This window comes from Tolypothrix sp. PCC 7601, assembly GCF_025677855.1.
Taxonomy (GTDB): domain Bacteria; phylum Cyanobacteriota; class Cyanobacteriia; order Cyanobacteriales; family Nostocaceae; genus Aulosira; species Aulosira diplosiphon.
This window is the reverse complement of the sequence record NZ_CP064879.1, coordinates 7,266,608-7,381,950: the sequence shown is the minus strand read 5'-3', so window position 1 is coordinate 7,381,950 and position 115,343 is coordinate 7,266,608. Positions and strand designations below refer to the sequence as shown.

At 41.3% G+C, this 115,343-nt stretch carries 93 protein-coding genes, 4 tRNA genes and 1 pseudogene (2 of these 98 running past the window's edge); 54 read left to right on the top strand and 44 right to left on the bottom strand.

Translation table 11 applies throughout. The annotated features are described in order from the left end of the window. The 3 genes and pseudogenes from HG267_RS29960 to HG267_RS29950 all read right to left on the bottom strand — a co-directional run. Nucleotides 1–2,044: the 5' portion of a GAF domain-containing protein gene (locus HG267_RS29960; protein WP_045871294.1), read on the bottom strand. It extends 1,496 nt beyond the left edge of the window; only the first 2,044 of its 3,540 coding nucleotides appear in the window; the start codon lies at nucleotides 2,042–2,044; its stop codon lies beyond the left edge, outside the window. 288 nt (nucleotides 2,045–2,332) lie between these two features. Further along, nucleotides 2,333–3,645, bottom strand: a pseudogene (locus tag HG267_RS29955) (IS701 family transposase). A 237-nt stretch (nucleotides 3,646–3,882) separates the two neighbouring features. Continuing rightward, nucleotides 3,883–5,454 carry a metallophosphoesterase gene (locus tag HG267_RS29950; protein WP_045871293.1) on the bottom strand — a complete coding sequence of 524 codons (1,572 nt, stop codon included), beginning with the start codon at nucleotides 5,452–5,454 and terminating at the stop codon, nucleotides 3,883–3,885. Nucleotides 5,455–5,833: 379 nt separating this feature from the next. On the opposite strand from HG267_RS29950, the gene HG267_RS29945 reads away from it, so the two are divergent. Continuing rightward, entirely contained in the window at nucleotides 5,834–6,583 is a 750-nt protein-coding gene (locus tag HG267_RS29945; protein ID WP_045871292.1) for a M15 family metallopeptidase, read from the top strand. Nucleotides 6,584–6,759: 176 nt separating this feature from the next. On the opposite strand, the gene HG267_RS29940 is transcribed toward HG267_RS29945, so the two are convergent. Further along, a complete protein-coding gene (locus HG267_RS29940; protein ID WP_045871291.1) occupies nucleotides 6,760–8,580 on the bottom strand; it encodes an ABC transporter ATP-binding protein in 1,821 nt (606 codons plus the stop codon). Nucleotides 8,581–8,867: 287 nt separating this feature from the next. Between HG267_RS29940 and HG267_RS29935 the strand changes: the two genes are divergently transcribed. Beyond that, nucleotides 8,868–9,443 (top strand): TIGR04376 family protein, encoded by a 576-nt coding sequence (locus HG267_RS29935; RefSeq protein WP_045871290.1) that lies wholly within the window; start codon nucleotides 8,868–8,870, stop codon nucleotides 9,441–9,443. Between the two features lie 956 nt (nucleotides 9,444–10,399). Here the strand turns inward: HG267_RS29935 and HG267_RS29930 are convergent. From HG267_RS29930 to HG267_RS29920, 3 genes are all read right to left on the bottom strand, one after another. Next, nucleotides 10,400–11,743 (bottom strand): epoxyqueuosine reductase, encoded by a 1,344-nt coding sequence (locus tag HG267_RS29930; RefSeq protein ID WP_045871289.1) that lies wholly within the window; start codon nucleotides 11,741–11,743, stop codon nucleotides 10,400–10,402. Between the two features lie 86 nt (nucleotides 11,744–11,829). Beyond that, entirely contained in the window at nucleotides 11,830–12,294 is a 465-nt protein-coding gene (locus HG267_RS29925; protein WP_045871288.1) for a MarR family winged helix-turn-helix transcriptional regulator, read from the bottom strand. Nucleotides 12,295–12,569: 275 nt separating this feature from the next. Continuing rightward, nucleotides 12,570–13,193, bottom strand: a complete 624-nt coding sequence (locus HG267_RS29920) for a hypothetical protein (protein WP_045871287.1) — start codon at nucleotides 13,191–13,193, stop codon at nucleotides 12,570–12,572. 568 nt (nucleotides 13,194–13,761) lie between these two features. Between HG267_RS29920 and HG267_RS29915 the strand changes: the two genes are divergently transcribed. Then, on the top strand, nucleotides 13,762–14,352 hold the full coding sequence (locus tag HG267_RS29915; RefSeq protein ID WP_045871286.1) for an ABC transporter permease: 591 nt from the start codon (nucleotides 13,762–13,764) through the stop codon (nucleotides 14,350–14,352). Between the two features lie 308 nt (nucleotides 14,353–14,660). Here the strand turns inward: HG267_RS29915 and HG267_RS29910 are convergent, their stop codons facing one another. After that, entirely contained in the window at nucleotides 14,661–15,974 is a 1,314-nt protein-coding gene (locus tag HG267_RS29910; protein WP_045871285.1) for a TldD/PmbA family protein, read from the bottom strand. Between the two features lie 274 nt (nucleotides 15,975–16,248). Beyond that, on the bottom strand, nucleotides 16,249–17,112 hold the full coding sequence (locus HG267_RS29905) for a Tab2/Atab2 family RNA-binding protein (RefSeq protein ID WP_045871284.1): 864 nt from the start codon (nucleotides 17,110–17,112) through the stop codon (nucleotides 16,249–16,251). A gap of 303 nt (nucleotides 17,113–17,415) precedes the next feature. On the opposite strand from HG267_RS29905, the gene lgt reads away from it, so the two are divergent. From lgt to HG267_RS29890, 3 genes are all read left to right on the top strand, one after another. Next, nucleotides 17,416–18,291 (top strand): prolipoprotein diacylglyceryl transferase, encoded by an 876-nt coding sequence (gene lgt / locus HG267_RS29900; protein ID WP_045871283.1) that lies wholly within the window; start codon nucleotides 17,416–17,418, stop codon nucleotides 18,289–18,291. Between the two features lie 240 nt (nucleotides 18,292–18,531). After that, complete coding sequence (cobM, locus tag HG267_RS29895; RefSeq protein ID WP_045871282.1) at nucleotides 18,532–19,338, top strand: precorrin-4 C(11)-methyltransferase; 807 nt, start codon at nucleotides 18,532–18,534, stop codon at nucleotides 19,336–19,338. A gap of 230 nt (nucleotides 19,339–19,568) precedes the next feature. Beyond that, nucleotides 19,569–19,922: a phenylpyruvate tautomerase MIF-related protein gene (locus tag HG267_RS29890; protein WP_045871281.1), complete on the top strand. Its 354-nt coding sequence runs from the start codon at nucleotides 19,569–19,571 to the stop codon at nucleotides 19,920–19,922. 79 nt (nucleotides 19,923–20,001) lie between these two features. Here the strand turns inward: HG267_RS29890 and HG267_RS29885 are convergent, their stop codons facing one another. From HG267_RS29885 to surE, 4 genes are all read right to left on the bottom strand, one after another. Beyond that, nucleotides 20,002–20,910 carry an AAA family ATPase gene (locus tag HG267_RS29885; RefSeq protein ID WP_045871280.1) on the bottom strand — a complete coding sequence of 303 codons (909 nt, stop codon included), beginning with the start codon at nucleotides 20,908–20,910 and terminating at the stop codon, nucleotides 20,002–20,004. A 135-nt stretch (nucleotides 20,911–21,045) separates the two neighbouring features. Continuing rightward, on the bottom strand, nucleotides 21,046–22,194 hold the full coding sequence (locus tag HG267_RS29880) for a bifunctional riboflavin kinase/FAD synthetase (RefSeq protein ID WP_045871279.1): 1,149 nt from the start codon (nucleotides 22,192–22,194) through the stop codon (nucleotides 21,046–21,048). A 598-nt stretch (nucleotides 22,195–22,792) separates the two neighbouring features. Continuing rightward, complete coding sequence (locus HG267_RS29875; protein ID WP_045871278.1) at nucleotides 22,793–23,689, bottom strand: MBL fold metallo-hydrolase; 897 nt, start codon at nucleotides 23,687–23,689, stop codon at nucleotides 22,793–22,795. Nucleotides 23,690–23,984: 295 nt separating this feature from the next. Beyond that, the gene (gene surE, locus HG267_RS29870; RefSeq protein ID WP_045871277.1) at nucleotides 23,985–24,782 is read right to left on the bottom strand and encodes a 5'/3'-nucleotidase SurE; all 798 of its coding nucleotides are present in this window, start codon (nucleotides 24,780–24,782) and stop codon (nucleotides 23,985–23,987) included. A 511-nt stretch (nucleotides 24,783–25,293) separates the two neighbouring features. On the opposite strand from surE, the gene pheS reads away from it, so the two are divergent. The 3 genes from pheS to HG267_RS29855 all read left to right on the top strand — a co-directional run bounded on the left by pheS (nucleotide 25,294) and on the right by HG267_RS29855 (nucleotide 26,882). Beyond that, entirely contained in the window at nucleotides 25,294–26,286 is a 993-nt protein-coding gene (pheS, locus tag HG267_RS29865) for a phenylalanine--tRNA ligase subunit alpha (RefSeq protein WP_045871276.1), read from the top strand. 99 nt (nucleotides 26,287–26,385) lie between these two features. After that, on the top strand, nucleotides 26,386–26,601 hold the full coding sequence (locus HG267_RS29860; RefSeq protein ID WP_045871275.1) for a hypothetical protein: 216 nt from the start codon (nucleotides 26,386–26,388) through the stop codon (nucleotides 26,599–26,601). Next, complete coding sequence (locus HG267_RS29855; RefSeq protein ID WP_045871274.1) at nucleotides 26,598–26,882, top strand: type II toxin-antitoxin system YafQ family toxin; 285 nt, start codon at nucleotides 26,598–26,600, stop codon at nucleotides 26,880–26,882. Before HG267_RS29860 ends, HG267_RS29855 begins: the two co-directional genes overlap by 4 nt. Before the next feature lie 23 nt (nucleotides 26,883–26,905). Here the strand turns inward: HG267_RS29855 and HG267_RS29850 are convergent, their stop codons facing one another. Beyond that, nucleotides 26,906–28,351, bottom strand: a complete 1,446-nt coding sequence (locus HG267_RS29850) for a RecQ family ATP-dependent DNA helicase (RefSeq protein ID WP_045871378.1) — start codon at nucleotides 28,349–28,351, stop codon at nucleotides 26,906–26,908. A 118-nt stretch (nucleotides 28,352–28,469) separates the two neighbouring features. On the opposite strand from HG267_RS29850, the gene HG267_RS29845 reads away from it, so the two are divergent. From HG267_RS29845 to HG267_RS29835, 3 genes are all read left to right on the top strand, one after another. Beyond that, nucleotides 28,470–28,913, top strand: a complete 444-nt coding sequence (locus tag HG267_RS29845) for a GNAT family N-acetyltransferase (protein WP_045871273.1) — start codon at nucleotides 28,470–28,472, stop codon at nucleotides 28,911–28,913. A gap of 260 nt (nucleotides 28,914–29,173) precedes the next feature. Then, on the top strand, nucleotides 29,174–29,482 hold the full coding sequence (locus HG267_RS29840) for an MHYT domain-containing protein (protein WP_052335237.1): 309 nt from the start codon (nucleotides 29,174–29,176) through the stop codon (nucleotides 29,480–29,482). 3 nt (nucleotides 29,483–29,485) lie between these two features. After that, a complete protein-coding gene (locus HG267_RS29835) occupies nucleotides 29,486–30,907 on the top strand; it encodes an ATP-binding protein (RefSeq protein ID WP_052335236.1) in 1,422 nt (473 codons plus the stop codon). An 84-nt stretch (nucleotides 30,908–30,991) separates the two neighbouring features. On the opposite strand, the gene HG267_RS29830 is transcribed toward HG267_RS29835, so the two are convergent. Together HG267_RS29830 and HG267_RS29825 are read right to left on the bottom strand one after the other, a co-directional pair. Continuing rightward, complete coding sequence (locus tag HG267_RS29830) at nucleotides 30,992–32,587, bottom strand: 2-isopropylmalate synthase (RefSeq protein WP_045871272.1); 1,596 nt, start codon at nucleotides 32,585–32,587, stop codon at nucleotides 30,992–30,994. A gap of 95 nt (nucleotides 32,588–32,682) precedes the next feature. Continuing rightward, nucleotides 32,683–33,204, bottom strand: coding sequence for an NYN domain-containing protein (locus HG267_RS29825; protein WP_045871271.1), 522 nt, complete (start codon nucleotides 33,202–33,204; stop codon nucleotides 32,683–32,685). Nucleotides 33,205–33,926: 722 nt separating this feature from the next. Between HG267_RS29825 and HG267_RS29820 the strand changes: the two genes are divergently transcribed. Further along, nucleotides 33,927–36,260: a serine/threonine-protein kinase gene (locus HG267_RS29820; protein WP_045871270.1), complete on the top strand. Its 2,334-nt coding sequence runs from the start codon at nucleotides 33,927–33,929 to the stop codon at nucleotides 36,258–36,260. A 195-nt stretch (nucleotides 36,261–36,455) separates the two neighbouring features. Here HG267_RS29820 and HG267_RS29815 read toward each other — a convergent pair whose 3' ends face one another. Then, nucleotides 36,456–37,868, bottom strand: a complete 1,413-nt coding sequence (locus HG267_RS29815) for a sugar porter family MFS transporter (protein ID WP_045871269.1) — start codon at nucleotides 37,866–37,868, stop codon at nucleotides 36,456–36,458. 646 nt (nucleotides 37,869–38,514) lie between these two features. Here HG267_RS29815 and HG267_RS29810 point away from each other — a divergent pair. Next, entirely contained in the window at nucleotides 38,515–38,745 is a 231-nt protein-coding gene (locus HG267_RS29810; RefSeq protein ID WP_155539334.1) for a hypothetical protein, read from the top strand. Nucleotides 38,746–39,328: 583 nt separating this feature from the next. Then, nucleotides 39,329–41,482, top strand: coding sequence for an ATP-binding protein (locus tag HG267_RS29805; RefSeq protein WP_045871267.1), 2,154 nt, complete (start codon nucleotides 39,329–39,331; stop codon nucleotides 41,480–41,482). Nucleotides 41,483–41,619: 137 nt separating this feature from the next. On the opposite strand, the gene HG267_RS29800 is transcribed toward HG267_RS29805, so the two are convergent. The 6 genes from HG267_RS29800 to HG267_RS29775 all read right to left on the bottom strand — a co-directional run bounded on the left by HG267_RS29800 (nucleotide 41,620) and on the right by HG267_RS29775 (nucleotide 44,870). Next, nucleotides 41,620–42,069 carry a response regulator gene (locus HG267_RS29800; protein WP_045871266.1) on the bottom strand — a complete coding sequence of 150 codons (450 nt, stop codon included), beginning with the start codon at nucleotides 42,067–42,069 and terminating at the stop codon, nucleotides 41,620–41,622. A gap of 449 nt (nucleotides 42,070–42,518) precedes the next feature. After that, a complete protein-coding gene (locus HG267_RS29795) occupies nucleotides 42,519–44,123 on the bottom strand; it encodes a TROVE domain-containing protein (RefSeq protein ID WP_045871265.1) in 1,605 nt (534 codons plus the stop codon). A gap of 37 nt (nucleotides 44,124–44,160) precedes the next feature. Beyond that, nucleotides 44,161–44,284 (bottom strand) — tRNA-OTHER (locus tag HG267_RS29790). Nucleotides 44,285–44,360: 76 nt separating this feature from the next. Continuing rightward, nucleotides 44,361–44,502: transfer RNA gene (locus HG267_RS29785), tRNA-OTHER, on the bottom strand. Between the two features lie 35 nt (nucleotides 44,503–44,537). After that, nucleotides 44,538–44,673: transfer RNA gene (locus HG267_RS29780), tRNA-OTHER, on the bottom strand. A 73-nt stretch (nucleotides 44,674–44,746) separates the two neighbouring features. Beyond that, nucleotides 44,747–44,870 (bottom strand) — tRNA-OTHER (locus HG267_RS29775). 578 nt (nucleotides 44,871–45,448) lie between these two features. On the opposite strand from HG267_RS29775, the gene HG267_RS29770 reads away from it, so the two are divergent. Then, nucleotides 45,449–46,183: a hypothetical protein gene (locus tag HG267_RS29770; RefSeq protein WP_045871377.1), complete on the top strand. Its 735-nt coding sequence runs from the start codon at nucleotides 45,449–45,451 to the stop codon at nucleotides 46,181–46,183. A gap of 186 nt (nucleotides 46,184–46,369) precedes the next feature. Here HG267_RS29770 and HG267_RS29765 read toward each other — a convergent pair whose 3' ends face one another. Continuing rightward, on the bottom strand, nucleotides 46,370–47,512 hold the full coding sequence (locus HG267_RS29765) for a quinone-dependent dihydroorotate dehydrogenase (RefSeq protein ID WP_045871264.1): 1,143 nt from the start codon (nucleotides 47,510–47,512) through the stop codon (nucleotides 46,370–46,372). A 143-nt stretch (nucleotides 47,513–47,655) separates the two neighbouring features. Between HG267_RS29765 and HG267_RS29760 the strand changes: the two genes are divergently transcribed. The 4 genes from HG267_RS29760 (at nucleotide 47,656) to HG267_RS29745 (ending at nucleotide 58,438) form a co-directional block, all read left to right on the top strand. Continuing rightward, on the top strand, nucleotides 47,656–50,538 hold the full coding sequence (locus HG267_RS29760; RefSeq protein WP_228045350.1) for a GAF domain-containing protein: 2,883 nt from the start codon (nucleotides 47,656–47,658) through the stop codon (nucleotides 50,536–50,538). Nucleotides 50,539–51,040: 502 nt separating this feature from the next. Next, nucleotides 51,041–51,211, top strand: coding sequence for a DUF2256 domain-containing protein (locus HG267_RS29755; protein WP_071989422.1), 171 nt, complete (start codon nucleotides 51,041–51,043; stop codon nucleotides 51,209–51,211). A 32-nt stretch (nucleotides 51,212–51,243) separates the two neighbouring features. Beyond that, nucleotides 51,244–52,209: an isoaspartyl peptidase/L-asparaginase gene (locus HG267_RS29750; protein WP_045871262.1), complete on the top strand. Its 966-nt coding sequence runs from the start codon at nucleotides 51,244–51,246 to the stop codon at nucleotides 52,207–52,209. 100 nt (nucleotides 52,210–52,309) lie between these two features. Next, nucleotides 52,310–58,438: a CHAT domain-containing protein gene (locus HG267_RS29745; RefSeq protein ID WP_045871261.1), complete on the top strand. Its 6,129-nt coding sequence runs from the start codon at nucleotides 52,310–52,312 to the stop codon at nucleotides 58,436–58,438. Between the two features lie 139 nt (nucleotides 58,439–58,577). On the opposite strand, the gene glmU is transcribed toward HG267_RS29745, so the two are convergent. The 3 genes from glmU to HG267_RS29730 form a co-directional block, all read right to left on the bottom strand. Further along, nucleotides 58,578–59,936 carry a bifunctional UDP-N-acetylglucosamine diphosphorylase/glucosamine-1-phosphate N-acetyltransferase GlmU gene (gene glmU, locus HG267_RS29740; RefSeq protein WP_045871260.1) on the bottom strand — a complete coding sequence of 453 codons (1,359 nt, stop codon included), beginning with the start codon at nucleotides 59,934–59,936 and terminating at the stop codon, nucleotides 58,578–58,580. Between the two features lie 752 nt (nucleotides 59,937–60,688). Next, nucleotides 60,689–61,918 carry an HD domain-containing phosphohydrolase gene (locus HG267_RS29735; protein ID WP_045871259.1) on the bottom strand — a complete coding sequence of 410 codons (1,230 nt, stop codon included), beginning with the start codon at nucleotides 61,916–61,918 and terminating at the stop codon, nucleotides 60,689–60,691. A gap of 490 nt (nucleotides 61,919–62,408) precedes the next feature. After that, nucleotides 62,409–63,329 carry a tRNA (5-methylaminomethyl-2-thiouridine)(34)-methyltransferase MnmD gene (locus HG267_RS29730; RefSeq protein ID WP_045871258.1) on the bottom strand — a complete coding sequence of 307 codons (921 nt, stop codon included), beginning with the start codon at nucleotides 63,327–63,329 and terminating at the stop codon, nucleotides 62,409–62,411. A 52-nt stretch (nucleotides 63,330–63,381) separates the two neighbouring features. On the opposite strand from HG267_RS29730, the gene HG267_RS29725 reads away from it, so the two are divergent. Further along, a complete protein-coding gene (locus tag HG267_RS29725; protein WP_045871257.1) occupies nucleotides 63,382–64,203 on the top strand; it encodes a sulfurtransferase in 822 nt (273 codons plus the stop codon). 239 nt (nucleotides 64,204–64,442) lie between these two features. After that, complete coding sequence (locus tag HG267_RS29720) at nucleotides 64,443–65,207, top strand: metallophosphoesterase family protein (protein WP_045871256.1); 765 nt, start codon at nucleotides 64,443–64,445, stop codon at nucleotides 65,205–65,207. Between the two features lie 176 nt (nucleotides 65,208–65,383). On the opposite strand, the gene HG267_RS29715 is transcribed toward HG267_RS29720, so the two are convergent. After that, a complete protein-coding gene (locus HG267_RS29715; RefSeq protein WP_045871255.1) occupies nucleotides 65,384–66,235 on the bottom strand; it encodes a M48 family metallopeptidase in 852 nt (283 codons plus the stop codon). Between the two features lie 640 nt (nucleotides 66,236–66,875). On the opposite strand from HG267_RS29715, the gene HG267_RS29710 reads away from it, so the two are divergent. Both HG267_RS29710 and HG267_RS29705 read left to right on the top strand, forming a co-directional pair. Continuing rightward, nucleotides 66,876–67,409, top strand: coding sequence for a DUF4330 domain-containing protein (locus tag HG267_RS29710; RefSeq protein WP_045871254.1), 534 nt, complete (start codon nucleotides 66,876–66,878; stop codon nucleotides 67,407–67,409). Nucleotides 67,410–68,114: 705 nt separating this feature from the next. Further along, complete coding sequence (locus HG267_RS29705; RefSeq protein ID WP_045871376.1) at nucleotides 68,115–68,645, top strand: YdcF family protein; 531 nt, start codon at nucleotides 68,115–68,117, stop codon at nucleotides 68,643–68,645. A gap of 200 nt (nucleotides 68,646–68,845) precedes the next feature. Here HG267_RS29705 and HG267_RS29700 read toward each other — a convergent pair whose 3' ends face one another. Together HG267_RS29700 and HG267_RS29695 are read right to left on the bottom strand one after the other, a co-directional pair. After that, entirely contained in the window at nucleotides 68,846–70,153 is a 1,308-nt protein-coding gene (locus HG267_RS29700) for a glutamate-5-semialdehyde dehydrogenase (RefSeq protein WP_045871253.1), read from the bottom strand. A gap of 474 nt (nucleotides 70,154–70,627) precedes the next feature. Continuing rightward, nucleotides 70,628–70,894: a hypothetical protein gene (locus tag HG267_RS29695; protein ID WP_045871252.1), complete on the bottom strand. Its 267-nt coding sequence runs from the start codon at nucleotides 70,892–70,894 to the stop codon at nucleotides 70,628–70,630. A 396-nt stretch (nucleotides 70,895–71,290) separates the two neighbouring features. On the opposite strand from HG267_RS29695, the gene gvpA (HG267_RS29690) reads away from it, so the two are divergent. The 8 genes from gvpA (HG267_RS29690) to HG267_RS29655 all read left to right on the top strand — a co-directional run bounded on the left by gvpA (HG267_RS29690) (nucleotide 71,291) and on the right by HG267_RS29655 (nucleotide 76,142). Then, entirely contained in the window at nucleotides 71,291–71,506 is a 216-nt protein-coding gene (gvpA, locus tag HG267_RS29690) for a gas vesicle structural protein GvpA (protein WP_045871251.1), read from the top strand. Between the two features lie 104 nt (nucleotides 71,507–71,610). Next, nucleotides 71,611–71,826 carry a gas vesicle structural protein GvpA gene (gene gvpA, locus HG267_RS29685; RefSeq protein ID WP_045871251.1) on the top strand — a complete coding sequence of 72 codons (216 nt, stop codon included), beginning with the start codon at nucleotides 71,611–71,613 and terminating at the stop codon, nucleotides 71,824–71,826. Nucleotides 71,827–72,040: 214 nt separating this feature from the next. Continuing rightward, nucleotides 72,041–72,529, top strand: a complete 489-nt coding sequence (gene gvpC, locus HG267_RS29680) for a gas vesicle protein GvpC (protein WP_045871375.1) — start codon at nucleotides 72,041–72,043, stop codon at nucleotides 72,527–72,529. A 364-nt stretch (nucleotides 72,530–72,893) separates the two neighbouring features. Beyond that, on the top strand, nucleotides 72,894–73,940 hold the full coding sequence (gene gvpN, locus HG267_RS29675; protein WP_045871250.1) for a gas vesicle protein GvpN: 1,047 nt from the start codon (nucleotides 72,894–72,896) through the stop codon (nucleotides 73,938–73,940). A 70-nt stretch (nucleotides 73,941–74,010) separates the two neighbouring features. Beyond that, nucleotides 74,011–74,457 carry a gas vesicle protein gene (gvpJ, locus tag HG267_RS29670; protein WP_045871249.1) on the top strand — a complete coding sequence of 149 codons (447 nt, stop codon included), beginning with the start codon at nucleotides 74,011–74,013 and terminating at the stop codon, nucleotides 74,455–74,457. Nucleotides 74,458–74,525: 68 nt separating this feature from the next. Continuing rightward, complete coding sequence (locus HG267_RS29665; RefSeq protein WP_096583972.1) at nucleotides 74,526–75,002, top strand: gas vesicle protein K; 477 nt, start codon at nucleotides 74,526–74,528, stop codon at nucleotides 75,000–75,002. Nucleotides 75,003–75,008: 6 nt separating this feature from the next. Continuing rightward, nucleotides 75,009–75,743 (top strand): GvpL/GvpF family gas vesicle protein, encoded by a 735-nt coding sequence (locus HG267_RS29660; protein WP_045871247.1) that lies wholly within the window; start codon nucleotides 75,009–75,011, stop codon nucleotides 75,741–75,743. A 15-nt stretch (nucleotides 75,744–75,758) separates the two neighbouring features. Beyond that, nucleotides 75,759–76,142 carry a gas vesicle protein GvpG gene (locus HG267_RS29655; RefSeq protein ID WP_045871246.1) on the top strand — a complete coding sequence of 128 codons (384 nt, stop codon included), beginning with the start codon at nucleotides 75,759–75,761 and terminating at the stop codon, nucleotides 76,140–76,142. Between the two features lie 111 nt (nucleotides 76,143–76,253). On the opposite strand, the gene HG267_RS29650 is transcribed toward HG267_RS29655, so the two are convergent. After that, nucleotides 76,254–76,571, bottom strand: coding sequence for a hypothetical protein (locus HG267_RS29650; protein WP_045871245.1), 318 nt, complete (start codon nucleotides 76,569–76,571; stop codon nucleotides 76,254–76,256). Nucleotides 76,572–76,665: 94 nt separating this feature from the next. On the opposite strand from HG267_RS29650, the gene HG267_RS29645 reads away from it, so the two are divergent. The 6 genes from HG267_RS29645 (at nucleotide 76,666) to HG267_RS29620 (ending at nucleotide 84,875) form a co-directional block, all read left to right on the top strand. Further along, nucleotides 76,666–77,403, top strand: coding sequence for a GvpL/GvpF family gas vesicle protein (locus tag HG267_RS29645; protein WP_228045348.1), 738 nt, complete (start codon nucleotides 76,666–76,668; stop codon nucleotides 77,401–77,403). A 37-nt stretch (nucleotides 77,404–77,440) separates the two neighbouring features. Next, on the top strand, nucleotides 77,441–79,348 hold the full coding sequence (locus HG267_RS29640; protein ID WP_045871244.1) for an ArsA family ATPase: 1,908 nt from the start codon (nucleotides 77,441–77,443) through the stop codon (nucleotides 79,346–79,348). 46 nt (nucleotides 79,349–79,394) lie between these two features. After that, nucleotides 79,395–81,257 carry an AAA family ATPase gene (locus tag HG267_RS29635; RefSeq protein WP_045871243.1) on the top strand — a complete coding sequence of 621 codons (1,863 nt, stop codon included), beginning with the start codon at nucleotides 79,395–79,397 and terminating at the stop codon, nucleotides 81,255–81,257. 254 nt (nucleotides 81,258–81,511) lie between these two features. After that, the gene (locus HG267_RS29630) at nucleotides 81,512–82,051 is read left to right on the top strand and encodes an SH3 domain-containing protein (protein WP_052335235.1); all 540 of its coding nucleotides are present in this window, start codon (nucleotides 81,512–81,514) and stop codon (nucleotides 82,049–82,051) included. Nucleotides 82,052–82,223: 172 nt separating this feature from the next. Then, nucleotides 82,224–84,221: a zinc metalloprotease HtpX gene (locus HG267_RS29625; protein WP_045871242.1), complete on the top strand. Its 1,998-nt coding sequence runs from the start codon at nucleotides 82,224–82,226 to the stop codon at nucleotides 84,219–84,221. Nucleotides 84,222–84,506: 285 nt separating this feature from the next. Next, nucleotides 84,507–84,875, top strand: coding sequence for a hypothetical protein (locus HG267_RS29620; protein WP_045871241.1), 369 nt, complete (start codon nucleotides 84,507–84,509; stop codon nucleotides 84,873–84,875). Here HG267_RS29620 and HG267_RS29615 read toward each other — a convergent pair. From HG267_RS29615 to HG267_RS29585, 7 genes are all read right to left on the bottom strand, one after another. Next, nucleotides 84,872–88,144, bottom strand: coding sequence for a CHAT domain-containing protein (locus tag HG267_RS29615; protein ID WP_045871372.1), 3,273 nt, complete (start codon nucleotides 88,142–88,144; stop codon nucleotides 84,872–84,874). The genes HG267_RS29620 and HG267_RS29615 overlap by 4 nt on opposite strands. Before the next feature lie 283 nt (nucleotides 88,145–88,427). Continuing rightward, nucleotides 88,428–88,796, bottom strand: a complete 369-nt coding sequence (locus HG267_RS29610) for a hypothetical protein (RefSeq protein ID WP_045871240.1) — start codon at nucleotides 88,794–88,796, stop codon at nucleotides 88,428–88,430. Between the two features lie 746 nt (nucleotides 88,797–89,542). Then, nucleotides 89,543–90,562, bottom strand: a complete 1,020-nt coding sequence (gene arsS, locus HG267_RS29605) for an arsenosugar biosynthesis radical SAM (seleno)protein ArsS (RefSeq protein WP_045871239.1) — start codon at nucleotides 90,560–90,562, stop codon at nucleotides 89,543–89,545. A 478-nt stretch (nucleotides 90,563–91,040) separates the two neighbouring features. Next, the gene (gene arsM, locus HG267_RS29600; protein WP_045871238.1) at nucleotides 91,041–92,009 is read right to left on the bottom strand and encodes an arsenosugar biosynthesis arsenite methyltransferase ArsM; all 969 of its coding nucleotides are present in this window, start codon (nucleotides 92,007–92,009) and stop codon (nucleotides 91,041–91,043) included. A 151-nt stretch (nucleotides 92,010–92,160) separates the two neighbouring features. Next, on the bottom strand, nucleotides 92,161–92,835 hold the full coding sequence (locus tag HG267_RS29595) for a response regulator transcription factor (protein ID WP_045871237.1): 675 nt from the start codon (nucleotides 92,833–92,835) through the stop codon (nucleotides 92,161–92,163). 187 nt (nucleotides 92,836–93,022) lie between these two features. Further along, the gene (locus tag HG267_RS29590; protein WP_045871236.1) at nucleotides 93,023–93,310 is read right to left on the bottom strand and encodes a Mo-dependent nitrogenase C-terminal domain-containing protein; all 288 of its coding nucleotides are present in this window, start codon (nucleotides 93,308–93,310) and stop codon (nucleotides 93,023–93,025) included. Between the two features lie 300 nt (nucleotides 93,311–93,610). Then, complete coding sequence (locus HG267_RS29585) at nucleotides 93,611–94,783, bottom strand: glycosyltransferase (protein ID WP_045871235.1); 1,173 nt, start codon at nucleotides 94,781–94,783, stop codon at nucleotides 93,611–93,613. Between the two features lie 194 nt (nucleotides 94,784–94,977). Between HG267_RS29585 and HG267_RS29580 the strand changes: the two genes are divergently transcribed. From HG267_RS29580 to HG267_RS29545, 8 genes are all read left to right on the top strand, one after another. Next, entirely contained in the window at nucleotides 94,978–95,139 is a 162-nt protein-coding gene (locus tag HG267_RS29580; protein ID WP_155539332.1) for a hypothetical protein, read from the top strand. 17 nt (nucleotides 95,140–95,156) lie between these two features. Further along, complete coding sequence (gene shc / locus HG267_RS29575) at nucleotides 95,157–97,076, top strand: squalene--hopene cyclase (protein WP_045871233.1); 1,920 nt, start codon at nucleotides 95,157–95,159, stop codon at nucleotides 97,074–97,076. 96 nt (nucleotides 97,077–97,172) lie between these two features. Then, nucleotides 97,173–97,337: a hypothetical protein gene (locus tag HG267_RS29570; protein WP_155539330.1), complete on the top strand. Its 165-nt coding sequence runs from the start codon at nucleotides 97,173–97,175 to the stop codon at nucleotides 97,335–97,337. 42 nt (nucleotides 97,338–97,379) lie between these two features. Continuing rightward, complete coding sequence (locus HG267_RS29565) at nucleotides 97,380–97,535, top strand: DUF3285 domain-containing protein (protein ID WP_071989418.1); 156 nt, start codon at nucleotides 97,380–97,382, stop codon at nucleotides 97,533–97,535. 42 nt (nucleotides 97,536–97,577) lie between these two features. Beyond that, on the top strand, nucleotides 97,578–98,099 hold the full coding sequence (ybeY, locus tag HG267_RS29560; RefSeq protein ID WP_045871231.1) for an rRNA maturation RNase YbeY: 522 nt from the start codon (nucleotides 97,578–97,580) through the stop codon (nucleotides 98,097–98,099). Nucleotides 98,100–98,218: 119 nt separating this feature from the next. Then, on the top strand, nucleotides 98,219–98,674 hold the full coding sequence (locus tag HG267_RS29555) for a diacylglycerol kinase family protein (protein WP_045871230.1): 456 nt from the start codon (nucleotides 98,219–98,221) through the stop codon (nucleotides 98,672–98,674). Between the two features lie 101 nt (nucleotides 98,675–98,775). Further along, the gene (locus HG267_RS29550) at nucleotides 98,776–99,375 is read left to right on the top strand and encodes an anthranilate synthase component II (protein ID WP_045871229.1); all 600 of its coding nucleotides are present in this window, start codon (nucleotides 98,776–98,778) and stop codon (nucleotides 99,373–99,375) included. Nucleotides 99,376–99,378: 3 nt separating this feature from the next. Further along, entirely contained in the window at nucleotides 99,379–100,146 is a 768-nt protein-coding gene (locus HG267_RS29545) for an MBL fold metallo-hydrolase (protein ID WP_045871228.1), read from the top strand. A 909-nt stretch (nucleotides 100,147–101,055) separates the two neighbouring features. Here HG267_RS29545 and HG267_RS29540 read toward each other — a convergent pair. Continuing rightward, the gene (locus HG267_RS29540; RefSeq protein ID WP_045871227.1) at nucleotides 101,056–102,339 is read right to left on the bottom strand and encodes an FG-GAP repeat domain-containing protein; all 1,284 of its coding nucleotides are present in this window, start codon (nucleotides 102,337–102,339) and stop codon (nucleotides 101,056–101,058) included. A gap of 621 nt (nucleotides 102,340–102,960) precedes the next feature. On the opposite strand from HG267_RS29540, the gene HG267_RS29535 reads away from it, so the two are divergent. After that, on the top strand, nucleotides 102,961–104,268 hold the full coding sequence (locus HG267_RS29535; protein ID WP_045871226.1) for an aminopeptidase P N-terminal domain-containing protein: 1,308 nt from the start codon (nucleotides 102,961–102,963) through the stop codon (nucleotides 104,266–104,268). Nucleotides 104,269–104,671: 403 nt separating this feature from the next. Here the strand turns inward: HG267_RS29535 and HG267_RS29530 are convergent, their stop codons facing one another. After that, nucleotides 104,672–104,806 (bottom strand): hypothetical protein, encoded by a 135-nt coding sequence (locus tag HG267_RS29530; RefSeq protein WP_255325237.1) that lies wholly within the window; start codon nucleotides 104,804–104,806, stop codon nucleotides 104,672–104,674. Between the two features lie 170 nt (nucleotides 104,807–104,976). On the opposite strand from HG267_RS29530, the gene HG267_RS29525 reads away from it, so the two are divergent. Then, complete coding sequence (locus tag HG267_RS29525; RefSeq protein WP_071989417.1) at nucleotides 104,977–108,477, top strand: tetratricopeptide repeat protein; 3,501 nt, start codon at nucleotides 104,977–104,979, stop codon at nucleotides 108,475–108,477. Nucleotides 108,478–108,613: 136 nt separating this feature from the next. Here HG267_RS29525 and HG267_RS29520 read toward each other — a convergent pair whose 3' ends face one another. After that, nucleotides 108,614–108,823: a hypothetical protein gene (locus HG267_RS29520; RefSeq protein ID WP_155539328.1), complete on the bottom strand. Its 210-nt coding sequence runs from the start codon at nucleotides 108,821–108,823 to the stop codon at nucleotides 108,614–108,616. A 42-nt stretch (nucleotides 108,824–108,865) separates the two neighbouring features. Between HG267_RS29520 and HG267_RS29515 the strand changes: the two genes are divergently transcribed. The 3 genes from HG267_RS29515 (at nucleotide 108,866) to HG267_RS29505 (ending at nucleotide 110,741) form a co-directional block, all read left to right on the top strand. Continuing rightward, nucleotides 108,866–109,435, top strand: coding sequence for a Uma2 family endonuclease (locus tag HG267_RS29515; protein WP_045871225.1), 570 nt, complete (start codon nucleotides 108,866–108,868; stop codon nucleotides 109,433–109,435). Nucleotides 109,436–109,569: 134 nt separating this feature from the next. Beyond that, nucleotides 109,570–109,821 carry a hypothetical protein gene (locus tag HG267_RS29510; protein ID WP_045871224.1) on the top strand — a complete coding sequence of 84 codons (252 nt, stop codon included), beginning with the start codon at nucleotides 109,570–109,572 and terminating at the stop codon, nucleotides 109,819–109,821. Nucleotides 109,822–109,886: 65 nt separating this feature from the next. Continuing rightward, entirely contained in the window at nucleotides 109,887–110,741 is an 855-nt protein-coding gene (locus tag HG267_RS29505) for a polysaccharide deacetylase family protein (RefSeq protein WP_096622161.1), read from the top strand. 114 nt (nucleotides 110,742–110,855) lie between these two features. On the opposite strand, the gene HG267_RS29500 is transcribed toward HG267_RS29505, so the two are convergent. The 3 genes from HG267_RS29500 to HG267_RS29490 all read right to left on the bottom strand — a co-directional run bounded on the left by HG267_RS29500 (nucleotide 110,856) and on the right by HG267_RS29490 (nucleotide 111,953). After that, complete coding sequence (locus HG267_RS29500; protein ID WP_045871222.1) at nucleotides 110,856–111,245, bottom strand: alr0857 family protein; 390 nt, start codon at nucleotides 111,243–111,245, stop codon at nucleotides 110,856–110,858. Between the two features lie 16 nt (nucleotides 111,246–111,261). Next, on the bottom strand, nucleotides 111,262–111,555 hold the full coding sequence (locus tag HG267_RS29495; protein ID WP_052335234.1) for an HNH endonuclease: 294 nt from the start codon (nucleotides 111,553–111,555) through the stop codon (nucleotides 111,262–111,264). Between the two features lie 173 nt (nucleotides 111,556–111,728). Beyond that, nucleotides 111,729–111,953 (bottom strand): hypothetical protein, encoded by a 225-nt coding sequence (locus tag HG267_RS29490; protein WP_045871221.1) that lies wholly within the window; start codon nucleotides 111,951–111,953, stop codon nucleotides 111,729–111,731. A gap of 71 nt (nucleotides 111,954–112,024) precedes the next feature. Between HG267_RS29490 and HG267_RS29485 the strand changes: the two genes are divergently transcribed. From HG267_RS29485 to HG267_RS29475, 3 genes are all read left to right on the top strand, one after another. After that, a complete protein-coding gene (locus tag HG267_RS29485; protein WP_045871220.1) occupies nucleotides 112,025–112,360 on the top strand; it encodes a hypothetical protein in 336 nt (111 codons plus the stop codon). A gap of 937 nt (nucleotides 112,361–113,297) precedes the next feature. Further along, on the top strand, nucleotides 113,298–115,331 hold the full coding sequence (locus tag HG267_RS29480) for a GAF domain-containing protein (protein WP_045871219.1): 2,034 nt from the start codon (nucleotides 113,298–113,300) through the stop codon (nucleotides 115,329–115,331). Beyond that, nucleotides 115,324–115,343: the start of an SRPBCC family protein gene (locus HG267_RS29475; RefSeq protein ID WP_045871218.1), read on the top strand. Its footprint extends 571 nt past the window's final position; only the first 20 of its 591 coding nucleotides appear in the window; its start codon is at nucleotides 115,324–115,326; its stop codon lies beyond the right edge, outside the window. The genes HG267_RS29480 and HG267_RS29475 overlap by 8 nt, the downstream gene beginning before the upstream one ends.

Genomic DNA, 115,343 nt, shown 5'->3' with positions numbered 1-115,343 from the left:
ATCCCCAGAGTTCACCTTGCTTTAACAGAGGTGCAACCATATTGGCACGCACTTGGAATCTGGCTAAGATTTTGATATAGCAGTCTTTAAATTTTTCTTGATAAATATCTGCAACTGTATTAACTCGACCTTGGGCGTAAAGGGAAGCAAATTGTTCGCTAAAACAATGATCATAAACTTTTTCTTTGATTGCAGAAATAAAATCGGGAGCTACATCTTCGTAGATAAATTCTCCTGCCCAATCTGATAAAGGATCGAAGCGGAAAACACCAACTCGGCTAGCTTTTAGCAGTTGTCGCACTTCGCTAACAGAAGTTTGAAAGATTTTCTCTAAATCTAAAGATTCACGAATTCTGGCAATTACACCAGTTAATGTTTTTTGCTGTTCTGTTTGGTATCTTGCTTCTAATAAAAGTTCGTTATGTCGTAAAGCGACTCCTAAATTTTCCCCAATTTGGCTGACAAATTCAATTTCTGAAGCTTGCCAATTGCGCGGATTACGACATTGATGCACACACAGTAAGCCCCATAAAGTGCCTCGTTTGAGTAAAGGAACTACCAGTTGAGCGCGCACCTGAAATTTGCTGAGAATTGCTAGATGAGCTTCACTTAATCCCTCTGTGAAAATATCCGCGATCGCTTTGACTTTTCCTTGTTGATAATAAGTCGTAAATTGTTCTCCAAAGGAATTGTCGGAGGTTTTAGCAGCGATTATTGATTCCCAGTTCGCTGCAACATCCTCAGAAATAAATTCTCCTTGGGAATCTTTTTGCGAATCAAAACAAAAGACTGCTACTCTATCTGCTTGCAGCATTTGCCGCACTTGTGTAACTGTAGTCTGGAAGATGACATCTAAATCCAAAGATTCGCGAATGCGGGTAATAACGCTGGTTAATGTTTTTTGTTGCTCTGCTTGATATTGAGCTTGGGCAAATAACTGATGATGTCGTAAGGCTAACCCAATTTGTGTACTGATTTTGGTTAGCGATTCCACTTCGTAAGATTGCCAGCGTCTGGGTGAGGAATTTTGATAAGCGCCAATGATTCCCCATAATTTATCTCCTTGGAGAATGGGAGCAGTAGCAAAAGCTTTTGCTTGAAATTGTTCTAACAGCGCAACGTGACAATCAGATAATCCTGCTTGATAAATATCATTAATGGTAAATGTTTCGTTGTTAATGTAGCGTCCGCCTTGATTTTGCTGTAAATAAGTATCCGCGATCGCAGTTTCTACACCCACTAAAGGTATCCAGCCTTCCGCAAATGATTCCGCCACAAATTTACCACTCCAATCGGCATTGAAGCGAAAGATTGCGACTCTGTCAGCTTGCAGCAGCTGGCGGATTTCTAGTGTTGTCATTGCAAAGATGCTTTCGATATCCAAGGGGGAACGAATTTTATCGACAATCTGAGCAATTACCTGATCGCGTTGGGCTGCTTGTGCTAATTTTGCAGCTTGTAATTGTGCTTCACGCAAGTGTTTTGCTTGTTGAATTGCAACAGTTAAATGATTGGCAATTTGGCAAATAAATTCAATGTCCGATTCTTTCCAGTAACGAGGCTCATTGCACTGATGAATACAAAGCAAGCCCCACACTTCTTGCTCCTGTAATAACGGCACAACCAAGTTAGCGCGTACCTGAAATTGACTAAAAATTTCTACATAGCAATTATTGAATCCAGCATCATAAATATCAGTAACGGCTTGCACCTGTCCTTGTTGATACTGAGTAGCAAAGTGTTCTCCAAAACAATTGCTATGTACTTTAGTTCCGATTATCGAGTCCCAGCCAGGTGCGATCGCTTCACAAACGAATTCACCTTCCCACTCTATTTGATGATTAAACTGGAATACTGCTACACGGTCTGCATTCAGTAATTGCAGCACTGCTGTCACAGTAGTTTGAAAAATTGTTTCTAGGTCAAGTGACTCCCGAATTCGCACAATGACATTGGCTAAGGCTTTCTGTTGCTCTAGTTGTGCTTGCAGTTCAGTACTTGACAATAGAATTTCATTTTCCGTGGAAGTTGAATTAAGTGTCATGGCTCTGATTTTGGGAATTGTGAGAACAAAATGTTTTCTCCCAAACTTCTCGAAAATGCACAACTGCAAAATTGTTAATAGTTGCCAATTCTTAGCCCCCTGTTTCAGGGTCTAATTATTTTGAGAAGATGGTCATTGTATATAGTTCCCTTTTATTGATGAAATTAACGCCAAACACTCAAACTTCTGAGATTTTTACTCAATAAAATAATTGCTTTTTTTGTCATCTAGCTGAGGTATGAATTTTCATAGTAATAGCTTAAATATTATTAACCCTCTTTTGTCACTCTAGGCAGAGGAAAAGTAGAAATCAGGGTGAATCAGGGATATAAAAATTGAACTGGTGAGGCTATAAATAATAGATTGAAGTTTAAAAAAACCCAAAGCTAATTGAGGAATAGGAAAAACCGTTAACCAGGGATATATCAGATTAAATAAAGTAAAAGGTTGAATAATCAAACGAAGATTGTTAAGAATGTTCTTCCAGCCATTTCCATTATCCCACCAAGGATGTGAAACAAATTTTGACTCTCGTTGTGATGGAGACTGAAACAGTTGCTCCGAATGCAGACTAACCATTAAATAAGCACTGCAAATAATTTCCCACCATCGCTCAATATCTGGGTAGTGAGTCAGGCGAAAATCTGACCAACCTAATTCATTCTTACTTTGTTTTAACCCGTACTCGACCCAAGTTCTTAAACCGTAAAAATTTCCAACTTCTCTTGGCGTAATGTCTGGATATTTACTCATCACATACCAAGTAGTGTTATCAGGCAAATTTTCTGGATCTGTAGTAATTTGCCAATATCTAAGTTCTCCACGTTTTCCCGGAATAATTTCTCTAATAAATCGATTTTCCCGACTCAAGTCAGAGAATACCCTTTGAAACTTCTGCCACTTTAAATATTGAATATGTTGTCGTGGAAGTATTTCTACATAATGATTTGACCGAATCGCTACTATATAGTTCAAGTTTAGTTCATCTAATACAGATATGAAATTCTTACCACTCTCTCCATATAAGCTATCTGCAAGTACTAAGTTGAATTTAAAACCCATTGATTGTAGCTTTTTTTATCAGTATTGCTGCTATTTCTGGTTTAGTGCGGTACTTATCTCCTGCCTGTAATCTTTCCCTGGGTTTATACACTTCAAACAGTAATGGAAATGTCATCCCACAGAAAACACCATATACTGTCACTGCCACAATTCCATTATCTGTTTTTCCCAAATTTCCTATATACTGCCGTTTCACATAATCTGTCTTGCTCCCTTTCTTTTTTATCCCCTGTCTCATCAATAATTAAAATGATTGGTCTACCTTTTAGCACTTGTAAAATTAACTCTAACCTTAAGGTTCTTAACTTTTCTATATCCCAAGGTGATGTAGTTAGAAAATGATGCAACCCTTGCTGGTTATCTAATCCTACGATTTTTGCTATTTCTGGCAATGTTTTACGTTTTAGATCAGAAATGCAGCCTACATGGAGATATTTAAAAGCCTCGAAACTCCTAACATCTGGAAACAGACTTTTATACCACTGGCAATATTCGTCCACAAATTTGACTGTTGGTGCGGCTGGACGGGGCTGTACCATGCTCTGTGTCTTGGTTCTAGCATTTTTACCTTATTATACTACTGCCAGAGTGACAAAACAGGGTTAAGCAGGCTAATACTAATTCAAATAAAATTTGCAACAGATAAATTATTCTTAAGCTCACAATATTAGCAAATATCCAAAAAATCCATTATCCCGTTCCAGTTATTGACTGTGAACTGTCAACAGTCAACAGTCAACAGTCAACAGTCAACAGTCAACAGCATTCATGCCCTGTTAAATTACAAACGGGTCAAATTGACTATTAAACCAATATTCACCAACGCGCTCTGCTACTAATGGTTTGACTGTAAATTTAAGTGGGGTGCCATTATGAACATCAATCCGCACACATGAATAAGGTAACCGCTTTTGCGAACTGTAGCCAGTGCGTCCTACATATAACAACGAATCAGCAACTTTGCGGGTTGAACTACCTGCACTGTCAGTAAATGTCTCCTCGAGTTCTGTTCCCTCCGAGCGCTGACGGCGGGGACGACGACCACTACCACCGGAGATAATGTAGTTGATATGAGAGTCAGCATAGCCAGTGTCAACGGTGCGGAGATATTCTAGACAGTGAGCATGACCACTGAGGATTAAATCTACTAGCGGACGCTCTTTAACTACAGAACCAAGGCTTTGGGCTACTTGTTCAAATACCCAACGCAAGCGATGGCGTACTGCTAAGGTTTGGGCTTGATGCCACTTAGTAGCTTCTGTCACGTATGGGGGATGGTGGAGATAAACGATCCGTCCGCGCACCTCGGGGTTATTCCAAGATTCAATCAGCCGACTACGCAACCAGTCTAGTTGTTCAAAGTCAATCTTGGGTGCGCTGTGGGATGCAAGTTGCTTTTCAATGTCAATTTTGACTTCATTGATTTGGTCTAATTTAGCACTGAGGTCGTCTAGCTGTTCCGCTTCCTCAGGGTTATCTGCATTGAGGCGATCGCTCATTTCCAAAATCTGCACTTCTTCTTGATCGATTTGCTGGCGACGCTTCTGCAATTCCCGGCGATAAAGTTCCCCCTCTTGGGTGGTAGGTAAAGGCGAAGGTTCGTTAAAGGTGTTGGAATCAAGCGCAAAAAAATCTATACCGCCATATCTATAAGTGTAGTAGCGGTTGGGTATGCGGGTAAAAACGCCTGGTTGATAACGCAAACATCGCCCATTGTCGGTTTTAGCAGTATAGTGACTGTCTAAGTGCTGCGTTAATTCTTCGGGAGATGGGACTGCTGCAAGATAATCGAGAAAAGCCCGTGAATATGCATCACCTTGATTAGAACCATGCCAACCTATTTCAAAATCTTTGTAACGTAGCATCCGCCGTAGCCGTAATGTGCTACCTGTCAGCAGACGGTACATCAAAGGCACATCATAGTAATCGTGATTGCCTAGTACTGGCAGAAATGGCAGATTAAACACCATACGATCGTAGGCAATTTTCTCGGGATTTTCTCCACCTACCAAAAATTCCCGGTAAGGTTCGATAAAATTTGCCGGGTAATATTCATGGGAACCCACCACATAAATGACATCACCAGTGTGTAACACAAAACGGCAATCATCCTGATGAGCAAGCATGAGTTCGGCTACTTGTCGTTGGGGATGGTATCCGAAATGGGATTTTGTCCCGCTATCACCGATAACCATAAAAGAAAATTCTGGATTCTCATCCTGGTTATCGTCCACAACCATACTGGTTTGGTCGATTCCTCGCTGCACAATTTGGGGATGAAGCCAACGCACCCGTTCCTGCATTTTTTGAATTTTTACGGGAATTGGTGGTTCGGATATCAATCTCATGTTGGAATGTCTAACGCCTAACCTTGATTGTAACGAGCTTCTGTTTTCTTGGCGATTTTACAGTAATAATCTACGATAAAGGCAGTTTTTTAGCTCTGCCTCTAGAATGATATAGCCAAGTGCCTTAATTACAATATCTTGTCAAAAAAGTCTTCTTGCCTATAGTTTACTTTTTATTGTCAAGCAGCTTCAGCAGATAGTAGATGATTTAAACTTGATTTTGCATTGACAGAATCATTCAACCAATACTAGTACAGTAGTTTTCCAGGGTATGCATTAAACAACTAAGGGCACAACATTGTTGAGCTTTAAAAAACATCTACTGTAGATTACCTGACACAATAATTCTATTTCATATAATTTCTCAATCTTTAAACTAATGATTAATCGCTGGTGGAAATTTCTCATTTTAATAATATGTATATTCTTTTTAGCAGTTGCTTGCAATGAAGCTAAAGTAGCTAACAACAATGCCATTGCTAACTCCTCAAATCAACCAAAACAAGTAATTTCGCCTAGCGCTTCGCCAACTTCAGAAACAGATTTAAATGAACAAACTGCCATCACTCCAGCAGATGCAAGGCTAGTTGATATTCAATCAATCAATAAAAATATTGTGCTGGATATTCGTTATGCCACACCTAATAACTTTTTGAAAAAGAAGTTATATCCTGAAGCTAGATGTGTATTACGCTATGGAGCCGCGAAACAACTCTCATTAGTACAACAAGATTTAGCTAAAAATAAATTAAGTTTAAAAGTTTATGATTGCTATAGACCACTTTCCGTACAAAAAGAAATGTGGAAAATCCTACCTGATGAAAGATATGTAGGTAATCCTGCTAAAGGTTCTCGACATAATCGCGGTGCAGCAGTAGATTTAACATTAATTGATAGCAATGGCAAAGAATTAGAAATGCCTAGCGCCTTTGATGCTTTTACACCAGCTTCCCATAGAGATTATAGTGGCGGCAGCGTTCAATCTCGCAAAAATCGTCAAATACTAGAAGACGCAATGCGAAAGCGAGGATTTACAGGTTTAGCAACAGAATGGTGGCACTTTGATGCACCAGATTGGGATAAATATGCTGTGATGGATGCGCCGTTTAATAAGATTCCGAGGAAGTAGGGAAGGGGGAATGGGAAATGGGAAATGGGGAAGGGGGAAGGGGTAATTGGTAATTGGTAATTGGTAATTGGTAATAGCAATTTCTTCCTCATCTCCCTCATCTTCCTCATCTCCCTCATCTTCCTCATCCCCCTCATCTTCCTCATCTCCCTCATCCCCCTGATCTCCCTCATCCCCTACTGATACCCGGCTGCTTGCAATAAAAACAGCTTCGCATATTGTCCGCCTGCAGCTAATAATTCTTCGTGGGTTCCTTGTTCTACAACTTTGCCACTTTCGATAACCATAATATTGTCAGCCATGCGAACGGTGGAAAACCTATGAGAAATTAAAAATACCATTTGATTTTTCGTGACAGTACGAAAATGATTGAAAATCTCATATTCAGCTTGAGCATCCATCGCTGATGTTGGTTCGTCTAATACCAAAATATCTGCGCGACTTCGCATAAAAGCACGGGAGAGAGCAATTTTTTGCCACTGTCCCCCGGATAATTCTTGCCCTCCTTTAAACCAACGCCCTAGTTGAGTTTGAAAACTGTTAGGTAATTGGTGAATAAAAGGTTGTGCCATGCCTTTTTGAGCAGCTTTTTGCCAGCGATTTGTATCTTCTAAATATTCCACATCACCGACACCAATATTTTCTCCGACGGTGAATTGATAACGGACAAAGTTTTGGAAAATCACACCAATTCGACGACGCAGTACTTCTACATCCCATTCCTGCAAATCTAAACCATCAAGGGTGATTCTGCCGGCATCTGGGGTGTAAAGTCGGGTGAGTAATTTAATTAAAGTAGTTTTACCAGAACCATTCTCCCCAACAATTGCTAATTTTTCTCCTGGCTTTAAATGTAGAGAAATATTCTGCAATGCAGGTTTTAAATTCCCTGGATAAGTAAAAGATACATTCTCAAATCTGATTCCATCTTTGGGATTTATACCTTTGGTAGCTGTACCCCAAGGTTGTGGTGTTTGCTCTTCTAAAAAATCATAAAGGTTGGAAAGATAAAGATTATCTTCGTACATTCCCCCAATGGAAGTTAAAGCAGCAGAAAAAGTCGATTGTCCTTGGCGAAAAACTGTGAGATACATCGTCATATCTCCCAAGGAAATTTTACCTAATACTGTTTCAATAACAATCCAACCGTATGCTAAATAGAAGGCCGTTGTACTTACCAAACTCAAAAGATAACCCCACCATCCCCTCCGCAAAGTTAAATTACGGTCTTCACCATAAAGGTTATTAAATAGCTGGCGATAACGCCCTAGAAGCATTTCTCCTAATTGATAAAGTTTAACTTCGGTAACAAAATCTTCTCTCGCCAAAAGATTTTCTAAATAATGTTGTTGGCGGGTTTCTGGCGCACGCCAACTAAATAGACGGAATGCTTCACCAGCAAATTTTGTTTCGCCAATAAATGCAGGCATAGCTGCTAAAACTAACACTATTACTGCCCATACAGAAAACTTCACTAGCAAGATACCGTAAGTTACCAGCGAAAGGGCATTTTGTACTAGCCCAAAGGTGCGGTTAACTAAAGAAAGCGGTCGAACTGAAGCTTCTCGCCGCGCATTCAGTAGCTTGTCATAAAATTCCGAGTCTTCAAAATACTTTAAATCGAGAGTGAGAGACTTTTCTAAAATCAGTAAATTTACTCGCTGACCTAGTAGCGCCCGCAACAGCGATTGACAAATAGTCAAACCCCGTTGACTACCAGCTAATACAATGACCGCGATCGCTTCTAATCCTACATACATTAAAGGACGAGAAATATCGCCATCTGCACCAGCTTGGGCAGATAATACCACCGCATCCACAATTAACTTACCAATGTAAGCGATCGCAGCTGGTAAAAGACCAGCGACTAAAGTTAAAGTAGCCAGAATAATCGTCAAAGCACGGCTAGTAGTCCAAACCAAGCCAATAGCTCGTCCGCTATAACGGAAAACTGCCAGTGATTGCCGCAGAGTGTTTCGGTTCTTTTTGCTCTTCATTATTCTTTTTATAGCGTGAAAACACCTGCGATCGCTCACCAATATTGACAAGACAGCAGGGGACTGAGGGTTGCAAATATTGAACGAAAAAATAATTAATCGCTTTGGTAAGCAGGGGGAGCAGGGGAGCAGAGGCACAGAGGGAGAATAAATTTGAGCGATTTACCACTCAACACTCTTGTACAGACGCGATTCATCGCGTCTCTCCTACTCAGCACTCATTTCCTTCCCCTCCACGTGAATAATTACTACAATAAAGTCACACACCTGACTCTGGAGTGTTGGCCGTGGGCTTATTTGATGATTTAAGTCGGTTTTTAGAAAACCGTTTAGAAGAATTCTTGCGTAATAATCCACATTTGGAATTAGAAGCGCTGTTAGAACAGTTACGCGAGCAAGAGGAAGATACTTTAAAGCTAGTTGCAGATTTACAATTACAAGAGAAGCGATCGCAAGAGGAAATTTTAGCTACAGCTCAAGAAATCCAGCGTTGGCATATCCGTGTGCAAAAGGCGAAATCTGCTGGTAGAGAAGATTTAGCGGCGGCGGCGCAAGAGAGAGAAGCCGCTTTATTGCGCGAAGGTAACCAGCGTTGGGGACATATGCAAGGGTTAAAAGAACGCATTAACCAATCAAAAGAACTGCTACAAAAAATACAGGTGCGAAGGCAAGAAGTACAAGCCAAGGCAACCGAAGCACAGACAATACGTGCAAAAGCACAATCCCAACAGCGTTTAGAAACCAATGGCTGGTCAAATTCAACTAGTAGTTATTCCAGTAGTTTTGATGACTTAGAAGAAAAGTTTCGCCGCTGGGAAACTCAAGATGAGTTAGAAAAATTGAAACGTCAGATGGGGAAATAAGTCACTTACAGCAACAAATATCCCACTTTTGTGTATGCAAGGAGACACGGGAGAAATAAAAATATGATCTGAATAAATTAGATAATTTATTTTATGGATCTGGAAGTCCCTAAATCAATATTTATAGTGGCATGGCAAGCCTTAAATGTTGTATTAAAAATCAATTTTATCCGCGTTTATCGGCGGTTAATTTTTTCCAATCTAATGCACTATTTTAGCCTTGCCACACTAGTAGTAGCGTGGCAAGGCTAAAATGTGGCAATATAATTTTCTTGTGGGGTGGACATCTTGTCCGCCCAGGACGGGCAAGATGCCCATCCCACAAGAGTTTGAATAATGCACCATTTTAGTCTAGACACGCCAGTAGGATGCGTTACGGACTCCGTAACGGATCATCCAAGACTTTTGAGGATTGAGCAGTGCTAAACCCCTACCAAAAATTTATATAGGACTCCTATTTTATTTTTGAAAAAACTCCGTACATCTCAAGAGTGGTGAAATCAGGCGAACCCGAAGGGTTGAATATGGCAGAAATTGAGTTTAGTGTTTTGAATCGTCAGTTTCTGAATAGTCATATTACTGACCAAAATACTCTCAATTTAACAACTCAGTTAAGGCTCTATGAGATGGGCTAATACAAATTCAAATAATGTTTGCAACACATCAATATATTCTGGAGTTCAAGGCATTGCCTTGCCCCCACAATCTGTTGCATTATTTTTTCAAATTGGTATGACTCAACAAAAAACCGAACAATAATTTTGGAGGGGGTTTGGGGGACGCAACCGTCACCCAATCGGGGGTTTGGGGGATTCTCCCCCAATTCTTCTGGCTTCTTTAATCAGTGATACCAAATCAAAAAATATTCGCGACGCATCAATATATTCCCGAGGGCGCGGCACGCCGTGCTCCTACCATCTGTCGCATTCTTTTTTCAAATTGGTATAACTCTTCGCCTATTGTGGAAAGCACTTACCAAAATCAAGTAATAACCTCAGCTGACCTTGAAAGCGGATCTGCCGTCGCACAATTGCCCAAACAATATTTTGTTCTTTTGCTAAAAACTTTAACCAGGTTTTGCTGTCAGCAGTGATTGCTAAATTAGCAGTTCCTAAATGTCCATTTTGAATTTCAAGAGTCTGATGACGGATGATAACCGTTGCTTTGCATGACTCTGCACCTATAAACGTAAAATGGTAAATCGCATTTAGTCCTTTGGAGTGTTCGCGTTGAAATGTTAGAGGCATACCGCCCAAGAATCCGCGAATTGATGTTGGTATTAGACTATTCCTGACCTGTTTGACCTGCTTATGAGGAAATCTACGGGTAACATAGGCTTCAGCATCTGAGTTTGGTACTACATAAATAGTTTCTTCTTTCGCCTGCAAAGGTTTAACGACTTCTTGAATAAATTCTTTGCGCCGTATCAAAAAGGGAGCAATTACATCCTCACCCGCAGGACAAACCGCCATACAATATGCCGCTTTATAATTGGCTCCATAAGATAAGCTCTGCCACACAGAAGCAGATTCGGCAGCACTGACCTGTTGGCGATATTCATGCCTATCTTTACTTTCAACAACAGTTTCTACCCAATCCGTAAAACCTCCCATAAACTCCCGATAGTTGTGGGTATAGCAAGCAGAAAAGTTAAAATGTCCATCAGCACTAATTGCACCAACGGGGCAGGCAGAAACACAGAGTTTACACTCTAAGCAAGGGTTATAGTCAATGGGTTGGTGATATGTTGTCACGTTGACATCAATCAAAATCGTTCCTAGTAAAATGAAGTTGCCGAATTTGGGGTGGATCACAAGGCGATGAATCCCCATTTGTCCTAAACCTGCTGCCACGGCTACTGGTTTGTGGGACACACTCCAGACCTTTCCAGGGAATTTATTCATTTCCATCGGAAACCCCATTGCGGGATTACAGCCCCGAATCCCATGCCGTTCAAGCTCCGCCACAATTTGACGCGCAATATGATTAACCTCATCGCCAGTACTATGAAATTCGAGATTAGCAACTGATCTAGCTGGACTCCGGACGTTTTCTCGATTCATACGGCACACAAAACTGATTAAAGTTTTGGTAGGTGGAAAGGCGGCCAGAATGTCTTGACGTTGATCAGCAATCTCAGGTCGGTCAATCTCAACAAAACCAACATCATCAGCCCCAGCTTCGAGACAGAGGTGGCGCAGCCATTGGGCATCAATCTGGGTGGATGGTATAATTTTTGCTTCGGATGCTTCCTGTTTACGCCAGTGTTTGACTGTTGGGTGTTCATCAAATTTAGACATACAATTATCCTCTAAAACATCATGTCCACAGCAAAAAGTAGTCCCTAGAGCAAATAAGTGTATATACACTCTTTGGGCAAAAAAAATTAAAATTGGCTGACTAGAGTTGTTGTTGCGTTTAAATGCGAAAGCAAAGTAGACCAACGCTCCTGACCCAGTTTTTCCACAACGCAAGCTTGCGCTTGCTCCCATAGGGGCAAGGCTTTGGCTAAACTTGCCTGTCCTGCATCCGTCAAGCTGACTACTCGTGTTCGCTGATCTTGCCCCGGTTCAATTTGGATCAATCCTTCTCGTTCCAGAGGCTTCAGATTGCGTGTCAACGTAGTACGATCCATTGCCAGGCTCTGAGCCAATCCATTGATGCTTCCAGAATTCAAAAGCGAAATCGCCACTAAAATCGTAAACTGCGTCGCCAATAAGCCACTAGGCTTCAATTCTTGATCAAAGAATTGTGTTACCACTCGTGAAGCTTTACGCAAGTTGAAGCAAGTACACAAAACACTAACTTGGTTGAGTTGAGCTAAATTGACGTGAACTATTTTCTTTTCCATTTTTATTAAGTGTATATACACTCATTATCTATGTCAAGCCTATATCATCTACTCTCATATAGAGAGTCATCGTAGTCAGGATTGGAGACAATTTGTATATGCTGATTTTTTATTGTCTACTCTTACACTTGTAACTTATGCGTATTTTCTCGCAATCTTTTTCATAAATCAAATAGGATTCCTATCTGTATCAGAATTTTTGAGAATTGGTTTTAGGAGGCGCAAAGTTTTGCACCCCCTAAAGATATCCCTGATAGCCGTTTTGATATATCTAATTATTGAGTGCTGGGCTTAAACCTAATTTGACTTGCTTCTAGGTAAATTACCTGGTTTTTTAGTCCTTGAGCTTCAGTAGCCGTTAAACCCTGCCACTGCTGCTGTGCTTGTTTGACACTGGGCACTAGTTTAAGCACACCTGCTAAATCTACGGTTTGGCCTGCTTTCACAACAACTTTATTTTCAGCACTTCCCGCATCTAGATTGGGAGCCAAAACCACAAATACTCGTTGAGCATTGCTGGAACCAACCCAGAAGGTGCGATCGCCTACTACACTTTGAACATTGACATTTGTAAACTGTACAGGTCTATTTACAAGTGTCTGTTTATTGGCGTTGGTAATTACTAATACATCTGTTATTGGTTGAGTTTGAACAATAGTTGTTGGTTGTGGCGTAGGGGTGACAACCACAGTAGTTGTTACTTGTGGTGTAGCGGTGACAGTAACCGTTGCTTGTGGGGTTGGAACGACAACAACATCAGGTTGCTTTGGTTCGGTAGCACAAGCTGTAATCCCAGTTGCAAGCAGGGTGAAAAGCGTTGCTTTACTTAGCCATGACTTTTTACTTACCAGATTACCATCACTTTGGATGTTACTTAAAGTGCGATTTTGCTTATACATTTGACTATGAATATGCTTAATAGTGAGTTATTTAAACACTCATTTTTTTAGGTTTTGAGGCTACTAAAAATCCTGCACCAAGAGCTTTATGGTGACCAGAAAAATTATGATTGCCTCAATAGTGGTACTTTAAGTTATTAGAAGATAATTTAGCTTCTACCTAATGGAATAATATATGGTAGAAGCGATCGCACTAAGTATTCTAAAGCTCAAGTATCTATAGGGGCACAAAGATTTGTGGTGTGGATTCTATATTACCCATATTATTTTTTCGACATCCTCCGAGTTTACTTATAAATTAAAAATAAAATTTAGAGTAATAATCAAATTATGTAGGATATGTTACTGCACTCTTAATGAAGAAATTTTTGCTATAGTAAACAATTTAACTTTGTGTATTTATTCCTAAAATCTAAATCCTTCAAATTGTATTGAATTTATTAAACTTACTTGCACTTTTTGTTAAAATAAATTTAATCAGACTATCACACCTTCCCATTTCCGTCTATTCAATATTTTTTTGCAATTGCCGCAGTATTCCCTAAACTTGGCAAATGAGCACTGAGGCATGGAACACAATATATTTTTAGATGTTTTATCTAGCCTACAAAGATTATTTGTAGGTTACATTCCAGCCGCTATTTTAGGTGGTTTCATAGGTTACTTAATTGGTATCAATGCCATCATTTATCAGATATGCAGGCGGATATTTCAGATACCCCATAGTATACCTCCTATAGTCTTTCTACCTATTGCGCTCATTCTCTTTCAAGAAAGCGAAGCCGCTAGTGCAATAGTAATTTTTTCGGCTAGCCTTTGGTCAATGATTGTGAATACTGCTATTGGGATGCGACATTTCTACAGACAGAATAGTCAATTTCGGGCTGCCATTTTTCATACATTTCATGCTTTAAAAGTTAGCATCTGGGTCGCATGGTTTACAGTAATTGCCATAGAAATGTTGGTAGGTACCAAAGGTTTAGGCTCGCTGGCTTGGGATGCTTATAAAGCTGGCAACGTCAGTTACATTGTTCAGTCAATAATCTATATTGGTGTGATTGGCTGTTTATTAGATCAGTTATTGGATCTGAGTGGATATCTTTTGGTACAGTTTGTTTCAGCAGGGAAAAAATCTGCTCAAGAGAATAATAAAAAATAAATTTTATGTTCGCTGAAACACTTATACTTTCGTGTAGTATGGTAATGGGTAATTGGTAATAGGAAAAACTAAATGTCCTAGTAGTGTGTCTAGACTAAAATAGTGCGTTAGATTAGAAAAAATTAACCGCAGATAAACGCGGATAAAATTCATCTTTATTGCAACATTTAAGGCTAAACATGCCACTAGAGTGTCAGCAATTAACTAAACTTGATATAACGCACCATATTTATTCAAACAGAGATACGTTACGCGGAAAGCCGTAACGCATCCTACAAATACTCACAAATATTTATTTTGAGGAATTTTTAATTATTCCTACCTGTAGTTGATAGTCCATCAACTATGAGAGAGGGTGTATAACATGAGCCGTTCCAATCAGCATCACCACCGAGGGTTACTAATTGTTTCAAAGCTGCGTAAATGTTACCGGCAACCATTGTATCTTTAACACGACCGATGACTTCCCCATTTTGCACGCGGTAGCCCAATTCAATATTGATGGAAAAGTCGCCGGAAATACCGCCACCTCCACCCAGCATTTGATCGACAATCAAACCATCATCTATTTGTTGAATCAAATCTTGTAGGGATAAAGAACTGGGTTGAACTAACAAATTAAATAATCCAGGGGTGGGATAGCTACCCAAACTAGGGCGAAAACCATTACCCGTACTACTCATACCTAATTGGCGTGCAGTAGTGCGATCGCTATAAAAATGTTGTAGGATTCCATTTTGAATAAAAACAATTGTATTGGTAGGGCTGCCTTCATCATCAAAAGGACAACTATAAGGCCCTGCTTCTGGTTCTTGATAGAGGGTAAGACTGGGTGCAAGGACTGGTTTGCCTAAACGGTCGGCCCAAGGAGAAGCTTTTTCTAGTACACGTTTGCCATTTAATGCTGCTTGCACTGTACCCCAAAGCATATCAGCAGCTTTGGATGTAAATAAAACTGGTACGCGACCGCTAGGGGGTGAGACATTTTCTCGCGCCCAAATTAGCCTTTGTAAAATTTGGTTAGCGAGTTTCTCTGAGTCGAGTTCATCTCTTTGGGTTTGACCGTCGGAAACACTTAAAAAATCGTCACCCCTAACCCATTCAGCCGACATATAGCAGCTAAGAGTTGTATCTGTGTAGTAGCAATCTAGACCTTCAGTATTGACAAGCCTAGTATTTTCCACATCACATTCCCAATCACTGTGGCAAAGTACATCAGGATATTCATCTCGAACTAAAGCGATCGCTTCCTTACCCCAGTTAACCAAATGCTCTATGGGCACACTTTTCCCTAAGTCTGGGTAAGATGGCTTAAAGTTGCGCCCCAATTCTATTGGTTCCGGTTGATTGAGTTTACTCAACGCTAGAGAGCGTTCTACCATCGCTTGCGGTTCCACAGTACCGTAAGCCACAGTCAGCCCTGGACGGCCATTGCGCCATAGCCGCAGCGCTGTACCCTCAGATTGGCTAGTTTCGAGTTGCTTTAGGCGATTAGCCTCAAAAAACACTGGTCGAGAAAGCGATCGCGACTGATACACTTCAGCTGCTTCTGCTCCAGACTTAATTGCTAGTTCCAGCAGATGTTCTGCTAGCGTATCTTGTGACAAATTTTCAGAACCCATGACCCTTGGTAAATTATGGATTGTGGATTTTGAACCGCGAATAGAGAAAGCAGTGCATTCGGTCGCCAGACTTATTGCCTAACGTCTCCACTTCTCCTGATGGGAGAAGCTACTGCCGCGCAGATCATTATCCCAAATCATCAACATCTATCAGCCGTTGCCCTTGTGGATGATTCATTGATGATTAGCTCGGTAATGAATAATCATTCGTCAAAAGTTTTATGGCTTTTTCCTTGATCCTCATACCGATTCCCCTCATGACTATGCCATGAATCTACGGCAGATTGACTTCTTGCAACAGCCAAAATCCGGCAAACGATTCTGTTTGAGGATCTGACTGCACACCGATAAAATGCACTCCATTGGCTTGTTGCTTGGCTTCTTCAAACCCTTTGGCTTCTGCCAATGTTTGAGGATTTTTGATATTTGCCAAAATCCAGCTTTCTGTCACACCAGTTTCTAACAGTAATCTTGTGCCGTCACTCGTGTCAAATCTTAGATAAGCTAAATCTAAACCAGACATCCAGCCTGCGATCGGCAATGCCCTGGGTGAGAAAATCAAAATCCCAGGAATACGGGTTTGGGGTGATACTCGCGCTAATTCTAAAGGAAAGGCTTCACCAAAACCAATTTCCCATTCTGGCATATCCATTAAATCAGCCGCTTCTAAAGAAACAAATACCCATTTTTTCCCTTCCAATGCATCAGGTAACCTTTGGGGTAAAGGACTTTCCAATCGCACCGAGGGATTAGTACCCCCTTGATAACCTGGTTCATGAGGATACACCTCCTCAATTCGCTGTTTTAGCCATTGGTTCAGCATCAAAGTCCGACGGCTAGATTGAGCTGGAATACTTAGATCCTCGCAGGCTTTCGTAATCATATTATTCATTTGGCGGCGGAAAAAGCGGATTTTAATTGGTGCTTCTCCAGCTTCGGCAATAGCCTCTTGCAACGCCGTCCGCAACCAACCCGAATTTACCTGCGTACTGGGACAGTATTTAGCATAACGAAACAGAGAATCTGTTTTGGCGCGGACATCTAAGGGACTTTCGCAAACTAATACTTCCCAAACTTTTTTCTGATTGTCGTCCAAAATCGGACGGGAGTAAAAATCAATTTCCCAAATACTGCCCATGTTTTTCGGTAAAAATCTGGCTGTTATTATGTTCCTGATATTCTGATCATACGAGTCTTGGGGCAGCAACAGACATCAAGAAGTTAAAACAAAAGTTGTAGAGACGCGATTAATCGCGTCTTTACAAGAGTCAAGAGCCATTTATTTCTCTTGTCCTCCCAATCGCCAGTCCCCAATTCCCAATCAATCCCCAAAAAACAAAACCTGCTCTAATTGTTTATATACTCCTAGCCTTAAGGTTCTTGTCCTATGATTGGGAGCTGCTAATGCTAATTAATAATTAAGTTATTTAGGTACTTTTGCATGGCGCTGGATATTTCCACTTTGCCTTTGGCATTCCAATTTACTTCTCCTGGCCCGATTCTGTGGAGAATAGGGCCAATCACAATTCGTTGGTATGGCTTATTAATCGCCACCGCAGTTTTAATCGGAGTCAGCCTTTCTCAGTATTTGGCCAAGCGCCGTAACGTTAACCCAGACTTACTTAGCGATTTGTCAATTTGGCTAGTAATTGGGGCAATTCCCGCCGCCCGATTATATTACGTTTTATTTCAATGGCCAGAATATGCCCAGCACCCAGACCGCATAATTGCCATTTGGCAAGGTGGCATTGCGATTCATGGAGCAATCTTAGGTGGACTCGTAGCTGCGCTCATCTTTGCCAAACTCAAGCAAGTTTCTTTTTGGCAATTAGCAGATTTGGTAGCACCTTCGCTGATTTTAGGGCAAGCGATCGGACGTTGGGGTAATTTCTTCAATTCAGAAGCTTTTGGCGATCCTACCAATTTACCTTGGAAATTATATATTCCACCCGATCGCCGTCCCCCAGAGTTAATTAATTTTGAGTACTTTCACCCCACTTTTCTCTATGAATCTCTTTGGGATTTAATGGTATTTGCTGTGTTGCTCACCCTATTTTTCCGAAGTTTGCAAGGTAAACCACGCCTCAAAATAGGTACGCTATTTCTCACTTACTTAGCAACCTACAGCCTGGGACGCTTATGGATAGAAGGTTTTCGTACTGATAGCTTAATGCTAGGGCCCCTCAGAATGGCTCAAGTCGTGAGCTTAATCGGAATTATTGTTGGATTAGCTGGATTAGCTTGGCTTTACATAGCTAAACGCCCTTTACCAGATGTCATTTCCACCCCCAGGGGGAATGGGGCGATAGAGAGGTGAGGGACTGGGGATTGGGGATTGGGGGATGAAGGGGATGAGGAGACAAGGAGATAAATTCCAATTACCAATTACCAATTACCAATTACCAATTACCCAAAAATAAAAAATGCCCTAGAGAAGTTCTCCAGGGCTTAACCAGGGTGCATCTACCATTACTCTCTACTAGGGAATTAGAGGTTATCCGGAAAGACACGGAAAAATTATCAAAAATTTTTTTTAGAAATTCTCTTTTGTGCTGCAATGAGTGAATATACAGAAGAAATATGTGACAAAAAATTGTTATCTGCGATAGAACCAAAGGTCTATATTGTGGGTGCAGGGCCGGGAGACCCAGATTTATTAACGGTTAAAGCACAAAAGCTGCTGGCTGTAGCAGATGTAATATTATTTGCCGACTCTTTAGTACCCGAGCAAATATTGCATCTTTGTCGCCCAGAAGCAGAAATTATTCGGACTGCCAATAAAACTTTAGAAGAGATTGTGCCGTTAATGATAGAAAGAGTGCGATCGCATAAATCTGTCGTTCGTCTCCATTCTGGCGATCCTAGTCTCTACAGCGCTACTCAAGAGCAAATGCAGCTGTTAAAAGCAGCAGAAATCCCTTTTGAAGTCATCCCCGGTGTTAGCGCCTTTCAAGCTGCAGCCGCCAAACTGCAAGTAGAATTGACTGTTCCCAACTTAGTACAAACGATTATTTTGTCGCGCATTAGCGGCCGTACAGAAGTCCCCGCCACTGAAGAACTAGCAACCCTAGCAGCACACCAAGCTAGTCTGTGCTTATATTTGAGTGCGCGCCATGTAGAAACAGCCCAAGCCAAATTATTAGAACACTACCCAGCCGACACCCCAGTAGCGATTTGCTTTCGCATCGGCTGGCCAGATGAAAAAATTCGGGTTGTTCCCCTCACCGAGATGGCTGACTGTACCCAGAAAGAGCAGTTGATGCGTACCACACTGTATGTAATTAGTCCAGCACTTTTACAAGCAACAGCGCGATCGCGTTTATATCATCCTGAACATAATCATCTGTTTCGCTCGTCGCATTAATAATTATGGGGCATGGGGCATGGGGCATTGGGCATTGGGCATTGGGTAATCGGTAATTGGTAATGGGTAATGGGAATCTCTCCCTCATCCTCCTCATCTCCTTTCCATCTCTACGCTTCGGTAAAATTAATCTGGAAATTGCCAACTTTTTTCACTCTTGTACAGACGCGATTCATCGCGTCTCTCCGTCTTTTTGACCTTTAACTAATTTCAATCTGAAATTTTTGACTATGCCATTAATTAAAGTACAAACTTCTGTTGCTGCACCGGAAAGAACTGAAATTGAAAGCTTGCTGAAAAGCTTATCTGCTAAGTTAGCCAAGCATTTAGGCAAACCCGAATCTTATGTAATGACAGCTTTTGAGCCAGATGTGCCTATGACTTTTGCTGGTACAACAGACCCAGTTTGTTACATTGAAATTAAAAGTATCGGTACTATGAAACCTGACCAAACAGCGACGATGAGTCAGGATTTCTGTCAGCAGATTAACCAAGCTTTAGGCGTAGCTAAAAATCGGATTTATATAGAATTTGCAGATGCTAAAGGTGCTATGTGGGGTTGGAATGGCTCAACCTTTGGGTAAGGTTTTGTAGGGGAAGGGGGAAGGGGTAATGGGTAATTGGTAATAGGAATTTCTCCCTTTATCCCCCTCATCTCCCTCATCAGGGAATGTTAACAGAGCGCAACAATCGCTCAACAACAGTTCTGGCGCTGCGTCCTCCCCTGGGGATGAGGCGATGACAAAGAACGTGAGGAACGAGAAATTTTACATCATCGGGAATGGCGTAATCACGTCCTAAAATAAAAGCGAGGGCTTGGGTAGCTTTTTGTAAAGCGACTGTACCGCGAGGGCTGACACCGAGAGAAATTTCTTCATCCTGTCTTGTCGCCCGCACTAAGTCCAGAATGTATTGCTGTAAAGGTGTTTCCACTCTTACCTGAGAACAGAGTTGCCGTAATTGAGCTATTTCTTCTAGGGTAATGCAAGGTTGTAAATCAGCTACCTTGATACCATCCGTCAGGTTTTGCAGCATTTGGAGTTCTTCTGTCTCTGAAGGATAGCCTAAACTCAAAGACAGCATAAATCTATCCATCTGCGCTTCAGGTAGCGGAAAAGTCCCTTGATACTCAACTGGGTTTTGGGTAGCAATGACAAAAAAAGGTGTGGGAACAGCACGAGAAACACCATCAACTGTTACCTGATGTTCTTCCATCACTTCTAACAAAGCTGACTGAGTTCGGGGTGTAGCACGGTTGATTTCGTCAGCTAGCAAAATGTTGGCAAATATAGGCCCAGGTAGAAAGGTAAATTCGCCGCTTTTGGGGTTCCAAATGTTTGTACCAGTAATATCAGTAGGTAATAAATCGGGGGTACATTGTAGCCTTTGAAACTTACCGTCAAGCGATCGCGCTAATGATTTAGCTAGCAGGGTCTTACCAACACCAGGAACATCTTCTAATAAAGCATGACCACCGCCAAGGATGGCGACTAGTACCAAACGTATTGCTTCGGTTTTACCAACGATGGTACGAGACAGATTATGTGTTAAAGCCTCAAGTTTTTCTCTCATGCACCACGGGATTGGGGGTTGGGGATTGGGTACTGGGGATTGGGCAATTCAATTTTGGATTGAGTTTAAATCTAAAATCCAAAATCTAAAATCTAAAATTCCCAGTCCCTAGTATTCCCACCCAGCAATCACAATTCAACATTCCGAGAGCAAAACTTCTTTCGCCACATGACAATCGAGCTGAATTTGTGTTTTTAAGGCTTCGAGAGAGTCAAATTTTTGTTCTGGTCGTAAAAATTGTACTAGCTGTACAGCCAGCTTTTTGCCGTACAAATCTCCAGACCAATCAAATAAATGGACTTCCACAGATATATGAGTACCATCAACTGTGGGGCGATTACCTATATTCATTACGCCTAATATTGTTGGTGTTTGAGTATCTGCTGTCTCATCAAGCATCAACACGCGGACAGCATAAACACCTAGGCGAGGTAAAAACTTGTCTTTTGGTAATTGCAAGTTAGCAGTGGGAAAACCAATCGTTCTGCCCAGTTTTTGTCCTTGAATTACCACACCAAAAAGAGTGTATGGTCTTCCCAAAAGGAAATTCGCGCTTTTGACATCGCCATTTTCTAAGGCCTGGCGAATTAATGAAGTACTAATTGGTGGTGCTTGGGTAGGAGGATTACTAGGGCAATTACTTTCTGCTGTCAATTGATCGCTACCTACATAGGTTTCTAAAGTAACGATTGTGACAGGAATATTATATTTGGCGGCGAGTAGTTTTAAATCCTCAGCTGTGCCAGCGCGCTGTTTACCAAAACAAAAATCTTGTCCCACGCTAAGTTGCTGGCATCGCAGTTTTTGTACGAGAATTTTTTCTACAAACTCTTCTGGAGAGAGAGACGATAATTCTTTATCAAAGGGTAATAGTACCAGCTGTTCTATTCCCAGCGATCGCAATTGTTCCACTTTTTCATCAAGTGGTGTTAACAAAGCACGGGGTTGACCTGAGAAAAATTCCTGTGGATGGGGATGAAATGTCACAACAGTAGAGTATATATGCTCATTTGTTGTAGCTGTAGTGTTTCCTGGCTGGGATGCAGGATTTGTGAAATCATGAAGTGAGCGTTCTGGTAAATTGCCCTCATCTTGCACAAACTTTTGATCGCACGCAGTCCCTGTAACTGCTCTTTTTGCTTGCTGCAAAACTGGCTGGATGACTCTTTGATGACCAAGGTGCATACCATCAAATTTGCCAAGCGCAACAGCAGTTGGTGTTAGCAGTTCTTCACTCGAAGAACCAACCCACACGGAACACCCATTTTGAGACAAATTTAGCACGTGGATTCTGGGATTTTAGGTTTATTGAGCTATCAGCTACAAGTTCCCCTATAGGTAACTTAACTGACTGGGAGGGCACCCTTGACGCACATCCCGCGACTCCACAGAGTTTTCATCTGGAGCGTTTTCGCTCTGAATTTAACCGCTTGTGGGAGCAGCCACGGCGTTATTACCACCCTTTGGCTAATAGCCAAAGCATACCCTACAGGCAGCAACTAATTAGGGTGTTTTGTGCTGTTTCTCAGCTTGATTTATCTTTGCTGAGTCCAGAGAACCCTACACCACAGTTAAAGAGGCTTTAGCTAAACTTTTGGGTTTTAGCAAGTATTGTACCTGCTCGTCCCTTGAGGCAGCTAGTCTATGGGCATTTGTGCTTCCCTGGTTAGCTCGCAAAGCGTGTTCTCCAGTTTTTGCAGTTTACCGTAAGAGTCACCTCTCCTGCTGAGAGCTTCTCTTCACCAATCTAATACCATTTTGGATTTTAGATTTTAGATTTTAGATTTTAGATTTTAGATTGGGAATTTGTGTATCCATCTGTCGCCATGATTTGTCCAAGGGGGAAAAATCGCAGATTTTGCGATCGCTGCGACTACAAACTTTAGGCAGATAAGTTCCCGACAGGGCAAGATTCTGATATGGTCGCAGAAACAGGAACATGAAGTACCATGCCTTCCCGTGCCATCACTGCACCTGCAAATTCCTCACCCGCTTGATTTCCCACATTATCTAGAAATTCATCGTTATGCGCGGGGTCATGATGGAAAATTGCTAGGGTCTTGACATGAGCAGCTTTGGCTATTTTCACCGCTTCTTGCCAGGTGGAATGTCCCCAGCCAATTCTCGGCGATGTTGGTGAATGGTATTCTTCATTGGTATAGGTACAATCGTATATTAAGATATCAGCATTACGCGCTAGCCAGAGGACGTTTTCGTCCAGTCTGTCAGGAAAATGTTCAGTATCAGTAATATAAGCAGCAGCGCCATCACGCCAGTTAACTCGATATCCCACGGCTTCACCAGGGTGATTTAATGGTGCTGTTTCTACAGTAATGTCATTAATGTGTATTGGTTGCCCTGCAGTAATGTCACAAAAATTTAAATTTGCCTGCATAATTTGCAAAGGCACAGGAAAATTGGGATGGAGCATTTGGTCATTTAGGCGCTGTTCGATAGTGGAACCATCGGGAGCAATTGCGCCATAAATCTTAAAATGGTTTCCCTTGATAAAACCTGGTGCAAAGAACGGAAATCCTTGCATGTGATCCCAGTGGGAATGGGTAAAAAATAGATGACCTTCTAACGGCATTTGGCGCAACAAAGATTGCCCCAATACATGAAGTCCTGTTCCACCATCGAAAATTAAGCGTTTACCGCCCACTTGCATTTCAACGCAAGGGGTATTACCGCCATAACGCACTGTGTGTGGCCCGGGACTGGGGATGCTGCCGCGAACGCCCCAAAATTGCACGGTAAATTGGTTCTCTAACCTAGACATGGGTGTTGCTTTCTGGACTGAGCGTGCGATCAATAAAACAAATTGTTACTTATGTTTGTTAAGTTTATGCAGTCTTACCATTTTGGCAGAGGGGAATTTCTTGGTAAAACAGCATACCCTTTTTTCGGCAGGTTTTTTCAACCAGAGTGAGAGATAACAAAGCCAAAGCTTAAAGTACTTTGGGCTTACATGTAGCAGTGAGATCAACAGCGTTTCTACTTTATAGCTTAAATTTGTCGATCATGTTTTAACTCATTGCTGAAAGTTACAAATTTTTCCTCAAATACCAAAGTTTTTACGTAAATTTAAATTCCCATTCTGATAATTGCTGTAATCCTGTTGCGTAAGTAAGATTGTATTGTAATGGAGTAATGCTAATGTGGTTTTTACGGATAACATGTACATCTATAGGGATGTGTTGAGGCAAATTTAAGCCTTCTGGTGGTTCTACTTCTTCCAAAACCTCACCTGTTAACCAGTAATAGGTTTTACCACGCGGATCGACTCGCTTGTCAAATACATCCACGTAGCGCCGCACTCCCTGGCGCGTGATTGTGACTCCTGCAATTTCTTCCCATTTGACTGGAGGAACGTTAACATTGAGCAACATTAACTCTGGTAGGGGTTTGGCTGCTAGTTGTGCTACTAGCTGTTGGGCAAAGTGAGCCGCAGTTTGAAATTCTTTAGAAGTATGGCTAGCAAGGCTGAAAGCAATGCTAGGAATCCCTTCAATTATTCCTTCCATAGCCGCAGACACAGTCCCAGAATAGAGAATTTCTGTGCCCAAATTTGCCCCTTGATTAATGCCAGAAAGCACCAAATCTGGGGGTGTGTCTAACAAAGCCCAAAGCGCTAATTTGACGCAATCTGAAGGAGTGCCATCACAAGCCCAAGCTTTAACTGTGGGATGAAAAATTGACTCCACAATTTCCGCGCGAATTGGTTGGTGTAAAGTCAATCCATGCCCAGTTGCCGATCGCTCTCGGTCGGGGCATACTACAGTCACTTCATGACCTGCCTGTGCCAAGCAGTTGGCCAGGGTACGAATACCCAAGGCAGAAATTCCGTCATCATTGCTAATGAGTAATTTCATCGTTATTGGTCATTAGTCGTTGGTCATTAGTCATTAGTTATTTGTTATCTGACATTTGTCAATGTCGAGCGTCACAAATAGCAGGCAAAAAAACATCCTCACACACCAAATCCCTTTTAGGGACTTGCAACTAAAAAAATCAATCGCTTTAGGGAGCAGAGGCGGAAGAATACAATTATGGTCTTCGCGGTGAAAAATGAATAATTTAATTTCTGGAAGTCCCTTAAACTGGTAAACAGAGGTTTGGACTAAAGAAGTATGAAGTGTAAAGGATGAAGTAATGGCTGCTAGGCATCTGCCTTACCCACAAGTGCGGTGAAAGATCAAATTTTTGATATTCCTACCTCCTCTGGGAATGAGTAGGATAATTTCAGACTTTATACTTTAGCCTTCAACCTTCCTTTAACCCTTACCTTTGGCCTGTTAAGGTCATATTACTAAGCCGATTGGTGATTTGTACCAACTTCTGGAACTAATGACCAATGACAAATGACAAATGACTAACTAACTAATGACTAGCAATTTAGAGGCTCAACTTTTAGCACTACGGCAGGAAGGAGAAAAAGCGATCGCAGCCGCTGATACCTTAGAACGCCTAGAAGAACTCAGAGTAGGTTATCTGGGTAAGAAGGGGCAACTTGGGGCACTGTTGCGAAGTATGGGGCAGATGAGTGCAGAGGAACGTCCTAAAATTGGGGCGATCGCTAATACAGTGAAAGAATCCCTGCAAAATAGTTTAGACAAGCAGCGCACTGCCCTAGAAGCTGCTCAAATTCAAGCCCAGTTAGAGGCTGAAACTCTGGATGTCACAATGCCGGGAATTTACAGTCCCCAAGGTCGCATTCATCCTCTAAATGGTATCATCGACCGCGCCCTGGATATCTTTGTCGGCATGGGTTACACGGTGGCTCAAGGGCCAGAGATGGAAACAGATTATTACAATTTTGAGGCGCTGAATACTCCCCCTGACCATCCCGCCCGTGATATGCAGGATACCTTCTACCTGCCAGATGGCAATCTTCTGCGTACTCATACCTCTTCAGTGCAAATTCGTTATATGGAATCTGAAGAACCACCCATTCGGGTTGTGGCCCCTGGGCGAGTTTATCGCCGCGATAACGTAGATGCTACTCACTCAGCAGTTTTCCATCAAATCGAGTTGCTAGCCATTGATGAGGGACTGACATTTACAGACCTCAAGGGTGTAATTAAGGTATTTTTACAAGCAATGTTTGGCGATTTGCCAATTCGCTTCCGCGCTAGCTATTTCCCCTTTACAGAACCCTCCGCCGAAGTGGATTTGCAATGGAATGGTCGTTGGCTGGAAGTTATGGGTTGCGGTATGGTCGATCCAAATGTGATGAAATCTGTAGGTTATGACCCAGAAATTTATACTGGGTTTGCGGCTGGTTTCGGTGTCGAACGGTTTGCGATGGTTCTGCACCAAATCGATGATATTCGGCGCTTATATGCCAGCGATTTGCGCTTTTTAAGACAATTTTAAATGATGTAATTAGACCGCTTGTACAGGTGAAAATACTTCCCATACAAGCGTTTTATTTAATACTGAGCCACATAAAGGAGACCAACAAAGGTAATACTAATGACTCAAGTATCGAGATTTGATGACATTCTTGAAAGCATCGAAGAATTGTCAGCAGATGAACAAGCAACACTCATTGATCTGATCCGCCATCGGCTGGCAGAAAAACGACGTTCTGAAATTGCGGTTAATATCGCTCAAGCTCAGGTAGAATACGAAACTGGTAAGGTTTTTCGTGGCAACCTGACTCAAATTATGGATGAGTTAAGCAAATGAAAACTCTGGTTTTGACATCATCGTTTAAACGAGCATTTAAGCGATTGGTGCGACGACAACCAGAATTACAAGAGCGAATTCAAGAACGGTTGGCACTTTTAACAATTGATCCATTTGATCCACTATTGCAGACCCATAAGCTCAAAGGCAAGTTGTCTGGAGCTTGGGCTTGTTCAGTGGAGTATGATTGTCGCATTGTTTTTAACTTTGTGGAAAATCCAGAGTCTGGTGAAGAGGAAATATTGCTAATTGATATAGGCACTCATGATGAAGTCTATTGAGTTGGAATAATGACGAATTAGAATTATGGGGAACAGCGATCGCAATGTCCACAACGCCAGTTAGCGGCTTCTTTCGCAAAACCAAAGGCGGTTAATAAAAACTGCCAGCGACACTGTTTAGTATGCAAATACTGATTCATTTCCTTGGCGGCTTGCAATTGAGTTGCTGCTTGCTTATTCACCCCTGGCTTGATGACGTAATGGAAAGGGTCAAGCCAGTTTAACTGTCCACTGCTGTGGAGTAAAGACAAAGCCATTGCACCATCAGGGAATTGTCGCGCTACTGTATTCACATCCCCTTGTTTCGGCAGTTTTTTCGCAAGTTGCTGTGCTGTTTGTTGTTGCGATCGCATTTGTTGTTCAAAAAACTGCTGTCTTTGTTTATCTTCTGAATCTAACCAGCCTGTAGGTTCACTTACTAATGTCAGCGCTTCTGCTGGTTTTCCATCTCTCCCTGCGCGGCCAATTTCTTGCACATATTCGGAAAGTAGTAGCGGCGCGTGAAAGTGAATTACCCAGCGCACATCAGGCTTGTTAATCCCCATGCCAAATGCACAGGTACAAACCACAAATGGGATTTTACCGCCTAACCAGCTAGTTTCTACAGCACGGCGTTCTGTGGCGCTCAGTCCAGCGTGATAACTAGCTGTGGCATAACCCATCTCTGCTAACCAAGCTGCTAAGTTCTCGCTATCTCTGCGCGTGCGGACATAAACTAATCCGGCTTGTTGGGGTCTATTTTGAATAAATTTGACTAATTTTTGCTTTCTACCTCTGGGAGTCCATGCGATGCAGATGTTGAGATGCAGATTTGGACGGTAGGGATTCAGGCGGTAAATATCTGGTTGTTGTAATTGTAAAACTGAGGCAATCATTTTTTGTGCTAAAGGGTCAGCCGTCGCCGTAAAAGCTGCCACACTAATTTTGCTTCCAGGTGGTTTTGATTTCAGTAATGCCGATCGCACTGCCCCTAATCTGCGATAAGCTGGTCGAAAGGTTTCACCCCACTGCACTAAACAATGGGCTTCATCCAAAATTAAGCCGTTAATCTGCAATTGTGGTTGACATAATTTTTCCCAAACAGGCGCACTGAGTAAAGTTTCTGGTGATAAATACAATAATCTGAGTTTGTTTTGTGCCAATGCTTGCAGAGTCAAGCGCCGTTGGGATGAAGGTAGTTCGCTATGTAGCAGTGCTGCACTCAGGTTTAGCTGGCGCAGTTCTTGTACTTGGTTTTCCATCAGCGCTACTAAAGGCGAAACTACCAAAGTCAATCCTGTTTGCAGCAGTGCAGGAAGTTGAAAACAAATCGATTTACCACCGCCTGTAGGCATGATAATTAATGCATCTTTTCCTGCCAATAAACTACTGACTATTTCACCCTGTGGGGGACGAAAATTGTCATAGCCCCAAATTTTTTTAAAAGTATTAAGGACTGCGTTCCAAGATGTGGTTCTTATTTGATTCATAATGAATAATAGATATATCCCTGTTTTATCAATGCAATCAGCAGATTTTTTGAATATAGCTGCTGCCATTTAGCATCAGGTTCAGTAATTTCATCAATACGAGGAATTTGGATAAAAAATGAACGAAGATTTAAAACATCGATTCTATATCAGCACAGATAAATCTAAGCTAGATATCACAATGATTCACGATTTTCTGCGAAATTCTGATTGGGCAGAAAATATTCCTTTAGGAATTTTAGAAAAATCAATTGCCAATTCTTTATGCTTTGGACTTTACGAAGAGCAGCGACAAGTCGGTTTTGCTAGGGTAATTACTGATTACGCTACTTCTGCATTTTTAAAGGATGTGTTTATTTTAGAGCCTTATCGTGGTCAAGGTTTAGGCACTTGGTTTGTGCAGTTTATTTTGAATTTTCCTGAACTCCAAGACGTGCAAAAGTGGTTGTTAGGTACAAAAGATGCTCATGGACTTTATCGGCGTTACGGCTTTAAAAAATCCACAACACCAGAGAAATTAATGATGCGTTCTAATCCTAATGCCTATCAGCATCAAAATTAAGTCAGTGATGAAGATCACAGTTGCCAATAGAAGTTATTTGTTATTCCCACTTGTTAAAGGGGAACTATAAACTTTGGGAATAATTAAAGTTTTAATATCATTAAATATAGTTTTCAAGAGGCATGTAAACTTGTCTATAAAACTAGTATTTGTTTACGAATAATTTTGATTAAACCTCATAATTTCCTTATTTTTGATTACTAAATAGGGAAACAAACGTTATTTCTATTTTTTATTGCTGAGAATAAGAAATCAACTTTATGAATACACCGATCGCTGGTACTTATGACATTCGTTTATTAGTTTTTTCCGTGGCGATCGCAATGCTAGCAGCTTACACTGCTTTGGATCTAACTGGACAAATCCGCACCGCTTCTGGATATGCGCGCATTGGCTGGTTGTTTGGTGGTGCGATCGCAATGGGAACAGGGATTTGGTCGATGCATTTTGTGGGAATGCTGGCTTTTTGTCTGCCGATTCCGGTAAAGTACGATTTAATCAGGGTTTTATTATCAATACTGGCAGCCATCTTAGCTTCAGGATGTGCCTTATTTTTCGTCAGCCAATAAGTGATGGGTATCTTTAACTTGCTGGGTGGTAGTCTGTTGATGGGACTGGGGATTATCAACATGCATTACACTGGCATGGCTGCAATGCGAATGTCAGCTAATATCCACTACAACTATATGTTAGTTGGAGTTTCAATTGCGATCGCCTTTATCGTTTCTTTAGTAGCTTTGTGGTTAGCATTTCATTTACCAGATCGCAGTACTAGCACTAATCGTCAACAGAAAATTGCCAGTGCGATCGTTATGGGTGCAGCCATCCCCATTGTACATTATACGGGTATGGCAGCTACTGGTTTTTATGCCATAAAAATGCTAGAAATGCCATCAGTAATAAATCTTGACTCTTCTGTACTATCCACAACGATTGGTATTGTGACGTTTGCAATTTTAGGATTAGCATTGCTCATTTCCTTAGAAACAACCGCCATCGAAAGAACAGTAGCCTTAGCCAATCTTGAACGTGAAATTGCAGAACGTCAGCAGATAGAACAGCGTTTACAACGCGAACAAGCACAGAAACTAGAACAGGCTTTACAAGAATTACAACATACTCAAGCTAAATTATTTCATACTGAAAAAATTTCTTCTTTAGGACAGCTAGTAGCTGGGATTGCCCATGAAGTTAACAATCCAGTCAACTTTATTTCTGGTAATTTATCTCATGCTCACCAGTATGTTCAAGACTTAATTCACTTATTAAACCTTTACAATCAAAAATTTCCTCAACCAGGAGATGACATCGCCAATAAAATTGCCGCTATAGACTTAGAATACTTGCTTGCAGATTTGCCAAAAATGATTTCTTCTATGAAACTTGGTACCGAACGCATTCAAGAAATCATGCAATCTTTGCGAAATTTCTCACGGGTGAATGGAAATGCGAAAAAGATAGTTGATATTCATGAGGGAATTGAGGCTACCCTGATGATTTTGCAGCATCGTCTGCACGCTAACCTCAACCGTCCAGAAATTCAAGTTGTGAAGCAGTATGGAAACCTACCGCAGATTGAGTGCTATGTAGGACAATTAAATCAAGTGTTTATGAATGTGCTAGCAAATGCAATTGATGCTTTAGAAGAGTCTAATCATGGTCAGACCTTTGCAGAAATTCTCCAGCATCCCAATATGATTACAATTACTACTATTGCTGAAGATGGTTATGGGATGATCAAAATTGCCGATAATGGATCTGGGATGCCAGAAGCTGTGCGACTACAATTATTTGATGCCTTCTTCACCACTAAGCCAGAGGGAAAAGGTACAGGATTAGGACTAGCTATCAGTCATCAAATTATTACCGACACCCACAACGGTAGTTTGCAATGTTTTTCGACTCTGGGTAAAGGTACAGAATTTATCATTCAAATTCCTCTAGTAACCCCAGTTGCTAATGATTCAATCGTCGCCATCGCAGCAACTTGTTGATCGGGGAAGCAGAGGGGGATGAGGGGACAAGGGGGGACAAGGAGAATTAGTATTTCCAATGCCCCATGCCCCATGCCCAATCAACTACTGTGTCGGATTCAGTTCTTTCTCCTTGGATTGCAACGATGCATACAGCCTATTCAGTGCATTAACGTAGGCTTGAGCTGATGCAACGATGATATCTGTATTCGCTGCATGTCCAGAAAATACACGGGATTCGTGGCGTAAGCGAATAGTTACTTCCCCAATTGCATCGATTCCGGCTGTGACTGACTGTACAGAGAACTCAATTAATTGGTTGGGTACGTTAACTACACGGTTAATTGCCTTATAAACAGCATCTACTGGCCCTGTACCAATTGCCGCATCAGTTAATTCTTGACCTTCAGGGGTTCTGAGAGTTACTGTGGCTGTGGGTTGGGCATTGCTACCGCAGGAAACTTGCACCAACTCGACGCGGAACAAATCAGGTGCTTGTTGAATTTCATCATTAACAATCGCTTCCAAATCCCAATCAGAAATTTCTTTCTTTTTGTCAGCGACTTCTTTAAATTTGACGAAGGCTTTATTTAATTCGGTTTCTGACAGTTCAAAACCTAATTCTTTGAGGCGAGTCCGAAAAGCATTTCTGCCAGAATGTTTGCCCAAAACTATTTGATTGTCTGTTAAGCCAATCAATTGGGCATCCATAATTTCATAGGTGAGCTTGTTTTTTAATACACCATCTTGGTGGATTCCAGATTCGTGGGCAAAGGCATTTGCCCCGACTATGGCTTTATTTGGTTGTACTAACATCCCCGTCAAATTTGACACTAACCGCGAGGATTTATAAATTTGACGAGTGTCGATATTAGTTAATGATTCTTCTGAGTTGACTGGTCTACCTAAGAAGGGATTAAAATATTGCCGACGCACGTGCAATGCCATTACCAATTCTTCTAAAGCTGCATTACCTGCGCGTTCACCAATACCATTGATGGTACATTCTAATTGTCTCGCACCATTTTTCACAGCTTCTAAAAAGTTTGCTACTGCCAAGCCTAAATCATTATGTCCGTGAACGGAAATAATTGCTTTGTCGATATTGGGGACATGATCTTTAATCCCCTTAATAATTGCCCCAAATTCGCTAGGGGTTGTATATCCTACGGTGTCAGGAATATTAACTGTTGTGGCTCCAGCTCTAATCGCTCTCTCTAATACTTGGTAGAGAAACTCTGGATCGGAGCGTCCTGCATCTTCTGGGGAAAATTCTACATCATCAGTGAAAGTTTTGGCGTAGGCCACCATTTCCTCGGCGATCGCCAAAACTTCTGATTTGGTTTTTTTCAGTTTATATTGCAGATGAATATCAGATGTAGCAATAAATGTGTGAATTCTGCCTTTTGCTGCTGGTTTAATCGCGTGGGCTGCTGCTTTAATATCATCATGTTTAGCTCTCGCCAAACTACAAATCACAGGGCCATTTTCTGTACCGACAACCTGGGCAATTTTGTTAACTGCTTCAAAATCTCCAGGACTGGCAAAGGCAAATCCTGCCTCAATTACATCCACACCCAGACGCGCCAGTTGCTTGGCTATCACTAGCTTTTCGTCTATATTCAGGGTTGCTCCTGGACATTGTTCGCCATCTCGCAATGTGGTATCAAAAATAATGATTCGCTCTGGTTGGGTTGTCATTTTTCTGTGTTTTGTGTTTAGTGTGGACTTTTTGCTATAACTACCTTGTATCTTAAGTTTTTTACTGTTTAGATTTGTAAATAATTATTAACATATTAAGCTTCTGTCTTTTCTATTCTGTCTCTAATATCATTCAAATCTATATATCTATCAGTAGCATTACGTAATTCTCTGGCGATCATTCCTTCTGTAGATACGACTGTAATATGTGTATTTTTTGAACGTAATAATTCAATTGCTCTCTCAAAATCCCCATCACCACTAAATAATACTACTCGGTCATACTGGTCTACTGTATTAAACATATCTACAACAATTTCAATATCTAAATTAGCTTTTTGTGAATAGCGACCAGATGAGTCATCGTAATATTCTTTGAGAATTTTAGTTCTTACTGTATATCCTAAACTAATGAGAGCATCTCGAAAACCTCTTTGATCTTGCGGGTCTTTTAAGCCAGTGTACCAAAATGCATTGATTAATGTTGTTTCTGATTGCTCGTGTTTAAAATATTCTAAAACTCTGCGTGGGTCAAAAAACCAGCCATTTTTTTGTTGAGCATAGAACATATTGTTTCCGTCTACAAAAATAGACAGACGATTCATTGGAGAACCCATAGAAAAATACACCTAATAATAGAAAAGAATTTTAGATTGAACAATAGATTATAGCAATTATCAAATGATCTATTTGCTAATATCTATAAAGTATATCTTCATGTATATCTTTTATCCTAACCCCTTTTAAATCATAAAAATCGGCAAAACAATAGAGCAGATGCAGGATGCTGAACCTTTTCATCCCAGACAGTGTAAGAGTTAGCCTGCGATCAAAATCTACCAATAAAATAGACTGTGTAACAGCATTCCTAACTGTATAACAGTCAAGTTTACTCCTAAAGAGGTATGGTATTGGTTCTCAGGTAGAATATAGGCTAATGCCCATCTCTTGATTTTGCCATCAACAACAGGACACAATTTTTGTACAATATCAGCGTTGCAGCATTAACAGAAGTTGCCCAAAGCAAAATTCTGGTAAACCTTCTACCGACGGCATACTTGTTGGGTTTGGTAGATCGTAAACGAAACCAAATCCACAAAGGGAGTGTCTTTAGCTTATTTCTGTGACAAAATCGCAGATTGCTCTGCTATTAGAGAATAATTTGGGCAGTGTTTTAATCGCCAGACCCTGTAAAGACACACCAATAAAAATTCGCTGAAGTAGAAAGGATAGTTTACAAATGTATAAGTTTTTCATTTAACTCTTAATTTAATGTAGTTCGCTCAAATAGGGTCTAAATAAATATAAGTGTTGTACCTTAATCAATCAATAACACGATATGGCAGAAGAACCTACGTCTACCGTAACTAAAAAATATGTCTCTGCTGCCAATAGCCAGTTAGGGAAACCAACTAAAGCAACTTCGACGGCATTAACCTACCATACCCAACTAATGTCTTGGTTTGGTCATCTGCTAACTGGTGTTTCAGCAATAGGAGCAGCACTGCTGAGTAGCTCTGGTTTGGGCATTGTGCAGTTGATGGAAAGTCAGGCACTTTCTACGTTTTTTCAACTGCGCGGGCCGATCGCACCTCCAGAAAACATCGTGATTTTGGCCATAGACAATCAGTCTATATCAGTCCCTGAACAGTACTATAAAACAGATCCACAACAGTATGCTTACCTGGAACCACTGAAATCTTTTCCATTTAAACGTGCTGCTTATGCTGATGTCATCAGAAAATTGATGCAAGCAGGTGCGAAATCTGTCGCAGTAGATGTAATTTTTGATACGGAAAGCGCTTATGGTGCTGCAGACGATCGCCAACTGCAAGCAGTCTTGCAAAAATATGGCAGTAAGGTGACCTTAGCCTCGGTATATGAAACTTCTGAGTCACATCAAGGTACGTTTAATAAGCTCACACTCCCACAACCGATGTTCCGCATTGGCGCTGTATCTACAGGCACTGTCAATTTTCCCCTAGAAGTAGATGGCAAAATTCATCGTTTAGCCAGCGAGTTTAACAAATCATTAGCACAAGATAACTTAATAGATAAAGTGCCTTCCTTTGACGAAGCAGCACTAAGGGCAGCCAGAATTAAATATTCGCGACCAAAAGGCGATCGCATTCATTTTTGGGGGCCAGAGGGTACATTTGAAGCCATCCCCTTTTGGTATGTACTAGATCCCCAAAACTGGAAAAACTATTTGCAACAAGGCAAGGTTTTCAAGAATAAAATTGTAGTGATTGGAGCCACCGCACAGTTAGGTAACGATTATCATCCAGTAGTGGCGGGTAAGAACTGGCTGTATCCCGAACGTATGTCAGGGGTAGAAATTCATGCCAACGCGATCGCCACCTTAATAGAAAATAAAGCGATCGCCCAAGGAATTAGCAGCCCACCCCTGCAAGGTGTATTTGTACTGGGTTTAGTTGGTGGTGTCGGCATCATCTGTGCCAGACGCAAGCGTGGGATCAGCAGATTAATTGTCAGCATTGGCTTTGCCACTCTTTGGGGAGGCATCAGCTACGTATTATTTGTACATTACCAATTAATTTATCCCACCACTGTGCCAATGGTAGCGATCGCCTGGATCGGCTTATCCTATCTGGGAACCGAAATCGCCAGGGAAAGCATTAAAAAGCGGCAATTAGTAGATATCTTTCAAAAATATAAAACTTCCCCTGTTGTGCAAGAAATCATCAGTCAACAACAAGACTTGCAAGATTTACTGCAACAACGAGATTTAGCGGTAGCAGGCAAAATCCTCGGTGGACGCTACAGAATTGTCAAAGTTCTCGGTTCTGGGGGATTTAGCGAAACCTACATTGCCGAAGATTTACAACGTCCAGGTCACCCGCAATGTGTAGTTAAACAGCTCAAACCAGCTAACAGCAAAGCTACAGGATTGCAACTTGCCAGACGTTTATTTAATTCTGAGGCGCAAACCTTAGAGAAATTGGGAAAACATCACCAAATTCCTCAGCTATTAGCTTATTTTGAACAACAAGAAGAATTTTATTTAGTACAAGAATTTATCATTGGTCACCCCTTAAGTAAAGAATTACCAGCAGGTCAATCGCTGTTAGAAACCACAGTTATCGAACTTTTACGCGATTTATTGCAAACATTGGCATTTGTGCATCAAAACGGTGTCATTCACCGTGATATTAAACCCAGTAACATTATCCGCCGACATTCAGATTGGAAATTGGTACTGATTGACTTTGGTGCAGTCAAAGAAGTCTCTACAATCCAAACAGAAAATCATGAACAAACTCCATTTACCATTGGGATTGGGACTAAGGGTTATGCACCCAACGAGCAATGCTTTGGCCGTCCCCAATACAGTAGCGACATCTATGCAGTTGGGATGATTGGCATTAGGGCTTTGACTGGTATCGCCCCCCACGAACTAGCAAGAGATGCTGACGGAGAGTTGCAATGGCGCGAACATACTGTTGCCAACCCAGCTTTAGCGGAGATTCTCAGTAAAATGGTGCTGGAAGATTACAAGCAGCGTTATCAATCTGCATCAGCAGCCCTAAAAGCTGTAGAACAGTTGATAGGGGTTTCCAATCGAAATTTTATTCCCCAACACAACCCAATTGAAGATATTACAGCTGCAATTGACGATCCAGATGCGCCTACCACACCTTGGGAGGTATAAGGTAATACGGTTCAGTTAAAAAGATATTCTGTTGAGGCAGGCAGAGGAAGCAGGGGCGCAGAGGGAGAGAAAGAATTTGCTCAGTATCTTCGCCCTTGCTGATTGAATAATTTAATTTCTGGAAGTCTCTTTTATTTAAAGTTTCTCAATATGAAAGCCTGCCGCAGCAGGCCCTCAATTCTTGGATAGGATAGATTACATTTCCTCTAATTCTTTGCCCTTGGTTTCTCTGATGAAAAAGGCAACGAAAAATATCGAAATTGCCGATGCAATTGTATACAATCCATAGGCAGAACCTAAACCAAAGTATTTCAGTAAAGGTGGAAATGTCGTAGAAACTAGAAAGTTCGCAATCCACTGCACCGCAGCAGCTACAGATAGGGCAGCAGCACGAATTTTATTATTAAATATTTCGCCTAACAGTACCCAAACAATTGGCCCCCAAGAAAAGCCAAAGAAGACCACATATAGATTAGCTGCTAACAGGGCAAAGATTCCTGCTGTCCCCGGAAGTGTAGGGTTACCTGTGGTGGGATCAATCGCTGCATTAGCAAACACCACAGCCAAAGTACCCAATGTCACAGTCATGCCAATTGAACCTAGCATGAGTAACGGTTTGCGACCAAATTTGTCAACATAGGCGATCGCAATTAGAGTTGTGACAATATTGACGATTCCCGTAATTACTGTAATTAGTAGGGAATCTCTTTCAGAAAATCCCACTGCCTGCCACAAAACACTGCTGTAGTAAAAAATAACATTGATACCCACAAACTGTTGCAGGATAGACAACCCCATCCCAATCCACACAATAGGCAGTAATCCACCCCTACGACTTAGCAAGTCAGAAAATTTGGGGCGGCGTTCTTGTAAAACTGTTTGGCGAATCTCTTCAATTTTTGCTTCGACATTACCGCCAATAACTTTTCTTAATACATTGGTCGCTTCACTATATCGTCCCTGTGCTGCCAAGTATCGTGGTGACTCTGGAATCACGAGGGCAGCGAATCCATAAATAATTGCTGGTGGGGCTTCTGTCCAAAACATCCAACGCCAAGCGGGAACGCCAAACCAAAATATTCCTTCTGCCGATCCACCTGCACCTAAAGCTATAAAGTAGTCACAAACTAAGGCTGCGAAAATTCCGACTACAATTGCTAGCTGTTGCAGTGAACCCAGTCTGCCACGCAAATGGGCTGGTGCAACTTCCGCAATGTAAGCGGGTGCAATTACACTCGCCATTCCGACTGCAATGCCACCCAAAGCGCGCCAGAAAATAAAGTCCCCAATTCCAAATGCAATCCCCGAACCGATCGCACTTAAGGTAAAGAAAACTGCTGCCACCAGCATCGTTTTTAAGCGACCATAGCGGTCTGCGATCGGCCCTGCGACAAAAGCCCCTAAAGCAGATCCTAGCAATGCACAAGATACTGCAAAGCCTGTCATCACGCTGTTAGCATTATAGGCCTTTGACAAAGCTGAAACAGCACCGTTAATGACAGCAGTATCATAACCAAACAAAAAACCACCCAGCGCTGCGGCACTGGCAATCAAAATTACATAGGAAACTGTTTTCCCCTGATTAATAGTAGAGCCTTGTAAAGCCATTTCTTTGAAAACTTTTCAGGTTGTTAATTGTTTCGATACCCACGCAGTAATACTCTACGTTCACTCACAATCTCATAAGTTTGGTGGACGCATTTAAATAGAGATATTTACTAATAGGTAGATTACTGAAAAATTCTTTTTCTTCACATCTTCCCGCAGTTATGTTTCTTTCTAGTAAGAAGACTCAATTCAGCAGATGATTGACTTTGCGATTAAGAAAAATTTTGATATCGTACAATAATTCTTGGCTGTTTAATAACGATCCCTATATCATGTATGATGATTGTAAATAATCTAACTAATGTTAATTTATGTAAAGGATTTTTTGGCTAGCGATCGCAGCCACAAATTGTAGTTTGTCATTAAGACTTTAAACTTTATATTTTGTAGTAAAATTGTAAATATTCTTGTCATAAGTCAGATGCATTTACCTACAGGTTTAGGCAAAAAACATCAAAACCCTAATTTTATTAGTAACTTCAGATATAATCTTGATAAGAAATATTGCGCCTGGGATATATATAAAAATTTACAAATCTTAAATTTTTTTGATTGAATCGCCCTACCATCTTTTTATCTGGTGGGGTTTCTTTTTCTGATACTTTCAGAATCAACAGCTATGATGAGCTGCTTAGACAAATAAACTATGAAAAACTCCACCCACAAGGGGATGGAGTTTTTGGGCATGGGGAATCGGGCATGGGGCATGGCGAAGAAATTACCAATGCCCAATGCCCAATGCCCCAAGCGGCGGGGCGGCTGTCCCTCTCCACCCACAAGGGGATGGAGTTTCCCGCCGCTTTCAATAAAACTCTTATTTGATGCTTGTGCAGCTATAGCAATCCGTGCAGGAGTTGGGAAATTACTCGTCACATAAAAAACAAGGAATAAGAATGTACAAATAAAATATTAAGTAGAGCGGTGCAATTAAAGATAACTGGTAAGGGATGTTATTCTTACAAAGTTCTGAGCGGAGGAAACCTCCGTTCAACGCCACTTGCTTTCCGACGCGAGGCGACAGGAACGCAGTGGCTCGACTTTGCGCTTTGTCATTGGTTACTCATCAGAGTTTCAAGCCTATTTACGTTTCTGTAACATAGTTTGGTTGATTGCCACTAATTTACTTAATGCTATAGGTAAACATTTATTCCTTTTTCCCCCTTACCTATATCTACCCACTTAAATAAGTTTAAGAATTAAATCATATTCCTTAATAAAATACCTTAATAAATTTTTACTGCTTATGATTTTTTACGCTCAATTTGCTAAAAATAATAAAATCACTAAATAATCCAATGCTACAAGTATTTATCAAGGATACAAAATCGATAGCAATAAAATTGTTAATTGAAGATAGTAAGAGAAATCAACATAAACAGCAGGTAATTATAGTTTTACGTATTTTTTATCCTATAATTTAGGATTTTCAGTTTTAATTCATATTTCATTATCCGAGGTGTATGTCAGAATATTGGAACATGTTTTTTAGTTCAGGCCCATTTATCCCACATGGGCATTGCTATCTCTGGCAAACTGATTTAGTTTTGCTACATATAATTTCTGACGCACTCATAGCTCTAGCTTATTACTCTATTCCTGCGACACTCTTCTACTTCGTCCGCAAACGAGAAGACTTGCCTTTTCATTGGATTTTTCTATTATTTAGTGGATTTATCGTAGCTTGTGGCACTACTCACTTGATGGAAATTTGGACGCTTTGGCATCCAACTTATTGGCTATCAGGATTGATTAAAGCCTTAACTGCCACAATATCTTTATTTACAGCCTTACAACTTGTACCTTTAGTTCCCCAAGCATTAGCGCTTCCTAGCCCAGCTCAATTAGAACAAGCTAATCAAAAATTACAAATACAAATAACAGAGCGTTTAAGCATCGAAGCTCAATTAAGAACATATCAGAATGATTTAGAGCAATTAGTTGCTGCTCGCACTAATGAAATTACCAAAACCAACGAGCAATTACAGCTAGAAATTGCTGAACGCCAGCGTATTTTAGAAATTTTACGGCAAAGTGAAGAGCGTTACCGTTACTTAGCTGAAGCCATTCCTCAACTCGTTTGGACAACTAATTCTCAAGGTGAATGCGATTATTTTAATCAAAAATGGTATGAATATACGGGGCTAACTTTTGAAGAGTCTTTAGGTTCGGGTTGGGTAACAGCATTACATCCAGATGACGTACAAAATGCTTACGAAGTGTGGATAAATGCTGTCAACAGTGGCACCTTATATGAAAATGAATACCGCTTTAAACGAGCATCTGATGATACTTATCGCTGGCAACTAGCTAGAGGTTTACCCCTGAAAGATGAACAAGGTGTTGTCGTAAAATGGTTTGGTACTTGTACAGACATTCAAGAACAAAAACAAATACAACAAGAACGTGCCCAGTTGCTGGAATTGGAACAAGCAGCAAGAACAAAAGCTGAAACAGCTAATCGAATTAAAGATGAATTTCTAGCTATACTTTCTCATGAATTACGAACTCCTATAAATACCATTCTTGGTTGGTCTAGGTTATTACAAAGTGGCAGATTAGCACCAGAAAAAATATCTCCAGCCTTGGAAACAATCGAACGTAATGCCAAGTTACAGACGCAATTAATTGAAGACTTACTGGATGTTTCGAGCATTTTGCAAGGTAAACTCACATTGCAAACTCAGAGCCTTCATTTAGAATCTATTGTCTTATCTGCAATAGATACTATAACTTTAGCTGCACAAACTAAATCGATTCAGGTAAATACCATTTTTGTACCAAATGTAGGGCCTGTTTTGGGTGATTCTACCCGCTTGCAACAAGTTGTTTGGAATCTGCTTTCCAACGCTGTCAAATTTACTCCCCCAGGGGGAAAGGTAGAAGTGCAATTAAACCAAGTAGATGGCTATGCTCAAATCATAGTTAGCGATACAGGTAAAGGAATTAATGCAGAGTTTTTACCTTATGCTTTTGATTACTTCCGCCAAGCCGATAGCAGTTCTACCAGAAAATTTGGTGGATTAGGTTTAGGACTAGCTATTGTCCGTAATATAGTCGAGATACATGGTGGTACAGTCACAGCAGCCAGTCCTGGTAACGATTTAGGGGCGACATTCACTGTTTGCTTACCGCTAATCCAAGACAGAAATCTAGCTTTATTTAATGAACAAAATAACTCTTTGTCATTAATTAGTAACTCTTTGTCTCTATCTGGGGTACAAATTCTGCTTGTAGAAGATGATGCAGATTCACGAGATTTTTTAGCTTTTGTATTACAACAAGATGGGGCTGAAGTAATTTCAGTATCTTCCGCATTAGCTGCTTTGCAAGTTCTCGAACAGACAAAGCCAGATGTGTTAATTAGCGATATTGGAATGCCTGAAATGGATGGTTATACTCTATTACGTCAGATCAGGGCTAGGACAGCAGAAGCAGGAGGACAAATTGCTGCGGTAAGCAAAGCCATACCAAAGGCGATCGCACTCACAGCTTTCGCTAGTAGTCAAGATAAACAGCAAGCACTGCAAGCAGGATTTCAGATGCATTTATCTAAACCCATTAACCCAGAAGAATTAGTTGCAGGGATTATTAAACTTATGGAAAATCGGGACTAGTATCGCCGTGGAGTCAAAAGTTGCAACAGACGCGATTAATAGCGTCTCTACTCAAAAGTAAGCTGTAACACATCAGCAATTCTGGGAAAGCTTTCGTCATCTCAGCATTAATACAGCGTATTGTATGTAAATTAAATTTATGTAGTAGTTTGATTGTCGTTAATTAAACGGGTTATTTCTGATATTAATATAGTAGGTTCTACAGGTTTATTAACATAGCTTTGAAACCCCGATGCCAGAGCAAGACTGCGGCTTTCGTCGGAACTAAGGGCAGTTAGCGCTATAGCTGGTATTTCTCTTTGTTCGGGAAGCGTGCTCTTTCTAATTTTACGAATTAACGAATAACCATCAAATTCCGGCATAGCAATGTCAGAAATTAAGATGTCAAATTTAGATTCTGCAATTGTCTCTAGAGCTTGTGTAACTGATGTTGCTGTTGTGACTTGAAATCCTTGATTTTCTAAAATAAATGTAGTGAGAAAAAGGCTATCTTCATTATCATCTACTAATAAAACTCGCAAGTTATCTAAAGATGGAAAGTTTTTTGTGTCTTTTTGAGGATGCGATTCCTCTGTATTTTTTGTCATGATCACATGTGCCTCCCTAGTTGCCCTAATCAATTACGGAGGAACTCTCCCGATATAGTTAAGACATAACTGTATCGGGAGAATCTATCAACAAGCTACCACAACATTACGCTTCTTTAACTTGCGAAAATATTTATGTGTTAGCCATCATAGGTAAGACAATAGGGTTATTTATGCGAGGATGCATAAAAAAAGAGCGCTGCCTACGGTAGTAAACTACGCTCTTTTATACCACTGCATTTAAGGTAATCAATCAAAAATCAAAAAGGCGGGTGCGGGAATTGAACCCGCTATCCCCAGAATGGTGGAGATACAACCGATAACCCTAAGTTCTTCGGCCTCAAAAGGCAAGTTGCGAACCAGGATAACCCGCCATGAAGTATGAGGGTTGAAGAATAAAGGATGAAAATTTTTGGATTTTACCCTTTATTCTTTATGCTTGACCCTTTTTACAGTTCGCCTGTAGCTAGCATCTGGATGATGCGAGGTGTTCCAGGGTCGAACCCTGCTAAATCCCAAGAAAGAGGATCTTGAGGATCTACTAAGGTAATGTTGTAAGGTGCAAGGGTGACATACACTGCCTTAGCATTAGGGTTCACCTTCTGGCGATACTGCGCCAAGGCTTGACTGGGATGTTTATGACCAGCCCATGATTCATTGTCAGTCCAAAAGCAAACTACATCTGCTTTGAACTTGTTCTGAATCATCCAGTCGTAAGCCACAGAAGCATCTGTACCACCAAAGTTTTGATTGCTCGCTTTGCGAATTGCAGAACTAAAAGTATCTTTGGCTGTGATACCTAGTTCTCTAAATTCGGTTGCAAAGCCGCGAATCATGTAGTTTTTCTCAGCTTTGGCTGTTACTAGCGCCATTGTAGTAGCGATTTCACAGCAGCTTAAACCCACTGAATCCACCACACCCCAAGACATCGAGCCAGAAACATCCACAGCGTGCATGAAAACTTTGCCTGTGGGTTGCACAACATCAAAAGATAGTTCCAGTGATTTTTCTAAGATGTCTACAATTCGCGGAACTGGTTCCCAAGTTTTCTGGCTGCGTCCTAATCTACCACCAGATTGATAGGTTTTGAGAGCTTTCAAAACATCAATCGGATGTATGCGACCTTTACGCAGATGTTCTTGATTGTTGAGAACTGCTTCTACTCGCAGAATATTGGCACTTTCATCAGCTCGCAACACGCCCAGTTCTGTCAAAGAACCAAGGTTACGCAGCATTGCACCGATGGGCATTTCTTGGAAAAGTAGCTGCCAAGCTTGTTTATCCATTTTACCCACAGGTGCAGCCATTTCGTGGGTAAGACGACCTTGTGCGATCGCAGTGTGGGTTTCGCTCGGGTTGCGTTTTAACCACTCATACCACCAAATCTGCGCTAAGGCTTCTGAGGGGATATCTGCTGGTAAATCTTCCCAACCTTTCACTACCCACTCAAATAGTTCTCGGTGAGTTTCTGTAGGTGGTTTGACGTGGAACAATCGCAATGCATCTCTGTGAGAGAAGCCTTGACGCTGTTGATATTTCAAAAGTTGATAAGCCAAACCTTTGACATCTTCTCGCGATAGCCAAGTTTTACCCGCTTCGCGCACCACCTTACCAAATCCCCGCAGAGATTTAGTATAGTTCAGCCATTCATAGAAGTGGCTACCAGTGCGGACAACTTGCCCAAAGATTTCAGCAAATGCCTTTTTCGCTTCTGGTGTTTCACCCATCGATAGCAAGACTAAAGCCAAGATAGGCGCACTGTTATTGATGGCGCGTCCATCGCTAGCATAGAGAATTTCTTCTGCAACCCGCCCAGGATTTTCTGCTACAGCTTGCTTAACAACATTTACAAAATCTTCTGTTAGTTCCTGTTTGCCAGCATAGTAAGTGCTTTTTGCTGTCCCAATCAATAGACAACGGCGCAACATTTTCCAAATACCCGCCTCAAACATATACCCGCCGGAACGACCCTTAACCATCTCTGCTTCCCGTCCGGTGATAGGCTGAGTTTGTGGTGTATTTGCTTTCTTTTTAGTAAAAAAATTATAATTCATAGCTTTAACTCCCGGCCCTTACGGGCAAAAATAAAAGGTGGCAGGGCAGGACTCGAACCTGCGACATCCCGCTTGGAAGGCGATAACCCTCATTCTTCGGCCTTTACAGGCAAGGGGTGAACAAGGATGTTTTAGGCGCTCTACCACTGAGCTACCTGCCACATGAAGAATTTTAGATTTTAGATTTTGGATTTTAGATTGGAGATTTGAAATTAAATATCCAATTAATTGGAATTTTGGCGGGTGAGGTAGGATTTGAACCTACAACCGATGAATTAACGATAACCCTCGACTCGTCGGCCTTTTCAGGCAAGGTTGTGAACCAAGGACTATGGGTGATTAACCCGTTCATTGCTCTATCCAGTTGAGCTACACACCCACGTAACAATTCAAAATTCAAAATTAAGTTTAGGGGTGGCGGAGCAGGATTTGAACCTGCAAAACCTTGCGGCTGCTAGATTACGATAACCCTCAACTCTTCGGCCCTTTCAGGCAAGGTGATAAATTAAGGTTTTTTGTCAAGTGCGTTTACCAATTTCGCCATCCGCCACATGAAAAGTTATGAGTTGTGAGTGCTGAGTTCTGAGTAAAAAATTTAAACCTCAGCACTTAGTACTAAATTTTGGGTGGCGGGGCAGGAATCGAACCTGCGACCTCTCGAACCCAATCGATAACCCTCATTCGTCGGCCTTTGCAGGCAAGGGGTGAAAAAGGATGTTTAGCGCTCTACCACTGAGCCACCCGCCACATGAACAGTTATGAGTTGTGAGTTCTGAGTACCGAGTGAAAAATTCAAAACTCAGGACTCAGGACTCAGCACTAATTTTGGTGTAGCGGAGCAGGATTTTCACTTGCACCTCCAGAATTGCAATCAAGGATGTTTTCTGTTATTTGCGGTAACCCTCGATATATCGGCCCTTGCGGGCAAGGTGGGCGCTCTGGTATTTGAGCTATCCGCTACGGTTAAAAGCTTACTCCTTTTAGAACATCGCCTTGTATTCTCAATGTAGTACGTGTAATACAGAGTGTCAAGTGTTTATTTTGAGAATTGGGTGTTCGTCGAATAAAAGTATTATTTAATACCCAAATTTATAATTTTTGCCTGTGGCAAGACTTTGGCAAAAATAGATTTTCCTGGCAAAAGCTTTGCAATCAGGGCGATTCAAGCTCAAATTTTTGCTGAATATTGTGGCTATGTACAGTGTATAAGAATCACTGATGTTATATTTTTCCAACAAATTTGCCAAAAGATACAAAAAAATGTCACAATTTTTGCCAAGATAATAGTTATTTATTTCCTAACAATTCACTTGGCGGCCATGAGCATGAGTGAAAACACATTAGAAGGCAACGGGAAGGCTTTTCTCGTTCTGCTTTTGCCGATTTCGTTTCTGATTATTTTCCTGGTTTCCACCTGGAAAATTTTGCTGGCTTTCATGCTAGTGATTTTTGCTTTCAATACTTGGCAGCGCATTCAATGGCAAAAATGGTGTCAGCAAGTTAATCCTATTTTCAATCGCCTGATTCTGGAAACTCAGGGTAAAGTCACACCAATGGACTTGGCAATCAAGGGTAATTTTTCTGGCTCTCAAGCTAAACGCTACCTTGATACTAAAGCCAACGAATTTGGTGCCAGTATTCTGAATTCTGAAGATGAAAGTCCGGTTTATTACTTTATTAATGCCACCATCTTGGGAAGCATACTCGAAAGTAGTGAACCGCCGGTAAAAGAACTTCCTCCAAAACCAGTTGTCCAAACTGCTCAAATGCTACTGGAACCACCACCAGCGCAGGAACAGCAGGAGGAAGAAACAGAGGATGAATTATTGCCACCAGCCACCCATGAAGAGCCAACAATACCATTGGAAAAACAATTAGTGTTTGGTTCTCTGATTCAATCAGAACTAGCTAAACGTCTCAATGTTTATTCCAGTACCGTATATAAACGGAGAAATGATCCTGATTTTCCAGAATGGAGCCGCAGCCGCGATCCTGATGGTATTGCCTGGTCATTTTCCCGAAAATCCAAAGAGTTTTTCCCCTTGGAAGATCAGGCTTAAAGCTCAAAACTCTCTCCTATTTTGCCAGGCTTTTGCCAAGACAAAATAATCAACAATCAGTCAACAGTGAACATTGAGGATTTTTGCATTTGTTAGTCAAATACCCTCATTTCTCCCAATCTTAAGTTTGAGTTGAGGTATTCATCCCAACTCAAACTTTGAGAACTGATTCGAGAATAACTGTTGTTAATTTTTCACTTTTGCTTCTAAACCTATAGCTGCATTGATGGAAGTTAATCCGCTTTGTTCTAATTTAGAAAGTAATCCTTGAAGAATGCGGCGTACCATCAATGGCCCCTCATAAATCCAGCCTGTGTAAACTTGAATTAGGCTAGCGCCAGCAGTAATTTTTTCCCAAGCATCTTCAGGGGTAAAGATGCCACCAACGCCGATTATGGGCAATTTTCCTTGGGTTTGTTGCCAAATAAAACGAATAACTTCAGTGGAGCGATCGCATAATGGTGCGCCACTAATTCCACCAGCTTCTTCAGTTACAGGGTTGCCAGTTTTTTCAATGATTTGAGTTTTCAGGATATCTCGGCGGATAGTCGTGTTAGTGGCAATTAACCCCGCTAATTGATATGTACTGGCTAAGGTAATAATATCGGCGATCGCTTCCCATTCTAAATCTGGCGCTATCTTGACAAATAGCGGCTTTTGTGTTTTATTCTCTTGTTGTAATAAATCTAGGATTGCGCCGAGCATGGTTGCATCTTGGAGCGATCGCAAACCAGGGGTATTTGGAGAAGATACATTGACTACAAAATAGTCTCCCAAGTCTTTGAGCAAACGAAAACTATTGAGATAATCGTTGGCAGATGCTTCTAGGGGTGTTACCTTGGACTTGCCTAAATTAATACCTATGGGGATATGCAAGTTGAGTTCTTGTTGCCCTTGTGTTAGCCTAGCCGCCATTGCTGCGGCACCATCATTATTAAAGCCCATCCGGTTAAGAACAGCTTTGTCTGATGGTAAGCGAAACAAGCGGGGACGAGGATTTCCAGGTTGGGGAACAAATGTTACAGTTCCCAATTCAGCAAAACCAAAGCCAAAACTTGACCAAATATTGGCAGCTATGCCATTCTTATCAAACCCTGCTGCTAAACCCAGAGGGTTGGGAAAGTGGAGACCAAATAGAGTTTGTTCTAAACGTGGATCTTGTAGGCACAATGACTGCGTCAGAACATGATTAACCAATTTAGCAGGTTGGCGATCGTTGGTTTGAGAAAGCCAATCGAGAGTGTGAACAGTCTGTTCATGTAGCCACTCCGGATCTGTTTTCAACAGATTAAACAAGAGTGGACGAAGTGCTAGTTGATAAATATCCATTCAATTGAGGGTTGCGAGGAAAAATAGGATTTGAGATTTCAACAGAAAATAACTTTCCGCATTCTCCTATCTATTTTTAGCTGCTATTTTTAAACGCAACTGAGTTTCAGGGTGCTTTTCTGGGCATTTTATATATTAAAGCAATGTTGACTAATAATCAGATGGGGCCGCCAGAAAAACCTACAGCTGCTGAAAAACAGATTTTTTCCTTGGGGCGAGTCCTGCAACAACTCCGGGAAGAAAATCATCTTGAAAATCTGATTGAAATTACTCTTTCTTATATTAAAGAGCATTTTGCCTACGAAGTAGTGTGGATTGCGCTTTACGATCGCCTAAATCATAGATTGTTTGGTAAAGGCGGGATTCTACCAACTAGAGATGGTAATTTTTTATATCAAAAGCTAGCTCTTAGCCCTGGAGATTTATTAGAGCAAGTAGTAATTGAACAGCGTCCCTTGGGTATAGCTGATTTACAAGGTGAAAATCGCTCCCAAACATTGCAAGAAATAGCTAAAAAATTCCACATTCAAGGCACAGTGATTTTACCACTGCGGTATCGAGACCACTGCATGGGTGTGGTATTGCTAGGTTCTAAAAAATGGGGTTACTTATTATCTGGAGAAGCTCAAGCTAGACTATTAATTGTTTTAGCCGAACTAGGGGCAGTACTTTATCAATATGAGATGGATTTGCAGCAACAGCAAACCAAACACGCGGAAAAGCCGCTATTGCAATTGCTGGAAAGTTTACGCCTGCTCGGTAACCTAGAACAAAGGCTAGAAGCAGTAGTAGAAGCCACCCAAGAATTTGTCTCCCCTTCCCGTACGAGTATTTACTGGTTTGAGAGAGAAGGACGCTACTTTTGGTGTCGGATGAGCAATCAAGTTTCTCCCAGCAGTCGCAATTTTTCTCCCCAACAACCAGCAGTCAAAATTCCCATTCAAGACTTGAGCGAATTTTATTATGCTTTATCGGTCAACCAAATTGTCTGGATTGGTGAATCCCGCAGTTCCCTAAATACGCATTTTACAGGCAAGTTACTGCAACGCCTGCGAGTGCGATCGCTTTTGGCTGCTCCCATTATTTGCTACAAGGATTTGCTAGGCTTTCTAGCAGTAGAAGGTAATCAAGCTCGGATTTGGACAGATGCAGACAAAAATTTTGTCCAAGGTGCGGCGGGATTAATTTCGCTACTGGCTCCTACTGAAAGTATGGAAACCACCATCAAACAAATTCAAGAGGATGCTCAATTAACTAGCCAAATTGCCCAAGCTATTTATAGCGAACATGACCTTCATGAAACTTTACGCATTTGCGCTCAAAGAGTTTTAGATAGGCTCGCTACTAGCCGCTTTTTATTGTTGCGCTATGACCCCGACCAAAATCATTATCAAATTGTTCACCAAAGCCAACAGCAAAATCGCCGACCTTTAAAATTTACCCTGCAAGCCCTCAAAGACTTAGACAGACAACTATTGCAACGGGCAACGGAAGCAGTAGAAATTGAAAATTTAGACGAAGATTTGCGCTTTTTTAATTGGCGACCCTTCTTAAGCGAAAATGACATACATTCTCTGTTAATTTGCAACTGCGCTCAAGGTAATTCACCCACAGCAATTGTGTTGATTGCTCATGAAAGCCATCGCACTTGGACAACTTTAGAAAAACAACTACTCTGGAGCATTAGCCAACAAATAGGTGTAATTATCCGCCAGTGGCAGCTACAAGATAATAACGAGCAGCAAAAAACAATTTTACAAAGCTTTCAGCAATCCTTGCTGATTTTGGCACAAACCCAAAGTCAAACAGCCGAGGTAGAAGAAAATCATTTAGAACGTACAGCCCTACAACATATCGCATCTGTTCTCGGTTGTCCGCTAGCAATTATGCTATCTTGGTCTGCTGGCAAGGAGCGAGTAGAAATTATTCCTGGGGTAATTAATGAAGGATTTGAGATTGTTGTTGATGCACCTGTCTTCCTTCAAAGTGAAGCTGTGATTCAGTGGGCTTTGGCCCAAGCAGCTCACCTCAGCGTTACCATAGATGATTTACCTGCACAAACGAGAAGATGGTTAAACGGGCCTGATATTGGACAAATCTTAGTGATGGTTTTGCGGACTACAGATGCTTATCAACCTACAAGTGTAGTGTTATTAGCAGACCATCACGAGCGTTATTGGTCACAGCAAAGCTTGAGTGCAGCGGAAACTCTTGTTTATCAATTAGCTTGGTTCCATCGGCAAAAACGCATCAGCCAAATTTTAGATTCTAAAAACCAAGACTTAAACCAACTCAATTGGTATAAGCATAGTCGTTTAGAAGAAATCCAAAGAGCTGCTACCCTGTTAATTTCCCAACTCAATGATTTAGGGACTCCGGCTCAGGAAATGACGCAAATTCGCTCTAAGCCAATATTTAGGCAGTTTGAGCAGACAACAGCCTCAATTACGGAACTGCTAAAACTTGAACAATGGCAATTGCAGATTAAATGGGAAACCATGCCCATAGCTAGTTTGTTAAAGCGTGCAATGGAAAGAATAGAGAATTTACGCCAACAACACAAGCTATGGATAGGTGTACATGGTTTGGGACAATCAGATACAAATCAGGATGCAACTAAAAATACTGGAGATTTTAACAGTATTCAAAATTCCGTAAATTTATCTGCAATGGCGATCGCTGGTGATATTGCCAAAATCGAAATGGTGCTGCATGAATTGTTGGTTGCAGCCTGTAACCGTAGTGCATCTGGCAGCAGAATTGATATTTGGTGTCGCCGCGTAGATCAACGCACCTTAGATATCTCGATTACAGATAACGGCGAGATTGACGCGCAACTATTAGCAGAACTCAATCAAGATATCCCCAAGGATTTGTTGGCTATTTCTTCCCTAGATCAACCACCAGGTTTACATCTACTCATCTGTAAAAATGTCATGCAACAACTACAAGGAGAATTGCACATTTATCAATTAGATGATCATCGAGTAGTCAGTCGGTTATTGTTGCCTTTAGTGGTTCATTGAGTGGGATTGGGGATTGGGGACTGAGATTTTCCACCAAAACAGATCAAAGCTTTTTCTAGATCCCCGACTTCTTGAAGAAGTCGGGGATCTGAATGACCTTCTGCAAACTCCATATCTATCAATGTTATTTTTTACCACAGTAATTAGCCTTAAATACTAAGTTAGTATAATCACGTAACTTCTAGAATAAATCTGTGAGGGGTATGACCCACAAATTTGCAGACTTTTTGCTAATAGGCAATCTCCCCACATACCGAGATTTTTCTCAGTCTCTATATTTAGGAAGGTAGGCAAAATCTTACTCTAGAGGGACATTAACGGCTGATTAAGAGCCGCAAAATCTGCCAATTGTTTTCAATCTCCCCGTTGGATGACTATAAATAACCCTATAGGGGGATTAACCCCACATTTGTTCGCAAAAAGTATCCCCCCGTTGTAACAATTTGGTTATAATAATTTTCCATCGCGATCGCAATTTTTCTCTCATCTGCACAGTATTAATATGGGGCGTACAAGTTCTAAATCTGACCTACCTACAAAAATCTGTCCGGTATGCGAACGTCCCTTTAGCTGGCGTAAGAAATGGCAAGATTGCTGGGACGAAGTGAAATACTGTTCAGAACGTTGCCGCCGTCGGCGTTCTAACGTTAAAAATCAAACTGACTCAAACTAAAACCACCCAGACGCAAATAGCGCAAATAATATATGAAGTTACAGGTGCAGCCAAAATTAATTATTCATGGAGGGGCTGGAAGTTCACTACACGGGAAAGGTGGAGTGGAGGCGGTGCGCCAAGCGCTGTATACAGTGGTGGAGGAAGTCTATTCTCTGCTAATTTCTGGAGCCAGCGCTGCTGAAGCGGTAGTGCAAGGATGCCAATTATTGGAAGATAACCCCCGCTTTAATGCTGGTACTGGTTCGGTGTTGCAATCTGATGGTCAAATCCGCATGAGTGCTTCTCTCATGGATGGGACATTAGGACGCTTTAGTGGTGTTATTAATATTTCACGGGTGAAGAACCCAATTCAGTTGGCACAATTTCTCCAAACCTCACCCGATAGAGTACTTTCAGATTACGGTTCCGCAGAACTGGCGCGGGAGTTGCAGATTCCTAGCTACAACGCTTTAACGGATTTGCGCTTGCAGGAATGGATACAGGAGCGTCAGGATAATTTCAAAAGTACAATGGCTGGGGTGGTAGCAGAACCGGAACTAGTGGAAACCAGCAATGCCGGACGCGGTACGATAGGCGTTGTTGCTTTAGATACCTATGGCAAAATAGCTGCTGGCACATCTACAGGCGGTAAGGGGTTTGAGCGGATTGGTAGAGTCAGTGATTCTGCGATGCCTGCGGGTAATTATGCTACTACAAAAGCAGGTGTCAGTTGTACTGGAATTGGGGAAGACATTATTGATGAATGCCTAGCCGCCAAAATTGTAGTACGTGTAACTGACGGTATGTCGCTCAAAGAAGCAATGCAACGCTCATTTGCAGAAGCACATAATAATCAGCGGGATTTGGGTGCGATCGCACTTGATGCCACAGGTGCGATCGCTTGGGGTAAAACCAGCCAAGTATTACTCGCTGCCTACCATGACGGTCAAAGAATTGGCGATACCTTAGAACTTCCCATAGCTACAAATGTTGGCTGTATTGTTAGTCCAGAGTAATTAAAATTCGGCACAAAAATTGCATAACCCCAGGGGTGTGGGAGATATATAACTTGTGAAGCTCTGCTAGTGATAATTTGACCTACCCACAACAAAAGTTATGCGTTATTGCCGAACCCTTTTAATTGCTTTTATTACTTTCCTGGTAGTAATTTCACCAACTTTTGGGCAAAATTTATCAATATTGTTCCCTGCAACCCAGGTGTTAGCCCAAACGCCGAATCAGAAAGCAAATTCTGCTTTATCAGGGAACTTTGTTGATTACTTTGCGGAAGAAAGGCAATTTAAAGGACATGAAGGTAGTGTTAACAGTGCCAGTTTTAGCCAAGATGGTAAGCGCATAGTCACCGCAGGTAGTGACGGAACCGCCCGGATATGGGATTTTTCGGGTAAGGAATTGCTGGTATTACAAGGGCATCAGGGAAGTGTGCGGAGTGCCAATTTTAGCCCTGATGGACAGTTGATTGTGACTGCATCTTTTGATGGTACTGCTCGTGTGTGGAATAATTCCGGGCAACAGTTAGCTGAACTTAAAGGACATCAGGGTAATGTTAATAGCGCCAGTTTTAGCCCTGATGGGAAGCGGGTTGTAACTGCTGGTGCTGATAAAACTTTGCGGATTTGGGATGTTTCAGGAAAGCAGTTGGCGGAATTTAAAGGGCATGAGGGGAGTATTTACAGTGCCAATTTTAGTCCGGATGGGCAGAGAATTGTCACGGCTGCGGCTGATAAAACGGCGCGTGTTTGGGATTTGTCGGGTAAGGTGCTGGCAGAGTTAAAAGGGCATACGGATACAGTATGGAGTGCAAGTTTTAGCCCAGATGGTAAGCAGATAGTTACAGCATCTGATGATAAAACGGCGCGAGTGTGGGATGTATCGGGGAAGCAGTTAACAGTTTTACAAGGACATAAAGATAGTGTATATAGCGCCAGTTTTAGTGCGGATGGTCAAGGAATCGTTACAGCATCGGTAGATAAAACTGCACTGATTTGGAATGCTGCGGGAAAATTGGTAGGAAAGTTGCTAGGCCATGAAGGAGGAATCAATAGTGTCAATTGGAGTCAGGATAACAGGTGGATTATTAGCTCATCATCTGACAGTAATGCTCGTATATGGGATACCAATAGCAGTTTAGTATCTGAGCTTAAAGGACATCGGAATGGGGTGAAAAATGCCAATTTTAGCCCTGATGGTAAGTTGATTGTCTCAGCATCCTGGGATGGTACTGCTCGTTTGTGGCATAACAATGGCAAGTTAATATCTGAACTTAAAGGACATCGAGATGGTGTAACAAATGCCAAGTTTAGCCCTGATGGGAAGCTAATTGTTACTGCATCCAATGATGGCAGCGCTCGTATATGGGATACGAATGGCAAATTGCTTGCGGAACTTAAAGGGCATCAGGGTTTCATCAGAAATATCAGCTTTAGCCCAGATGGTAAGTTGATTGTCACTGCATCCAATGACGGAACAGTGCGTGTATGGGATAACAATGGCAAATTGTTTGCAAATTGGGTAAATTCTGCCCTATTACTTACAGAACAAAAAACAGAACGACAATCTGTAATTCCAGTATTTGTTACTGATGCGAATTTTAGCCCGGATGGCAAGCAAATTGTTACCGCATCATTTGAAGGCATGGCCCGTATATGGGATATCTCTGGTAACTTGCTTGCAGAACTTAAAGGGCATAAAGGCTTTGTTTTCACTGCTAACTTTAGCCCAGATGGCAAGCAAATTCTTACAGCATCCGATGATAAAACTGCTCGTTTGTGGGATACAAATGGCAAATTGCTGGTAGAACTTAAAGGACATCAGCGTGGTGTCAACAGTGCTAACTTTAGCCCGGATGGTAAGCAAATTCTTACAGCATCCGATGATAAAACCGCTCGTGTATGGGATACAAATGGCAAATTGCTGGCAGAACTGAAAGCACATCAGGGCGATGTCAACAGTGCTAACTTTAGCTTGGATGGGAAGCAAATTGTCACCGCATCATCTGATAAAACTGCTCGTGTGTGGGATACAAATGGCAAATTGCTGGCAGAATTGAAAGGACATGAAGATACCGTTAACAGTGCGAATTTTAGCTCGGATGGGAAGCAAATAGTCACCGCATCCGATGACGGAACAGTGCGTGTATGGCATCTTTCTCACACCCAGCTAGTTGAGCAACAAACATCTGAAAATCCCTCAACCAATATAGCGAAACCTCAAAAATTACCTTCTCGAGCCTGTTCTGGTTTCTTTACAAGTGCCAATTTTAGTCCTGATAGCAAACAAATTGTTATCGTATCTTGGGATAAAACAGCATGTGTATGGAATATATCAGGTAAGGTTCTTGCAGAACTGAAAGGACATCAGGATTATGTCAACAGTGCCAGCTTTAGCCCCGATGGCAAGAGAATTGTCACTGCATCCAAGGATAAAACAGCCCGTGTATGGGATACAAATGGCAAATTGCTTGCAGAACTCAAGGGGCATCAAGGTGATGTCAACAGTGCCCAGTTTAACCCCGATGGCAAACTAATCATTACTACATCGAATGATAAAACAGCCCGTATATGGGATACAAATGGCAAATTGCTCTTAGAAATCAATGGTTTTGAAAACTCAGTCGTTGACGCTAGCTTTAGCCCTGATGGCAAGAGAATTGTCACTGCATCCAAAGATAAAACAGCTCTTGTATGGGATACAAATGGCAAATTGCTTTTTGAACTCAAAGGACATCAAGATGATGTCAACAGCGCCAGTTTTAGCCCCGATAGCAAGCTAATCGTTACTACATCGAATGATAAAACAGCCCGTATATGGGATACAAATGGCAAATTGCTCTTAGAACTCAATGGCTTTAAAGACTCAGTTTTTGACGCTAACTTTAGCCCCGATGGTAAGCAAATTATTACGAGTTCATCTACCTCCAGTGTCTGGGATACGAATGGAAAACTGCTTTTTGAACTCAAAGGGGATCAGGGTAATGTTAGTAGTGCCAGTTTTAGTCCTGATGGCAAGTTCATTGTTACCACATCCCACAAAAGTGCCCGCCTATGGGATACAAATGGCAAATTACTTACAAAACTGCAAAGGTATCAGAGCGGTGTCAACAGTGCCAGTTTTAGTCCTGATGGTAAGCTAATTATTACCTTATCTACCGATGCTACTGCTCGTGTGTGGAATGCAAATGGCAAATTACTTGCAGAATTAGAGCATCCATCTGTGATGTCAAGTGCCGATTTTAGTCCTGATGGTAAGCTAATTCTTACTGTATATGATGATACTGCCCGTGTGTGGAATACATCTGGGAAGCTGCTTGCAGAACTCAAAGGGCATAAAAGCTCACTCCAAAGTGCCAAATTTAGCCCCAATAGCCAGTTAGTGGTCACCGCATCTAACGATAATACTGCTCGTGTGTGGGATATATCTGGGAAGCTGCTTGCAGAACTCAAAGGGCATCAGGAAAATGTTACTAGTGCCAGTTTTAGCCCAGATAGCAAGCAAATTATCACTACATCTTATGACAGGACAGTTCGGATTTGGGATATATCTGGTAAGCTGCTTGCAGGACTGAAAGTCTATCAGAAAGATTGGACGAGTGCCAGTTTTAGCCCCAATGGTGAGCTAATTATTCTACTTACATATGACAGGATATGCTATGTGTGGGATAAATCTGGTAATTTGGTTGCAGAACTAGTGCATCAAAACTATGTCAATAGTGCCAGTTTTAGCCCAGATGGTCAAAGGATTGTCACTACATCTGATGACAAGAAAGCTTATCTATGGAATGTGCAGGGTAAGTTACTTGCAGAATTGACAGGACATCAGCGCGATATCAACAGTGCTAGTTTTAGCCCAGATGGACAAAAGATTGTTACCACATCTGATGACAAGACTGCCCGTCTATGGGATACATCTGGCAAGTTGCTTGCAGAAATTAAAGGACATCAGGATTATGTCAAGAATGCCAGTTTTAGTCCAGATGGACAAAGGATTGTCACTGCATCTTGGGATGATACTGCCCGTGTGTGGGACACAAATGCTAAACAACTAACAGTTTTGGCTTTATCTGAAATTTCTTCTTCCCCCAAAGTTGAAGCAGACGGATTACGCGATCTACAATTCTACGCCCCCAATTGCGCCCAAGCATTTGAACCGTGGCAAAAAGCTCTTAAAATTTATCAACAAATCTCCGATCGCGAAAACCAAGCTGTCATTCTAGAAAAACTGGGGAATGCTTACTATTGTCTCAGCGATTACACCAACGCTATTAATTCTTACAGCAAAGCATCAAGCATTGCCCAACAAAACAATTACCCAGAAATCCAAGCCAAAAATCTCTCCAATCTCGGCAGTGTTTATAATTCTTTAGCAGATTATGAACCAGCAATTAAGTATTACGAAGATGCATTAAAACTTCTACAACAACAAGATATTCAACTCAAAGCAGAAATTCTCCGAGGGCGAGGAAATATTTATAATTTCCAAGGTAAATATCACGAAGCTATTAAGGATTACTCGCAAGCATTAGCCATCGATAAGAATTTGAAAAATACCTCTGGTGTAGCCAAAGATAAAGTCAATTTGGCAAATGTCTATTATGTCTTGGGTGACTACTCAAAAGCTATTCAATATTACAAAGAAACTCTAGATTTAATCCCTGGCGAATCTTTAGCCGGTTTAGGAAATACTTATCTTTCTCTAGGTGAAACTACCAAAGCAATTGAACTCCACAATCAAAGCTTGGCGAAAGCACGACAAAATGAAGATAAGGAAGCAGAAGGTAATGCACTGAATAATTTAACTTATGCTTTGATTAAAGCAAACAATCTCCCAGAAGCAGAGAAAAACCTGTTTGAAGCTATGAAAATTTGGGAATCTCTTCGCGCTGGATTAAATGATGCCAATAAAGTTTCTATCTTTGAAAAACAATCTCGCACCTATCGCCTACTGCAAGAAGTTTTAATTGCTCAAAATAAAATTAATGAGGCGTTAGAAATTTCTGAACGCGGTCGTTCGCGTGCTTTTGTAGAATTACTCGCAAGGCGCTTATCTCCAAACCCAACACAAAAATCAAACATTACGCCGCCAAATATTGAGCAGATTAAACAAATTGCGAAAGCACAAAATGCCACTTTGGTGCAATATTCAATTGTTGATCAAGAAGATAAACAACAAACCAAAGAATCAGAAATATATATTTGGGTAGTTAAACCCACAGGTGAAGTGGCATTTCATCGCCAAGATATCAAGCCGTTATTGCAAAAAGAGAATAAAAACCTAGCCCAATTAGTTGATATCTCCCGGCTATCTATAGGGGTAAGAAGTCGCGCAGGTGGGATTGTCGCCGCAGCAGCTGATGGTGCAAATCAACCCAAACGCTTACAACAACTCTATGATTTGTTAATTAAACCGATCGCCAACCAGCTACCCAGCAACCCCAGCGATCGCATTATTTTCATTCCTCAAGGTTCCCTGTTCTTGGTTCCCTTCCCCGCATTACAAGACGAACAAAACAAATACTTAGTAGAAAAACACACAATTCTTACTGCGCCATCGATTCAACTTTTAGATTTAACTCGCCAGCAAAAACGAGCACACCAAGGTAAATCAGCTTCTCTGCCAAATTTAGTAGTAGGTAACCCTACGATGCCTTTTGTATCCCTTGTACCAGAAGGAAAACCGCAACAACTACCAGCTTTAGAGGGTGCAGAAAAGGAAGCAAAAGCGATCGCACCTCTACTCAAAACCAAAGCGATCACAGGTAGTCAGGCAACAGAAACAGCGATCGCCCAAAAAATGACCCAATCACGGATCATTCATTTAGCCACACATGGATTGTTTGATGATTTACGTGGTTTGGGAAGTGCTATAGCCCTTGCACCCGCAGGTAAAGATGATGGTTTATTAACTGCGGAAGAAATTTTGGATTTGAAACTACAAGCTGAACTCGTAGTTCTCAGCGCCTGTGATACTGGCCGCGGAAAAATCACAGGGGATGGAGTAATTGGTTTATCTCGGTCTTTTATCAGCGCAGGTGTACCTAGCATTGTAGTTTCTCTATGGCAAGTACCAGATACACCAACAGCATCGTTAATGACTGAGTTTTATCAACATAGCAGTAAAAATTCTGATAAAGCTGCGGCCTTAAGACAAGCGATGTTGACCACTATGAAGACCCACCCTGACCCTGTCAACTGGGCAGCGTTTACTTTAATTGGCGAAGTCAATTGAATTTTAGCAAAGGGAATGTAGAAACCATGCCAATGCTCATCGGTTAAGGGCAAAAGGAGAAAGGGAAAAGGGGCAAGAAAAAACCTTTAACCCTTACCTTTTCACCTTTTCCCCAATACGGTCTCTACATTTTTTATGGCTAACTCTCAGCACTCTTATTGCGCCAACCAGGTTTAACTACCTGACGCGCACGGGCAATCACTAGCGAATCATCAGGCACATCTTCTGTGACAGTAGAACCAGCAGCGACATAGACATCATTACCTAAGGTGACTGGTGCAACTAAGACGCTATTGGAACCAGTTTTAGTGCGATCGCCAATTTTGGTACGGTGTTTTTTCACGCCATCGTAATTGGCGGTAATTGTCCCCGCACCGATATTAACCTTGGTACCTGCTGTCGTGTCGCCTAAATATGATAGATGTGCCACATTTGTGCGATCGCCTAATTCTGTATTTTTTAATTCCACAAAATTGCCTATCCGACAGCCAGCACCGATTTGCACTTGACCGCGTAAATGAGTGTAAGGCCCTAGTTGGGTGCCAGCTTGCACAGTGCTACCCTTGACTACGGAATATAGCACCGTGACATTTTCAGCTATATGGCTATTTTCAATTAAACTTCCAGGGCCAATGTGACTTCCGGCTTTAATGACTGTATTACCGCGCAGGTGCGTTTGCGGTTCAATAATTACATCTGGCTCTAATTCTACAGTGTCTTCAATGGTAATACTGTCAGGGTCGATGAGGGTCACGCCCGCTAACATCCATTTTTCCTTAATTCGCTTTTGTAAAATCTCGTATGCCTTGGCTAATTGTAGGCGATCGTTGATGCCGAGAATTTCTTGATAGTCTTCCACATCTACGGTCATCACTTTTCCAACTTGACTTACAGCATCAGTGAGATAGTATTCTTTTTGATTATTATTTGCTTCTAAGTGAGGTAATACCTGAGCTAAATTTTGCCAGCGGAAGCAATAAACCCCAGCATTAACTCGCCGATTATGTTTTTGAGCAGTTGTGCAATCTTTGTCTTCAATAATATGTTGCACAATATTTTCACTATCACAAAACACCCGCCCATAGCCCTGAGGATCGGGTAGGTATGCGGTGAGGATAGTGGCGGCGTTTTGATGTTCTTGGTGAGTTTGCCACAAATTTTGCAGAGTTTGAGCGCTTAACAATGGCACATCACCGTTTAATACCAGTAAATCCCCACTGTAACCCTCCAGATGCGGAAGTAATTGCTGGATAGCATGACCTGTTCCCTGCTGTACAGTCTGTTCGACAAACTCCAAATTAGGCACAGACTGCATGGCTGCTTTCACTTCCTCAGCCTGATATCCCACAATCACTAACCGCCTTGAAGGTGAAAGTGGTTCTACACTTTCCAGCACTCTTTCAATTAGCGATCGCCCACCCAAAGAATGTAAAACCTTGGGCAGCTGTGATTTCATCCTGGTGCCCCGTCCCGCCGCTAGAATTGCTACAACTACCATAATTTAGCTATCAGCTATAAATGAATTGCGCTATTGCGCTTGGCCTTTTAAGATTTAGGCTTCAAATAATACCAGCTAATCATCACAGACTGAAATGTCAAATCTTGTGGGTAATTCACAATACCTTGACTAAAACAGCCTCTTGTCTGTGTACAACCATAAATTGACCATGCTGATTTTAGATTTTTTTTGTTGATAGTTCATCCCTTGAGGGTAGAAAAATCTTACATTGGGCATTGGGGAGGTAGTGCGTTGCGGGGGTTCCCCCCGTTGTAGCAACTACCGTTATTGGGCATAGGAAAGACAGATTTTCATGGCAAGGTTTGTGCCAAAAACTGGCGTGAATGGAATCGGATTTAGACTCACAACTCTTGTACAGACGCGATTAATCGCGTCTCTGCAACTCCTGACTCAGCACTTTCAAGCTAGGGAGCAGGGGGAACAAAGAAAATATTAAAAATGAGGAATTATCAATAGTAGGGTGGGCACTCGTCATCATTTAGGTTTGAGCGAAAAAACTTGCAGCGCCTACCCTCAAAGAATTGCTTGTGTTTTAGGAATTTGATTTTCGCGCTCGTGAGGCATTTCTCATTCCCATGAGGCGTAATCTTGAATTTGGAATTCCCACTACTCAGGTAAGCCGGTGGAAATCAACCAAACTATATTACGAAACGTAAATGGGCTTCAACCCTTCACAATGACAAATGACCAATGACATACCTGGCCAGTTATCTTTAATTGCACCGACCTAATTACTGTTTAGTTTGTGTTTTGATAAACTCTGCAAACTGTTGCATTAGGTGAGGATTACGCCAACCCAAATCAGTTTCCTCTAGCATCACTGTCAGCGCTTCCTCAGAAGTAAAACTTCTTTTATAAGGTCGTTCGCTGGTGAGAGCATCATAAATGTCGATAATTTGAAATACCTGTGCCAGGTAGGGAATTTCTTCGCCTTTGAGTCCATCTGGATAGCCTGAACCATCCCAGCGTTCGTGGTGATGGCGAATAATTGGAATCACACCCCGCATACTGCGTAATGGCTGACAGATTTTTTCGCCAATCACAACGTGTTGTCTCATAATTTCCCACTCTTCGGCGGTGAGTTTACCTTTTTTCAGTAGTACCGCATCAGGTATGCCTACTTTGCCAATATCGTGGAGGTAGCCACCCCACATCAAATCTTTAATTTGGTTACGTGTGAGATTCAGGTATTCACCAAAAGCTTGTCCTAGTTTTTGTAACCGTTCGCAGTGATCGCCAGTATTCGGATCGCGGCTTTCAATAGCCATAGCTACAGAAAATAGTACTTGTTCGGCATGATCTAGGTCTTCATTGAGATGCTTTTGTCGTACTAAGGACTTGACACGCGCTATTAGTTCTAGACGGTCAAAAGGTTTAGTGAGAAAATCATCTGCGCCAACTTCAATACCCCGAATCCGCGATCGCCTATCATTTAAAGCCGTAATAAAAATCACTGGAATCAGTCTGGTATGCTCATTTTGTTTAAGGATTTGGCACACTTCAAACCCATCCATTCCAGGCATCATTACATCCAGTAAAATCAGGTCTGGTTGCTTTTCTTTGACTATATCCACTGCCATTGCGCCACTGTCGGCTTCTATTACTTCGTACCCTTCCATTGCCAACAGAGCTACAGCTGTCATGCGACTTGCTGCATGGTCATCAACTACTAAAATTTTTGGCAGATCTAAAACAGGGTTATTTCCTTGTGAATCTTGGTTTTGTAGGGTTTTCGAGTCTAATGAATCATCCGCATGAAAATTTGTCTGTGCCATCAAAGAAGGTAAGGATGCAGCTTTTTCCAGCATCAACTCTCCTGGAGATAAACTCATTGAATTACCCTCTACATTTTGTAGTTTTAATGAATCTTTTGCACTGACATTAGTCAATTTGTTGAGGGGGTTAGACCCACTACCAAGCTTGTCTATAGGGTTTGTATGCCTGAGTTCCCATTGCATCACAAAGTTACTCCAGTTTGTTACATAAAATTTAAGGTTTCAGCCAGCAAAATGTAACTTGAGTTTTTGATTGATTACATTCAACAGACTCAAATCTTCAAAAGATAGCTGCATCATTTATAATATATTTTTTGATTTATTTTAATAACACACTTAAATAATGTTCAAATGGCGCGCTATTCTTGCTTGAGATGATGAGGATTTTACAGGAATATTAAATCAGCTGTTTTAATGAAGATTGGCTAAGATAGCAGTGCAGAAAAGTTTGGCTTTTCTAAATATTTATTGAGCAGCTTAGTTTTGAAGTGAAAATTTTAAATTTTATATAGTATTATTAAGTATTTCTGCCTGCTGTATATAAAGCATTATCTACTAGATACAGATGCATCTTTAGTGATTTGGAACACAAAAATTAATGATCCTGATTACCTAAAATCAAGCTAGATGCTTATGCGATCAAGACAACAACAAGAGCATGAAAAAATTCTTTTCTCTAGGCTCTAGGCACTGATTCTGCACCTACATTTTTTAGCAGCCACCTTTTTCTCCAATGGGAGGTAGGTTCTAGGGTGCAAGTTTGTTGCTCTTGTTGTCGCCGCAAAATAATGACATCAGCAGCATCATGCAATTGCGGATCGCGGTAAGGAATCGCCGCACGAGTCAGCAAATGTTCTTGTTCTTCTTGAGAGAGAGGCGGAAGTATGCAATTGTCTTTTGCGTTTGCACTTTCAGAATGAACTGCTACTGTACCAGGCGATCGCCTACCGACTGGTGGAGTCGAACCTATTTGTAAGCCAGCACTCAAAAATGCGGCGCGGACAGCCGCAGCACAGGAATAAGTAGCAACAATGCCCTCAGCATCTAAACAAGATGATATTTGTTGGATAAACTCTACAGTCCATAACTGAGGACACTGCGGCGGTGAAAACGGATCGAGAAAAATCGCATCAGCCTGAAACCCTGATTGCAGAATTAATTTAATCGAGTTTCTAGCATCACCAATTAACAGTTCAGCCTGTAAGTTGTCTTGTTGAACTTGATACTTATAAGCTAGCTGCATCAAGATTTCGTTAGACTTGTAATCCCAGTTATCAAATAGGCGATGAGCGATCGCAGCTTGCGGTACAGAGGAATTCAACTCTAAAGCCATAACTTCCACATGACAATCGGGATTTACTGCCCAAATAGTCTGCAAAGCTGCTGCTGTGTTGTATCCTAGACCATAACAAATGTCTAATATTCGTAAGGCTGATTTTTGGGCACGTGCAGCTAGTTGCGTAGGTACAGCAAACTTGAGAAAACTCTCTTGCTTTGCTCCGTAATGACTGTGAAAGTCTTCGCCAAATTCTTGGGAGGTAAAAGTAAAGGAACCATCCGCAGTTAGTTGTGGGACAAATTGCTCAAAGTCTGGCATTTTCTCTAGAAAACTGATAATAAATATTTGCTAATTAATTTAATAATGACTAATGACCAATGACCAATTAGTTGTTTCACCAGTATGGTTGCTTGAACATCTTGACGATCCGCAGGTTGTGATTGTAGATTGTCGCTTTTCTTTAGCAGATCCACAACTAGGGCGACAGCAGTACCAAGTTAGCCATATCCAGGGGTCGCACTATCTAGATTTAAATCAGGATCTATCTAGTCCAGTCGGAGAACATGGGGGAAGACATCCTTTACCTAATCCTGCTGATTTAGCCAATAAATTAGCAGAAATAGGCGTAAACTACCAAAAAAGTTTAGTAGTTGCCTATGATGATTCTCGCTTTGCCTTTGCATCTCGTCTATGGTGGTTATTGCGTTATTTAGGACATGAACGAGTAGCCGTATTAGATGGCGGCTTTGCTGCATGGCAAAAAGCTGGTTATCCTGTCACAAATATTATTCCTCAACCTCAACCTGCTACTTTTATTCCTCAAGTAAAAATAGATAAAGTAGTAGATATTGAAAGCGTCAAACAGAAAAAAGATTTATCAGATGTCATATTAGTAGATTCCCGAGAGGGCGATCGCTATCGCGGTGAACGAGAGCCAATTGATCAAATTGCTGGTCATATTCCTGGTGCTGTGAACTATCCTTGGTCTGAAGTTACCGATTCATCAGGTTATCTGCTTCCCCCAAGCGAACAACGTCGCCGTTGGGAAAAGCTAGAAACAGCCAAAGAGATTTTAGTTTATTGTGGTTCTGGTGTGACTGCTTGTGTAAATCTACTTTCCTTAGAAATAGCAGGGATTTCTCAAGGAAAACTCTATGCTGGTAGCTGGAGCGATTGGATTAGTTATATGTAGGCAGCATTAATTGTCTATATTAGAATGAATGGGGTTTTTGGCATTAGGTGTTTGGTTTTTTCCCAATTACCAATTACCAATTACCAATTACCCAATCCCCTTAATGAAAGCTATTTTGATACAAAAAATTTAAGATATAATCAAATAAATTTTTTTAGTTTTTTTAATTTTTTATGTAAAATTTTTCCATCTGAAACTGTAGTAGAAGTATTAGCTAATATTATTTAAATTAAAAGCAAATGAGCCAAAATAAGCAGCGTCGAATTGTAATTGGGGATGTACATGGTCATTACGAAGGATTAATGACTTTGTTAACAGCAATTGCTCCATCATCCAACGATCAACTATATTTTCTGGGAGACTTAATCGATCGCGGCCCTCAAAGTTCACAAGTAGTTAATTTTGTCAAGCAAAATAACTATCCTTGTCTGCTAGGAAATCATGAGCAAATGTTATTAAACGTGCTGAACAATGGTGGAGCTACTTCCACACAAGCAATGCAAGCATGGTTATACAGTGGAGGACAAGCAACCATCGCCAGTTACCAAGAAGCGACAATTCCCCAAGAGCATATCGATTGGTTCAAAGCTTTACCTACATATCTGGATTTAGGCGATGTTTGGCTAACCCATGCTGGTCTCGATCCTGCAATTCCTTTAGCCAAACAAACTGCTGAACAATTTTGTTGGATCAGAGAAGAATTTCACGGCATTGAAAAACCCTACTTCCCTGATAAGTTAATTATTATTGGTCACACCATCACCTTTACCCTACCTGGCGTTAATCCCGGTCAACTGGCCCAAGGGCGAGGTTGGCTGGACATAGATACAGGCGCTTATCATCCTCGCAGTGGTTGGTTGACAGCTTTAGATCTCACCAATAACTTGGTTTACCAAGTTAATGTTTTTAGAAAGCGTGTCCGTAGCCTACCTTTAGCAGAAGCAACCGTGACGATTGATCCGGCAGAAATTAAAGGCGCTCGCCACAACAAGCAGCGAGCGTAATAGCTTGATTTAACAATAGTGAGTGAGTCTGCACAGCATCCTCAAGATGAAGTAAGTCGTTGGTAATTAACCAAACTATTTTAAGAAACGTAAATAGGCTTAAAATCCTTACCAATGACCAATGACAAATGACACATGACAACCTCAGCCAGTTATCTTTAATTTCACCGACTTATTTACGATAATGCGCGAATATTAGCTTTATAAGCAGCATTATCTAATCCATAACGCCCATCGCTAGGTTGAGCATTAATAGATTTTTTGAGAGCATTAATGCGATCGCTAGTTGCTGGGTGAGTACTCAAGAATGTGGGTGTAGAACCCTTTCCTAGCAGCTTTTGCATAAAAGAAACCATCCCCGACTGAGCATAACCGCTACGGGTCAAGGTTCTTAACCCTCGTTTATCGGCATCAAATTCATCTTGACGACTGCGGGGAAGATTAAGTGCTAGTTGAACACCAAGTCCTACCGCCGTATTGCGATCTAAACCCGCTGCTGTGGCTACACCACTAGCTAGCGCCTGTTGTCTCATCTGCTTGACTAAATGTTTACCACCAATGTGACCCATTTCATGGGCGAGGACACTGGCTAATTCCGCTTCATTGTCTGCGGCTTGCAGTAACCCAGTGTGGACGTAAACATAGCCGCCTGCGGTTGCGAAAGCATTGATGGCTTTATCTTCAACTACTTGGAAAGTATAGGGCAGGTTGGGGCGATCGCTATTCGCAACCAAACGCTGACCAATTTGTTCCACGTAGCGAGTAATGGCTGCATTCCGGTAAAGCTTAACTTCACCCTGCAATTCCTGATTTATCTGCTTACCCAGATCAACTTCTTGGCGATCGGATATATTAGATAGCTGAAATATCTGGACTCCCTGGAATAGAAGCGGCAATAAATCAAAAGCCCTTCCGGGAAGGGGTGTAGTCAGACACACACTCAGGGCGACTACCACAGAAATTAACGGATAAAACCAGCGCCGCCGCCACAAACGATAATTTGTCAAAAAGGCTTTCCAAGCAAACATAATCTGGTGTTTTGGAAAATTGTGGAAGAACACAAAATATGGGACGCATTTAGGGCTTTCTATGTTGCATTTTCAACTTAAAGACGAAATTGCACTGGGCCATATCACTCCCATCAATTTTGATGATTCTCTTGGAAACATCGAGAATGATTCCTAGCTTCCCCATACTACTCGGTTAAGGGTTTTGAACTCAAAATTACGCCTAATGTGAATTAGAAACGCCTCTTATGCCATAAGGGTTTCAAGATTAGCCCACAATCATTGTTTTGTGGCTAACTACGAAATTATCAGGGTTTCAAGATTTAATTCTCATTAAACGTAAATTGGTTTTGGGGAAAAGGGTAAAGGTTTTTTATTTCCCTTTTCCCATTCCCCTTTTTCCCCTTAACCGACAAGTATTGCCTAGCTTCCTACATTTTCCTTCCCCCATACCACCCGAGTACAGGTTGTTTCAGCCACAAATTAAAACAACAATAATTCCGGAACTTGATTGCCTAGTCCCGTAATTTCAGAAGTCATGATACACTGTCGCATGACTATAGCCCCTAGCCGCTTGCTTACCAAGTAGGGAAGATTGTCATTACTCTAGTCAAGCCTGCTACTCAACTCAATTACTCCGCTCACATCTGGAAAACTTGTTATGGCTATTTTAGATACCAAAGGCCGCTTGTTCGGCAAAATTAACCTCCTAGATTTAGGTGCTTTACTAGTTATTGTGCTAGTTATCTTTGGCATATTTGTCTTTCCCGGTACTTCCGGTTCTGTAGCCCAAGTCGGTGCTAAAACAGTACCTATAGAAGTGGATCTGGTAGTTCGTGGCTTAAATGTTCGTAACCCTCAGCAGTTATATGACAAAGGGCTGAAAGCAGGTGGTAAGACTAACGTGATTATCCGCAATCAACCTCATGGTGAGATTGCAATTAAATCTATGCAACCACTACCAAGAACAATCAATGTTCCTCAACCTGATGGTTCTATTAAAGAGTTACCAGATCCAAAAAGCAACAATTTTAGTACAGATATGCTGTTGACTTTAGAAGGTAAAGCACAAATCACTCAAAATGGCCCTGTTCTAGGTAACAGCAAAGTGAAAATTGGAATGCCCTTTGAATTAGAAGGTTTCAACTACAACTTTAATGCCACTGTCATCGATTTAAGATTGAAAGATAAATAAACTTGGCACCAAAGCAAGTCTAATTTTAGACCTTACATCACATAGTGGTCTATTGCCAAAATTTTGATAAGTTCGTAGTGAGTTAGCGCAGTCTTAAGGGTTTCCCTGGAACGAATGAATAACCGCAATTTTGAGCAGTCTACTGCTTGAAAATCCAGGCTACAGTCTTGACTACGAACTTATTCGCCTATCATGACTAGCAACATAAATCACTAGTTATTAGTGCGAATTTCTACGTTAAAATAGACACTAGTTTGGGCTATGCACAGCCAGTAAATTTTATGTACTGGCGCAAAATCAAAATGTATAAAAGTAGCGGAAATTAAGAGAAAAACTGCCGATATTAGGTAGGATTAATACATCGACAATTAAAAATGAAAGTGTTAAAACCCCTTTATAAAGAAATAAGTTTAGTAAACTTTCTCCCTTAGTCTCTCTAGACTAGGAGCCGAGAGAGGAGTAAGGTAGAAATCAGGGTTTTTAGCTTCTACTTTTACAGTAAAGAGGTTAAATCACATTCATCTAACTTGCATTCCATGAGTTTTCAGGGAAAAATCCCCAAATTTTTATTTGGCAAGATTTTTTTGTAACTCTACTAACTTAGATAATTATTGTTTTTCTTTTATTCAAAGAAAACTTGGAATCAGTAAACGAAGTATTAGAGCCTTGAATAAGCTATTGTTTACAGGTAAATCTTTTCGGTTTATGGCGTTTACCCTCCCGCTGTTAATGTGGTTGGGATATAAAGAAGTCAAAAGCCAAATAGTAGAACCGCAAGCAGTCTTAGTGTTAGGCGGTTCAACGAAGAATCTAGAGCGAGAAAAGTTTACAGCAGATTTTGCTAAGAGGCATCCAAATTTACCTATTTGGATCAGTGGTGGCAGTCCACCTAGATCTACACAAAAGGTGTTTTCCAAGGCAGGAATAGATCCTGAACGCTTACACTTGGATTACGAAGCAGTAGATACAGTTACTAATTTTACTACGCTGGTTGATGATTTGCAAGCACACGGAATCAAGAGCGTTTATTTGATTACGTCCGATTTCCATATGCGTCGGGCTAGCGTCATTGGTGAGATTGTTTTAGGTAGTCGCGGTATTGAGTTTAAAACAATACCAGTTCCTTCCAAAACATCTCCTGAACCACTAGAAAAATCTTTCCGCGATGGCGCTAGAGCTATTCTTTGGGTAGCAACTGGTTATACGGGTGCAGAAGATACGTTGCATAAGAAGTGAATGGGGATTGGGGATTGGGTAATGGGGATTGGGGATTGGGTAATGGGTAATGGGTAATGGGTAATGGGTAATGGGTAATGGGTAATGGTAAAAAAAATAATAACAATAGTCCTATTCCCTTTGACCTTTGACCTTTGACCTTTGACCTTTGACCTTTGACCTTTGACCTTTGACCTTTGACCTTTGACCCTTGACCCTTTTTAAATTAAATCCCGATGGGTAAATGCCTTAGCATTTGCGCCAGTGTAGCTCGCTACAATATGACCGTCGCCTATCATTTGATATTTGTAGGTGACTAACCCTTCTAAACCAACAGGGCCTCTTGGAGGCATCTGTTGAGTACTAATGCCTACTTCGGCACCAAAGCCGTAGCGGAAACCATCAGCAAAGCGGGTGGAACAGTTGTGATAAACTCCGGCTGCATTCACTAATCCTAAGAAAGCTTCTGCTGCTGCTAAATCTTCGGTGACGATCGCTTCTGTATGGCGAGAACCATATTCATTAATATGGGCGATCGCATCTTCTATGGAATCTACAATTTTAATTGCCAAAATCAAATCGCTGTATTCTGTTTCCCAGTCTTGTGCTGTAGCTGCGGTGAGATGATGCAAAATTTTGGCGGTGCGTTCATCACCTCTTAATTCCACGTGATTAGCTTGCATGGCTGCGGCTAGCTGTGGTAGATAATCTGCGGCTATGCTGGTATGAACTAGCAAGGTTTCAATAGCGTTACAAGCTGCGGGATATTGGGTTTTAGCATCAACAGCAATAGTAACTGCTTTGGTAATATCAGCGCCTTTATCTATATATAGATGACAAATGCCATCTGCATGACCAAGTACGGGAATGCGAGTATTGTCCTGCACAAACCGCACAAAGGAATTAGAACCTCTGGGAATAATTAAATCTACATATTTATCTAACTGCAAAAGTTCAATAGTTTGTTCTCTAGTTGTTAATAACTGCACTACATCGGGGTTCACAGCAGTGTGAGATAAGCCTTGCTTAATTGCTTTGACTATCGCTTCGCAAGAACGGATTGCTTCTTTACCACCTTTGAGGATTACGCCATTACCTGACTTGATTGCTAAAGAGACAATTTGAATTGCGGCTTCGGGACGTGCTTCAAAAATAATGCCCAAAACGCCTAAAGGACAAGTAATGCGCTTGAGAATTAAACCTGTGTCGATTTCGCGATGAATTTGGACTTTCCCGACTGGATCGGCTAGTTTACCAACATCTCTGACTCCCGCGATCGCATCTCTCAATTTATGTTCATCCAACTGCAAGCGTTTATAAAGTGGTTTGGCAATCCCATCAGCAGTGGCGGCTTCACAATCAGCGATATTGGCTTGCAAAATGTCGTCTCTTGCTGATTCTAAAGCTTGGGCGATCGCTTCAATAGCTTGATTTTTCGCCTCAGTGGAGATAACAGCCAACTTACTAGCAGCAGAGCGGGTTTTTTGAGCGATTCCGATCAAAGGAGAAGCAATATCAACAATAGTCATAGCAAATAATAACTTTCCAGTCAGGCCACAATCTTTGTCTTTTCCCTATCCTACCAACCTTAGTTCATGTTTTTAGACAACATTATTGAATTAGGATTAGCAATTTTTATGTCTAGGGACTAGCGCTAGAGAAGAAAGATTGTAAATTTAATTCAGCCAAAATGGTGGGGGTACAACGTTGTTGTACCCCCACCAATGATATATGTTTCACACAATGGAAAATGACTATAAATTTATTATTTTCATCTCCAATTATAAAAACTCTCTGGAAAGTTGACTCATTTTTGTTTCCAATATGTAAATTGGCTTTATTAACCAATATTTAGATTTTGGTTTGAACAATTTAACCAATTTTCTCACTATTTTTAGTTTGAATGTCAATTTCAAGTTAAAAATCCAAAATCCTCTCTGGGAAAGTTCTAAGCGGAAGTTTCCTCCACTCAGAACTTTCCGCAACATCTAAAATTGATAACTTCAACCATGTTGAACACGCTGTTCAAATTGCTCGCGAGTTTTTTCAACTACTTCAACAGCAGCAGAATAGATATCATTATGTTCCTGTTGCAGCCAGGTTAAAAGGCTAGCAATTTGAGCATTTCTTAAATCTAGATCTGTTTGAAAAATAATTGAAGTTGCCATCAATTGAGCGTATTGAGGTTGATGTCCTTGTTGCACTAAATGAGCAATTAAGCCAGCTAAAGCTTCTTGTCGGACTGGATCTGTATTTGCTTCCTTATACATGGTTTCTAGACAACGATATTTGTTGCAATCATCCTATTTCATGTAAGTGACCATTTTGTATCCGTAGTTTTACTGAAATTACTACGTAATAGAGCCTTAAAAAAAGGATGCTTTTTTAACCCTGTATTTTGATTCTGAGTTTTGTAACAAGACTAACTAATACAAAACAAACAATATGGAATTTAAGACATACAACTCAAATCTCATCAACGTTTTGACAGTATACAACTTAAACATCTGTAAGTATTTATGTTGTATCTTCCTGAACGTTGTTATATTTGTTTACAGTATTTTGGGTGTGATTCTATTTACATTTCAATCGAGTGTTAATAGTATTGTTTTAGTGATTGAGAAATCAATCCGAAAAACAACAACAATGAGTTAAGGTTCAAATTTATGGCAGTCGAAAAAACTAATTCCTCTTCAAGCTTGGCCGAAGTTATTGATCGTATCTTAGACAAAGGTATCGTTGTAGATGCTTGGGTACGTGTATCTCTAGTTGGTATTGAATTACTTGCTATTGAAGCTCGGATCGTTATCGCTTCTGTTGAAACATATTTGAAATATGCAGAAGCTGTTGGTCTAACTCAGTCAGCCGCAGTACCTGCTTAATTATTAAGTAAATAGAAAATATGAGAATTAGCGCTGACTAATTCTCATGTTAACAAGCCGTCCAAATAATCTCAACAAACAACAATAGGTTAAGGTGCAATCATATGGCAGTTGAAAAGACTAATTCCTCCTCTAGCTTGGCAGAAGTTATCGACCGTATTTTAGACAAAGGTATCGTTGTAGATGCTTGGGTACGTGTTTCCTTAGTTGGTATTGAACTACTTGCTATTGAAGCTCGGATCGTTATCGCTTCCGTTGAAACATACTTGAAGTATGCAGAAGCTGTTGGTCTAACTCAATCTGCTGCAGTACCTGCTTAATCATTAAGCAGAGTCCATAATATCAGAATTGCTGAGTTAGCAATTCTGATATTTATACTGCTTTTATCTAATTATCCAAAAGATTCTTGCAACAAGATTTATCCCAGGATAACAGGAAAAAGGCAGATATTGCTTGAGCCACATTTGCTGGAGATAAACCATCCAGAAAATGTGGTTGATTCACAGTGATTTTAGTATGATTGCGGAGAAAATCATGACTCCTTTAATGATCAGAATCCGGCAAGAGCATCGAGGAATAGCAGAGGAAGTAACTCAACTATTTAAAGATACTCAAGAATTCTTGTCCGTGACCACAGCGCAAAGACAAGCGCAAGCTAAAGAACAAGCTGAAAATCTGCATCAGTTCCATAAGGATCTGGAGAAAGACACTGAAGAGTTTTTAACAGATACAGCTAAAGAAAGAATGGCTAAAGCCAAACAGCAAGCTGAAGATCTGTTCCAATTCCATAAGGAAATGGCAGAAAACACCCAAGAGTTTTTGTCAGAAACAGCTAAAGAAAGAATGGCGCAAGCTCAAGAGCAAGCTCGACAATTGCGCGAATTCCATCAAAACCTTGAGCAAACAACCAACGAATTTTTAGCTGACACAGCTAAAGAAAGAATGGCGCAAGCTCAAGAACAAAAACAACAGCTACATCAATTCCGTCAGGATTTGTTTGCTAGCATTTTTGGTACATTTTAGTCTTGCATTAATGCTCCCAACTAATAGATTTTATCTGTTGAAGAATGGGGCTAAATAGTAAAACCCCCTAATCTTCCAGGTAAAAACTGGTAAGACCAGGGGGTAGTCAAATTCAACAATGAGTTTTAGCACGAAACTTAAATAACATATATCGGCACTGATTACAAGGCTTTAGTAAAAAAAACTAACAACCTGTATCTCGTTTCAATCAGTGAACAATAAATAACTCTAACGAATATTGATAGTAACAACAATCGATAGAGCTTTATTTATAGTTTCTGCTCCTATCTTACCACATTGATGTCATTTATGCATCGAATGTTGTGTTTTTTTTGTAAAGTTCTCTTCCCACCATCATTAACTTATGACTAATACCGAAAATCATAAAAAAAGAGCTGTTCTTCGTGTCCGTCCTGGTCAGTTTGTAGTCACACCAGCTATTGAAAAAGTAGCAATTCGAGCGTTACGTTATCTCACATCAGGATTTGCTATTCATTTACGCGGGCCAGCTGGGACAGGTAAAACGACCTTAGCTATGCATTTAGCTAATTGTCTAGATAGACCAATCATGTTGATTTTCGGAGATGACGAATTTAAAAGTTCTGATTTAATCGGCAGCGAATCTGGCTATACACATAAAAAATTATTAGACAATTATATTCACAACGTTCTGAAAGTTGAAGACGAACTCAAACAAAATTGGGTTGATTCTCGCTTAACTTTAGCTTGTCGGGAAGGTTTAACCTTAGTCTACGACGAGTTTAACCGTTCACGTCCAGAAGTAAATAACGTTTTACTGTCGGCCTTAGAAGAAAAAATCCTCACTCTTCCGCCTAGCAGTAATCAGCCAGAATATTTACATGTTCACCCCAAATTCCGGGCTATTTTTACCTCCAATCCTGAAGAATATTGCGGAGTTCACTCCACTCAGGATGCTTTGATGGATCGGTTGGTAACCATTAATATGCCGGAACCAGATGAGCAAACTCAGATTGAAATCTTAACTCATAAAACAGGGATTCATCACGAGTATGCACAGTTAATTGCACGCTTAGTAAAAGCATTTCGTTCGGCAACTGGTGCTGAGAAAACTTCTGGATTGCGGTCTTGTTTGATGGTTGCAAAAGTGTGTGCAGAACACGATATTTTGGTCACACCTGAAAATACAGATTTCCGAGAAATTTGTGCAGATGTCTTGTTCAATCGCACCAATTTATCGGCAAGTGATGCTACAACGCTGTTTCTGGAATTGCTGAACCACGTACAAGTAAAACCAGTAGAACCAGTTGATGATAGCGATCCCTATGATGTGGCTGAGGCTGAAATAGTTGGTGCAGCAGAACCACAAACAGATGCGATCGCAGAACCAGTGACACTAGACGAAAGCTTATTAAGCGACCAACCCAACTAATGTTTTCCTCAAATAAAGCTTAGTACTCAATCAAGACTGTGGTTAATTTCATTCAAGAGTTTAATTCATCGTGACTACTACACCCATCCTGCCAACACGTTCTCAATCTAACTCCAGCCGAGCTATTACTACATCTACTCAAGGTTCTACCTTGGCAGATATTCTCGAGCGAGTTTTAGATAAGGGAATTGTGATTGCTGGTGATATTTCTGTATCTATCGCCTCTACAGAACTGCTGCATATCCGTATCCGCTTATTAATTTCCTCCGTTGATAAAGCTAAAGAGTTGGGCATTAATTGGTGGGAAAATGACCCTTACCTCAGTAGCAAATCTCAACGTTTAGTTGAGGAAAACCAACAACTTCAGCAGCGATTGGAAAGTTTAGAAGCACAGTTACGTTCGCTAACTGCTGCTAAGATAAACAACCCAGAGCTATTTCCAGTCAATGCTGAAGATAATGGCCAAAGCGATGAAGAAAATGTGCCATTGCCTATGAATTATCAGCCTAATGACTAGGCTAAGTAGACTTACATCCCAACAATTCAAGCGCTACAAAACAATTAACAAAAGGTGGCATCATGGCAATGGTTTGCACTCCATCTGAAAATTCCAACGATTTGCTAGCTACCAATTCCAAAGCTAATAACCAAGCTGGCTTAGTTCCTTTACTCTTAACTGTAGTGGAACTAATCCGTCAGCTGATGGAAGCTCAAGTAATCAGACGTATGGAAGAGGAGTGCCTTAGTGAATCTGACTTAGAGCGAGCTGCAGAAAGTTTGCAAAAGTTAGAGGAACAAGTTTTAAATTTATGTCAGATTTTTGAGATTGATCCAGCAGACTTAAATATCCATTTAGGAGAACTTGGTAGTCTTTTACCTGCTGCTGGATCTTATTATCCTGGTGAAACTGGAAATACTCCATCTGTACTAGAACTGTTAGACCGTCTGTTGAACACCGGAGTTGTGGTGGACGGAGAACTAGATTTAGGCGTTGCTCAACTCAATTTAATTCACGCTAAATTGCGGTTAGTTTTAACCTCAAAACCTTTAAATACAAAGTAATTTTTTATGGATGCTGGTCTTTATTTGTACGGTATTTTTTCCGATCCAATTCCTCCAACAGTTAGCTTAAAAGGATTGGATTCCCAACCTGTTTATAGCCAAGTAATTGAAGGTTTTACCTTTTTATACTCAGATGCTAAACAAGAAAAATATTTAGCTTCGCGGCGGAATTTAATTAGCCATGAAAAAGTTTTAGAGCAAGCAATGCAGGAAGGCTTTCGGACTCTGCTACCTCTGCGGTTTGGATTAGTTGTGAAAAATTGGGAAACAGTAATTTCACAACTAATCCAACCATGTGAGCGACAGCTGCGAGATCTGTTTCAAAAATTGGCGGGTAAGCGAGAAGTTAGCGTCAAAATTTTGTGGGATACCAAGGCGGAATTACAAGCAATGATGCAGTCTAATCCCGACTTGAAGCAAAAGCGCGACCAGATGGAAGGCAAAAATTTGAGTATGGAGGAAGTGATTGAAATTGGGCAGTTAATTGAAAGTAATTTACAGCAACGCAAAGAAGCTGTAATTAAAACTTTCTTTGATGAACTCAAACCCTTGGCAGAAGAAGTTGTAGAAAGCGAACCGATGATGGAAGAAATGATCTACAACGCTGCTTTTCTCATTCCTTGGGATCAGGAAGCTTTATTTAGCCAACGTGTAGAAGCTATAGACAAAAAATTTGGCGATCGCTTACGTATTCGCTACAACAATTTTACTGCACCTTATACATTTGCTCAGATTTCTTAATTGGAGGTGATGATTATGCTTGGTAAAATTTTACTATTTCCAGTCATGGGGCCAATTAGTGGGCTGATGTGGATTGGAGAACAAATTCAAGAGCGTACTGATACAGAATTTGACGCGCAAGAGAATTTGCATAAACAATTACTCAGTCTGCAACTTTCTTTTGATATTGGCGAAATTTCTGAAGAGGACTTTGAGGAGCAAGAAGAAGAACTACTGCTGAAAATTCAAGCTTTGGAAGAAGAAAAAGCCCGTTTAGAAGCTGAATCAATAGAGGATGAAGAGGATGAAGTAGAACCAACTTACTTCATCGCTGAAGTTGAGGAAGATAAAGTACTTGCAGAGGCATTTCGAGGCAATAAAAAATATGAGGATAATGAAAATTTAGTATTATCTCCCTAAAATTATCAGCCAATTACTTTTATAGATAATTAAATTAAAAACCCGCATTTGCGGGTTAATAATTTAATGTTACTTGTTCTAATAGTAGCTAATTACTAAAAAATTTGAAACTTAATATTCAATTTCAAAAGCTTGGTAATTGTTAGCTTCAAAAAAGATATTAGGACGCTTAGGTAAATTAGGATGTCTATGGTCGGATTGGCGTAATTTATTAATATTTTGTTCTGTGTCGGCTATCTGGTCTTTTAGGGAATTCAAACGCTGTTTTAAAATAACTGTGCGCTGTTCTATAAAATGTAACTCCTGCTTAATTCTTTGCTGTTCTGTTACAAGTTTATAGAGTTCTAACTGGCTGGAAGCTTCAGATTTACTACGAGGCATAGTAGTTACTTTAGGTCTAATTGTGCCGCGATTACGAAGATTTTTCATTTAATTTTCCTGAACAATTGATTGTATTATAACCAAGAAAATCGGATTGTAAAGGATAAAAATATATTTAATATTTTTTAAAATTTGTGTCAGTATGGATGCACTAAAAACAAACATAATTCTCACTCATTTTGATTTGGTTGCCAGAATGGAATCATTAAATCTCTACACTTATGCTTTTTTTAATACTCCTGATATTCCCTTAAATTTACCAGAGGGTAATACTAGTCAGTTATTCTTAATTCATGGTTCTGGTATTTCTGCCGTTGTTGAGCCAGGAATATCTTTAGAATCAGTGCAAAATAATGATGAACAAGTTATCAAAATGGTTTTAGCTCACGATCGCATTATTCGTGAACTATTTCAACAAACCACAATTTTACCTTTGCGTTTTGGTACTTCTTTTGCTTCTCCAGCCACATTACTCAAGCATATAGAATCTCACGGTGCAGAGTATCGTGAGAAATTAGATTATATTCAAGGGAAAACTGAATATAATTTAAAACTTCTACCTCGGATTTTTCAAGAACCCGTAAAATCCTCTATCAGTGGAGGTAGAGATTATTTTTTAGCGAAAAAACAACATTTTGAAAATCAAAAAGCTTACATGATTGCACAGGCTGAAGAAAAATCCAGTCTGGTTAATCTCATCACCGATATTTATCAATCTGCTGTGATTGTTCAAGATAAAGGCGAAGAAATTCGGGTTTACTTTTTAGTTAACCATCAAGACAAACTTTCATTCTTAGAGCAGTTTTTAACTTGGCAAGAAGCTTGCCCCCGTTGGGATTTTTGCTTAGGAGAAGGATTACCTCCTTACCACTTTGTTTGACTATTATTTACCAGCTTTGCTATAAATTTCTAGGTTTATGATGAACCACTACGACTTACTTAATTTAGTCATGTTTAGCGGCAAAGGTGGGGTTGGTAAAACCACCATCTCTTGCAGTTTTGCGCGTTATTGGGCTAAGAAGTTTCCTCAAGAAAGAATTTTGTTACTTTCTACAGATCCAGCACATTCTTTAGGCGATGTCTTACTTGCAGAAGTAAACGACACAGCTTTACCCCTAGCCGATTTGCCTAATTTAAGCGTGCAAGCATTAGATGCCCAAAAGCTGCTGTTAGAATTTAAAGCAAAGTATAGCCGTTTTTTAGAATTACTAGTTGAACGAGGTAGTTTAGCAGATGGCGAAGACCTAGCACCAGTTTGGGATTTAAATTGGCCGGGTTTAAATGAACTGATGGGTTTGCTAGAAATTCAACGTCTGCTTTCAGAAAAGCAGGTGGATCGGGTAGTTCTCGATATGGCTCCTTCTGGGCATACATTAAATTTATTACGATTAAAAGATTTTTTAGATGTTATTTTAAATTCCTTTGAATTATTCCAAGAAAAACATCGAGTGATTACCAAAAGTTTTACGGGTAATTACACAGAAGATGATGTTGATCGCTTCTTGATTGACATGAAATTTCAATTAGCAGAAGGCAGACGATTACTGCAAGATGAGAAATTTACTGGCTGTTTAGTAGTCGCAGTTTCAGAACCGATGTGTTTGTTAGAAACTGAGCGCTTTTTAGCTAGTTTAAAAGATTTAGAAGTCCCCTATGCAGGATTATTTGTCAATCGCTGTTTGACAGATAATGAAGTAGAAACAGACCGTTATGCAGAACAGCAAAATTTGCTCACAAAATACTTACAGATAGCACCTGAAAAACCTGTATTCATCGTACCCCAACAACAAGCACCTCCCTTAGGTAGCAAGTTGTTAGATAGTTTAGCTGCCCAAATTCAAATCATTGACCATGTTGAAATTGCACCACCACCAATAATTCAATGGCCCAATAAAATCTTGCCGAGTTTTGGTGATTTTTTGGCTCAAGGATGTCAACTAATTATTGTGGGTGGTAAAGGAGGTGTAGGTAAAACCACAGTAGCAGCCGCTATAGGTTGGGCTTGCGCCCAGCATTATCCCCATAAAAAAATTCGAGTAATTTCCATAGATCCGGCTCATTCTTTAGGAGATGCTTTTGGGCAAACTTTGGGACATGAGCCTGTCATGCTAACTGCTAATTTGAGCGGACAAGAAGTTGATGAAACTAAAGTAATCGACAAATTCCGTTCAGATTATCTGTGGGAATTAGCAGATATGATTAGTGGGGAAGGCTCGCAAACAGATTCCACAGTGAATGTTGCTTACTTACCAGAAGCTTGGCGGCAGATTATGTCTCAAGCTTTACCTGGCATTGATGAGATATTATCTCTGGTCACTGTGATGGATCTATTAGATAGTAACCAAGCAGATTTAATTATTTTAGATACAGCACCAACAGGCCATCTCCTGCGCTTTTTAGAAATGCCATCGGCTTTAGGAGATTGGTTAACCTGGATATTTAAGCTGTGGATGAAATATCAAAATGTTTTGGGTCATGTAGATGTAATTGGGCGGTTGCGGGGTTTACGGCAACAAGTTGTACAGGCACAAAAGAAGTTAAAAAATCCCAAAGATACGCAATTTATTGGTGTAATTCAAGCAGAAGCGGCAATTATTGCTGAACATATTAGATTAACAGAATCTTTGAAAAAGATGGGAGTTAATCAACCTTATGTGGTGCAAAATCGCTACAATCCACAAGCGGAAATTGATGGCAGTTTGTTCCCCGAACAAACAATTATCCGCTTACCGAATTTACCACGTTCTGTAGAGCCGGTAGTGAGAGTTCAATGTGCAGCACATCTGTTATTTGAATTTGAAGAATTAATTGCCAATAACAGCTAAATGCCAGAAAAGCGGGATTTTTAAAGTTAACTATCTGAGGTATTTTATGAGTGAGTTATTTAAGGGATTTGAGCAATTCTTAGAGTTAGTGAAAACTCTAGAAGAAAAAGTGGAAAAGGGCGAGATTAAAACAGATGTGCAAATTAACTCTCGCCCAATGAGCAGTATTCCTCGTTATGGGAATGTGCCACGCCCCAATAATATGGCTAATGATGTTGGTACTAGTCGCTTCCGCACTCAACCTCCAGCTAATTCTGGTGGTGGTGCTAGCAATGGCGGTGGCGGTAATGGCGGAGGTTCTGAATCTGTGATTCCACCTGATGCACCTTCGGGTTATAGCCTCAAAGATGTGGGTGGATTGAGTGAAGTTCTCAAAGAACTGAAGGAACTGATTGCTATTCCCTTAAAACGTCCCGATTTATTAGCAAAGCTGGGGTTAGAACCTACAAGGGGTGTATTGTTAGTTGGGCCTCCTGGGACAGGTAAAACTCTCACCGCCCGCGCTTTAGCAGAAGAACTCGGCGTTAACTATATCGCCCTCGTTGGGCCAGAAGTCATCAGTAAATATTACGGTGAAGCCGAGCAAAGACTACGGGGAATTTTTGAGAAAGCTGCTAAAAATGCTCCCTGTATTATCTTTATTGATGAAATTGATAGTTTAGCTCCAGACCGCAGCGCTGTGGAAGGGGAAGTAGAAAAACGTTTAGTAGCCCAACTATTGAGTTTGATGGATGGTTTCTCTCAAAGCCAAGGTGTAATTGTCTTAGCGGCGACAAATCGCCCCGATCATCTTGACCCGGCTTTACGCCGCCCAGGAAGATTTGATCGGGAAGTTCAGTTCCGCATTCCCGACTGTAACGGGCGTAAAGAAATTCTACAAATTCTCACCCGCGCTATGCCCTTAGATGGGACAGTTGACCTGGATTTCATTGCTGAAAGAGCAGTGGGATTTGTGGGGGCTGATTTGAAAGCTGTTTGTCAAAAAGCTGCTTATACTGCGTTGCGCCGTCATGTTCCTTCGATTGAGGAAAAAGTTCCAGAAAATATGACTGTTAACCAGTCAGACTTTTTACAAGCCCTCAAAGAAATCAAACCTGCGGTACTGCGGAGTGTCGAAGTTGAAGTTCCTCATATAGCTTGGGAAGATATCGGTGGTTTGGAATCAATTAAACAAACCCTGCGCGAATCTGTGGAAGGGGCGTTACTGTATCCAGAACTGTATCTGCAAACCAAAGCCCTAGCACCCAAAGGCATATTATTGTGGGGGCCTCCGGGAACGGGTAAAACCTTACTAGCCAAAGCTGTGGCTTCCCAAGCTAGAGCCAACTTTATTGGTGTGAACGGCCCAGAATTACTGAGCCGTTGGGTGGGAGCCAGCGAACAAGCAGTACGGGAACTATTTGCCAAAGCCAGACAAGCAGACCCCTGCGTAGTCTTTATTGATGAAATTGATACCTTAGCCCCAGCCCGAGGCAGTTACAATGGTGATTCTGGAGTAAGCGATCGCGTAGTTGGTCAATTACTCACTGAATTAGATGGTTTACAAGTGGGAACTACTATCTTAGTAATTGGTGCCACCAATAGACCTGATGCTCTAGACCCAGCTTTATTACGTGCTGGACGCTTAGATTTACAAATGAAAGTAGATCTACCAGATCTCAGCAGCCGTCTGTCAATCTTGAAAGTTCATAGCCAAGGAAGACCTCTGCAAGATGTGGATTTGGAATATTGGGCAGAGATGACCAAAGGCTGGAATGGTGCAGACTTAACATTGCTGTGTAATCAAGCGGCTGTGGAAGCAATTCGCCGTTTCCGTTCCCAAGGGCAGACAGTACCCGCAGATATCAGAATCACTACTGATGATTTTAATTATGCTTATCAGGTGTTGACTGAGCAGCGGCCTGGTTAGGAAGGGGGAAGGGGGAATGGGGAATGGGGAATGGGGAAGGGGAGGGGTTGAAAAATCTTTTCCCTTTAACCTTTAACCTTTTCCCTTTTTCCCTATCAAAGGAAGAAACTCATTATTCTACAAACAAGATTTTTGATTAACTAGAAGACTCGCTTTTTCGGAAAAGTTCTGATTTTCTCTGTATTTATATTTAGTGAACTTGGTTTGCGGGTTCGATTTTATTCTTTGGTTATCGAATATCTTGTGGGGAATTTATGAGTTTAATCAAAAAGCTAACGGTGGGATTTTTAACTGTTGGCACATTAATGAATACAGTATTGCCTGCAATGGCTCGTCCGGCAACCTTGACGACTGACAGCAATTTGCGAACTAGTGCATCTTTAACAGCCTCTGTAGAAGAAGTCTTACCATTGGGCAGTAATGTAGAGGTTTTAAATATTACCTACGGAGATGATGGCGATTATTGGTACTATGTACAGCCAACAGTGGAAGGAACAGCAAACGGTTGGATACGAGGAGATTTAGTTAAGTTCCAGCCAAGCAAGAAGCGTTATGCAACTATAGCTGGGGAGCGTGGATATAAAATTAACGTGCGTTCTTCTCCTAACTTAAACAGCAAAGTGCTGCACAGTGGGCTGTCAGGTGATTTGGTGACAGTGGAGGATTCCTACCAAAATGCAGGTGAATATCGTTGGTATCGTGTCAAGTTCCCAAATAATGCGAGTGGTTGGGTCAGAGAAGACTTGCTATCGATATGGCCCCAAGGATGCATTATTACTTGTCCTGTACATTAGGCGATCGCATCCCATCACCAACCAACAACCAGCAACACTCACAACTACATAGTTCCCAATCCCCAATCCCCAATCCCCAGTCACCTGTTTAAGTTTTACGAAATGCCAATGACGAATCCTGAATCTATGAGTATTGATTGATCAATTACTACTCCTTTACTAAGGAGATACTATGTCATTGCAATCTGGATTAGATGCCTTTAACCAAGGACGTTATTCCGAAGCTGTTGAAATCTTGGAACAAGTCAGCCGGAATGCTGTAGACCAAAATTCTTCAGATTATCTTTCAGCACAAATGTGGCTGATGAAAGCCTATCAAGGCACAGGACAGATTGAAAAAGCATCAATCCTGTGTCAACGGCTAATGATGAGTGATAATCCTCAGGTGCGGAGTTGGGCTGAACAAGCACGTCAAACACTCCCGCAAGCACCAGTTACACAACCCAGAACTGTACCACCAGCCGGACGTGCGACGGCGGCTGGTGTGAAATTAGCAATGGGTGGTGTGGGTGGAAGTCTGGCTTTAGCTTCTGGTGTCACCATCACCTTGCTGTTTGGGATGGTGTTCGCTTTAGGCTTGAGCTTAGTATTTATTTTAGGTAGTGATAATCCAGTCCAAGGATTAGCGATCGCTATTACCATCACTTTAGTTTTTAATCTGGCTGCTTTTTTCCTGTCGCCTTATTTGATGGACTTAACCCAAAGTTGGCTTTATCAAACTCGCTGGGTAGAGTTGGCGGAAGTAGAAAGCCTCAGTCCAGAAACAGCAAGAGTGATTCAGCAAGTCTGTCAACAGAAGAACCTCAAAACCCCACGGCTGGGTATTATCGACGACCAAAACCCTACGGCTTTTACTTATGGCTCATTGCCTAATAGCGCCCGGTTAGTCGTCAGTCAGGGGCTTTTTAGTTATTTAGATGATGATGAAGTTGCTACTGTTTACGCCCATGAATTAGGGCATATTGTTCACTGGGACTTTGCAGTGATGACAGTAGCTTCTACCTTAGTGCAAATTTGCTACTTAATTTACAGCACAGCTAATAGGTTTGGTCGTGGCGGCGGCGATAACAAAATCAAAGACGCGATGCAGACTGCTGCTCTTGTTGCTTATATTTTCTATGTTGTTGGTACTTACTTGCTACTGTATCTCTCCCGTACCAGAGAATACTTTGCTGACCACTTTGCTGCGGAAACCACGGGTAACCCCAATGGATTATCTCGTGCTTTGGTCAAGATTGCTTACGGGATACTAGAAGAAGGTCAGAAGACAAAAGAACCGAGTCGTTTGATTGAAGGAACCCGCGCCTTGGGTATTTATGACCCCAAAGCCGCAGCTTCCACTGGAACCGCTTACCGCATTGCTTCCGATCCGCAAAAAATTGGTCGCGTCTTTTTGTGGGATATGTTTAACCCTTGGGGTTGGTGGATGGAGTTAAATTCTACTCACCCGCTAACTGGTAAACGAGTCCGCGCCCTTAGTACCTATGCAGAACAGTTGGGTTTACCCACAGAGTTTGATATGGGGCGAGTAATTGGGGAAGGTAAGAGTCTCAATAGAAGTAAGCTTTACGGTAATTTCTTCTTAGATGTGGTGTTGTATGGCGCGGAAACTATCGGCTTTTTAGCTGGCTTAGTTTTAGGCGTGATTGTGTGGTCTAGTTCTTCCCATTCTGGTTTGATATTTGGCGCACCACTCATCGGCTTAGGCGCAGGAATTTTGATCAAAGCCTTGGTGATGTTCCCCGACTACAAACAAGCCGCAGATACCGATATTCTCACTCTCATGTCAGACCCCTACGCCAGCACTTTGCGCGGACAACCTGCAAAACTGGAAGGACAACTGATTGGGCGTGGTGATGCAGGTTATAAATTTGGTTCTGATTTAAAAATTCAAGACCGTAGTGGAATGTTATATCTGCACTACGCCTCACGCTTTGGCCCTATTGGGAATTTCTTGTTTGGGATGAAGCGAGTCCAAAGCTTATTGGGTGAACAAGTTGAGGCTGTGGGTTGGTTCCGTCGCGGTGTTGCGCCTTGGATGGATTTGATTCAACTTCAAAGTGAGAATGGTACGGTTGTCAATAGTTACCATCGCTTCTGGTCATTTATACTGGGTGGCGGGGCAATTATTTTAGGAGTAGCCTTGACGATATTTGTCAGCAGCAGTTAGCCTATTCGCAGAGCATTTCTAATTATCCAAGCTGTAATTTGCCAAGGAGGTGGTTGTTTACCACCTCCGTTTTTTTGTTGTTCAACAGGATTTGGTGCAGTGGTAGCAAGGTGGGAAAGGTTTCATTTTAAACCTCGTCTGAGCCAAAACGAGCTAGAAGCGATCGCAAGCAAGCAATATTGTTTCTACTGTTGATGTTGTGCGAGCAATTTCTATATTTCTAAATTAAGCATGAAATGTATAATTATCTAGTTATTCGTGTATTTACTGGTTAAAACTATATAAATGCTTACCCTTACACCAGCGGAAATTAGTCAGTTTCGCAGTCAGTTGGCAGATAGCCCAGAGGCTTTAGCGGCTTTAGATGCTATAGAAGAGTGTGAAGGCTATTTAGATGATGCAATTCCACTGCTAGTTATGCGGGAAACTGCACAGGAAGCAGATAGAGGATTAAACGATTGGTTAGAAAAAATTCGCCAATTTGTTTGTCAAGAGGAAGTTAGAGACGCTTTAGAATCTGGATTCATCGCTCCAATTATCGAACCATTGGCTGCAAGTGCAGGTATTCCTCTAGGTACTGCAACTGCACTTAGTATATTGGTGTTTAAATTGGGTGCGAAAAAGTTTTGTAAAGTCCCTGAATCTGATGCTTAAAGTCCAGAAGCGATAAATCCAGCCCAGTAGTAAGGATGAGCAAAAGGTAGGGGTTGACGTTTCTTGATTATTTTCAAAGATTCCTCATATATTAATACTTGTCCTCTCCTCAATTGGGCAAGTATCTTTTTATCTTCCCAAAATCTGACTACTTCCTCAACTGTCAGATTTCGTAGCCATGTTTGAGCTTCCTTAAGGGCTATGGCAACATTCCCTGCTGCGAATTTATCAAATGTGAATAAGTTTTCGTAGAATTTAATCATTAAAAAGCTAGTAGACAAATCATTTACTCTCCATAGGGAACTAACAACACTGGGACTACCTGCTAACAGAAAACCGCTAGGTAAACCAATATATTCATCACTGGTATTTTGAAAATCAATCAATCCAGTTTCGCAAGCGGAAAGGGTAACGAGGCGACATTTTTCTAATTGCAGAGCAAATATTTTATCTAATGTCAGACATTTTTCTAAATCGTGAGTTTCCCCGGCGCGCACGTTTAAGTAACGTTCAGAGTTAGATTTTGTTGCTGTGTCTTCGACTGCTGCATTGGCTAATATCAAACCAGATTTACTAGCATTTGTCCAATTAAAATAACCGTGACAACTAAAATGGGCGCAGTGGTAAGTATTTAATTCAGATTGATTAATTGCTGTGAGTGTCGCGTCTGTTTTTTTCAGGACGTTGGCAGGATGAAAGTAGCTTTGAATAACTTGTACTTCTAAATCTGTATAGTTTAAATCACCTGTGGGGTTTTGAATTGCAAACAAAGATTGGAAATCAGGACGTTTACGCTGTTGTACCTGTTGCAGTATTTGACAACTGGGTGCATAGCTAACACCACCAGCAAATAAATCCAGAAGACTAGAATGACTTTCAGTATTTTGATTGACTGGGAGTGCATGAAGGGGTAATAGATGCAAGCCTCTATGAGGAATTAAAATGAGTTGATTACAATACTCTGATAGCTGATTTATGATTGCAATTATTTCATCAATGTGCAGAATTGCAGCTAATTGCTTCAGTTCTGATTCTAAGCTATTCAGCCATTGGTCTTTTTGAAGATAGTAATTTCGTAAATATTGATTTACCCAATTTTCTAAAGCTTCTAAATTTGCTGGTTGGGATTGCCAAACTGTTAAATTTCCTGTTTTGGTGACAATAAACGCCAGGATTTTATCATTCAGAATATACCACTCAATGATGACTGTATTCTCATTCAACTGAGCTTGGAATAAATTAAAATCAAAACCATAACCAACAAGTAAATAGCGGTTTTGCAATTCATTACGCTGTCGCCGCAATTCTTGGAGACGTTTTGCTAAATCTTGAGGATTTTCCGCTTTACCATTTTGGATTTGATATTGTCCTGCGGCTATTTCATCTCTGTAGGTTTCTAGTTGAGTAACAACATCTGGAGGGAAGATGGTTTTAGAATCACGTTCGAGGATTTGTTCAACTAAATTGCGGGTTTTACTACGTTCAACATATTCAATTGCTTCGGTAATCTTATTTAATTGCAGGCAAACTTCTACCATGCAGCTATAAACTTGGTTAAAGTATTCTGCTTGTTTACGCTTGCTTTCTTCTCCAGATACTATTTCTTCTCGTAAAGATTCTATGGTGTCAATGGCAGACTTAAAAGCATTGTATGCTAAATCAAACCGATTTACATCTTGGTAAGCAATTCCCAGCCCCCACAAACTTTCTGCATAGTTTTGAGGTAAAGTTTCACTAGTGAAGACACCTAAAGCAGCAGTAGAAGCAGCGATCGCCATTTCGATGTTATCTGCCTTGTCGCCTTTGATTCTCTCCCTGTAGGCAGCAGCGAGATTATATTGCATTGCTGCCCATTCAAAAAGCAAAGTTTCTCTGGTGTATACACCTAAAGCAGCAGTATAAGTAGCGATCGCAATTTCAATGTTATCTGCCCTGTCTCCTTTAATTCTCTCCCTGTACGCAATTGCGAGATTATTTTGCGTTCCTGCCCATTCAAAAGGCAAAGTTTCAGGAGTTCTGACAGTTAAAGCAGCAGTAAAAGCCGCGATCGCAATTTCAATGTTATCTGCCCTGTCTCCTTTAATTCTCTCCCTGTACGCAATTGCGAGATTATTTTGCGTTATTGCCCAATCAATAGGCAAAGCTTCAGGAGTTCTGACAGTTAAAGCAGCAGTAAAAGCCGCAATCGCAATTTCAATGTTATCTGGCCTGTCTCCTTTAATTCTGTCACTGTAGGCAACAGCGAGATTATTTTGCGTTGCTGCCCATTCAAAAGGCAAAGTTTCAGGAGTTCTAACAGTTAAAGCAGCAGTAAAAGCCGCGATCGCAATTTCAATGTTATCTGCCCTGTCTCCTTTAATTCTCTCCCAGTAGGCAACAGCGAGATTATTTTGTGTTCCTGCCCATTCAAAAGGCAAAGCTTCTCTAGTGTAGATACTTAAAGCAGCAGTAGAAGCCGCGATCGCAATTTCGATGTTATCTGCCTTGTCTCCTTTTATTCTATCGCTGTAGGCATTTGCGAGATTATTTTGCGTTGCTGCCCATTCAATAGGCAAAGTTTCAGGAGTTCTAACAGTTAAAGCAGCAGTAGAAGCCGCGATCGCAATTTCAATGTTATCTGCCCTGTCTCCTTCTATTCTATTCCTGTAGGCATTTGCGAGATTATTTTGCGTTGCTGCCCAATCAATAGGCAAAGCTTCTCTGGTGTAGACTGTCAACGCGACTTCATAGCCAGTAATAGCAATTTCCATATTGCTGGCTTTGCTACCTAAGGGGAATTGCGCTATGAGATTGCTAAATTCAACAATAACTGCTGCTAAATATTCTGCTTCATCTGCTTTCACTTCCCCAAGTCTATTTATCCCCCAACGGCGCAATATTTCTGGTAACACTACGTCGAGTTTGTCTGTATTCTTTGCCAGCAAAGGGTAAACTACTTGGGAATTACCTCTACTTTCTAAAATGACTTGTAGTACCTCAATCAAGAATTGGTAATATGTCTGTATCTCCTCCTCACTGAGAGATTGCAAATCTACTTTAGTATCTAGATTTAATACTTCCCTTAGTTGCATTGCCAAACCTTGCAACCAATTCGCTGTATTCTCATCCCCCTGCTGTGAAAACATCTGTACTACTTCTTCTACCGTCTGCACAAAGCCAGCATCCAGTAATTCTTGGTTTGCTGCTAAAATCTCTGGTTCTTGACTACTGGGGGCATCTAACAGGCTGCGAATCAGATTGAGATAGGCTTGCTGACGCTGTTCGTTCATAGGTAAGGGTATGAGGCGCAACATAATGATGAGAATAATTCAATCAATTGCAGAAAAGATGACTGAATAAGGCAAAAATTAAAAGTTAAAAGGCAAAAGAAAGAATCAGATAAAGGGGATTATCTTTTCACTTCTTAAGTAACCACACAAAATTAATTACAGTCATTGCGAGCGTTCGTGTTAGCGTCTCAAAGAGAAGCGAAGCAATCGCAGAGGTTGGGATTGCTTCATTCCGCTTCGCTTCATTCGCAATGACGTTGTGTAATTTATCGTGTCTATTTAATTAACTTGTAGCTTCAACTAACTTTTTGCGGCTAGGGCGCTTACGCTCTGATTTTTTCTTCAATCCCACAGCTTGAGCTTGATCGCTATCTGAGCCATACTGTCCCCGTACAACTTCTTTCATCGCTAACACCGTATTGTGAAATTCCCACTCAGCTAATCGCGCCGCATCAGACGCAGCACGGTATAAAGTTTGTTTCTCAACTTCGGCTTTTTGAGCATTTAACATTGCTTGATAAGATGCATCTAATTTGCTCGCGGAAGCATCGTTTCGGCTAGTTTGATAATCAGTGATGGTTTGCAAACCGTGGAATGAATTAATATCTCCATCGATGATAGGAAGCGTGAGACGGCGATTTGTGTTTTGCATGGCTGTTAATATATCCGTAGTGGACTATATATTTAGCGTGTCAATTTAAACTTCAAATCGCTTGAGAAAATACACGTAATTAACGCGATATGCAACTTAATTTTTGACGATCCTTGATAAAAACGCAAAGCAGCCACTACCTCTGCGTAGAAGTCAAAAGTCGTCTTGAAAAGTTTGCTCAAGTCGGGAAACCCGCCCACGCAACTTTTCGCAAAAGTCAAAAGTCAAAAAGCTTATGAAATAGGCTTTTCGTAACCAACACCAATCTATATGTTGAGTTGACGAGATTTATGTTGGGTGGCGCTGTGCTTAACCCAACTTACATTATTGTTGTGTAGGGGGAAACATTATTAATGTAAAACGATACATTGTGAATGTAAGGCAATACATCATTAATGTAAGGCGATACATTGTGAATGTAGGGCAATACATCATTAATGCAAAGCGATGCATGATTAATGTAGCAAATTACATTTGAGGTAGAGCTACTGCAATTAAAAATCGCAACTGTAACAGAGCGATTGTAAATGATATTTTGGCTATGCTGAAGGCGATCGCTAATCTGTCACCGACGACAAATAATTAGTCACGTACAAATAAAAACCGTGGAGACTTATCAAAGTCCACGGCTTTTTGGTGTGGTGTGAGGAGACTTAACTAATGCCATCATAAACCGATTTCAGCCTTAGCGATCCAGGGGAAAGGGTTTTTTTCACAAAATTGTCATTTGATGACATTTGGATGCATCAAAATCCATTTTCAACTAAAGCACCGCCGCAACTCGAACCACACCCGGCGGTACAACCATAGCAATAAGCAGCAGTTTGGATTTCATTAATTAAATCTAAACTCCCAGCCTCTAGCAATTTAGCTATTGTTAAGGCTTCACCATTAGGAGTTTTTGCTGGTAGATTCATCATTTGATTAAAGTCGCAATCATAAACATTGCCAAGGTAATCAATTGATAATTCATCACGACACATTAAATGTTCAACTGTACTGGCATTAAAATTTGATTCTAAAAATTGTAGATAGCTGCTGTAAATTTTCTTACGTTCCAAATGCATTTTAGTTCTACCAACTGGCAGATTCGTAATCGTGAAGAGGTTGTTAAAGACAATACCAAAATGTTCTTGCAAGAACATTTTGTAATCTTTCTCTAGCTTTGTTTGTTCCGGCGCTAAAGAAAATTTCTCCCCTGTAGGTAACTGCGGATTATAGACTAAATCCAAAATTAAATCTGGGTTTTTGCCATAGCCGACTGCGTTGAGCAACTGCAAAGCTTTAATTGAACTATCAAAAACACCACTACCACGCATTTTATCAACATTATCTGCAAGGTAACATGGCAGAGAAGCAACTACTCTCACTTGATGTTTAGCAAAGTATTCAGGTAAATCACCAAACCCATCTACAAAATAAATAGTTAAATTAGAACGAACAATTACCTGTTTTCCTGTTTTTCTAGCTGCTTTCACCAATGGTTTAAAACCATAATTCATTTCTGGTGCGCCGCCAGTTAAATCGACAATTTTAATTTCCGGGAATTTGTGAATTAACTCAATTAGCTGTTCACAGATTTCTTTTGATAGTTCTTCTGTGCGTTTTGGCCCAGCTTCCACATGACAGTGTGTACAGGCGAGGTTGCAACGTTTACCGAGATTGATTTGTAAGACTGATATAGTCTTTTTTGTTAAAGGTTGAGTGAGCTTTTGTTTAAATGGTGTTAATTTGATATCTACTGAATTTATTGTTTGAGTTTGCATTGTTCAGTTTTCCTAGAAGATGAAAATAAAAACTGATAATTTGGGCGGGCAAGATGCCCACCCCACAAGAGTTTTATTGTGTACGCAGGTAGGGGCATGGCACTGCCCATATGTGTCAAATTAAGCTAAAAGCTATATAGGGCGGGCGTTGTACAAATACCTCGCGCCCTCATCCCCTAACCCCTTCTCCCTCAGGAGAAGGGGAACTAAATCTCTTGCTCCCTTCTCCCTGTGGGAGAGGGGCTGGGGGTGAGGGGGAAACCTTGCAACCAAGCGGGGTTCACGTTAAGTTGACACCACTAGGCAAGATGCCCACTCCACAAGAGTTTTATTGTTTATATAGCGAAAAGGTTTGGCACGGATGCGTTACGCTATCGCTAACGCAACGCCAGTTGCTACAACGGAGGAAACCTCCGCAACGCACTGGCTCTCCTACGTGAACTTCAAAAATCAAATATGAGTCCTATCTGTTCAAACCTTAACAGCAACCACCGCCGTCATAGTGCCAAGTCGAATCAGTCACAATTATTTCTGTGGGCTTTAAAGCTGCTAGTTTGGCAGCAGTTTTATCACACACGGCTGCAGGAATACCACGTTGCAATAAATGTCCGGCGGAGTCATCAAAGAATGGTTCTGTACCTGCATAAATTGCGGTTTTTCCTGTAAAAATACAAGCTCCATCTTCAGGAATGGCAACTTTAAAAGATACAGAATCGAGACTTTCTAAAAGTAAGTTTTCTTCTAAGTTATAGGTTAGCGAATCTAAGAGGCGATAAGGACGACGGGCGCGAATTTCTACTTGACCAAAGCCAGCATTAATAATTAGTTGAGTATACTCTTCATAGGTGAGTGCGCCTGATAAGCACATGGCGCGTAGTCGTTCATCTTGCTGCAAATGTGCGGGGATGGGACGAGTAGCAATGGGATCGCTCATTTGCAAGCGTCCACCTGGTTTCAAAACTCGAAAGGCTTCTTTTAACGCCCTGGTTAAATCTTCTGGTTCAAATATATTAAACAGACAGTTCTGTGCTACTACATCTACAGCAGCATCGGCAACTGGTAAGTTAAAAGCATCACCTTCGCGAATTTCTACAAAACTGGGATCAAACCAAGGATTTTCTTGAGCAGCAATTTCTAGGTTGCGTGTAGCAGCTTCGCGCATAGCTGCAACAGGTTCAACTGCAATTACTGCACCCGCACGACGAGAAAAATAAGCGAATTGTAAGGCTTCTAACCCACCACCAACACCAACATACAGCACGGTTGGTTGATTGGCGAGTTCCGTAGGATGAACAGTAGTACCACAACCATAGTTCATTTCCTGCATTGGCAGAGGAATTTTCAGTCCTGGTAGTTGCAGGGGTGTACTTTGCACACAACAAAGTCCGACTTGTGGTGTTTCTGCAACTTCGCGGTAGAATTGCGCCGCTGTTTCTAAATAGGTCATTGCGAACTCAATCTTGTAGGCTGTTCTGTAGAGTCAACTTTCTGCATCCTAATACAAGTGACTCAGAATTGCATGAGTTTTAGGTGAGAAAACGATAAACCCTAAACTCCTTTATTTTCTGGGGGTTTAGGGTTTCAGCGTTAGTTGGATTTTAATCATGTAACACGTAGCCAATACCATGCACAGTTTGTAGCAGCCGCTTTTCGTTATTAGCTTCCAGTTTTAGGCGTAAATAGCGAATATAAAGTTCAATGATATTAGCATCACCGCTGAAGTATTTACCCCAAACGTCTTCAATAATGCGATCGCGTGTAACAATCTGCCGGGGATGGATGAGTAAATACTCTAGTAAATTAAATTCTGGAACGCTTAAATCCAGCAAACGTTGGCCGCGATAAACTTCCTTTGTACGGCGATTTAAACTGATGTCTTCAAATTTTAAAATTTCTGTGACTTCTGGCTTCTTGATTTTGCACAGTTGTGTATTAACTTTAAATAATAATTCTTCGCGGCTAAATGGCTTAACTACATAATCATTTGCGCCAGCATCTAAAACTTCGATGCGATCGCTTGCTTCTTCTTTGGGCGTTAATACAATTATTGGCACTTGCTCATCAGTACTTCGCAACCGACGGCAAATGTCCCACCCCGATACACCTGGTAAAATTAAGTCTAAAATTACTAAATCTAGATGCAACTTTTGTAATGCAGTAATTGCAGTGAAGCCATCGTAAGCGGTACTAACTTGATAGCCTTCATAATTTAGTTCTAATTCTATAAATCGAGCTAGTTTTACTTCATCTTCGACCAGTAAGATGTGCCTCATAGAGGATGTCAATAATTACAGCAGGATATAGTTAGCAGAGATACAGATTGGAAAAATTTTAATAGGTATTAACTACTAAATAGTCGGACATCTAATCAGTACTACGTCAGCTTAGTATAGTTCTGATTACGTAACAACCGTAAATCTGCGGTTAGCTATGACTGCTTGATTACCAGAACATCAATATTTAGCAGTAAGCGGCTACATCTTCTTTACATTCATCAGCAAGATAACACAAAGCTTTAAACCGTAATGTCACGACTTCCTCATAAAGAGGATTTAACTTACACATTGGTGGGATGTGAAATAGTTTGCGACCAAATAGTTTAATATCTCTCTCAAAAGGACATTGGCTAGGAATGGCTTTGCACAAGAAATGAGCTAGTTCACGGTTATGAATTTCTACGCCTTCTAACCATTGGCGAATTGGGTAGAGTAGGTCACGATTTAGCAAAATTTGTGTAAAGGATGTCATAATATTTCTCCTGATAATTTAGATGTACTGGTTTAGGTTTTTATGCCTATTAATTGATACGTTTGGTGATTTAAATTTATGCGCTTACTTAGTAATTATTAAGTTCTCTTGTCAATCAAATTGTTTTTGCTTGACACATCTAGCTACAAATTGAATTTGTAGCAGTCCGGAAATTTTTACTTGACATTTATACTTGACTCCGCTTGGCATCTTCCACAAATAAATTCGGAGGCTTGGAACCAAATTGCAATCGGGCAGAGATCTCCATTCTCCCTTTCTCCCTGCCCCCTTGCTTTCTGTTCAACTAGGGTAAACGCGTCCTTTCCAAGCGCCACCGCGCCCTTGCCAGTGACGGATGGCGGAATCTATAGTCATCAGAGTATAGAGAAACGCGATCGCAGGTAAACAACAGGCTAACCAAGCTGGACATTTATAAAAGCGGATCGTTGGGTAGTAAGCAAAACTCATCAAAAACCAGGCTGCTAAACCAAGAAGTGCGATCGCCCAATTTAGCGTTACTGCACCTAAGATGGTTGCTAAAGGCGGAATTAAATAAATTAAGGTCATAGCTAGAACTGTTCCAGCTAACAGCAGGGGCGAATAGTTGAGTTGTGTATAAGCAGTACGCGCCACCATCTGCCACACTGTATCCAAATCAGGATAGGGACGCAAACTCTCAGTTAAAGCACTTAATCCTAACCAAATCCGTCCTTGTCTCCATTGCTGATTCCCCTTAACAGCTTTTGCTAAAGCGCAATCGTCAATTAAAGCTTGGCGAATTGTAGCAATTCCGCCAATTTTCTCTAAAGCTGTTTTGCTAATCAAAATCGACCCCCCAGCCGCCGCAGCTGTGGAATTTTTGGGGTTATTCACCCAGCGAAAAGGATAAAGTTTTTGAAAGAAAAACACAAAAGCCGGAATTAAAATCTGCTCCCAAAAGCTTTCACATCTCAGCCGCACCATCACCGAAACTAAATCTAAATCTTCCTGTTCAGCTTTCGCCACTAATCGGCGGAGACTACCCGAATCATGCTCAATATCTGCATCTGTGAGTAAAAAATAGTCTGGTGCAAACTCAGTCGCAATTTGAATCCCTTGTTCGACTGCCCAAAGTTTACCACTCCAACCGGGAGGCAGGGATTTGCCAGAAATAATATGAAATTGATCGGCTTTATTTAAGGCGTAAGCAACCCCTTGGGCAAAATCGGCTGTGCCATCTGTGCTGCGATCGTCTACCAAAAAAACGTTAAAATCACCTGGGTAGTCTTGAAGTAGCAGCGATCGCAAAGTGATAGGTAGTAAATCTGCTTCGTTACGGGCAGGTATAATTGCACAAATTCTTGGTAAAGATGGCAAAGGGATTTCTTTTGCTTCTAATTGCTGGTCACAACGCCAAAACTGCCCGCGAAAGCTCAGTAATCCTATCCAAATCAATAAAGATAAAGCTGTTAACAATAATACAAATGCCGCCATGACCTGTTGCCCCTTCTCAATGTCTCAGACAGAATACTACAGCATATTTCAGGTACATGAAGTATGTGGCTAAAACCCGTACTGGAAGAAGTAGGGGAACAAGGGGATGAGGGAGATGAGGGAGATGAGGGAGATGAGGGGGATGAGGGGGATGAGGGGGATGAGGGAGATAAATAACTATTGTCTATTGCCTAATGCCCAATGCCCAATGCCCAATGCCCAATGCCCAATGCCCAATGCCCAATGCCCAATGCCCAATGCCCAATGCCCCATGCCCCATGCCCACTGCTGTATATCTTGGGATTGTGGGAGAATATTTTTCACCGGATTGCGATATTAACTTTGTTGTGGTGTAGAGGTTCAAGAGTATTTGATGCAAACTCAAGAGAGAGCAACGACCAATCAAGTTGCAGAGGCGATCGCTAAAAGCCAACAATATCTGCTGTCAATTCAAAATCCGGCAGGGTATTGGTGGGCAGAGTTAGAATCTAATGTGACGATTACGGCTGAAGCTGTTCTGCTGCATAAAATTTGGGGAACAGATAGCACCAGACCCTTGCACAAAGTAGAAAATTATCTCCGTTCTCAACAAAGAGAACATGGCGGTTGGGAACTTTATTTTGGGGATGGGGGAGAACTGAGTACTACAGTGGAAGCCTACATGGCTTTGAAACTCCTGGGTGTCTCAGCTACTGACCCCGCTATGCTCAAGGCGAAAGCTTTTATTCTCCAACGGGGTGGCATCAGTAAAACTCGCATCTTTACTAAACTACACCTAGCCCTAATTGGCTGTTACGACTGGCGCGGTATTCCTTCCCTACCGCCCTGGATTATGCTTTTGCCCAATAGCTTCCCCGTCAATATCTACGAAATGTCGAGTTGGGCGAGATCCAGTACAGTACCGTTGTTGATTGTCTGCGATCGCAAACCGATTTTCCAAATTGACCCAGCAATCAGCGTCGATGAACTCTATGTAGAAGGACGCGATCGCGTGCAATGGGAATTGCCGAGAAGTGGTGATTGGACTGATATATTTATCACCCTGGATCAAGGATTCAAATTCGCGGAAAGCTTAAATTGGGTTCCTTTCCGCAAAGAAGGCATCAAAGCCGCCGAAAAATGGGTTTTAGAACGCCAAGAAGCTACAGGTGATTGGGGTGGAATTATTCCCGCCATGCTGAATTCACTGTTAGCTTTGCGCTGTCTAGATTATGACCCCGCCGACCCCATTGTCGAACGGGGACTGAAAGCAGTTGATAACTTTGCCATTGAAACCGCAGATAGCTACTGCGTTCAGCCTTGTGTTTCCCCAGTTTGGGATACAGCCTGGGCAATTCGAGCTTTAATAGATTCTGGTTACGCCCCCAATGATTCCGCGATTGTCAAAGCGGGAGAATGGTTAATAGATAAACAAATTCTTGACTACGGGGATTGGACTATTAAAAACCGTCAAGGAAAACCAGGCGCTTGGGCGTTTGAATTTGACAATCGCTTTTACCCAGATGTCGATGATTCTGCGGTTGTAGTTATGGCGCTACACCAAGCAAAACTGCCCAACGAAAAATTAAAACAAGCTGCGATCGCCCGTGCTTTAAATTGGATTGCTTCTATGCAGTGTAAGCCAGGCGGTTGGGCAGCTTTTGACATCGACAACGATCAAGATTGGCTCAACTCTATACCCTATGGCGACCTCAAAGCCATGATTGACCCCAACACAGCTGATGTCACAGCTAGGGTATTAGAAATGCTCGGTGCTTCTAACTTATCAATAAATCAGCAAAATTTTGAAAGAGCGATCGCCTATCTTCTACGCGAACAGGAACAAGAAGGCTGTTGGTTTGGTCGTTGGGGAGTAAATTACATATACGGTACAAGCGGTGTTCTCTCAGCCCTAGCTTTAGTTGCACCAAAAACTCAGCAACAAAGCATCGAACGAGGCGGAGCTTGGTTAGTAGGCTGTCAAAACCCTGATGGTGGTTGGGGTGAAACTTGCCGCACCTACAACGACCCCAGCCTCAAAGGACAAGGAACCAGTACAGCCTCCCAAACAGCCTGGGCTTTAATTGGACTCATAGCTGCAGGTGAAGCCACTGGTAAATTTGCTCATAACGCCATTGAGCAAGGGATTAACTACCTGTTAACCACCCAGAAACCAGATGGTACTTGGTACGAGTCATATTTCACAGGTACAGGCTTCCCCTGCCATTTTTACCTCAAATACCACCTTTATCAACAATACTTCCCCTTGATTGCCCTTGGCCGCTATCGGGCGGTGTTAGGGATTGGGGATTAGGGACTGGGGAACTCGGGGCCCCCTCTGGGGATAAGGGGTAATGGGGACTGGGGACTGGGGATAAGGGAGATGAGGTAGATGAGGGAGATGAGGGAGATGAGGAAGAAAAGAGGACAATGGCATTACCCATTACTCATTACTCATTACTCATTACTCATTACCCAATGCCCAATGCCCAATGCCCAATGCCCAATGCCCAATGCCCAATGCCCAATGCCCAATGCCCAATGCCCAATGCCCAATAACATTTGCATCCGGTAAACTGTTACATTTATATATAAAAGAGTTTGTGATTAAATCATCATGAGCAACTCTCCTTCCAAGGAAACTCAACCTAGCTACGTCAAACTCGCCATGCGGAACATGGTGCGGAAAGGCGGTACTTCTCTCAAACATTTTTTCCTGACCACTATAGGGCTATTAGCTGTCTTTGTAGGTCTTGCTTACTTGACTCGCTGAAAATCAACCAAAACCCTGAGTTAGTTGGAGAATTTGTAGCTAGTGCAAGTTGAACTAGATGTACAAGATTATTTTTACGAATCATCCCCAGAGAGTAAAAATTTGGGGGTTGATGAACGGATAGCTGGTGAAACATGGGAACATTGGTTTGCTTGTTGGTTAGAAATACTGCAATCCGAGCTACCACCTGCACCAGGTTACGAAATCAGCCTGCGATTGACAGATGATGCGGAAATTCAGACCCTAAATGCCCAGTATCGTCAACAAGACAAACCAACAGATGTTTTATCTTTTGCGGCTTTAGAGGTGGACATTCCCCAAAATGCGGAAATGTTCGCCTCTATGCCTTTATATTTAGGTGATATTGTAGTGTCCGTTGACACAGCCAAGCGCCAAGCTCAACAACAGGAGCATAGTTTGCAGACCGAATTAGCTTGGTTAGTTGCTCACGGCTTACTGCATTTATTAGGCTGGGATCATCCTGATGAGGAAAGTTTAGTCAGAATGTTAAAACAGCAGGTAATATTGCTGAGAAAAGTAGGTATTGCGATTGACATTGAGTAACTACTATTATTTATCTCAGTTCCCAAAAACTTCTAGATAAAATTGGCGAAAACCAATTTACGCCATTAAAATCGGCCCAGATCTAACTTTACTAACTTCATGTGAGGATGCTTCAGCCTATGTCCCAAAAACTCTCGGTTCCCCCAACTTCTAACCGCCTACCAAGCATTGTGGCTCCAGAACGGCGGCAATCTTGGCTAGTAGCTACTAATTTATTTATTAGTTTTAAATATGCTTGGGCTGGAATCAGCTATAGTTTTCAAACTCAACGTAATTTTCGGATTCATGTAGGTGTGTGTGCGATCGCGATCGCCTTAAGCCTCGTTTTACATCTATCTGCTGTAGAAATAGCTGTAATTGGTATAACTAGCGGTTTAGTTTTAGCTTTGGAATTATTAAATACTGCTATTGAGTCCTTGGTTGATTTAACAGTTAAGCAGACTTACCATGAACTAGCTAAAATCGCCAAAGACTGTGCTGCTGGTGCTGTACTGGTTTCAGCGTTAGTAGCTGTTTTAGTAGCTGGTATGCTTTTGCTGCCACGTTTGGCAACTTTAATTATGTCCTCTTTCTAGGTGTTACCCTTTCATTCCATAATTGATGACGTTTGCAGCAATTGAAATCTGGTGACAATTAAACAAAATCATACAAGTAATCTGACCAGGAGTTATCAGCTGTGATTATAGTCATCGATAATTACGATAGTTTTACTTATAATATAGTTCAATATTTAGGAGAACTAGCAGCAGAGTTCCCCGTGGCTACAGATATTAAAGTGTTCCGTAACGACAAAATATCTGTAGATGAGATTCGGGCTTTAAATCCAGCGCTTGTAGTAATTTCTCCTGGCCCTGGTCGTCCGGAAGATGCAGGTATCAGCTTACAGTTAATTGAAGAGCTAGGTGCTAATTTGCCAATTTTGGGCGTATGTTTAGGCCATCAAAGCATTGGGCAGGTATTCGGTGGTAAAATCGTTTCGGCTCCAGAGTTGATGCATGGCAAAACTTCTCAGGTGACTCACACCGGGGTGGGAGTTTTCCGGGGATTAGAAAATCCTCTCACTGCGACTAGATATCACAGTCTGGTAATCGATCGCGAAACTTGCCCCGATGTCTTGGAAATCACCGCTTGGGTTGAGGATGGTACTATCATGGGAGTCCGACACCGGAACTATCCTCATATTCAAGGAGTCCAGTTTCACCCAGAGAGTGTTTTGACATCTTCAGGCAAGCAATTGCTACGAAACTTTCTGGAACAATTACAGTCGAGAGAGTAATTAATGAAACGACGACAATTGATGGGCTATGCTGGGGCGGGTTTGGCAACAGCTTTTCTGACTACCTTGAGTTCTGAATTTCCAGCTGGCGCGCAATCTAGCGGTTTATCAGTTCAGTGGTTGGGTCATACGTGCTTTCTGTTAACGGGTGGCGGTGTAAAAATTCTCGTCAATCCCTTTCGGTCTGTTGGCTGTACAGCTGGGTATCGCGCACCCAAAGTTGCAGCAGATTTGGTAATGATTAGCAGTCAATTGCTGGATGAAGGTGCAGTAGATGGACTCCCAGGTAAACCCAAACTCATCTATGAACCAGGAGTTTACGAGTTCCAAGGCATTAAATTCCAAGGTATTGCCATCGACCACGATCGCAAAGGTGGTAAGCAGTTTGGTATGAATACTGCTTGGGCTTGGAAGCAAGGCGGAATTAATATCTTACACTTAGGTGGGGCAGCTGCTCCCATTAGTGCCGAGCAAAAAATTCTCATGGGGCGACCCGATGTGGCATTTGTGCCCGTGGGTGGTAGTGCCAAAGCTTATAATGCTCAAGAAGCCAAGCAAGCCATTCAAATTTTAAATCCCAAGCTAGTAATTCCTACCCATTACCGGACACAGGCGGCTGATGCTGCTAAGTGCGAAATTGCTGGGCTAGATGAATTTCTGAACTTGATGCAAGGTACAACTATACGCCGTAGCAACAGTGACTCTATTACAATTAGTCCTGGTAATTTAACAGAAAATAGCGTTATTCAAACCTTGAGTTACAAGTTTTAATTTTTGACTCTGTAAATCTTGAAATCACACAAGTAGGGTGCTTTAACGAAGTGTAACGCACCCTACTTGTGTGGCAAGCCTTAAATGTTGCAATAAAAATCAATTTTATCCGCATTTCTCTGCTTTCATCTGCGGTTAATTTTTTCCAATCTAATGCACTATTTTAGCCTTGCCACGCCACTACTGGCGTGATTGCCCATGCATTACACTGACGCTAACGCATCTTACTAATAAATAAAGTTCAGTTAAGAAAATGAATTGATAAAAAAACCAAAAAACTAGTTAAAAAAACAGAACAATAATTTTGGAGGGGGTTTGGGGGACGCAACCGTCACCCAATCGGGGGTTTGGGGGATTCTCCCCCAATTCTTCTGGCTTTTTTAATAAGTGACAAATCAATTACTAATGAGCTTAACCCAAGCGTAAGCTGTTACGCATTTAAATTGTATATTTCGCGCTCAAGAGGTCAAAAAGTCAAGAGTCCAGGGTCAAAGGCTAGCTTGGACTTTTGACTCTTGACCCTTGACAGCCCTAACGCCAGAATATTTAATCTAGGCGCGTATCAGCTTATTGACTAATAAATATTTATTAATACCAATTCTCTACAATTCGGTAAAGCATTTCAACTCCGAAATTCAGACCATATCTGGCTTTCTTCATTACGAATTACGTAGCGCTTTGCACTTCCCCTAGGGTATTACGAATTACGAATTGGTATAACGGTAGAATTCCCTTGATCCTCTACTGTGTTCCGGATTCAGAATGAAACTTTCACATCAAAGCCTTTAGTAGGAGTAGAGAAAGCAATATAGCTAAACTCTACTCAAATTAATTGTCTGTAATTGCTGAGATTGCACTATCTACAGCATTGCTAATCTTTGTGCGACAACCGAGAAACTCAATATTTATCTAGAAAGTAACCCATTTTTTCAGAGGATTACCATCTGCGCCTAGTATAGGCTGACCATTTTCGTCTACTTGGATTGGAGACAGTTTTTCGGTCTCTGCAATTGGAGTTCTGGTAACTGTTGTACCATCTACATTGGTTGTCCAAATTTCATCCGCACCTGTAGCATAATCGCGGAAGTAGATATCAGTTCTACCATCGTTGTTGAAATCACCAAATGTTGCTTGGGCAGTTGTAGAACTGGGTGCGAGGAATGTTTCAGTTACAATTGTGGTACCGTCCATCAACCAGGTGGTGTTTTCACCTGTGGCATTATTGCGCCAGAAGATATCAGTCTTACCATCACCGTTGAAATCAGCAATGCTAGATGTCCAGTTTGCATCTAGGGTTGTCAAAGCACCTTCAGTGAAGAAGACGTTATTTAATACAGAATCTGTAGTCCAAATTTTGTTTTCGCCGGTTGTAGTATTCCGCCAGAGAATGTCAGAACGGAAATCACCGTTGAAATCGCCAAGGGTGAAAGTCCAACTAGCATCTTGTGCTTGTAGAGAAGTCTTACTAGCTTGGGTACCATCGATGAACCAAGCACTGTTTTCACCAGTCGCACTACGCCAGAAAATGTCAGTTTTACCATTACCATCGAAATCGACCATAGTAGGAGTCCAGGTAGGGTCGAGACTGTCTAGTAAGGTTCCGCTTTTAATGACTTGGCTGGGGTTGCTACCATCTACCAACCAGATGGCGTTTTGACCTGTTTGATTATTACGCCAGAAGATATCAGTCTTGCGATCGCCATCAAAATCGCCAATCAGTGGTGTCCAGGATGAATCTAGAGTATCTAGACCAATTAAACCAGCAACGTTTACTCCATCCATTAGCACCAAGCTGTTCTGTCCTGTTACCTGATTACGTAACAAGAAGTCAGTCTTACCATCGCCATTAAAATCACCAATTTTGTAAACTGTTGAAGCTAAATCAATTTGCCCTAAAGAACCCTTAGCAGCAACGTTTGTCCCATCCATCAACCAAACTTGAGTTTCACCGGTTTGAGAATCAACCCAGATTTTATCTGTTTTACCATCGCCGTTGAAATCAGGTACGAGCGCCGGACTTGTTATATAAGGATTAGGGTTGGGGTTAGCAGAACCAAATAAGGATTGTGATGATACAGAAGAAGCGCTACTTTGGCTATTAATAGCAGTAGATTGTTCATCAAAAGGTGATGATATATTTAATGTTTGGTAATTTGCTGATTGCAAACTTGTATCCAAAGATTTATCAGGCATGGTGGGTTCTTATGACTGGTTGTAATCAAAGTTTTAACTTCTTTGGTTAATAAAATTCTGTTCTTGCATAACATTTGCATAGCATTAAATATTTTTTAACTAAGTTTGTTTAAATATCAATATTTAATCACATTGATTTGTCTTGAATAATAAATTAGATGTGTTCTTAAAGTTCACGATAAACAATAAAATAAATATTTTTGTTCAAGTTATGCTTTGTAGATAAAGCGGAAAGCCAATATTTATAAGGTGTTTAAAGCCAGCAATGATAGACATCACAGTTCTGTATTTGAGGATAATTAACTGCAAAAATATATATGAAACAGCGAAAAACCAAATTGTTAATGGTGTATACAGTAAAATTCATTGATGTCCAGATTGAACATTGCTAGTTAATAATCAAAATATCTTGATCGATAAATTGATATATAATTAATGCTCTGTATTTTCAAAAATTAGCGAATGATAACTTTTCGATTCGAGAGCAGCATAACAGCTAGAAAAATCAAAAAATATTGACTAAATCAATAGAAATTAGTCACAACTATCACAGATGTAATATATGCAATCTGTAGTGTTTAAAGGTTAAGATATCAAGATAATTGGAGATATAAAGTAGCTATGCAAGCAGAATATCAGCAGCGTCGTCAGCAATTGATGTCAAAACTTGGCAATGGAACTGCCATTTTTCGCAGTGCGCCAATGGCTGTGATGCACAACGATGTGGAATACACTTATCGCCAAGACAGTGATTTCTTTTATTTGACTGGATTTAACGAACCGCAAGCGGTAGCTGTGTTAGCACCCAATCACCCAGAACATAAGTTTGTATTGTTTGTTCAACCCAAGGATCGGGAAAAGGAAGTTTGGACTGGTTATCTCTGTGGAGTCGATGCAGCTAAAGAGTTGTATGGCGCTGATGAAGCTTACCCCATCCACGAATTGGATGAGAAATTACCCCAATATTTAGAAAAAGCCGATCGCATTTACTATCATTTAGGACGCGATCGCACTTTTAATGATACAGTTCTCAAACATTATCAAAGTTTACTCCGCACCTACCCCAAACGCGGTACAGGGCCAATTGCGATTGAAGATACAGGCGCAATTCTCAGCGCTATGAGATTGCATAAAAGCACAGCCGAATTAGACTTGATGCGCCAAGCAGCTGCGATCGCCACCGAAGCACACACTCATGCACTGAAAGTTACCACACCGGGACGTTATGAGTATGAAATCCAAGCAGAAATAGAACATATTTTCCGCTTGCGGGGTGCAATGGGGCCTGCTTATCCTTCCATTGTCGCCTCTGGTGTTAACGCTTGCGTCTTGCACTACATCGAAAATGATCGTCAAATGCAGGATGGGGAATTACTGCTGATTGATGCAGGTTGCGCCTATGGTTATTACAACTCTGATATTACCCGGACATTTCCGGTAGGCGGGAAATTTACCCCAGAACAAAAGATATTATATGAAATTGTTTTAGAAGCACAGAAAAAAGCGATCGCTCAAGTTCAACCAGGTAACCCCTTCAATTTAGTCCACGATACAGCCGTGCGTGTCCTCACAGAAGGCTTAGTTGAAGTGGGAATCTTGAAGGGTGAAGTTGACAAATTAATTGAAGAAGAAAAATATAAACCATACTATATGCACCGTACCAGCCATTGGTTAGGCTTGGATGTGCATGACGTGGGAGTGTATCAGCATGGTGACAACCCGCAGATTTTACAACCTGGACAAGTTCTCACCGTAGAACCAGGATTATATATTGTGCCAGATACCAAACTCGCAGAAGACCAACCCCCAACCGATCCGCGTTGGGTAGGGATTGGGATTCGCATCGAAGACGATGTGTTAGTAACCAGCACAGGACATGAGGTGTTAACTGCTGGAGTTCCCAAAGAAGTAGATGAAGTGGAAAGATAACTTGGAGTTGACTATTGACGGTTGACTGTTGACGGTTAACGACTCAGTGATTATGCAATAAAGATCAATGATGCTGTGAATCAATCAATTGATGGGTATAACTCTTGAACCGAGAAACCTTCGTTTTGCCGTTTTCTCCCGCCCTGCAATAAATTGCGGGCTAATAGGTAAAGTACGTTAAAACGCACTGAAAATACTTAGAGGTATTGCATCTCAGGGGTTATACCCACAACCCAATTCACCCACAGCATCTTGAATTACAAGCTTAATAGCTCAAGTAAAGTCTACTAAAGTGGACTCAGGTACATCTTCCAGTCCACTTGAGTGGACTTAAACTATTAGACCTACACTTCAGTGTAGGGCGGGATGTCGGCAAACACGATACTTTGACTCTACCGCTTCTTCAGTTTTCCTCTGGTTCTAGCAATTCCCAAATCAGTAAGGCTAACTCAATTACAATTCCTGAACCGGGGACAAAAAAATCAGCAATTAAAGGAATCAGAAATAACACAACCGCCATCAGCTTCTTAGCTTTCATTCACTTAACCTCAAACGCTGAAGCAACTGTAAATTTGGGGTAGTAAATGGAAGCAAAAGCCGCAGTCTATTGGCTGTAATGCGTGAATCTGCCGAGGTTAAAGTTTGGGGATGCTAGATTTAGTTTGGGGAATCCCTAAACTTTGTCGCAAATTTGGGCAAGAATAACCGATGGTGCGTGTTAGCTATGGTGATGAAGTCGAAGCGCGGGTAAGAAAACTTTTAGAAAGGTTTTTGGCTTATGTCAATGACGAGTTAGAAGACAGTGAACTGTATAAAATTGCCCTCAACTGGGAAACTCCGCAGCAAGTAATAGTCAGAACACAGCTAAGAGTTCTGGCGGAACTTAGCGGTTTGAGCAAAGAACAAGTCCGAGACTCACTAAATGCGCTTAAAGATTTTGTAGAAATTATCGAAGATTTGCGCGAACACAAGCGAGGTTCAGAGGATTGGCACTTTCGGCTGAAACTTTGGCATGATAAAAGCGACAAACAGGGGAATTTACAAAAATTTGATGCTGAATGGCAAAGCCGACGCGAAAAATTACCTGGTGTACAGCGTGCGGAAGGTAAAAAAGCTAAACTTTCGCCTACCCGTTACGAAAATATTCCCTTGAGTGGGGTGGTAGAGTTTGTCGGACGAGAAACGGAATTACAAAACCTCCATCGATTGTTGCAGAAGAATCAACAGGTAGCAATTGCTGCTATTGCGGGGATGGGTGGAGTCGGGAAAACAGAACTAGCACTGCAATATGCCAGTTCCCACCGCGTCACTTATCAAGGCGGAATTTGCTGGTTGTCTGCATTACAGGATGTGGGGGTGCAATTGGTGCAGTTTGCGCGTAATCAGCTGCAATTGAACATCCCAGATGATTTAGATTTAGTTGGGAGAGTGCAATTTTGCCTCACAAAATGGCATGAGGGAGAGGTTTTACTAGTAATTGATAACGTTACTAACTATCGAGAGGAAGTCAGAAGTTATTTAGAGTCTGTTCCTTCCCGGTTTAAGCAGTTAATTACCACACGGGAAAAATTACAGCCGCCAATAGTGCGCTTAGATTTAGATGTGCTAACACCACTAGCGGCGATGCAGTTATTAAAATCTATTATTGGTAGAGAACGACTGCGGCGTGAGGCTTTAGTTGCGAGAAGACTTTGTAAATGGCTGGGATATTTGCCCTTGGGTTTAGAATTAGTCGGGCGTTATTTGTTAGGTGATGAGCAATTAACCCTAGCAGAAATGCTGCAAGACTTGGAAAAAGAGCGTTTAAAGCATGAGGCTTTAGAAGAAGTTCCCCAAGAAATGACTGTTAAGTTGGGTGTTGCTGCTGCTTTTGAGTTGAGTTGGCGACGGTTGCGAGAAAATGCTCAACGTTTAGGCTGTCTTCTGAGTTTATTTGCCCTAGCTCCGATTCCTTGGGAGTTGGTGGAGGATATAACAATAAAGGATGAGACTCAAGATTGGAAAAAAGCTAGGCGAGATTTGTTACAGTTGCATTTACTCCAGCCCAAAGGTGAGGGAATTTATCAACTGCATCCCCTGCTGCGTGAGTTTTTCCAAGATAAGCTTACAGGTTTAGAACAGGCAGAGGAATTTAAGCGAAGTTTTTCTATGGTAATGGTAGCATTTGCCAAAGAGATTCCTCAAACTCCCACACTTCAGCAAATTAAGGATGTCGCCCCCGCCATACCTCACTTGGTAGAAGTAGCAGACAATCTCATTCAGTGTGTCAGCGATGATGATTTAATTTGGGTATTCGTTGGCAATGCTCAATTTTATCATGGTCAAGGATTGTATGACAAAGCAGCACCTTGGTATGAGCAGTGTTTAGAAGCTTCGAGAGAACGCTTGGGTGAGGAACATCCAGATGTTGCAACTAGCCTCAACAACCTAGCTGAACTCTACCGTTCCCAAGGAAAATACAGCCAAGCCGAACCTTTGTGCATCGAAGCTTTGGATTTAAGACGACGCTTGCTTGGTGAGGAACATCCCGATGTTGCAACTAGCCTCAACAGCCTAGCTCTACTCTACCGTCGCCAAGGAAAATATAGCCAAGCCGAACCTTTGTACATCCAAGCTTTGGATTTATTGCGACGCTTGCTTGGTGAGGAACATCCCGATGTTGCAGCTAGCCTCAACAACCTAGCGTTACTCTACAGTTCCCAAGGAAAATACAGCCAAGCCGAACCTTTGTACATCCAAGCTTTGGATTTAACACGACGCTTGCTCGCTGAGGAACATCCAGTTGTTGCATTTATCCTCAACAACCTAGCTCAACTCTACAGTTCACAAGGAAAATACACCCAAGCCGAACCTTTATGCATCGAAGCTTTGGATTTAAGACGACGCTTGCTTGGTGAGGAACATCCCGATGTTGCAACTAGCCTCAACGACCTAGCGTTACTCTACAGTTCCCAAGGAAAATATAGCCAAGCCGAACCTTTGTATATCCAAGCTTTGGATTTAATACGACGCTTGCTCGGTGAGGAACATCCAGAGTTTGCAACTAGCCTCAACAACCTAGCGTTACTCTACAGTTCCCAAGGAAAATACAGCCAAGCCGAACCTTTGTACATCCAAACTTTGGATTTAAGGCGACGCTTGCTCGGTGATGAACATCCAGAGGTTGCAACTAGCCTCAACAACCTAGCTCAACTCTACTACTACCAAGGAAAATACAGCCAAGCCGAACCTTTGTACATCCAAGCTTTGGATTTAAGGCGACGCTTGCTCAGTGATGAACATCCAGATTTTGCAGCTAGCCTCAACGACCTAGCTTTTCTCTACTTTTCCCAAGGAAAATACAGCCAAGCCGAACCTTTGTACATCCAAGCTTTGGATTTAAAGCGACGCTTGCTCGGTGATGAACATCCAGATGTTGAATCTAGCCTCAACAACCTAGCTTTTCTCTACTTTTCCCAAGGAAAATACAGCCAAGCCGAACCTTTGTACATCCAAGCTTTGGATTTAAAGCGACGCTTGCTCGGTGATGAACATCCAGATGTTGAATCTAGCCTCAACAACCTAGTGTTACTCTACAGTTCCCAAGGAAAATATAGCCAAGCCGAACCTTTGTACATCCAAGCTTTGGCACTTAGGCGCAAGCTGCTGGGAGAAGAACACCCAGATGTCGCACAAAGTCTCAACAACCTAGCGGGACTCTACTACTACCAAGGAAAATACAGCCAAGCCGAACCTTTGTACATCCAAGCTTTGGATTTAAGGCGACGCTTGCTCGGTGATGAACATCTAGATGTTGCAACTAGCCTCAACAACCTAGCTTCACTCTACTTTTTCCAAGGAAAATACAGCCAAGTAGAACCTTTGTACATCCAAGCTTTGGATTTAAAGCGACGCTTGCTTGGTGATGAACATCCAGAGGTTGCAGCTAGCCTCAACGACCTAGCTTCACTCTACTTTTTCCAAGGAAAATACAGCCAAGCAGAACCTTTGTACATCCAAGCTTTGGATTTAAAGCGACGCTTGCTTGGTGAGGAACATCCAGAGGTTGCAGCTAGCCTCAACGACCTAGCTTTTTTCTACAGTTCCCAAGGAAAATACAGCCAAGCTTTGGATATTTTAGAACGACATTTAGGAGCGGATCATCCCAATACTGTAACTGTGCGTGAAAAATTAGCATATTTACGCGACGCTTTTAACTCACAACAGTAAAATTCAAGTTCCGAACTTCATCATTCAAGCTTTTATCTCCAAGTTCCGAGTTCCGAACTCAAAGTTTCATGTTCTGAACTCAAAGTTTCATGTTCCAAACGAGAACGTTCCTGTTCCAAACGCGAATGTTCATGTTTCAAGTGAGAACGTTCTTGTTCCAAACGAGAATGTTCCTGTTCTGAGGTGGAATGATGGTGTTCTGAGGGCGATCGCTCTTGTTCTGAGGTGGAATAATGGTGTTGAGAGTGCGATCGCTTTTGTTCTCAGGTGGGATTAGGGTGTTGATGGTGCGATCGCTTTTGTTTCGAGGTAGAAATTCATCAGCGAATGGAGAAATTAGGGGCATTGTTAAAATAGTTAAGACAAGCGGTTTATGGGAGAAATAACCATGACAGTTGCAAATGCTCAAAAAATGACTTTTGAGGAATTTCTTCAATTTGATGACGGTACGGATACTTTATATGAATTGGAGAATGGGGAATTAATTGCTATGCCTTTTGAAAGTGAGTTAAATCGGCGAATAGCGACATTTTTATTAATCTATTTTTCTAAATTAGGTATTCCCTATTACCGCTTGAGTATGAAAACAGAAATTGCTGTAAATAGTCGTATGGTAGGGGTACGTGTTCCTGATTTGGTGGTGTTTTCGGAAGAGTTGGCGATGGTAATGCAAGTTGCTACGCGATCGCTAATTTTGATGGATATGCCGCCGCCATTGTTGGTGGTTGAGGTGGTGAGTCCGAATCAGGAAAATCGGGATTATCGTTACAAGCGTTCCGAGTATGCAGCGCGGGGTATTGCAGAGTATTGGATTGTTGATCCTATTGCTCAAAAGGTGACAGTTTTGGAATGGGTTGAGGGATTTTATGATGAGCGAATTTATCAGGGAGAAAGTGCGATTGTCTCTTCAATTTTTGCTAATCTTCAGTTAACTGCTGCTGAAGTTTTGCAAGGATGAGATGTGATGAAAACGATTAATTAAATTCGACAAATTGTATCACTACAAACGCTCGACTCAACTTAAATTGTAGAATAATGTGCGTAGATGTAAAGCTGCTTTCGGATTCACAATGAAATAGTTAAAACCTAGCGATGAATAAAGAACTGACTCAAGCGATCGCCTCTGAAATTCAGTTATTTCAAAATATCGAACAGAAAGAAAACTTTCTTTTTTTACTCGGTGCTTTAACAGCTAAAGTAATTAGCTTAAAAAAAGCTGCGGAAGTTATGCAGCTAGAACCAGCAGAATTACTCAAAATTCTAGACTTGATGGGAATTGAGTTTTCCTATCTCAGTGAAGAAGATGTTGCTTTAGAAAAAATGAGCTTCTCCACACACTATTAATTCATCAACTTCATTAAAAAGTAAAATTCGCCGCTTATGATAGTGTGAGTTTTTGGCACCCTGATGTGACACACAATCAATACCAGCGACAAAAGATAATTAGTGGAGTGGCGATCGCTTTTTCAGTAACAGCTTGCAGTTTTACCCCAGCAAGTATTTCTCCACAATCCAACACCAAGCAGCTAACAAGTCAACTTCACGCTGTACAAGTTCCGCAACAAAAGACAACCAGCCAAGATAAACCACAATCACAGTCACCAGCTAAAGTAGAAAACCTCACTTTTAGCGTTCCAGAGAAATTTCAGGGACAAACTGTGTATCATGTTCAACCTAACAATAACGAGAAAGTTATCGCCTTGAGCATTGATGATGGCCCTTGGCCCAAAACTACATTACAAATGCTGGATATTCTCAAGCAAAATAATGTCAAAGCTACATTCTTTTGGGTAGGACAAGCTTTACAAGCCAATCCCGAAATTGCGAAACAAGTAGTAGCCCAAGGACACGCCATTGGTAATCATACTTGGCATCATTGGTATCGCCGCATGGATGCAGCCACAGCCAAAAGTGAAATTGAGCGCACAAATGAACTAATCTACAAAACCACAGGAGTAAAAACTAGTCTGTTTCGTCCCCCCGGAGGCGTGTTAAACAACGGACTAGCAGCTTACGCCAAAAGCCAAAAATCAGCAGTAGTCATGTGGTCGCAAACTTCCGCCGACACCGATCCGCGTGCTAAATATGAAGTATTCATCAAAAACGTCTTAAGAGATGCCAAACCCGGATCTATAGTATTGATGCACGACGGCGGAGGCGATCGCAAAAGAACTGTAGAAGCCTTGCCCGAAATCATCAGCGGACTCAAAAAGCAAGGCTACCGATTTGTTACAGTTCCCGAACTATTGGAAATGCAAAGGTAATGGGCATGGGGCATTGGGCATTGGGCATTGGGCATTGGGCATTGGGCATTGGGTGTTTGTTCCCCTTTTACCCTTTCCCCTTGTCCCCTTGTCCCCTTGTCCCCTCATCCCCACTCACTCACTCAAAGCCGACGCACAAGCTTGGGCTTCTTGCCAAATTTTATGGAGGAAGAACTCAGTGCGATCGCTCATGGTGGTGACAAATACACCTACGGCTTCTTGTGTCCCATCTGACAACCAAGAACCCCGCAAAGTTACTTCCATATATTCCGCATCACAGCGAGATAAAGCCATAATTTCAGTATCATGGCGTTTGATTGCCGCCTCCAGCATTTCTAAACCTGGTAAATCTGCAGGTAGCAAAAAGGAAGCAGTGCTGGGTTCAACATGGAGAGATTGACCAACTCGCATTGCCAATACTACTCGCTGTGCTACCCACTCCTCCAGCGATAAGCTGAGGCACTCTAAGTAAAAACTCCTTTCAGTGTAAGTTAATTTCAACATTCCTTCTGCTCTCCTGCTATTCCAGGTTGGCTTGCATATTTATCCAGAACTCTTCAGCAATAGAAATCGCCTGATAGACTGGTGGCTTTGGTTGATTACGCAGATGCATCCTCGAGGTGCGGTTCCCTTGATCAGGGTGAAATTTTTTACAAGCTATGACTAGGTTATTCCATTTGTGATGGCCGCCGTGCGATCGCCAAATTACGGGTTTTAGTGTGAAAGGTTTGTTCCTACCGTCATCTTGGCAACTATGATAGCCTCGCCGCAAAAATGCACCTGATGGGCGGTTTTGTAACTTAACTCTCTTCATCCCAAATCGTGGCAAGTAATTTGGAGAACATACCACTCTTGATGGCTTTAACATTAGCATCACGCTAGTCACAGCTTGACTCCTTATTAAAAAACCCCCGCTTCTTCTTTAGCTGAAGCGGGGGTGGGAAATTGACCTCTAATTCTTCTGGTCTTTATTGGTACAGTATTGCTCTACCTGTACCTCCCGCTTCTTACGCCTAATTGTGGTTTTGCATTCAGCACATCAATGCTGATATTTCTAAAATCATAAATACTCTCTGTGATTTGCTGATATCGGCCACCATTACCCATAAACAAATACTCCACTCCCAAAGATGCTGATTCCAGACTGGCTCGGCAGTTGGTAGCACCTAAAGAAGTAGAGATGGGGAAAATGGATTTCACAGAAAATTTCACCTATTGAACATTCCTTTAAACATACTACACTTGTATTACTATCCTGTCTATACCTTGAAGGAGAAAAAGTCATGCATACAATCGCTCGCACCCCAACCACCGATATGGAAGTTACCAGCATCCGTTTAGAACGGGAACTTAAAGATAAACTGAAAGATATTGCTGGTAATCAAGGATATCAAGCTCTCATTCGCGATATCCTCTGGAATTATGTGCAGCAAAAATCAGGTGAGTGGAAACCGCGATTTTCAAAGACTGATATTCGAGCGAGCATAGCAGCCACAGCTCAACAAGAAGAACGTTGTGTACTAACAGGTCAAATCATTCAGCCACAACAACCGATGCTTTTAGGATTCACCAGAAATGGCGATATGGTACCTCTGAGTATCGAGAGTTTGGCCGGATAGCTTTTTATTATCGGAATGCAGCCTAGTTACTCATCCGGGCAAATAGGCTGCATTCATTGTGAAGCGGAATCTAAAATGATACCAGCGATATGATTTATCAACAATTATTTAAAGTTAATTATATAGTTATCAATTGTTATAAAAAAATTCATCTATTTATTGATAGAGCTTTCCCTCTTTAACTCATATTGATTTTGCTAACTGACAGAGCCACTGCTAGTGGCGAAAAATTCAGAAACTGTAAAGCCAAAAGGCTGATTAAACAATAGTTTCATCGACTTTCAGATATGTGCGAGCTCAGTGCAACTCAATGTCAAACAACACTTGAGTCACAGGGGGTTTCACATCACTTGACAGATACAAATCATCAGCATTATTAAATATAGGATTATCGACCATAGGAGTTAAGCAACAATACGTAGATATAGCACACTGCTGTTATGCAGAAGCTATCAAAATTATTGCTCAGGCTTTTCCTAAATCGTAATTATACTTAGAGCTAGATCGAATCAATTGGTTAGCTCGCTGAGTCATGAGTTTGAGAAAAAAATATAATTTTTTCCCCTAATTCTACTCAGTGATATCACTGAGTAGAAGGTTGACTTTTTGCCTCAATTCCAGAGAAATTACGGTTTATGTATAGTTACAGACAGGATATCCTATCTCAAAGTTAGTAAATTAACTTAACCCCAAGTCGTTAGAGCTTCTCTAACAAAGGGATTTTAGTATATCCTAGGTACTTTCATTACTTGTGTAAAAATTCGTTTAATATACCAAAAACTTGGTCATCTGAAATAGAAAAGGGCTATAACAGGTGAGAGAAAGTCTTTACAAAAGATTTGCAATTCGTCAGGGTGCACTAAAAAACTAAGGGTGAAGAATTAAGCCAAGAGGTTGGGTGCAAAACATGGGGTCGTTATCCAAGAGCGTGCCAGGAATGAAAAAGCGTTTATCATCGCCGCCACAGTGCCCAGATGACGTAGATCGACTACAATCATACCCAGTCAAGCTGATGCAGCATCCACAAGAAACAACCTACCAGTTGTCAGAACAAATTAATCAAATTGTCGCTACCACACCAGCGACGGTTTTAATGCTGCAAGAATTGTCCAAGTTGCTTGGAGTGGCTTTTCAGGTAGATTGTTGCTTGATTACAGTGATGAGCGAGGTATCCAGTGAAGTAACTAGTAGTAATTGGTGCCATGAGGAATATTTAGGTTTGCCGCAATCAAACGAAGTATTTTCGATGGAACAATTGCTCATGGAACTCAATGTAGTTCAATGTGCGGCTGAACCATTAAATATTGAGGATATTTCGACAATTCAACAAAGTCTCGAACTTGGTTGCCAATCTTTGCCACTTCCAATTAAAGCTGTTTTGGCAATTCCTACCCGCTTTCAGGGGAAAAACAACGGGATAATTAGCCTGATTAAGTTTCAATCTCATGATTGGACTAAGTCAGAACAGCAATTACTCAAAAGTATAGAGTCCGTTTGCGCGATCGCTTTTTCACAAGTAGCCCAAGCACAACTAATAGCGGCTCAACAGCAGCATGTACAGCAGAGTCACCAACACCAAAACTTAATTAGGCAATTAACTATACTTAGTCGCAGCAACTTGGAGTTAAATCAAATGCTCCAGTTGGCGATCGCTTCTACTGCTGAATCTCTCCAAGCAGATAGGGGTTTGTTTATTACATTAAAATATACAGATCCTTTATTTAGAACTCGGTCTAAAAAGCAAATTCCCAATGCCAAAGCTACTGTAATCAGACAATGGACTCGGGATAGCCAAAATGTGTCTAATACTACATTAGATACCTTACAAGACCAATCTTTTGCTATTTCCGACTGTGGTTTGTGCCAGCGCGTATTCATCGACTTCGGCAAACCAGTAGTGATTGATGACTATACAGAACAAACAGAGATTTTGGCAGTCGCGCCATTGTTTGCTGTAGAGCAGTTTCCCGCAGTGCTGTTAATGCCATTAGAAAGCCAAGGCAAAATTTTAGGCTTTTTAGTTCTACAACAAACTGTAGCTCGTAATTGGCAATCATCTGAGTTAAATCTGGTAGAAATGGTATGTGCTCAAGTCAGCAACGCCATTATTCAGTCACAGACATTGCGACAAGTGCAAAATTTGGTGGATGAGCGTACAGCCAAATTACAAAGTAGCTTAGAACTACAAGCCAAATTGCACGAAAGAACTAGGCAATATGTAGAGCAATTGCGAGAACTCAATGAACTCAAAGATGAATTTTTGAGCAATATGAGCGATCGCTTACGCTATCCGCTGACAAATATGCTGATGTCAATTCGCAATTTACGTCTGCCAAGCATTACACCAGAGCGTCAAAATAGATATTTCGATATTTTAGAGCAGGAATGTACTAAAGAAATTAATCTCATTAATGACTTACTGACATTGCAAAAGCTAGAGTCGCAACAAGCAACGCCGCAATTTGAAAGTATTGATTTAAATAGACGCATTCAAGATTTAGCCGCCTCTTTTGCCACAAAACTGGCAGATAAAGGATTAAGCATTAACCTAGATTTACCAGAGAAGTCATTAAAACTACAAACTGAAATTGAAAGTTTTGACCGCATCTTGCAAGAGTTATTAACTAATGCTTGTAAATATTCAGAGTCTGAAACCATTGTTGATTTAGAAGCCACTCACCAAGTTAATCAATTGGTGGATCAAGTTATTATTAAGGTGACTAATATCGGCCGCGGGATTTCTGAGCAAGAAGCGACTTATATCTTCGACAAATTCCGTCGCGGTAAAGGACGCTGGACTCCTGGGACTGGTTTGGGTTTGGCTCTCGCCAAGTCCCTAGTGCAGCATTTAAATGGGACAATTAGCGTTGAGAGTACGCAAATTGCAGATTCCGATCTGAGTAAAATTTGCTTTACCTTTACGTTGCCCCAGTTTTCTGACGAAAGCAAAACATATTCGGAAAGTGACTGAACAACCTAACAC

Excerpts from the sequence above, each read along its gene's own strand:
- HG267_RS29645 (WP_228045348.1), top strand. The coding sequence starts at position 76,666 with ATGGATGCACTAAAAACAAACATAATTCTCACTCATTTTGATTTGGTT.
- HG267_RS29770 (WP_045871377.1), top strand. The coding sequence starts at position 45,449 with ATGAGTGAAAACACATTAGAAGGCAACGGGAAGGCTTTTCTCGTTCTG.
- HG267_RS29660 (WP_045871247.1), top strand. The coding sequence starts at position 75,009 with ATGGATGCTGGTCTTTATTTGTACGGTATTTTTTCCGATCCAATTCCT.
- surE (WP_045871277.1), bottom strand. The coding sequence starts at position 24,782 with ATGAAATTACTCATTAGCAATGATGACGGAATTTCTGCCTTGGGTATT.
- HG267_RS29495 (WP_052335234.1), bottom strand. The coding sequence starts at position 111,555 with ATGAAGAGAGTTAAGTTACAAAACCGCCCATCAGGTGCATTTTTGCGG.
- shc (WP_045871233.1), top strand. The coding sequence starts at position 95,157 with ATGCAAACTCAAGAGAGAGCAACGACCAATCAAGTTGCAGAGGCGATC.
- HG267_RS29580 (WP_155539332.1), top strand. The coding sequence starts at position 94,978 with ATGCCCAATGCCCAATGCCCAATGCCCAATGCCCAATGCCCAATGCCC.
- HG267_RS29820 (WP_045871270.1), top strand. The coding sequence starts at position 33,927 with ATGGCAGAAGAACCTACGTCTACCGTAACTAAAAAATATGTCTCTGCT.
- arsS (WP_045871239.1), bottom strand. The coding sequence starts at position 90,562 with ATGCAAACTCAAACAATAAATTCAGTAGATATCAAATTAACACCATTT.
- HG267_RS29545 (WP_045871228.1), top strand. The coding sequence starts at position 99,379 with ATGAAACGACGACAATTGATGGGCTATGCTGGGGCGGGTTTGGCAACA.
- HG267_RS29610 (WP_045871240.1), bottom strand. The coding sequence starts at position 88,796 with ATGCAAAACACAAATCGCCGTCTCACGCTTCCTATCATCGATGGAGAT.
- HG267_RS29585 (WP_045871235.1), bottom strand. The coding sequence starts at position 94,783 with ATGGCGGCATTTGTATTATTGTTAACAGCTTTATCTTTATTGATTTGG.
- gvpC (WP_045871375.1), top strand. The coding sequence starts at position 72,041 with ATGACTCCTTTAATGATCAGAATCCGGCAAGAGCATCGAGGAATAGCA.
- HG267_RS29755 (WP_071989422.1), top strand. The coding sequence starts at position 51,041 with ATGGGGCGTACAAGTTCTAAATCTGACCTACCTACAAAAATCTGTCCG.
- HG267_RS29710 (WP_045871254.1), top strand. The coding sequence starts at position 66,876 with ATGGCTATTTTAGATACCAAAGGCCGCTTGTTCGGCAAAATTAACCTC.
- HG267_RS29860 (WP_045871275.1), top strand. The coding sequence starts at position 26,386 with ATGACTCAAGTATCGAGATTTGATGACATTCTTGAAAGCATCGAAGAA.
- HG267_RS29805 (WP_045871267.1), top strand. The coding sequence starts at position 39,329 with ATGTCAGAATATTGGAACATGTTTTTTAGTTCAGGCCCATTTATCCCA.
- glmU (WP_045871260.1), bottom strand. The coding sequence starts at position 59,936 with ATGGTAGTTGTAGCAATTCTAGCGGCGGGACGGGGCACCAGGATGAAA.
- HG267_RS29950 (WP_045871293.1), bottom strand. The coding sequence starts at position 5,454 with ATGAGATTGATATCCGAACCACCAATTCCCGTAAAAATTCAAAAAATG.
- HG267_RS29640 (WP_045871244.1), top strand. The coding sequence starts at position 77,441 with ATGATGAACCACTACGACTTACTTAATTTAGTCATGTTTAGCGGCAAA.
- HG267_RS29875 (WP_045871278.1), bottom strand. The coding sequence starts at position 23,689 with ATGTCTAGGTTAGAGAACCAATTTACCGTGCAATTTTGGGGCGTTCGC.
- HG267_RS29925 (WP_045871288.1), bottom strand. The coding sequence starts at position 12,294 with ATGGAAAAGAAAATAGTTCACGTCAATTTAGCTCAACTCAACCAAGTT.
- HG267_RS29635 (WP_045871243.1), top strand. The coding sequence starts at position 79,395 with ATGAGTGAGTTATTTAAGGGATTTGAGCAATTCTTAGAGTTAGTGAAA.
- HG267_RS29945 (WP_045871292.1), top strand. The coding sequence starts at position 5,834 with ATGATTAATCGCTGGTGGAAATTTCTCATTTTAATAATATGTATATTC.
- HG267_RS29915 (WP_045871286.1), top strand. The coding sequence starts at position 13,762 with ATGGAACACAATATATTTTTAGATGTTTTATCTAGCCTACAAAGATTA.
- HG267_RS29535 (WP_045871226.1), top strand. The coding sequence starts at position 102,961 with ATGCAAGCAGAATATCAGCAGCGTCGTCAGCAATTGATGTCAAAACTT.
- HG267_RS29540 (WP_045871227.1), bottom strand. The coding sequence starts at position 102,339 with ATGCCTGATAAATCTTTGGATACAAGTTTGCAATCAGCAAATTACCAA.
- HG267_RS29650 (WP_045871245.1), bottom strand. The coding sequence starts at position 76,571 with ATGAAAAATCTTCGTAATCGCGGCACAATTAGACCTAAAGTAACTACT.
- HG267_RS29665 (WP_096583972.1), top strand. The coding sequence starts at position 74,526 with ATGGTTTGCACTCCATCTGAAAATTCCAACGATTTGCTAGCTACCAAT.
- HG267_RS29910 (WP_045871285.1), bottom strand. The coding sequence starts at position 15,974 with ATGGGTTCTGAAAATTTGTCACAAGATACGCTAGCAGAACATCTGCTG.
- HG267_RS29765 (WP_045871264.1), bottom strand. The coding sequence starts at position 47,512 with ATGGATATTTATCAACTAGCACTTCGTCCACTCTTGTTTAATCTGTTG.
- HG267_RS29825 (WP_045871271.1), bottom strand. The coding sequence starts at position 33,204 with ATGGGTTCTCCAATGAATCGTCTGTCTATTTTTGTAGACGGAAACAAT.
- HG267_RS29705 (WP_045871376.1), top strand. The coding sequence starts at position 68,115 with ATGGCGTTTACCCTCCCGCTGTTAATGTGGTTGGGATATAAAGAAGTC.
- HG267_RS29940 (WP_045871291.1), bottom strand. The coding sequence starts at position 8,580 with ATGAAGAGCAAAAAGAACCGAAACACTCTGCGGCAATCACTGGCAGTT.
- HG267_RS29845 (WP_045871273.1), top strand. The coding sequence starts at position 28,470 with ATGAACGAAGATTTAAAACATCGATTCTATATCAGCACAGATAAATCT.
- HG267_RS29500 (WP_045871222.1), bottom strand. The coding sequence starts at position 111,245 with ATGTTGAAATTAACTTACACTGAAAGGAGTTTTTACTTAGAGTGCCTC.
- gvpA (WP_045871251.1), top strand. The coding sequence starts at position 71,291 with ATGGCAGTCGAAAAAACTAATTCCTCTTCAAGCTTGGCCGAAGTTATT.
- HG267_RS29525 (WP_071989417.1), top strand. The coding sequence starts at position 104,977 with ATGGTGCGTGTTAGCTATGGTGATGAAGTCGAAGCGCGGGTAAGAAAA.
- HG267_RS29615 (WP_045871372.1), bottom strand. The coding sequence starts at position 88,144 with ATGAACGAACAGCGTCAGCAAGCCTATCTCAATCTGATTCGCAGCCTG.
- HG267_RS29595 (WP_045871237.1), bottom strand. The coding sequence starts at position 92,835 with ATGAGGCACATCTTACTGGTCGAAGATGAAGTAAAACTAGCTCGATTT.
- pheS (WP_045871276.1), top strand. The coding sequence starts at position 25,294 with ATGACTAGCAATTTAGAGGCTCAACTTTTAGCACTACGGCAGGAAGGA.
- arsM (WP_045871238.1), bottom strand. The coding sequence starts at position 92,009 with ATGACCTATTTAGAAACAGCGGCGCAATTCTACCGCGAAGTTGCAGAA.
- HG267_RS29920 (WP_045871287.1), bottom strand. The coding sequence starts at position 13,193 with ATGTATAAGCAAAATCGCACTTTAAGTAACATCCAAAGTGATGGTAAT.
- lgt (WP_045871283.1), top strand. The coding sequence starts at position 17,416 with ATGGCGCTGGATATTTCCACTTTGCCTTTGGCATTCCAATTTACTTCT.
- HG267_RS29905 (WP_045871284.1), bottom strand. The coding sequence starts at position 17,112 with ATGGGCAGTATTTGGGAAATTGATTTTTACTCCCGTCCGATTTTGGAC.
- HG267_RS29810 (WP_155539334.1), top strand. The coding sequence starts at position 38,515 with ATGAAAAACTCCACCCACAAGGGGATGGAGTTTTTGGGCATGGGGAAT.
- HG267_RS29520 (WP_155539328.1), bottom strand. The coding sequence starts at position 108,823 with ATGCCCCTAATTTCTCCATTCGCTGATGAATTTCTACCTCGAAACAAA.
- HG267_RS29655 (WP_045871246.1), top strand. The coding sequence starts at position 75,759 with ATGCTTGGTAAAATTTTACTATTTCCAGTCATGGGGCCAATTAGTGGG.
- HG267_RS29590 (WP_045871236.1), bottom strand. The coding sequence starts at position 93,310 with ATGACATCCTTTACACAAATTTTGCTAAATCGTGACCTACTCTACCCA.
- HG267_RS29565 (WP_071989418.1), top strand. The coding sequence starts at position 97,380 with ATGAGCAACTCTCCTTCCAAGGAAACTCAACCTAGCTACGTCAAACTC.
- HG267_RS29695 (WP_045871252.1), bottom strand. The coding sequence starts at position 70,894 with ATGTATAAGGAAGCAAATACAGATCCAGTCCGACAAGAAGCTTTAGCT.
- cobM (WP_045871282.1), top strand. The coding sequence starts at position 18,532 with ATGAGTGAATATACAGAAGAAATATGTGACAAAAAATTGTTATCTGCG.
- HG267_RS29840 (WP_052335237.1), top strand. The coding sequence starts at position 29,174 with ATGAATACACCGATCGCTGGTACTTATGACATTCGTTTATTAGTTTTT.
- HG267_RS29760 (WP_228045350.1), top strand. The coding sequence starts at position 47,656 with ATGTTGACTAATAATCAGATGGGGCCGCCAGAAAAACCTACAGCTGCT.
- HG267_RS29795 (WP_045871265.1), bottom strand. The coding sequence starts at position 44,123 with ATGAATTATAATTTTTTTACTAAAAAGAAAGCAAATACACCACAAACT.
- HG267_RS29835 (WP_052335236.1), top strand. The coding sequence starts at position 29,486 with ATGGGTATCTTTAACTTGCTGGGTGGTAGTCTGTTGATGGGACTGGGG.
- HG267_RS29730 (WP_045871258.1), bottom strand. The coding sequence starts at position 63,329 with ATGCCAGACTTTGAGCAATTTGTCCCACAACTAACTGCGGATGGTTCC.
- HG267_RS29800 (WP_045871266.1), bottom strand. The coding sequence starts at position 42,069 with ATGACAAAAAATACAGAGGAATCGCATCCTCAAAAAGACACAAAAAAC.
- HG267_RS29855 (WP_045871274.1), top strand. The coding sequence starts at position 26,598 with ATGAAAACTCTGGTTTTGACATCATCGTTTAAACGAGCATTTAAGCGA.
- HG267_RS29745 (WP_045871261.1), top strand. The coding sequence starts at position 52,310 with ATGCGTTATTGCCGAACCCTTTTAATTGCTTTTATTACTTTCCTGGTA.
- HG267_RS29890 (WP_045871281.1), top strand. The coding sequence starts at position 19,569 with ATGCCATTAATTAAAGTACAAACTTCTGTTGCTGCACCGGAAAGAACT.
- HG267_RS29620 (WP_045871241.1), top strand. The coding sequence starts at position 84,507 with ATGCTTACCCTTACACCAGCGGAAATTAGTCAGTTTCGCAGTCAGTTG.
- HG267_RS29930 (WP_045871289.1), bottom strand. The coding sequence starts at position 11,743 with ATGTCTAAATTTGATGAACACCCAACAGTCAAACACTGGCGTAAACAG.
- HG267_RS29485 (WP_045871220.1), top strand. The coding sequence starts at position 112,025 with ATGCATACAATCGCTCGCACCCCAACCACCGATATGGAAGTTACCAGC.
- HG267_RS29885 (WP_045871280.1), bottom strand. The coding sequence starts at position 20,910 with ATGAGAGAAAAACTTGAGGCTTTAACACATAATCTGTCTCGTACCATC.
- HG267_RS29570 (WP_155539330.1), top strand. The coding sequence starts at position 97,173 with ATGAGGAAGAAAAGAGGACAATGGCATTACCCATTACTCATTACTCAT.
- gvpA (WP_045871251.1), top strand. The coding sequence starts at position 71,611 with ATGGCAGTTGAAAAGACTAATTCCTCCTCTAGCTTGGCAGAAGTTATC.
- HG267_RS29850 (WP_045871378.1), bottom strand. The coding sequence starts at position 28,351 with ATGAATCAAATAAGAACCACATCTTGGAACGCAGTCCTTAATACTTTT.
- HG267_RS29700 (WP_045871253.1), bottom strand. The coding sequence starts at position 70,153 with ATGACTATTGTTGATATTGCTTCTCCTTTGATCGGAATCGCTCAAAAA.
- HG267_RS29480 (WP_045871219.1), top strand. The coding sequence starts at position 113,298 with ATGAAAAAGCGTTTATCATCGCCGCCACAGTGCCCAGATGACGTAGAT.
- gvpN (WP_045871250.1), top strand. The coding sequence starts at position 72,894 with ATGACTAATACCGAAAATCATAAAAAAAGAGCTGTTCTTCGTGTCCGT.
- HG267_RS29830 (WP_045871272.1), bottom strand. The coding sequence starts at position 32,587 with ATGACAACCCAACCAGAGCGAATCATTATTTTTGATACCACATTGCGA.
- HG267_RS29510 (WP_045871224.1), top strand. The coding sequence starts at position 109,570 with ATGAATAAAGAACTGACTCAAGCGATCGCCTCTGAAATTCAGTTATTT.
- HG267_RS29720 (WP_045871256.1), top strand. The coding sequence starts at position 64,443 with ATGAGCCAAAATAAGCAGCGTCGAATTGTAATTGGGGATGTACATGGT.
- HG267_RS29750 (WP_045871262.1), top strand. The coding sequence starts at position 51,244 with ATGAAGTTACAGGTGCAGCCAAAATTAATTATTCATGGAGGGGCTGGA.
- HG267_RS29725 (WP_045871257.1), top strand. The coding sequence starts at position 63,382 with ATGACCAATGACCAATTAGTTGTTTCACCAGTATGGTTGCTTGAACAT.
- HG267_RS29715 (WP_045871255.1), bottom strand. The coding sequence starts at position 66,235 with ATGTTTGCTTGGAAAGCCTTTTTGACAAATTATCGTTTGTGGCGGCGG.
- HG267_RS29815 (WP_045871269.1), bottom strand. The coding sequence starts at position 37,868 with ATGGCTTTACAAGGCTCTACTATTAATCAGGGGAAAACAGTTTCCTAT.
- HG267_RS29515 (WP_045871225.1), top strand. The coding sequence starts at position 108,866 with ATGACAGTTGCAAATGCTCAAAAAATGACTTTTGAGGAATTTCTTCAA.
- HG267_RS29630 (WP_052335235.1), top strand. The coding sequence starts at position 81,512 with ATGAGTTTAATCAAAAAGCTAACGGTGGGATTTTTAACTGTTGGCACA.
- HG267_RS29625 (WP_045871242.1), top strand. The coding sequence starts at position 82,224 with ATGTCATTGCAATCTGGATTAGATGCCTTTAACCAAGGACGTTATTCC.
- HG267_RS29530 (WP_255325237.1), bottom strand. The coding sequence starts at position 104,806 with ATGAAAGCTAAGAAGCTGATGGCGGTTGTGTTATTTCTGATTCCTTTA.
- HG267_RS29555 (WP_045871230.1), top strand. The coding sequence starts at position 98,219 with ATGTCCCAAAAACTCTCGGTTCCCCCAACTTCTAACCGCCTACCAAGC.